Source organism: Streptomyces sp. NPDC102274 (assembly GCF_044766385.1).
Lineage (GTDB): Bacteria > Actinomycetota > Actinomycetes > Streptomycetales > Streptomycetaceae > Streptomyces.
On sequence record NZ_JBIWLW010000016.1, the window covers coordinates 1 to 115,343 of the forward strand.

Annotated in this window: 95 protein-coding genes, 5 tRNA genes and 2 pseudogenes (1 of these 102 running past the window's edge); 66 read left to right on the forward strand and 36 right to left on the reverse strand. The window is 70.2% G+C overall.

What is annotated here, in order from left to right; all coding sequences use genetic code 11:
* Positions 1 to 109 precede the first annotated feature (109 nt).
* Complete coding sequence (locus ACIRQP_RS21725; protein ID WP_403892562.1) at positions 110 to 871, forward strand: maleylpyruvate isomerase family mycothiol-dependent enzyme; 762 nt, start codon at positions 110 to 112, stop codon at positions 869 to 871.
* Positions 872 to 993: 122 nt separating this feature from the next.
* On the opposite strand, the gene ACIRQP_RS21730 is transcribed toward ACIRQP_RS21725, so the two are convergent.
* Positions 994 to 1,632 carry a TetR/AcrR family transcriptional regulator gene (locus ACIRQP_RS21730; protein ID WP_403892564.1) on the reverse strand — a complete coding sequence of 213 codons (639 nt, stop codon included), beginning with the start codon at positions 1,630 to 1,632 and terminating at the stop codon, positions 994 to 996.
* 119 nt (positions 1,633 to 1,751) lie between these two features.
* Here ACIRQP_RS21730 and ACIRQP_RS21735 point away from each other — a divergent pair, with 119 nt between their 5' ends.
* From ACIRQP_RS21735 to ACIRQP_RS21765, 7 genes are all read left to right on the forward strand, one after another.
* Positions 1,752 to 2,663: an alpha/beta fold hydrolase gene (locus ACIRQP_RS21735; RefSeq protein WP_403892566.1), complete on the forward strand. Its 912-nt coding sequence runs from the start codon at positions 1,752 to 1,754 to the stop codon at positions 2,661 to 2,663.
* Between the two features lie 226 nt (positions 2,664 to 2,889).
* Positions 2,890 to 5,091, forward strand: a complete 2,202-nt coding sequence (locus ACIRQP_RS21740) for a phosphocholine-specific phospholipase C (protein WP_403892568.1) — start codon at positions 2,890 to 2,892, stop codon at positions 5,089 to 5,091.
* A 117-nt stretch (positions 5,092 to 5,208) separates the two neighbouring features.
* Positions 5,209 to 7,482 carry an MMPL family transporter gene (locus ACIRQP_RS21745; protein WP_403892570.1) on the forward strand — a complete coding sequence of 758 codons (2,274 nt, stop codon included), beginning with the start codon at positions 5,209 to 5,211 and terminating at the stop codon, positions 7,480 to 7,482.
* Between the two features lie 52 nt (positions 7,483 to 7,534).
* Positions 7,535 to 8,095, forward strand: coding sequence for a GNAT family N-acetyltransferase (locus ACIRQP_RS21750; RefSeq protein ID WP_403892572.1), 561 nt, complete (start codon positions 7,535 to 7,537; stop codon positions 8,093 to 8,095).
* 143 nt (positions 8,096 to 8,238) lie between these two features.
* Positions 8,239 to 8,907, forward strand: a complete 669-nt coding sequence (locus tag ACIRQP_RS21755) for a hypothetical protein (RefSeq protein ID WP_403892574.1) — start codon at positions 8,239 to 8,241, stop codon at positions 8,905 to 8,907.
* A 210-nt stretch (positions 8,908 to 9,117) separates the two neighbouring features.
* Positions 9,118 to 9,291 carry a hypothetical protein gene (locus ACIRQP_RS21760; RefSeq protein WP_403892576.1) on the forward strand — a complete coding sequence of 58 codons (174 nt, stop codon included), beginning with the start codon at positions 9,118 to 9,120 and terminating at the stop codon, positions 9,289 to 9,291.
* Positions 9,292 to 9,403: 112 nt separating this feature from the next.
* Positions 9,404 to 12,451, forward strand: a complete 3,048-nt coding sequence (locus ACIRQP_RS21765) for an AAA family ATPase (RefSeq protein ID WP_403892817.1) — start codon at positions 9,404 to 9,406, stop codon at positions 12,449 to 12,451.
* Positions 12,452 to 12,554: 103 nt separating this feature from the next.
* Here the strand turns inward: ACIRQP_RS21765 and ACIRQP_RS21770 are convergent, their stop codons facing one another.
* The 3 genes from ACIRQP_RS21770 to ACIRQP_RS21780 all read right to left on the reverse strand — a co-directional run bounded on the left by ACIRQP_RS21770 (position 12,555) and on the right by ACIRQP_RS21780 (position 15,031).
* Positions 12,555 to 12,728: a DUF6191 domain-containing protein gene (locus ACIRQP_RS21770; protein ID WP_403892578.1), complete on the reverse strand. Its 174-nt coding sequence runs from the start codon at positions 12,726 to 12,728 to the stop codon at positions 12,555 to 12,557.
* 41 nt (positions 12,729 to 12,769) lie between these two features.
* The gene (locus ACIRQP_RS21775; protein ID WP_403892580.1) at positions 12,770 to 13,927 is read right to left on the reverse strand and encodes a PQQ-dependent sugar dehydrogenase; all 1,158 of its coding nucleotides are present in this window, start codon (positions 13,925 to 13,927) and stop codon (positions 12,770 to 12,772) included.
* Positions 13,928 to 14,035: 108 nt separating this feature from the next.
* Positions 14,036 to 15,031, reverse strand: coding sequence for an aldo/keto reductase (locus tag ACIRQP_RS21780; RefSeq protein WP_403892582.1), 996 nt, complete (start codon positions 15,029 to 15,031; stop codon positions 14,036 to 14,038).
* Between the two features lie 181 nt (positions 15,032 to 15,212).
* On the opposite strand from ACIRQP_RS21780, the gene ACIRQP_RS21785 reads away from it, so the two are divergent.
* From ACIRQP_RS21785 to serA, 6 genes are all read left to right on the forward strand, one after another.
* Positions 15,213 to 16,151, forward strand: a complete 939-nt coding sequence (locus ACIRQP_RS21785; protein ID WP_403892584.1) for a 2-hydroxyacid dehydrogenase — start codon at positions 15,213 to 15,215, stop codon at positions 16,149 to 16,151.
* 395 nt (positions 16,152 to 16,546) lie between these two features.
* On the forward strand, positions 16,547 to 19,399 hold the full coding sequence (locus ACIRQP_RS21790; RefSeq protein WP_403892819.1) for a putative bifunctional diguanylate cyclase/phosphodiesterase: 2,853 nt from the start codon (positions 16,547 to 16,549) through the stop codon (positions 19,397 to 19,399).
* Between the two features lie 233 nt (positions 19,400 to 19,632).
* Positions 19,633 to 21,483, forward strand: coding sequence for an acetolactate synthase large subunit (locus tag ACIRQP_RS21795; protein ID WP_403892586.1), 1,851 nt, complete (start codon positions 19,633 to 19,635; stop codon positions 21,481 to 21,483).
* Positions 21,484 to 21,527: 44 nt separating this feature from the next.
* Positions 21,528 to 22,052, forward strand: a complete 525-nt coding sequence (gene ilvN / locus ACIRQP_RS21800; protein WP_030351817.1) for an acetolactate synthase small subunit — start codon at positions 21,528 to 21,530, stop codon at positions 22,050 to 22,052.
* Between the two features lie 158 nt (positions 22,053 to 22,210).
* A complete protein-coding gene (gene ilvC, locus ACIRQP_RS21805) occupies positions 22,211 to 23,212 on the forward strand; it encodes a ketol-acid reductoisomerase (protein ID WP_403892588.1) in 1,002 nt (333 codons plus the stop codon).
* Between the two features lie 249 nt (positions 23,213 to 23,461).
* Positions 23,462 to 25,054: a phosphoglycerate dehydrogenase gene (gene serA / locus ACIRQP_RS21810; RefSeq protein ID WP_403892590.1), complete on the forward strand. Its 1,593-nt coding sequence runs from the start codon at positions 23,462 to 23,464 to the stop codon at positions 25,052 to 25,054.
* A gap of 48 nt (positions 25,055 to 25,102) precedes the next feature.
* On the opposite strand, the gene ACIRQP_RS21815 is transcribed toward serA, so the two are convergent.
* Positions 25,103 to 26,362, reverse strand: a complete 1,260-nt coding sequence (locus ACIRQP_RS21815; RefSeq protein WP_403892592.1) for a PucR family transcriptional regulator — start codon at positions 26,360 to 26,362, stop codon at positions 25,103 to 25,105.
* Positions 26,363 to 26,552: 190 nt separating this feature from the next.
* On the opposite strand from ACIRQP_RS21815, the gene ACIRQP_RS21820 reads away from it, so the two are divergent.
* From ACIRQP_RS21820 to ACIRQP_RS21835, 4 genes are all read left to right on the forward strand, one after another.
* Positions 26,553 to 27,479: a proline dehydrogenase family protein gene (locus ACIRQP_RS21820; RefSeq protein WP_403892594.1), complete on the forward strand. Its 927-nt coding sequence runs from the start codon at positions 26,553 to 26,555 to the stop codon at positions 27,477 to 27,479.
* Between the two features lie 57 nt (positions 27,480 to 27,536).
* Positions 27,537 to 29,168: an L-glutamate gamma-semialdehyde dehydrogenase gene (pruA, locus tag ACIRQP_RS21825; protein ID WP_403892596.1), complete on the forward strand. Its 1,632-nt coding sequence runs from the start codon at positions 27,537 to 27,539 to the stop codon at positions 29,166 to 29,168.
* 121 nt (positions 29,169 to 29,289) lie between these two features.
* Entirely contained in the window at positions 29,290 to 29,850 is a 561-nt protein-coding gene (locus ACIRQP_RS21830; protein ID WP_403892598.1) for a GNAT family N-acetyltransferase, read from the forward strand.
* 295 nt (positions 29,851 to 30,145) lie between these two features.
* Positions 30,146 to 30,277: a hypothetical protein gene (locus ACIRQP_RS21835; RefSeq protein ID WP_106982032.1), complete on the forward strand. Its 132-nt coding sequence runs from the start codon at positions 30,146 to 30,148 to the stop codon at positions 30,275 to 30,277.
* Positions 30,278 to 30,310: 33 nt separating this feature from the next.
* Here the strand turns inward: ACIRQP_RS21835 and ACIRQP_RS21840 are convergent, their stop codons facing one another.
* Entirely contained in the window at positions 30,311 to 31,888 is a 1,578-nt protein-coding gene (locus tag ACIRQP_RS21840) for a purple acid phosphatase family protein (protein WP_403892600.1), read from the reverse strand.
* Between the two features lie 128 nt (positions 31,889 to 32,016).
* Between ACIRQP_RS21840 and ACIRQP_RS21845 the strand changes: the two genes are divergently transcribed.
* Together ACIRQP_RS21845 and ACIRQP_RS21850 are read left to right on the forward strand one after the other, a co-directional pair.
* On the forward strand, positions 32,017 to 33,066 hold the full coding sequence (locus ACIRQP_RS21845) for a 3-isopropylmalate dehydrogenase (RefSeq protein ID WP_403892602.1): 1,050 nt from the start codon (positions 32,017 to 32,019) through the stop codon (positions 33,064 to 33,066).
* 227 nt (positions 33,067 to 33,293) lie between these two features.
* Positions 33,294 to 34,382: a branched-chain amino acid aminotransferase gene (locus ACIRQP_RS21850; RefSeq protein ID WP_403892604.1), complete on the forward strand. Its 1,089-nt coding sequence runs from the start codon at positions 33,294 to 33,296 to the stop codon at positions 34,380 to 34,382.
* 174 nt (positions 34,383 to 34,556) lie between these two features.
* On the opposite strand, the gene ACIRQP_RS21855 is transcribed toward ACIRQP_RS21850, so the two are convergent.
* Positions 34,557 to 35,639, reverse strand: a complete 1,083-nt coding sequence (locus ACIRQP_RS21855) for an aldo/keto reductase (RefSeq protein WP_403892606.1) — start codon at positions 35,637 to 35,639, stop codon at positions 34,557 to 34,559.
* Between the two features lie 154 nt (positions 35,640 to 35,793).
* Between ACIRQP_RS21855 and ACIRQP_RS21860 the strand changes: the two genes are divergently transcribed.
* Both ACIRQP_RS21860 and ACIRQP_RS21865 read left to right on the forward strand, forming a co-directional pair.
* Positions 35,794 to 36,711, forward strand: a complete 918-nt coding sequence (locus ACIRQP_RS21860; RefSeq protein ID WP_403892608.1) for an AraC family transcriptional regulator N-terminal domain-containing protein — start codon at positions 35,794 to 35,796, stop codon at positions 36,709 to 36,711.
* 172 nt (positions 36,712 to 36,883) lie between these two features.
* The gene (locus ACIRQP_RS21865; RefSeq protein ID WP_403892610.1) at positions 36,884 to 38,083 is read left to right on the forward strand and encodes a glycerophosphodiester phosphodiesterase; all 1,200 of its coding nucleotides are present in this window, start codon (positions 36,884 to 36,886) and stop codon (positions 38,081 to 38,083) included.
* A gap of 186 nt (positions 38,084 to 38,269) precedes the next feature.
* On the opposite strand, the gene ACIRQP_RS21870 is transcribed toward ACIRQP_RS21865, so the two are convergent.
* Positions 38,270 to 38,476 (reverse strand): hypothetical protein, encoded by a 207-nt coding sequence (locus ACIRQP_RS21870; RefSeq protein ID WP_403892612.1) that lies wholly within the window; start codon positions 38,474 to 38,476, stop codon positions 38,270 to 38,272.
* Positions 38,477 to 38,967: 491 nt separating this feature from the next.
* Between ACIRQP_RS21870 and cimA the strand changes: the two genes are divergently transcribed.
* Positions 38,968 to 40,584 (forward strand): citramalate synthase, encoded by a 1,617-nt coding sequence (cimA, locus tag ACIRQP_RS21875; protein ID WP_403892614.1) that lies wholly within the window; start codon positions 38,968 to 38,970, stop codon positions 40,582 to 40,584.
* Between the two features lie 88 nt (positions 40,585 to 40,672).
* On the opposite strand, the gene ACIRQP_RS21880 is transcribed toward cimA, so the two are convergent.
* Positions 40,673 to 42,559, reverse strand: a complete 1,887-nt coding sequence (locus ACIRQP_RS21880) for a ricin-type beta-trefoil lectin domain protein (protein WP_403892616.1) — start codon at positions 42,557 to 42,559, stop codon at positions 40,673 to 40,675.
* 301 nt (positions 42,560 to 42,860) lie between these two features.
* On the opposite strand from ACIRQP_RS21880, the gene ACIRQP_RS21885 reads away from it, so the two are divergent.
* Positions 42,861 to 43,841 (forward strand): LacI family DNA-binding transcriptional regulator, encoded by a 981-nt coding sequence (locus ACIRQP_RS21885; RefSeq protein ID WP_403892618.1) that lies wholly within the window; start codon positions 42,861 to 42,863, stop codon positions 43,839 to 43,841.
* 116 nt (positions 43,842 to 43,957) lie between these two features.
* The gene (locus ACIRQP_RS21890) at positions 43,958 to 45,328 is read left to right on the forward strand and encodes a hypothetical protein (RefSeq protein ID WP_403892620.1); all 1,371 of its coding nucleotides are present in this window, start codon (positions 43,958 to 43,960) and stop codon (positions 45,326 to 45,328) included.
* A 77-nt stretch (positions 45,329 to 45,405) separates the two neighbouring features.
* On the opposite strand, the gene ACIRQP_RS21895 is transcribed toward ACIRQP_RS21890, so the two are convergent.
* Positions 45,406 to 46,026, reverse strand: a complete 621-nt coding sequence (locus ACIRQP_RS21895; protein ID WP_403892622.1) for a YceI family protein — start codon at positions 46,024 to 46,026, stop codon at positions 45,406 to 45,408.
* A gap of 247 nt (positions 46,027 to 46,273) precedes the next feature.
* On the opposite strand from ACIRQP_RS21895, the gene ACIRQP_RS21900 reads away from it, so the two are divergent.
* Positions 46,274 to 46,783 (forward strand): hypothetical protein, encoded by a 510-nt coding sequence (locus tag ACIRQP_RS21900; RefSeq protein ID WP_403892624.1) that lies wholly within the window; start codon positions 46,274 to 46,276, stop codon positions 46,781 to 46,783.
* Between the two features lie 123 nt (positions 46,784 to 46,906).
* On the opposite strand, the gene ACIRQP_RS21905 is transcribed toward ACIRQP_RS21900, so the two are convergent.
* Positions 46,907 to 48,112, reverse strand: a complete 1,206-nt coding sequence (locus ACIRQP_RS21905) for a glycoside hydrolase family 64 protein (RefSeq protein WP_403892626.1) — start codon at positions 48,110 to 48,112, stop codon at positions 46,907 to 46,909.
* Positions 48,113 to 48,449: 337 nt separating this feature from the next.
* Here ACIRQP_RS21905 and ACIRQP_RS21910 point away from each other — a divergent pair, with 337 nt between their 5' ends.
* From ACIRQP_RS21910 to ACIRQP_RS21920, 3 genes are all read left to right on the forward strand, one after another.
* Positions 48,450 to 50,792, forward strand: coding sequence for a polysaccharide lyase 8 family protein (locus ACIRQP_RS21910; protein WP_403892821.1), 2,343 nt, complete (start codon positions 48,450 to 48,452; stop codon positions 50,790 to 50,792).
* A 151-nt stretch (positions 50,793 to 50,943) separates the two neighbouring features.
* Positions 50,944 to 52,527 carry an acyl-CoA carboxylase subunit beta gene (locus tag ACIRQP_RS21915; protein WP_403892628.1) on the forward strand — a complete coding sequence of 528 codons (1,584 nt, stop codon included), beginning with the start codon at positions 50,944 to 50,946 and terminating at the stop codon, positions 52,525 to 52,527.
* A 46-nt stretch (positions 52,528 to 52,573) separates the two neighbouring features.
* On the forward strand, positions 52,574 to 52,777 hold the full coding sequence (locus tag ACIRQP_RS21920; RefSeq protein WP_403892630.1) for an acyl-CoA carboxylase subunit epsilon: 204 nt from the start codon (positions 52,574 to 52,576) through the stop codon (positions 52,775 to 52,777).
* A 97-nt stretch (positions 52,778 to 52,874) separates the two neighbouring features.
* Here the strand turns inward: ACIRQP_RS21920 and ACIRQP_RS21925 are convergent, their stop codons facing one another.
* The 8 genes from ACIRQP_RS21925 to ACIRQP_RS21960 all read right to left on the reverse strand — a co-directional run bounded on the left by ACIRQP_RS21925 (position 52,875) and on the right by ACIRQP_RS21960 (position 63,570).
* A complete protein-coding gene (locus ACIRQP_RS21925; protein ID WP_031229389.1) occupies positions 52,875 to 53,456 on the reverse strand; it encodes an ATP/GTP-binding protein in 582 nt (193 codons plus the stop codon).
* Positions 53,437 to 54,036, reverse strand: coding sequence for a DUF742 domain-containing protein (locus tag ACIRQP_RS21930; RefSeq protein WP_403892632.1), 600 nt, complete (start codon positions 54,034 to 54,036; stop codon positions 53,437 to 53,439). The genes ACIRQP_RS21925 and ACIRQP_RS21930 overlap by 20 nt, the downstream gene beginning before the upstream one ends.
* Before the next feature lie 102 nt (positions 54,037 to 54,138).
* Positions 54,139 to 54,552 (reverse strand): roadblock/LC7 domain-containing protein, encoded by a 414-nt coding sequence (locus ACIRQP_RS21935; protein WP_010984131.1) that lies wholly within the window; start codon positions 54,550 to 54,552, stop codon positions 54,139 to 54,141.
* A gap of 10 nt (positions 54,553 to 54,562) precedes the next feature.
* A complete protein-coding gene (locus ACIRQP_RS21940; protein WP_403892634.1) occupies positions 54,563 to 57,886 on the reverse strand; it encodes a nitrate- and nitrite sensing domain-containing protein in 3,324 nt (1,107 codons plus the stop codon).
* A 340-nt stretch (positions 57,887 to 58,226) separates the two neighbouring features.
* Positions 58,227 to 58,808: an ATP/GTP-binding protein gene (locus tag ACIRQP_RS21945; protein ID WP_189282429.1), complete on the reverse strand. Its 582-nt coding sequence runs from the start codon at positions 58,806 to 58,808 to the stop codon at positions 58,227 to 58,229.
* Positions 58,789 to 59,196 carry a DUF742 domain-containing protein gene (locus tag ACIRQP_RS21950; protein ID WP_030351795.1) on the reverse strand — a complete coding sequence of 136 codons (408 nt, stop codon included), beginning with the start codon at positions 59,194 to 59,196 and terminating at the stop codon, positions 58,789 to 58,791. The genes ACIRQP_RS21945 and ACIRQP_RS21950 overlap by 20 nt, the downstream gene beginning before the upstream one ends.
* A gap of 111 nt (positions 59,197 to 59,307) precedes the next feature.
* The gene (locus ACIRQP_RS21955) at positions 59,308 to 59,721 is read right to left on the reverse strand and encodes a roadblock/LC7 domain-containing protein (RefSeq protein WP_030351794.1); all 414 of its coding nucleotides are present in this window, start codon (positions 59,719 to 59,721) and stop codon (positions 59,308 to 59,310) included.
* A gap of 9 nt (positions 59,722 to 59,730) precedes the next feature.
* Entirely contained in the window at positions 59,731 to 63,570 is a 3,840-nt protein-coding gene (locus tag ACIRQP_RS21960) for a nitrate- and nitrite sensing domain-containing protein (RefSeq protein WP_403892636.1), read from the reverse strand.
* A gap of 575 nt (positions 63,571 to 64,145) precedes the next feature.
* On the opposite strand from ACIRQP_RS21960, the gene ACIRQP_RS21965 reads away from it, so the two are divergent.
* The 9 genes from ACIRQP_RS21965 (at position 64,146) to ACIRQP_RS22005 (ending at position 68,110) form a co-directional block, all read left to right on the forward strand.
* Complete coding sequence (locus ACIRQP_RS21965; RefSeq protein WP_403892638.1) at positions 64,146 to 64,322, forward strand: hypothetical protein; 177 nt, start codon at positions 64,146 to 64,148, stop codon at positions 64,320 to 64,322.
* A 167-nt stretch (positions 64,323 to 64,489) separates the two neighbouring features.
* The gene (locus tag ACIRQP_RS21970; protein WP_403892640.1) at positions 64,490 to 65,275 is read left to right on the forward strand and encodes a fumarylacetoacetate hydrolase family protein; all 786 of its coding nucleotides are present in this window, start codon (positions 64,490 to 64,492) and stop codon (positions 65,273 to 65,275) included.
* On the forward strand, positions 65,268 to 66,740 hold the full coding sequence (gltX, locus tag ACIRQP_RS21975; RefSeq protein ID WP_403892642.1) for a glutamate--tRNA ligase: 1,473 nt from the start codon (positions 65,268 to 65,270) through the stop codon (positions 66,738 to 66,740). The genes ACIRQP_RS21970 and gltX overlap by 8 nt, the downstream gene beginning before the upstream one ends.
* An 87-nt stretch (positions 66,741 to 66,827) precedes the next feature.
* Positions 66,828 to 67,547: an HAD family hydrolase gene (locus ACIRQP_RS21980; protein ID WP_403892644.1), complete on the forward strand. Its 720-nt coding sequence runs from the start codon at positions 66,828 to 66,830 to the stop codon at positions 67,545 to 67,547.
* 88 nt (positions 67,548 to 67,635) lie between these two features.
* Positions 67,636 to 67,707, forward strand: a tRNA-Gln gene (locus ACIRQP_RS21985).
* Positions 67,708 to 67,725: 18 nt separating this feature from the next.
* Positions 67,726 to 67,798 (forward strand) — tRNA-Glu (locus tag ACIRQP_RS21990).
* 61 nt (positions 67,799 to 67,859) lie between these two features.
* Positions 67,860 to 67,932 (forward strand) — tRNA-Glu (locus ACIRQP_RS21995).
* 17 nt (positions 67,933 to 67,949) lie between these two features.
* Positions 67,950 to 68,021 (forward strand) — tRNA-Gln (locus ACIRQP_RS22000).
* A 16-nt stretch (positions 68,022 to 68,037) separates the two neighbouring features.
* A tRNA-Glu gene (locus tag ACIRQP_RS22005) sits at positions 68,038 to 68,110 on the forward strand.
* Between the two features lie 304 nt (positions 68,111 to 68,414).
* On the opposite strand, the gene ndgR is transcribed toward ACIRQP_RS22005, so the two are convergent.
* Complete coding sequence (ndgR, locus tag ACIRQP_RS22010) at positions 68,415 to 69,131, reverse strand: IclR family transcriptional regulator NdgR (protein ID WP_030351789.1); 717 nt, start codon at positions 69,129 to 69,131, stop codon at positions 68,415 to 68,417.
* Positions 69,132 to 69,312: 181 nt separating this feature from the next.
* Between ndgR and leuC the strand changes: the two genes are divergently transcribed.
* From leuC to ACIRQP_RS22030, 4 genes are all read left to right on the forward strand, one after another.
* Positions 69,313 to 70,752, forward strand: coding sequence for a 3-isopropylmalate dehydratase large subunit (leuC, locus tag ACIRQP_RS22015; protein ID WP_403892646.1), 1,440 nt, complete (start codon positions 69,313 to 69,315; stop codon positions 70,750 to 70,752).
* A 2-nt stretch (positions 70,753 to 70,754) separates the two neighbouring features.
* The gene (gene leuD, locus ACIRQP_RS22020; protein WP_403892648.1) at positions 70,755 to 71,363 is read left to right on the forward strand and encodes a 3-isopropylmalate dehydratase small subunit; all 609 of its coding nucleotides are present in this window, start codon (positions 70,755 to 70,757) and stop codon (positions 71,361 to 71,363) included.
* Positions 71,364 to 71,467: 104 nt separating this feature from the next.
* The gene (locus tag ACIRQP_RS22025; protein ID WP_383108726.1) at positions 71,468 to 71,695 is read left to right on the forward strand and encodes a hypothetical protein; all 228 of its coding nucleotides are present in this window, start codon (positions 71,468 to 71,470) and stop codon (positions 71,693 to 71,695) included.
* Between the two features lie 143 nt (positions 71,696 to 71,838).
* Positions 71,839 to 72,465, forward strand: a complete 627-nt coding sequence (locus tag ACIRQP_RS22030) for an HU family DNA-binding protein (protein ID WP_403892650.1) — start codon at positions 71,839 to 71,841, stop codon at positions 72,463 to 72,465.
* Between the two features lie 408 nt (positions 72,466 to 72,873).
* Here ACIRQP_RS22030 and cofC read toward each other — a convergent pair.
* Positions 72,874 to 73,524 (reverse strand): annotated as a pseudogene (gene cofC, locus ACIRQP_RS22035) (2-phospho-L-lactate guanylyltransferase); the annotation flags it as partial.
* Positions 73,525 to 73,694: 170 nt separating this feature from the next.
* On the opposite strand from cofC, the gene ACIRQP_RS22040 reads away from it, so the two are divergent.
* From ACIRQP_RS22040 to ACIRQP_RS22050, 3 genes are all read left to right on the forward strand, one after another.
* Positions 73,695 to 74,441, forward strand: a complete 747-nt coding sequence (locus tag ACIRQP_RS22040; RefSeq protein WP_403892652.1) for a lysophospholipid acyltransferase family protein — start codon at positions 73,695 to 73,697, stop codon at positions 74,439 to 74,441.
* Positions 74,438 to 75,439 (forward strand): NAD(P)H-dependent glycerol-3-phosphate dehydrogenase, encoded by a 1,002-nt coding sequence (locus ACIRQP_RS22045; protein ID WP_403892654.1) that lies wholly within the window; start codon positions 74,438 to 74,440, stop codon positions 75,437 to 75,439. Before ACIRQP_RS22040 ends, ACIRQP_RS22045 begins: the two co-directional genes overlap by 4 nt.
* Positions 75,440 to 75,514: 75 nt before the next feature.
* Entirely contained in the window at positions 75,515 to 76,687 is a 1,173-nt protein-coding gene (locus ACIRQP_RS22050) for a D-alanine--D-alanine ligase family protein (protein ID WP_403892656.1), read from the forward strand.
* Positions 76,688 to 76,753: 66 nt separating this feature from the next.
* Here the strand turns inward: ACIRQP_RS22050 and ACIRQP_RS22055 are convergent, their stop codons facing one another.
* Positions 76,754 to 77,254 carry a DUF3515 domain-containing protein gene (locus ACIRQP_RS22055; RefSeq protein WP_403892658.1) on the reverse strand — a complete coding sequence of 167 codons (501 nt, stop codon included), beginning with the start codon at positions 77,252 to 77,254 and terminating at the stop codon, positions 76,754 to 76,756.
* A gap of 20 nt (positions 77,255 to 77,274) precedes the next feature.
* Complete coding sequence (locus ACIRQP_RS22060; RefSeq protein ID WP_030351778.1) at positions 77,275 to 77,508, reverse strand: Lrp/AsnC family transcriptional regulator; 234 nt, start codon at positions 77,506 to 77,508, stop codon at positions 77,275 to 77,277.
* 205 nt (positions 77,509 to 77,713) lie between these two features.
* On the opposite strand from ACIRQP_RS22060, the gene ACIRQP_RS22065 reads away from it, so the two are divergent.
* Together ACIRQP_RS22065 and thiD are read left to right on the forward strand one after the other, a co-directional pair.
* A complete protein-coding gene (locus tag ACIRQP_RS22065) occupies positions 77,714 to 78,685 on the forward strand; it encodes a thiamine-phosphate kinase (protein ID WP_382517235.1) in 972 nt (323 codons plus the stop codon).
* Positions 78,686 to 78,695: 10 nt separating this feature from the next.
* Positions 78,696 to 79,511 (forward strand): bifunctional hydroxymethylpyrimidine kinase/phosphomethylpyrimidine kinase, encoded by an 816-nt coding sequence (gene thiD, locus ACIRQP_RS22070; protein ID WP_403892661.1) that lies wholly within the window; start codon positions 78,696 to 78,698, stop codon positions 79,509 to 79,511.
* Between the two features lie 116 nt (positions 79,512 to 79,627).
* Here the strand turns inward: thiD and rpmB are convergent, their stop codons facing one another.
* The gene (rpmB, locus tag ACIRQP_RS22075; RefSeq protein ID WP_003957616.1) at positions 79,628 to 79,813 is read right to left on the reverse strand and encodes a 50S ribosomal protein L28; all 186 of its coding nucleotides are present in this window, start codon (positions 79,811 to 79,813) and stop codon (positions 79,628 to 79,630) included.
* A gap of 256 nt (positions 79,814 to 80,069) precedes the next feature.
* Here rpmB and ACIRQP_RS22080 point away from each other — a divergent pair, with 256 nt between their 5' ends.
* The 9 genes from ACIRQP_RS22080 to mutM all read left to right on the forward strand — a co-directional run bounded on the left by ACIRQP_RS22080 (position 80,070) and on the right by mutM (position 89,510).
* Entirely contained in the window at positions 80,070 to 81,707 is a 1,638-nt protein-coding gene (locus ACIRQP_RS22080) for a DAK2 domain-containing protein (protein ID WP_403892663.1), read from the forward strand.
* Positions 81,708 to 81,983: 276 nt separating this feature from the next.
* Positions 81,984 to 84,215 carry an ATP-dependent DNA helicase RecG gene (gene recG, locus ACIRQP_RS22085; protein WP_403892665.1) on the forward strand — a complete coding sequence of 744 codons (2,232 nt, stop codon included), beginning with the start codon at positions 81,984 to 81,986 and terminating at the stop codon, positions 84,213 to 84,215.
* A gap of 120 nt (positions 84,216 to 84,335) precedes the next feature.
* Positions 84,336 to 84,920: a 16S rRNA (guanine(966)-N(2))-methyltransferase RsmD gene (gene rsmD, locus ACIRQP_RS22090; protein ID WP_403892667.1), complete on the forward strand. Its 585-nt coding sequence runs from the start codon at positions 84,336 to 84,338 to the stop codon at positions 84,918 to 84,920.
* 26 nt (positions 84,921 to 84,946) lie between these two features.
* Positions 84,947 to 85,426, forward strand: a complete 480-nt coding sequence (gene coaD / locus ACIRQP_RS22095) for a pantetheine-phosphate adenylyltransferase (protein ID WP_383021745.1) — start codon at positions 84,947 to 84,949, stop codon at positions 85,424 to 85,426.
* 98 nt (positions 85,427 to 85,524) lie between these two features.
* On the forward strand, positions 85,525 to 86,664 hold the full coding sequence (locus ACIRQP_RS22100; protein WP_403892669.1) for an ATP synthase F0 subunit B: 1,140 nt from the start codon (positions 85,525 to 85,527) through the stop codon (positions 86,662 to 86,664).
* A 120-nt stretch (positions 86,665 to 86,784) separates the two neighbouring features.
* A complete protein-coding gene (locus ACIRQP_RS22105; RefSeq protein ID WP_403892671.1) occupies positions 86,785 to 87,489 on the forward strand; it encodes a YceD family protein in 705 nt (234 codons plus the stop codon).
* Positions 87,490 to 87,491: 2 nt separating this feature from the next.
* Entirely contained in the window at positions 87,492 to 87,665 is a 174-nt protein-coding gene (gene rpmF, locus ACIRQP_RS22110; RefSeq protein ID WP_003965982.1) for a 50S ribosomal protein L32, read from the forward strand.
* Positions 87,666 to 87,684: 19 nt separating this feature from the next.
* Positions 87,685 to 88,554 carry a ribonuclease III gene (gene rnc / locus ACIRQP_RS22115; RefSeq protein WP_403892673.1) on the forward strand — a complete coding sequence of 290 codons (870 nt, stop codon included), beginning with the start codon at positions 87,685 to 87,687 and terminating at the stop codon, positions 88,552 to 88,554.
* A gap of 95 nt (positions 88,555 to 88,649) precedes the next feature.
* Positions 88,650 to 89,510: a bifunctional DNA-formamidopyrimidine glycosylase/DNA-(apurinic or apyrimidinic site) lyase gene (mutM, locus tag ACIRQP_RS22120; RefSeq protein ID WP_403892675.1), complete on the forward strand. Its 861-nt coding sequence runs from the start codon at positions 88,650 to 88,652 to the stop codon at positions 89,508 to 89,510.
* Here the strand turns inward: mutM and ACIRQP_RS22125 are convergent.
* Both ACIRQP_RS22125 and ACIRQP_RS22130 read right to left on the reverse strand, forming a co-directional pair.
* On the reverse strand, positions 89,483 to 89,851 hold the full coding sequence (locus ACIRQP_RS22125) for a winged helix-turn-helix transcriptional regulator (RefSeq protein ID WP_403892677.1): 369 nt from the start codon (positions 89,849 to 89,851) through the stop codon (positions 89,483 to 89,485). The genes mutM and ACIRQP_RS22125 overlap by 28 nt on opposite strands.
* Positions 89,852 to 89,949: 98 nt before the next feature.
* On the reverse strand, positions 89,950 to 90,852 hold the full coding sequence (locus ACIRQP_RS22130; RefSeq protein ID WP_403892679.1) for a CAP domain-containing protein: 903 nt from the start codon (positions 90,850 to 90,852) through the stop codon (positions 89,950 to 89,952).
* Between the two features lie 134 nt (positions 90,853 to 90,986).
* On the opposite strand from ACIRQP_RS22130, the gene ACIRQP_RS22135 reads away from it, so the two are divergent.
* The 4 genes from ACIRQP_RS22135 (at position 90,987) to ACIRQP_RS22150 (ending at position 97,269) form a co-directional block, all read left to right on the forward strand.
* Complete coding sequence (locus ACIRQP_RS22135) at positions 90,987 to 91,268, forward strand: acylphosphatase (RefSeq protein WP_403892681.1); 282 nt, start codon at positions 90,987 to 90,989, stop codon at positions 91,266 to 91,268.
* 382 nt (positions 91,269 to 91,650) lie between these two features.
* Complete coding sequence (locus ACIRQP_RS22140; protein ID WP_030351764.1) at positions 91,651 to 91,869, forward strand: hypothetical protein; 219 nt, start codon at positions 91,651 to 91,653, stop codon at positions 91,867 to 91,869.
* Positions 91,870 to 92,068: 199 nt separating this feature from the next.
* Positions 92,069 to 95,722, forward strand: a complete 3,654-nt coding sequence (smc, locus tag ACIRQP_RS22145) for a chromosome segregation protein SMC (protein ID WP_403892683.1) — start codon at positions 92,069 to 92,071, stop codon at positions 95,720 to 95,722.
* A 128-nt stretch (positions 95,723 to 95,850) separates the two neighbouring features.
* On the forward strand, positions 95,851 to 97,269 hold the full coding sequence (locus tag ACIRQP_RS22150; RefSeq protein ID WP_403892685.1) for a sugar porter family MFS transporter: 1,419 nt from the start codon (positions 95,851 to 95,853) through the stop codon (positions 97,267 to 97,269).
* A gap of 18 nt (positions 97,270 to 97,287) precedes the next feature.
* Here ACIRQP_RS22150 and ACIRQP_RS22155 read toward each other — a convergent pair.
* Positions 97,288 to 97,643 (reverse strand): annotated as a pseudogene (locus tag ACIRQP_RS22155) (cytosine permease); the annotation flags it as partial.
* Between the two features lie 109 nt (positions 97,644 to 97,752).
* Between ACIRQP_RS22155 and ftsY the strand changes: the two are divergent.
* On the forward strand, positions 97,753 to 98,955 hold the full coding sequence (ftsY, locus tag ACIRQP_RS22160) for a signal recognition particle-docking protein FtsY (protein ID WP_403892688.1): 1,203 nt from the start codon (positions 97,753 to 97,755) through the stop codon (positions 98,953 to 98,955).
* A gap of 282 nt (positions 98,956 to 99,237) precedes the next feature.
* Here ftsY and ACIRQP_RS22165 read toward each other — a convergent pair whose 3' ends face one another.
* Complete coding sequence (locus tag ACIRQP_RS22165) at positions 99,238 to 99,918, reverse strand: bifunctional DNA primase/polymerase (protein ID WP_403892690.1); 681 nt, start codon at positions 99,916 to 99,918, stop codon at positions 99,238 to 99,240.
* A gap of 427 nt (positions 99,919 to 100,345) precedes the next feature.
* Between ACIRQP_RS22165 and ACIRQP_RS22170 the strand changes: the two genes are divergently transcribed.
* The 5 genes from ACIRQP_RS22170 to ffh all read left to right on the forward strand — a co-directional run bounded on the left by ACIRQP_RS22170 (position 100,346) and on the right by ffh (position 107,982).
* Positions 100,346 to 101,827 (forward strand): hypothetical protein, encoded by a 1,482-nt coding sequence (locus ACIRQP_RS22170; protein WP_403892692.1) that lies wholly within the window; start codon positions 100,346 to 100,348, stop codon positions 101,825 to 101,827.
* Positions 101,828 to 102,171: 344 nt separating this feature from the next.
* Positions 102,172 to 103,464 (forward strand): ammonium transporter, encoded by a 1,293-nt coding sequence (locus tag ACIRQP_RS22175; protein ID WP_403892694.1) that lies wholly within the window; start codon positions 102,172 to 102,174, stop codon positions 103,462 to 103,464.
* Positions 103,461 to 103,799, forward strand: coding sequence for a P-II family nitrogen regulator (locus tag ACIRQP_RS22180; protein ID WP_030351756.1), 339 nt, complete (start codon positions 103,461 to 103,463; stop codon positions 103,797 to 103,799). Before ACIRQP_RS22175 ends, ACIRQP_RS22180 begins: the two co-directional genes overlap by 4 nt.
* A 16-nt stretch (positions 103,800 to 103,815) precedes the next feature.
* Positions 103,816 to 106,284, forward strand: a complete 2,469-nt coding sequence (locus tag ACIRQP_RS22185; RefSeq protein ID WP_403892697.1) for a [protein-PII] uridylyltransferase — start codon at positions 103,816 to 103,818, stop codon at positions 106,282 to 106,284.
* A gap of 159 nt (positions 106,285 to 106,443) precedes the next feature.
* Positions 106,444 to 107,982 carry a signal recognition particle protein gene (gene ffh, locus ACIRQP_RS22190; RefSeq protein ID WP_403892699.1) on the forward strand — a complete coding sequence of 513 codons (1,539 nt, stop codon included), beginning with the start codon at positions 106,444 to 106,446 and terminating at the stop codon, positions 107,980 to 107,982.
* 260 nt (positions 107,983 to 108,242) lie between these two features.
* On the opposite strand, the gene ACIRQP_RS22195 is transcribed toward ffh, so the two are convergent.
* From ACIRQP_RS22195 to yhfZ, 8 genes are all read right to left on the reverse strand, one after another.
* Positions 108,243 to 109,430, reverse strand: a complete 1,188-nt coding sequence (locus ACIRQP_RS22195; protein ID WP_403892701.1) for a phosphopentomutase — start codon at positions 109,428 to 109,430, stop codon at positions 108,243 to 108,245.
* A 12-nt stretch (positions 109,431 to 109,442) separates the two neighbouring features.
* Positions 109,443 to 110,603: an alanine racemase gene (locus tag ACIRQP_RS22200; protein WP_403892703.1), complete on the reverse strand. Its 1,161-nt coding sequence runs from the start codon at positions 110,601 to 110,603 to the stop codon at positions 109,443 to 109,445.
* A 2-nt stretch (positions 110,604 to 110,605) separates the two neighbouring features.
* Positions 110,606 to 111,706 (reverse strand): aminotransferase class V-fold PLP-dependent enzyme, encoded by a 1,101-nt coding sequence (locus ACIRQP_RS22205; RefSeq protein WP_403892705.1) that lies wholly within the window; start codon positions 111,704 to 111,706, stop codon positions 110,606 to 110,608.
* Position 111,707: 1 nt separating this feature from the next.
* Positions 111,708 to 112,697 (reverse strand): phosphotriesterase, encoded by a 990-nt coding sequence (locus ACIRQP_RS22210; protein ID WP_403892707.1) that lies wholly within the window; start codon positions 112,695 to 112,697, stop codon positions 111,708 to 111,710.
* Positions 112,698 to 112,742: 45 nt separating this feature from the next.
* Positions 112,743 to 114,110 (reverse strand): YhfT family protein, encoded by a 1,368-nt coding sequence (locus tag ACIRQP_RS22215; RefSeq protein ID WP_403892709.1) that lies wholly within the window; start codon positions 114,108 to 114,110, stop codon positions 112,743 to 112,745.
* Between the two features lie 34 nt (positions 114,111 to 114,144).
* On the reverse strand, positions 114,145 to 114,501 hold the full coding sequence (locus ACIRQP_RS22220) for a DUF2620 domain-containing protein (protein WP_403892711.1): 357 nt from the start codon (positions 114,499 to 114,501) through the stop codon (positions 114,145 to 114,147).
* 66 nt (positions 114,502 to 114,567) lie between these two features.
* A complete protein-coding gene (locus tag ACIRQP_RS22225; protein ID WP_403892713.1) occupies positions 114,568 to 114,954 on the reverse strand; it encodes a transcriptional antiterminator in 387 nt (128 codons plus the stop codon).
* A gap of 143 nt (positions 114,955 to 115,097) precedes the next feature.
* Positions 115,098 to 115,343, reverse strand: the 3' portion of a protein-coding gene (gene yhfZ / locus ACIRQP_RS22230; RefSeq protein WP_403892715.1) for a GntR family transcriptional regulator YhfZ. 693 nt of this gene lie beyond the right edge of the window; 246 of the gene's 939 nt are visible here — the last part of the coding sequence; the start codon falls outside the window, past its right edge — the gene reads right to left on this strand; the stop codon is at positions 115,098 to 115,100.

A 115,343-nucleotide genomic window follows, 5' to 3' on the forward strand; every position in this document is an offset into this window, starting at 1 on the left:
TCGAGGGCAACCCCATGAAAGCCATACCCGGCGTCTCTGGATCTCTGGACCTTACGACGGCCCGTCCAACCCACCAACAAGGTAGGACCCCATGAGAGGAGCTTTCGTGATGACGTCGACGCTGGACACCGCGCGGCTTGTGGAGGGCCTGCGGGAACAGACCGGAGGGTTCGCCGACGCGGTCGCCGGAAGGGACCCGGACACCCGGGTGCCCACTTGTCCGGAATGGCCGCTGCGTACCCTCGTCGGGCATGTCGGCCAGGAGCACCGGTGGGCGGCCGAACTCGTCCGCAAGGGCGAGCGGTTGCCCATCCCGGACCCGCGGCAGGCCGATCCCGGCGTCCCGGACGAGTGGGCCCGGTGGCTGCGCGAGGGGGCGGAGGAGTTGATCCGCGCGATCCAGGAGACCGGTGCGGATACCGAGACCCAGACGTTCTTGGGGCCGCGGCCGGCGGCCGTCTGGCTGCGCAGGATGCTGAGCGACACCTGTGTCCACCACTACGACGCGGAGTTCGCGACGGGCACCGCGTTCGAGATCGCCGACGACCTCGCGGCCGAGGTGATCAGCGAGAACCTGGACCTGCTGGCCACGCCGGCTTTTGAGGCGGTCAGGCCGACGGTCGCCGGGCTGCGCGGCCGGGGCGAGCGGATCGGATTCCGGCCGCGGTCCATGGAGGGCTGGGTGATCACCAGGACGCCCGACACGCCGCGGTGGGAGCGCGGGCCGGTCGAGGCCGACGTGGTGGTGTCGGGGGCGGTGGCGGACCTCATGCTGGTGTGTTCCCACCGGGTCCCGCCGGAGGACGACCGAGTGGCGGTGACGGGCGACCGCGCGTTGCTGGCCCACTGGCTGGCCCACACGGCGCTGTAGGGCGTGTCTTCAAAGTCCCGCCTGCCCGGCGGCGGCCGACGCTGCTGTGAAGACACGCCCCAGCCCTCTCGTCCTTCCGGGAGTCAGTAGCTCAAGCTCGCCGATGTCCACGGGACAGCACGTCACTCGCCCGTCGGCCGGGCCGGGAGCCCGCGCTCACCACCTTGGAAGACGCGGTCCAGGTGGTGGGCCAGGACGGCGGCGGCCGACTCGGGGCCGCGCTGTCCGACGAGGATGCCGGTGCCGACTCCCGCGGACATGGCGAGCAGTCCGGCCGCCTCCAGTCGCGGGTCCACACCGGGCCGGAGCAGTCCGGCCTCCTGTGCCTGCCGGAGGAGTTCGGCCACCGTGTCCTCGGCGGCGTCGGGGTCCTTGATGAAGGGCTGGGCGGCGAGCGCGGGGTCGTTGACGGCCAGCATGGCGTACGAGGTGTACACGAAGTGGAAGGTGCGGCTCTCCTGGTCCGTGGGCAGGGCCACCATCAGCAGCGCCTCGATCACGGCGCGCGGTCCGGGGTTGTCCCCGGTGGCCTTGATCCGGGTGGTGACCCGCTCCCCGAATTTCTCCGTCAGGTGCCGCAGCCCGAAGAGCAGCAGCTTCTCCTTGGTCTCGAAGTAGTACTGCACCAGCCGCAGTGACACGCCTGCCTCGGCCGCCACATCGCGCATTCCCACGGCATGCAGCCCGTGCCGCCCGGCGACCCGGACGAGCGCCTCGGCGATCTCCGTACGGCGCTCCGCATGATCCACGCGCTTGGGCATCGGCCTGTTCTCCGCTCGTCGTTTCGCTGGTATGTCCCGGCCGGGACCCCGTTGATGGTACAGCGGTACCATCGTCGTGGTACGTTCGTACCGTAAAAGATCCGAACCAGGAGGTGCCTGTGCCCGAAACCGCTGCCCGTCCTCAGGCCGACGTCGGCCGCTACGTGAGCGAAGCCCGGCGTGACCGCTACTTCGCGGCCTGCGACGCGGTCTACGCCCTGGGAGCGCCGATACTCGCGGAACAGGACGTGGAGACCTCCTTCGGCACCACGCACGTCTACCGCTACGGTCCCGCGGCCCCCACCGCCCAGTCCCGCACTCCCGTCGTCCTGGTGCATGGGGCGAGCTCCTGCTCCGCCATGTGGTACCCGAACACCCCCGCGCTCAGCGCCGATCGCCCCGTCTACGCCATCGACACCCCCGGTGACCCCGGCCGCAGCGTGCAGCGCACACCCATCCACCAGCCCGAACGGGCCGCGCAGTGGCTGGACGAGACGCTCGCCGGGCTCGGCCTCGACCGTGTCCACCTCGTCGGCACCTCATACGGAGGCTGGCTCGCCCTGAACCAGGCGCACCGCGTACCCGGCCGCCTCGCCTCGGTCACGCTGCTCGACCCCGGCGGCCTGGAGAAGGTGGGCCTGCGCTTCTTCGCCTGGATTTTCGTCAGCCTCTTCGCGACCTTCGCCCCCAAGGCCCTCCGCCCACGGCTGGCGGCCTGGCTGGAACAGCCGGTCCTCGTCATGCCGGAGCTGCGCACCATGATCAGAGCAGCCGTCCGCGCCTACCGCATACGCCGCCCGGCTCCTCTTCCCCTGGCCGACGACGAACTGTCCACCATCCGCACCCCGCTCTACCTCGTGCTCGGCAAGCGCAGCCTGCTCGTGCACCCGCGGCGGCAAGTGGAGCGCGTGCCCCGCCTGATACCGGGAACCCGGGCAGAGATCATCTCCGACACAGGCCACGGACCACAGATCGACCATGCGGACGAGGTCAGCCGCCGGATGCTGGAGTTCATGGCCTCCGTCGACTGACGAGCGCCGCCGCTGAGCCGGGGCGTCCGCCTCAGCCCCAACCGGGGCGCCTGTCTCAGCTCCGAGCGGGGTGTCTGCCTCAGCCCCGAGCGGTGTGATGCCGTGCTCGGGGCGGTACGCGCGTGGCGACACCGCCCCGGCCCGAGCCCGCACCCCCCTTCGACGTTCACTCCTCGGCCCTTGCGGGGTCTTCTCGCGGTCACCGGGCCTCACTACCGTCCCCGGCATGTCTCCGGAGATATCGCGCAGAAGAATGCTCGCCCTCGGCACCGGCGCCCTGGGTGCGGCCGCGGTGGGGTCGGTGCTGCCGCCGTCCCTTCAGGCCGCGCTGGCCGCCGAGCCGGCCGCCGGCGGCATGCGGGCGATCAAGCATGTGGTGATCCTGATGCAGGAGAACCGCTCCTTCGACCACTACTTCGGCACGCTGCGCGGCGTGCGGGGCTTCGGGGACCGCAACGCCGTCGAGCTGCCGTCCGGGATGCCCGTCTTCGAGCAGCCGGGGCCGCTGGGGACCGTGCTGCCCTTCCCCATCCGGGACGCGGCCGAGACGCAGAAGAAGGACCTCCAGTACATCGGGGACCTGGACCACTCCTGGAACGGCGGGGCGGCGGCCTGGAACAACGGGTGGATGGACCGCTGGGTCTCCGCCAAGACCGCCGCCACCATGGCGTACTACGACCGCCGCGACCTCCCGCTGCACTACGAGCTGGCGGACACGTTCACCGTCTGCGACGCGTACCACTCCTCCGTCCATACGTCGACGAGCCCCAACCGCAACCATCTGTGGAGCGGCTGGACCGGGTACGAGGCCGACGGACGGCGGGCCGTGGGGAACGACGCGTACGAGGAGGCCACCCACCCCGGTTATCCGTGGCCGACCTACGCCGAGCGGCTGGAGCACGCCGGGCGGAGCTGGCAGACGTACACGGAGTGGGAGAACTTCACCGACAACAACATCGAGTTCTTCACCACCTTCAAGGACATCGCCCGCAAGGCGCTCACCGAGGCGCGTGCGCTGCCCGGTCAGCCCGGGGCGGCCGGCTTCACGTACATGGAGGCCTTCTACGCCGCGGTGCGCGACACCGAGGACGCCGCCGAGCGCGAGCGGCTGCTCGCCGCGCTGGACGCCGGTGTCGCCGCGCTGACCCCGCGTGAGCGGTCGCTCTTCGAGCGCGGGCTGCGGCGGGTCGAGAGCGGCACCCTGGCCGAGCGGTTCCGGGCCGATGTGGCCGCCGGGACGCTGCCCGAGGTGTCCTATCTGGTCCCGTCGGCCGTCGACTCCGAGCACCCCGGTTCGTCGTCGCCGATCGCCAGCGCCACGCTCGTCTACAAGGTGCTCGACGCGCTCGGCGCGCACCCCGACGTCTGGCGGCACACCGTCGTACTGATCAACTACGACGAGAACGACGGCTTCTTCGACCACGTACCGCCGCCCGTCCCGCCCGCCGAGGGCCCCTCCGGCTCCGCCGAGCGCTGGCAGGGCCAGCCGACCGGGCTCGGTGTGCGTGTCCCGCTGCTGGTCGTCTCGCCCTGGACCGTCGGCGGCTACGTCTGCTCGCAGGTCTTCGACCACACCTCCGTGATCCGCTTCCTGGAGAAGTGGACCGGTGTGGACGAGCCCAACATCACCGCGTGGCGGCGCAATGTCGCCGGCGATCTGACCTCCGCCTTCGACTTCCAGCGCGGTCGCACGCTGCCCGAGGTCGAACAGCCGGGGGCGATCCCGCCGTTCACCGGCCGCTGGCGGCCCGTACCTCCCGCCGAGCAGCGGATGCCCGTACAGGAGAAGGGCGTACGCCCGGCCAGGCCGCTGCCTTACCAGACCGACGCGTCCGGCCGGATCGAAGGGAAGGACGAGGGGCGGGTGTTCACGGTCGCGCTCAGCAACACCGGGCGCGCGAGCGCGCACTTCGCGCTCTATCCGTACGCCGGCGAGTTCGCGATCCCGCAGCACCGCGATGTAAGGGGCACGGCGCAGTGGACGGTACCCCTTACCGGGCTCACCGGTGACGCCTACCGCTTCACGATCACCGGGCCGAACGGCTTCCGCCGTGAGTTCGCCGGACCGGTGGCCGGACACGGTGCGGAGGTCTCCTCGACCGTCGACCACCACGACCGCGATCTCCATCTCGACCTGCGCAACAGGGGTGATGAGCCGATCACGTTCACGCTGCGGCCCCTGGGCTACGTCGACGAGGCCGATCTCGACGGCTGGACCCGGCAGATCACGGTGAAGCCGGGCCGCAGCCGGACCGTCGTGCACTCGGCGGCGGACGCGCATGGCTGGTACGACATCGAAATCACCACCGACAGCGACGCCGACGCCAACACAGACGCCAACGCCAACGCCGACGCCGACACAAGGACCGGTTTCCGCCGCCGTCTGATGGGCCACATCGAGAACGGGCGGGTGAGCGTCTCCGGCTGAGGAGCCGGAGCAGCGATAGTTCCCGTGCGCCGCACGCTGTGAGTAAGCACACCAACCGGACAATCGATCATTATTCGCTGCGACAGTGGATCTCCCACGAGGACCGAGGGAGATCCGTTGGCAGCCATCGCACGGTGGTGCATCAGGCACCGTCTCCTCGCCGTTCTCCTCTGGCTGCTCGCCCTCGGCGGTGTCTCGACCGCCGCGGGCCTGCTCGGATCCTCGTACTCCAACGACTACGAAGCCCCCGGCACCGAGTCGGGCCGAGCCGCCCAGCTCCTCGACGACGGCTTCCGGGGGCTCGGCGGCGACGACAACACCATCGTCTGGCACGCGGACCGCGCGTCTCACACCGGTCCCGGCTTTGGCTCCGTCCGTACGCCCGAAGTCAAGCAGCGTATGGGGGAGATGCTCGACAAGGTCGGGAAGCTGCCCGGCGTCTCCTCCGTCGCGGGCCCCTACGCGCCCGACGGCGCCGCGCAGATCAGCGCGGACGGACGGACCGCATACGCGCGGATCACCTTCGCGCAGCCGACCGACGAGATACCCGTGTCGCAGGCGGAGGCGGTGGTCGACACCGCGAAGGCCGCCGCCGACGACGGGTTGGACGTACAACTCGGTGGCAGCGCCGTCGCGCTCACCGAATCCACCACGGCGCACACCGCCGAGATCGTGGGCGTGGCCGTCGCCGCCGTCGTCCTCTTCCTCGCCTTCGGCTCGCTCGCCGCGAGCCTGCTGCCGCTGGCCACCGCGCTGGTCTCGGTCGGCACGGCGTACGCGGGCATCGCGCTGCTCGGCCACGCGATGACGGTCGCCGACTTCGCCCCGATGCTCGGTCTGCTGATCGGCCTCGGAGTCGGTATCGACTACGCGCTGTTCATCGTGACCCGGCACCGTACGGGCCTCAAGCGCGGCCTGAGCGTCCACGAGGCGGCGGTCAACGCGGTCGCGACCACCGGCAGAGCCGTCGTCTTCGCCGGGGCCACCGTCTGTATCGCCCTGCTGGGCATGTTGATTCTGGGGCTGAGCTTCCTCAACGGTGTCGCGATCGCCGCCTCGCTCACGGTCGTTCTGACCGTCGCCGCGTCCGTGACCCTGCTGCCCGCCCTGCTCTCGTTCATCGGCACACGGGCGCTGAGCCGGCGCGAACGCGCGCGGCTCGCCGCGCACGGACCCGAGACCGAACGGCCCACGACCTTCGCCGCCCGCTGGTCCCTCTTCGTCGAACGCCACCCCAGGCTGCTCGGCGCCGTGGCCGCCGCGGTCATGCTGATCCTCGCCCTGCCCACCTTCTCGCTGCATCTGGGCACCTCCGACCAGGGCAACAACCCCGCCTCCTCCACCACCCGGCAGGCGTACGACCGGCTCGCGGAAGGGTTCGGCCCCGGCGTCAATGGCCCGTTGACGCTGGTCGCGCACCTGGACGGCGCCGACGACCGGCTCGCCATGGACCAACTGCCCAGCACGCTGCGTACGACAGAGGGCGTCGCCTCCGTCGGCCCGATCACCTTCAACGGCAGCGGCGACACGGCGGCGCTCACCGTCGTACCGGACTCGTCGCCCCAGTCGCAGGACACCAGCGCCCTGGTCGACCGGCTGCGTACGGACGTGCTGCCCGAGGCCGCGGCCGGCACCTCCCTGGACGTGCACGTCGGCGGGCTCACCGCGAGCTACGACGACTTCGCGGAGATCATCATCGGCAAACTGCCGCTCTTCATCGGGGTCGTCATCACCCTCGGCTGTCTGCTTCTGCTGCTCGCCTTCCGGTCCGTGGGCATCCCGGTCAAGGCCGCGCTGATGAACGTGGCCGCCGTCGCCTCGTCCTTCGGGGTCGTCGTCGCGATCTTCCAGTGGGGGTGGGGGAGCGAGCTGCTGGGGCTCGGCAGCGCGGGTCCGATCGAACCCTTCCTGCCCGTGATCATGGTCTCGGTGCTCTTCGGACTCTCCATGGACTATCAGGTCTTCCTGGTCAGCCGGATGTACGAGGAGTGGCTGGAGACGGGGGACAACTGCCGGGCGGTCCGTGTCGGCCTCGCCGAGACCGGGCGGGTGATCAACTCCGCGGCGGTCATCATGATCTCGGTCTTCCTCGCCTTCGTCCTGAGCGGTGAGCGGGTCATCGCCATGTTCGGGATCGCGCTGGCGGCGGCGGTCGCGCTGGACGCCTTCGTCCTCCGTACGCTGCTCGTCCCGGCCCTGATGCATATGCTCGGCGGCGCCAACTGGTGGCTGCCGCGCCGGCTCGACCGCTGGCTGCCGCGAATCAGTATCGAAGCGCCCGAACAGCGCGGACATGCGAAGATCCCTGAGCCGCGCGAGACCGTTGACAGCGACACCGTTGACAGCGGGACAGCCGACAGCGACAGCGAGGACAGCGTGCTCGTGCGGTGAACACCCGTAGGCCTGTCCACGGGTGCACGGACCGGTACGGGGAAGGAGCCCGATGTTCGCGATACCACTGGGTAACGGGGCGGAGCTGCGCCCGCTGGAACCATGGCGGGCCGAGGAGTTCCTCGTGCACATGGACCGTGCCAGGGATCTGGTCGATGAGCACATCAAGCTGGCCGCCGCCGTCACGGATCCCGTGTCCGCCCACGCGCTGCTCACCTCGTACGCGGAGAAGCAGGCGGCCGACAGCGGACGGATCTACGGGATCTGGCTCGACTCCACCCTCGTCGGCGGGGTGCTCTTCCGCATCTTCGACGCGGCGACCGGCAACTGCGAGGTCGGCTGCTGGCTGGAGCCCGCCGCGACAGGGCGCGGTCTGGTCACGCGCGCGGCCCGGGTACTGATCGACTGGGCGGTGGAGGAGCGCGGGATGCACCGCGTGGAGTGGCAGGTGTCGTCCGCCAACACCGCGAGCATCGAGGTCGCGCGGCGGCTCGGCATGACACGGGACGGAGTGCTGCGGGAGAGCTATCCGCACCGCGGTGTCCGGCAGGACACCGAGATCTGGTCGGTCCTGGCGTCCGAGTGGCGCACGCTGCCGGACACGGCCGGCTGACCTCACGGATCCCTCGGCCCCGCCCCGCGGCCTTCGGCCCGATCGCCTGTTCCGACCGCTCGTTCCGACCTCGGAACGGTCTTTCGACGGCGAGTTTCCGCGTTCTCAGGAAGTTCTCAGACGGGGCCCCTAGCGTGCGCCGTATGAACCCGACCCCCGAGACCGAGACCGCCGGCCAGACCACCGACCCGGAGACGGCCAGGACCACCGCCTCCGGCGCCGAGGCGACGGCGGAGACCCAGACCGGCCCCAAGGCCGACCTCACGAAGGGGTCCGTCGCCGAGCCCACCGACAAGGACGCCACCCCGGCCGAAGGCCCGGACGATGCCGCCGCCGTGGATGCCCACGCGGACGCGGAGGACGGCGAGGACGCCGAGGACCTGGACGGTGACGACGACGCCGCGGCGGCGAGCCGCCCGTCCGGTCTCGGCTCCGCGGCCGCCTCCATCGTCGCCGTCTGCCTCGGGATCGTCGCCCTCACCGGCACCTGGACCAGCCGGGTCCTGGCCGAGCGCCAGGGTCTGGTCGGACAGCTCAAGACCGGCCAGTCCGGCACCGCCGAGCAGCAGATCGCCGCGATCTATGGCGACGGCTGGCACATCACCGCCGTGACCAACGGTGCTGTGGCCCTGGTGGCGCTGCTCATCGGAGCGATCGTGCTGGCCCTGCCGCAGCGCACCGGCTGGGTGCGTCCCTTCGCGCTGGCCGGTGCGATCCTCGGCTTCCTGGGGCTGCTGGTCTCCCTCGGCATGTACTTCGATCTCTTCGCGGCCCTGCCGACCGCCACCCCCACCCCCACCCCCACCCCCTGAGCCCGCTCGTTCCCCGTGCTCCATTCGACACGGCCTAAGGCCCACGCGGCGTGTCACAGCCGGGGCCTTAGGCCGTACGCGGGTCCGCACCCCTGTTTCTAAGGCATCGGGGCCCGTCAGGATGCGGCACTCTCCCGATGTGGTCACACCCCCTGGGAGACGAAGGTAGAGGCATCACAAGACGCCAGACATCTTCACCAGGGGGACCCGATGTTCGAGTACGAACTCCAGAAGATCAACGCGGCCGAGCTGATCCGCAGGGCCGACCGGCAGCGGCTCGTACGCGAGATCCGCACCGCGCGCCGGCAGGCCAGGCGAGCGGCCAAGGAAGCCCGGGAGGGGCGGGTGAACACCCCGCACGACCGGTTCACGCGTGCGGCGTGACGTGACGCGGCATGACGTGACGGCACTTCACCTGATCAACGGCGCCGCGATAACCAGTGCCGCGGCCACCAGTGCCGCGATAACCAGTGCCGTGCTGTCAGACCCCTGTGCGATGCTCAGGGCCGTGGAGACCAGGTCAGTCAGCCCCGTGTTCGTCGGCAGATCCGGCGAGCTCACCGCCCTCACCCAAGCGCTCGCCCGTGCCACCGCGGGCGAGCCGCAGGCGTTGCTCATCGGCGGCGAGGCCGGCGTCGGCAAGACGCGGCTCATCGAGGAGCTGCACGAAGTGGCCTGCGCCCAGAAGGCCGTCGTCGCGGTCGGCGGCTGCATCGAAATAGGCGCGGACGGACTGCCGTTCGCGCCCTTCTCCACCGCGCTGCGCGCCCTGCGACGCCAGCTGCCCGACGAACTGAAAGCGGCGGCCGAGGGCCAGGAGGACGAACTGGCCCGGATCCTGCCGGAGCTGGGGCAGTCGGACCGAGGCGCGCTCGGTGAGGACGGCACCGCCCGGCTCTTCGAGCTCACCGCGCGGCTGCTCGAACGGCTGGCGGCCGACCATACGGTCGTGCTCGTCCTGGAGGATCTGCACTGGGCGGACGCCTCCACCCGCCATCTCCTCGCCTATCTCTTCCGCGCGCTGCGCCGCGGCAGGCTCGTCGTGCTCGCCACGTACCGCGCCGACGACGTCCACCGCCGCCACCCGCTGCGCCCGCTCCTGGCCGAGCTGGACCGGCTGCGTTCCGTCCGCCGTATCGAGCTCTCCCGCTTCAACCGCGCCGAGGTACGGAGCCAGCTCGCGGGCATCCTCGCGGCCGATCCGGACCCGGCCCTGCTGGAGCAGATCTTCGAACGCTCCGACGGCAACGCGTTCTTCGTGGAGGAGCTGGCCTGCTCCATCGGGACGGGGCGCAGCACCGGTCTGAGCGACTCCCTGCGCGATCTGCTGCTCGTCAGGGTCGAGGCGCTCCCCGAGGACGCCCAGCGGGTCGCCAGGATCGTCGCCGAGGGCGGCACGACCGTCGAGTACCGGCTGCTGGCGGCCGTCGGACGGCTCGCGGAGGACGAGCTGATCGAGGCGCTGCGGGCCGCCGTCGGCGCCAACATCCTGCTGCCCACGGCGGACGGGGACGGCTACCGCTTCCGGCACTCCCTGGTGCGCGAGGCGGTCAGCGACGATCTGCTCCCGGGCGAGCGCTCCCGGATCAACCGCCGCTACGCCGAGGTGCTGGAGGCCGACCCCTCGCTTGTACGGGCCGATGAGCGCACCACCCGCCTCGCCAGCCACTGGTACCACGCGCATGACGCCGCCAAGGCCCTCCCCGCCGTGCTGAGCGCCGCCGTGGAGGCACGCCGGCGCTACGCCTATTCCGAGCAACTGAGGCTGCTCGAACGGGCCATGGAGCTGTGGGACGACGCCCCCGAGGAGGTACGCGGCACGCTGCGGCCGCCGGACGACGTCGAGGTCTATCCACCCTGTGGCGGCGATCCGAAATCCCCGCCGCTGCGCTATCTGGATCTGATGGCGGAGGTGACGGTCGCCGCCCGCTTCGGCGGTGAGCGCGAACGCGCCCTGGCCATCTCCAAGAAGGCCCTACGGTTCCTGGAGGGCGAGGACGGCGGGAAGGATCCGCTGCGCGCCGCCTGGTTCTGGATCCAGCGCTCCCGGCTGGTGCAGGACCTCACGCGCGGCGACGGCTGGCAGGAACTGGCCACCGCTCAGGACCTGGTGCGTGGTATGCAGCCGTCCGCCGTGCACGCGGAGGTCCTCGCCGCGGTCGCGAACTGGGGCGCCCTGCACCAGCCGGGCCCCGAGAGCCTGGCCGCCGCCGACCGGGCCGTGGAGTACGCGAGGCTGGTCGGCGCCGAACTCACCGAGCTGCACGCCCGCCTCACCCGCGGCTGGCTCAGCGCCGACGCGGGGGGCGTCGAGGAGGGCATCGCCGAGATCTACGAGGCCCGCGACCGGGCCGTCGAGCTGGGCGCCGCCGGGATCCTGGGGCGGGCCAGTATCAATCTGCCGTCCACGCTGGAGAGCATGGGCCGCTCCGAGGAAGCGGTGGCCGCCGCCGAACAGGGCGTCGCCTTCACCCATCAGCGAGGGCTTGCCGACACGGAGTCCTGGGTGCGGCACAATCTGGCCCACTCCCTCTTCTCCCTCGGACGCTGGTCCGAGGCGGACGCCGTCCTCGACGGCACGGCGGAGCTCGCCCAGTCCCACAAGGCACGCGGTCTGGTCGCCGGACGCCGTGCCGAACTGGCCCTGCTGCGCGGCGACTTCGACGAGGCGCAGCGCCAAGTGGAGCTGGCCAGGGACTTCTTCGGTACCCATGACTTCCAGCCACAGCACCTCATACCGCCCGCCCGGCTCACGATGTGTATCGCCGCGCGGCGCGGCGCGCTGGCCGACGCCAGGGCCGAGTTCGAGCGGATCACCGAACAAGGCTTCCCGCCGGGCACCCGGCAGTACGTACTGCCGCTGCTGTGCACGGGCGCCTCGATCGAGGCGGACGCCCGAGGGCTGCCGGGCGCGGACGCCGGACGGACGGCGATCCTCGCGGCCATACGCGTCCACGCCAAGCGGATGCCCACGCTCGTGCCCGTCTGGCGGGCGTACGGCCTCATGCTGGACGCCGAGCTGGCACGGGCGGAGGGCACGATGGCGCCGGAGCTGTGGGCGCGCGCCGTCGCCGCGTTCGAAGCGACGGAGCGGCCCTTTGAGCTGGCGCTCGCCCGGCAGCGTTGGGCCGCCGCTCTGCTGGACCACCACGCCGACCGCGCAGAAGCCGCGGACCTGCTCATGCTGGCCCACACGGCGGCCCGCGGCCTCGGCGCGCGCCCGCTGACCGAGGAGATCGAACTGCTCGCCGGCCGGGCCCGGATCAGCCTCGCGCCGACGCCCGCCGGTATCCGTACGGCCCCTGGCTCCGAACCCGACTCCGACCCGGCCCGCTCACTGGGCCTGACCCCCCGGGAGCAGGACGTGCTGCGGCTGGTCGCCGCCGGTCACAGCAACCGCGGGATCGCCGAGGAGCTGTACATCTCGCCCAAGACGGCGAGCGTCCATGTCTCCAACATTCTGGCCAAGTTGGGCGTGTCCGGCCGTACGGAAGCGGCGGCTCTCTCGCACCGGCTGCGCCTTTTCCCGGATTCGGCGGTTTAAAGCCCTGGACCCGAGCCCGAGCTCAGGGCCGGGCCCGATCCCGGGTTCCCCGTTTCCCGTTACCGGTTCCCCGTTGCCTCAAGACTCGTTCCCTCAAGGCTCGTCACTCCTGGTGCTGGGCAGGCAGCCTTATGGTGACCTTTCCCGAGGCGAGATCTATCGGTCCCCGGCCCGGATCGTCGTCATCGACATCGACCCGGGTCAGTTCCAGCCTTTTCCGTTCCTCGTCGGTGTGCTTGCGGCCCGGTGCGAAAAGCTCCTCGATCAGGTTGAACACGGACTGCTCACCCTCTTCACTACACGTCGCGGCGCGTATCGCTACGCGACCTCCAGCAGGAGGATCCTGTCGTCCCCCGGCTTCGGTGTGCCCCGGCCATCCGTATTGCTGGTCACCAGCCACACCTTGTCGCCGCCCACCGAAAGCACCGTGCGCAGGCGGCCGTACTCCCCCTCGACGAACGCCTGAGGGGCGGCAGCGGATTCCCGGCCCGCGAGGGGAATCCGCCACAGCCGCTCGCCCCGCAGCGCCGCCATCCAGATCGAGCCCTCCGCGTACGCGATACCGCTCGGCGACGCCTCGTCCGTCCTCCACTGCGCGACCGGGTCGACAAAGCCCGGCTCACCGGCCTTTCCCTCCACGTCGGGCCAGCCGTAATTCTTGCCCGGCTCAATGAGATTCAGCTCGTCCCAGGTGTTCTGGCCGAACTCCGAGGCCCACAGCCGCTTATCGGAATCCCAGGCCAGACCCTGCACATTGCGGTGGCCCAAGGAATAGACGATCGAATTCGCTTCCGGATTTCCGTGTACGGGCTGCCCGTCCGGAGTCATCCGGAGGATCTTTCCGGCCAGCGACTCCTTGTCCTGCGCGAGCCCCGTCTCACCGGTCTCGCCCGTGCCCGCGTACAGCATCTTGTCCGGGCCGAAGGCGATCCGTCCGCCGTTGTGGATGAAGCCCTTCGGAATGCCACGCAACACGGTGTCCGGCGCCCCCAACTGCCGCCCGGCCGGCCTCTTCTCGTCGTAGATCATCCGGGCGATCCGGTTGTCCGACGCGGTGGTGAAATACGCGTACACCTGATGGTCCGAGGCGTACGAAGGAGAGAGCGCGATGCCCAGCAGCCCGCCCTCGCCCGCCGCGGAGACCCCGGGCACCGAGCCGATCACGGTCTTCTGCCCGCCCTCCGCGTCCACCCGGGTGATCGTCCCCTCGTCGCGCGAGGACACCAGCAGATCACCGTCGGGCAGAGCGGCCAGGCCCCAGGGCGACTTGAGCCCTTCCGTCACGGTGGACACCACCTTCACCGAGCCCTTGGCGGGCGCGGCCGACGGGCTCGGCGGCGCGCCCTGCGACGTCGCGGCGGCCGTGGTCGTGGCGCTCCGGCCGGGTACGGGACCCGTACCGTCTCCGGAGGAGCATCCCGTCAACACGAGAAGGGCGACAGCGGCCCCTGCGGCCGTCACTGCTGAACGTTGCACGGTTCGATCCCTTCGAAGGCTGCGATTCCCCTGCGCTGATTCCGCTGTGCTGATTCCGCTGTGCTTCACCGTTACTGCACCGTGGCTGTTCCTACCCCACGGACGCGCTCAGTCCCACGATTCCCGCACCGGCGGCAGCGCCGCGATCTCGGCCAGATCCCGCGCTGTCAGCGTCAGCTCCGCCGCCCGCGCGTTCTCCACCGCCCATGTCTCCCGCTTCGTCCCCGGCAGCGGCACCACATGGCGCCCCCGGCTCAGCACCCACGCCAGCGCCACCTGCGCCGGGGTCGCGCCGTGCCGCGCCGCGATCCGGCGCAACCCCACCACCAATGGCTGGTTCGCGGCCATCATCTCCGCCGTGAACCGTGGATGCCGCGCCCTTACGTCGTCCGGCTCGAAGCCCTGCCCCGGCGTGAGTGTGCCGGTCAGGAAGCCGTTGCCCAGCGGCATCGCCGCCAGGAACCCGATACCGCGGGCCTCGCACCACGGCAGCAGCCGCTCCAGCGCCTCCGGTGACCACACCGACAGCTCCGCCTCCACCGCGCTCACCGGAAAGACCTGCTGCACCCGCTCCAGCTGGCGGATCGTGGACTCGTGCAGATGCGCCCCCGATCTGCGCCGGGACGCGCGCGCCCCCACCGCGCACAGCCCGAGCGCCCGCACCTTCCCCGCGGTCACCAGCTCCGCCATCGCGCCCCAGGTCTCCTCGACCGGCACCTCGGGATCGGCGCGGTGCAGCTGGTAGAGATCGATCACATCGGTCTGGAGCCGCCGCAGCGAGGCGTCACAGGCCCGCCGTACATAGCCGGGGCGGCCGTTGGCGACGATGTGCTGATCACCGACGAGCAGTCCGCACTTGGTCGAGACGAAGACATCCGCCCGCCGCTGCCCGAGCACCCGCCCCAGCAGCAGCTCATTGGTGAACGGTCCGTACATGTCGGCCGTGTCGAGCAGGCTCGTACCGGCGTCGAGCGCCGCGTGCACCGTACGGAGTGAACGGTCGCCGTGCTGCTGCGAGCCGGTGTAGGCCCAGTGCATCGGCATACAGCCGAGGCCGATCGCGCCCACTTCGAGCGCCGCCGCACCGATTGTCCTGCGCTCCAACGCCGTACCCCCCTCGTGCCGCCCTTAGAGGCCGCGCGCATAGGTGGGGCGGCGTCGCGTGCCGATGGGCGGCGCCCGGCGGCGTTGTCGTCGGTCCACGACGCTCCGCGTCGCCTTACCTATGCGCGCGGCCTCTAAGCTAACCGCATCGGTCCGACACGCTTCGCATAGCCTCCTGACCATGACTTCAGACGTATGGCTCCCCCTCAAGGCCGACGGGATCGAGGGACTCCCCGAGGGACCGCGCTATCTCTTCTGGGACGGCGGCGAGGAGTACCCCGCCGACCCGGCCGACTGCGCCTTCTACGTCGTCCCGTACATGAAGGGACCCGAGATCGCCGTACGGCCGCTCGCCGCCATGACCTCCGTACGCGTCGTCCAGACCCTCTCGGCGGGCATAGACCATGTGACCCCCGCGCTCGGCACGCTTCCCGCCGGCGTACGCCTGTGCAACGCCAAGGGCGTCCACGAGGCCAGCACCGCCGAACTCACCCTGGCCCTGATCCTCGCCTCCCTGCGCGGCATCCCCGGCTTCGTCACCGGCCAGCAGCGGGAGGAGTGGCGCTCCGGCTTCTACCCGGCGCTCGCCGACAAGTCCGTACTGATCGTCGGGTACGGATCGATCGGCGCGGCCATCGAGGACCGGCTCGCGCCCTTCGAGTGCGCGCGGGTGGTGCGCGTCGCCCGCTCCGCCCGCACCACGGAGCGCGGCGCCGTCCAGGCGTTCACCGATCTGCCCGAGCTGCTCCCCGAGGCCGATGTGGTGATCCTCTCCACCCCGCTCACCGAGGGGACGAGGGGCCTGGCCGGTGCGGAGTTCCTGACGCGGATGAAGGACGGCGCGCTGCTGGTCAACGTCGCGCGCGGCGCCGTAGTCGAAACCGAGGCGCTGCTCGCCGAGACCAAGAGCGGACGGATCACGGCCGCCCTCGATGTCACCGACCCGGAACCGCTGCCCGTCGGCCATCCGCTCTGGCACGCCCCGGGCGTCCTCATCAGTCCCCATGTCGGCGGCTCCACCTCGGCGTTCCTGCCGCGCGCCCAACGGCTGCTGGCCGACCAGCTCACCCGGTTCGCCGCCGGGGAGGAGCCGCGCAACATCGTCCTCACCACCGGCTGACCCCGAGCCGAAGCACCCGGGATCGGAGCACCTCGCCCCGGCACAGTGCCGCGGCACCGCGCCGCAGCACCTCGCCCCATGATCCGGAAGACACTCCCCGGACACTCTCCGCAGCCGTCCGGACACCCTCGTGGCTGACAACTCACCTGATCGTCACGGAGAGTAGAAGAACTATGTCCCTGAGTGACGAGACTGGTGTATCGTCCCGATCTGGGGGCTGCGGCGTGCCTGGAGCGGCGCAGCGGAGCGATCAGAATGCGAGGGGGGCGACGGGCGATGTACGGCCAATGGACGAACGATCCGACGCGGCAGGGACGCCGGCGGCGGCCTCCGGACATCCCGATCAGCAGGCAGGTTCCCTCGGCGGTGACCGCGACACCCCCCGGGGTGTTCCGGTGAGCGCCGACGGCGTGCTCCTCGGCAGGCGGGCGGTCTCCGGCAGCGGTTCGGGGCTGGTCGGGCGGCTCCTCCTCGCCCTGATCTGCGGGGGCTACGCGGCAGGGGCGGCGCTGGGCTGGGGCTCGCACGAACTGGCCCTGTTCATGGGTGACTTCGGACTCAGCCTGGCCGCCGCGATCGCCGCGGTCTCCTGCTTCTTCTACGCGCGCGGCCGCGGCAGCCGCTTCCGGCCCGCCTGGCTGCTGTTCTCGTTCTCCTCCGCGATGGCCTCCGGAGGGAACGCCGTCTGGGGCTGGTACGAGGTCATCCTCGACGAGCCGGTGCCCAGCCCCTCACTCGCCGATCTCTTCTTCCTCTGCTTCGCGCCACCCGCCATCGTGGGACTGCTGGTGCTCGCCAAACGCCCGGTCAGCAGGGCCGGCTGGCTCTGTCTGGTGCTCGACTCCTGGCTGATCGGCGGCTCACTGCTCACCCTCTCCTGGAGCCTCGCCCTCGCGCGGACGGCGCATTTCCAGGGCGAGAGCGTGACTCAGGCGGCGCTCTCCCTCGCCTATCCGCTGCTCGACATCGTGCTGGTCAGCATGGTGCTCGCGCTGCACTTCCGGCGGGCCACGGGCAGCCGGTCCGCCGTCAACACCGCGATCGCCGCACTCGCCCTGACGGTCTTGTGCGACGCCCTGTTCACCTCCCCGCTGCTGCGGGAGACCTATCGCTCGGGGCAGTTGCTGGACGCCGGCTGGTTCGCCGGGTCGCTGCTCCTCGCGTACGCGCCGTGGGGCATGCGCCGGATCCCGGAGAGCCCTCCGCAGCCACGTCATCCCCGTAGCGCCAGCCGTCCCATCGCCGGCTCGCTCGCCGCGCTCACGCCCTATCTGGCCGCCGCCGTCTGCACGCTGGGCATCCTCTACAACGTGATCGAGGGCCGGCGGGTCGACCGGGTGGTGGTCCTCACCGGCTGCGCGGTCGTGCTCGCGCTGGTCGTACGGCAGGGCATCATGCTCGTCGACAACATCGCGCTCACCCATGAACTGGCCCAGAAGGAGAACCACTTCCGGTCCCTGGTGCAGGGATCCAGCGATGTGATCATGATCGCCGCGCCCTCCGGCATACTCCGCTACGTGAGCCCCGCCGCCACGGGCGTGTACGGCCGCGAGGCCGAGGATCTCGTCGGCGCGGAACTGGCCTCGATCATCCACCCCGACGACCTCGGCCGGGTGGTCCACGAAGTACGGCGCTTCCTGGCCGCACCCCCCTCCGAGGAGCCCACGACCCGCATCGAGTGCCGGTTCAGATCAGGGACCGGTGACTGGCTCAATGTGGAGTCCACCGTCAACCGCCACCAGGGCGGGCTGATCTTCAACAGCCGGGACGTCACCGAACGGGTCCGCCTCCAGGCGCAGCTCCAGCACAACGCCGAGCACGACCCGCTCACCGACCTGCCCAACCGCGCCCTGTTCACCGAGCGGGTACGACAGGCCCTCTCCGGCCGCCGTACGACCGATCCGGGCACGGCCGTGCTCTTCATCGACCTCGACGGCTTCAAGGGCGTCAACGACCGGCTGGGCCATCAGGTCGGGGACGAACTGCTGATCCTCGCCGCCCACCGGCTCCAGGACTCCGTACGGGCCGGTGACACCGCTGCCAGACTCGGCGGCGACGAGTTCGCGGCCATCGTCCTCGGCGACGGAAACGACGACAGGACCGCCCGCGAGCACCAGGTCCACGAGATCGCCGACCGGCTGCGCCTCAGGCTTTCCCAGCCGTATCGGATCGACGGCAACGATGTCCGAGTCGCCGCCTCCATCGGCGTCGCCTTCGCGGAACCGGGCATAACCCCCACCGAGCTCATGCGCAACGCGGACCTCGCCATGTACCGCGCCAAGGCCGCGGGCAAGAACCGCGTGGAGATGTACGCGCCCCAGATGCAGGCCGACGTCGTCCGCAGGACCGAGCTGGCGACCCGGCTGCGCACCGCCCTGCACGACGGCGAATTCGCCCTGCTCCACCAGCCGGTGGTGCATCTCGCCACCGGCCGGGTCTCCGCCGTGGCGGCCCAGGCCCGCTGGCGCTCCGCCCAGGGCATCCTGTTCACCCCCGCGGAGTTCCTGCGCGTCGCCGACGACAGCGACCGCGCCGCGGAGCTTGGCCGCTGGCTACTGGAAGAAGCCGTCTCCCACGCCGTGGAACGGGCGAGAATCGGCCATCCCGTGCCCGTCGCCGTACGGCTCCCGGCCCGCAGGCTGCTCGACAAGTCGATGCCGCTCGGCTCCATCGAGTCCCTGCTCACCCGCCATGGGCTGCCCTCGGGGGCCCTGATGATCGAGCTGTCCGACAGCGATCCGCGCGCCTCCCTCGACGAGCTGGAGCACCGGCTCATCGCCCTGCGCCGGCTGGGGGTACGGATCGCCCTCGACGGCTTCGGCAGTGGCTACGCCGCGATCAGCGCCCTGCGCAGGCTCCCCGTGGACGTACTGAAACTGGACCGCGGTCTGGTGGAGGGCGTCGTGGAGTCCGCGCGGCTGCACAAGATCACGGCGGGGCTGCTGCGGATCGCCGGCGACCTGGGCATGCAGTCCGTGGCCGACGGGGTCGACGTCCCCGAGCAGGTCCTCGCGCTGCGTGCCATGGGGTGTACCCACGGCCAGGGAATGGCCTTCTCCGGGCCGCTGGACGAGTACCGGCTGCGCCGCGCCCTGCTGGCCGGTACGTACCCCCTGCCGAGCAGCACGGCCCTGCCCGTGCTGACCGGAAGCGTGCTCCCCGGCAGCGCGCTGCCCGTCAGGCCTTCCCGGCAGTCCTCGGGCGACCGGATTCCACACCCTTCGATGCCCCTCGATCCGCTCAAATAGTGAGACTCCCGTCCCACCCACTTGACAGCCATGGCGCGCCGGAGGGATCGTCTGTGCCATGCGCACCCGAATTCTCGTACTTGGAAAGCGCGTCGGCTGAAGCAGAGCCCGAACCGCTCTGCAGAACCCACCGACGCGCTCCCCTCGCATGCCTCACGGCACGAGGGGTTTTTTATTGCACCGGCACAGCCCAAACCCTCGCAAAAACCCTCTGCCTCGAGAAGAGAATGCCGATGACCGAGCAGGCCACCGGGGCCCACCATCCGCAGCCGCGGGCCCGTAACGGCGGACCGTCCCCCGCCTCCGTTGAGCACGTCACGGGCGCGCAGTCCCTCATCCGCTCTCTCGAAGAAGTGGGGGCCGACACGGTATTCGGCATCCCCGGCGGCGCGATCCTGCCCGCGTACGACCCGATGATGGACTCCACCCGGGTCCGCCACGTCCTCGTCCGCCACGAGCAGGGCGCGGGACACGCGGCCGAGGGCTACGCCCAGGCCACCGGCAAGGTGGGCGTCTGCATGGCCACCTCGGGCCCCGGCGCCACCAACCTGGTCACCCCGATCGCCGACGCGCACATGGACTCCGTGCCGATGGTCGCGATCACCGGCCAGGTGGCGAGCAAGGCCATCGGGACGGACGCCTTCCAGGAGGCGGACATCTGCGGCATCACCATGCCGATCACCAAGCACAACTTCCTGGTCACCAAGGCCGAGGACATCCCGCGCACCATCGCGGAGGCCTTCCACATCGCCTCCACCGGTCGCCCGGGACCGGTCCTGGTGGACATCGCCAAGGACGCGCTCCAGGCGGAGACGACCTTCAGCTGGCCGCCCACCCAGGACCTGCCCGGCTACCGCCCGGTGACCAAGCCGCACGCCAAGCAGATCCGCGAGGCCGCCAAGCTGATCACGCAGGCCAGGCGCCCGGTGCTGTACGTCGGCGGCGGCGTCCTCAAGGCCGGCGCCACCGCCGAGCTGAAGGTCCTCGCCGAACTCACCGGCGCCCCCGTCACCACCACCCTGATGGCGCTGGGCGCGTTCCCTGACAGCCACCCGCTGCACGTGGGAATGCCGGGCATGCACGGATCGGTCACCGCCGTCACCGCGCTGCAGAAGGCCGACCTGATCGTCGCCCTCGGAGCCCGCTTCGACGACCGCGTCACCGGCAAGCTGGACAGCTTCGCGCCGTACGCCAAGATCGTCCACGCCGATGTCGACCCGGCCGAGATCGGCAAGAACCGCATCGCGGACGTGCCGATCGTCGGGGACGCCCGCGAGGTCCTCGCCGATCTGGTCCAGGCCGTACAGGCCGAGCACACCGACGGACACGTCGGCGACTACACCGCCTGGTGGCAGGACCTCAACCGCTGGCGCGAGACCTACCCCCTCGGCTACGACCAGCCCGCGGACGGCAGCCTCTCGCCGCAGCAGGTCATCCAGCGGATCGGCCAGCTCGCCCCCGAGGACACCATCTACGCGGCGGGCGTCGGCCAGCACCAGATGTGGGCCGCGCACTTCATCGAGTACGAGAAGCCCGCCACCTGGCTGAACTCCGGCGGCGCCGGGACCATGGGATACGCCGTGCCGGCCGCCATGGGCGCCAAGGCGGGGCAGCCGGACCGCACCGTCTGGGCCATCGACGGCGACGGCTGCTTCCAGATGACCAACCAGGAACTCACCACCTGCGCGCTCAACAACATCCCGATCAAGGTCGCGATCATCAACAACGGCGCGCTGGGCATGGTCCGCCAGTGGCAGACCCTCTTCTACAACCAGCGATACTCGAACACCGTGCTGCACTCCGGCCAGGACACGGCCGACGGCCCCAGCGGCGGCACGCGCGTCCCGGACTTCGTCAAGCTCTCCGAGGCCATGGGCTGTGTCGCGATGCGCTGCGAGTCACCGGACGAGCTGGACGCGGTGATCGCCAAGGCCAACGCCATCAACGACCGCCCCGTCGTGGTCGACTTCATCGTCCACGAGGACGCCCAGGTGTGGCCGATGGTCGCCGCGGGCACCTCCAACGACGAGGTCATGGCCGCTCTGGGCGTCCGCCCCGACTTCGGCGACGGCGCGGACGACTGAGCCGCGGAACGAGAGCCCGAGAGACCGAGAGAAGAGACCGACACATGACCAGGCACACGCTCTCCGTTCTGGTGGAGAACACCCCCGGTATCCTCGCCCGGATCGCCGCGCTGTTCTCCCGCCGCGGCTTCAACATCGACTCACTCGCCGTCGGTGTCACCGAGCACCCCGACATCTCCCGCATCACCATCGTGGTCAATGTCGAGGAACTGCCCCTGGAGCAGGTGACGAAGCAGCTCAACAAGCTGGTGAACGTCCTGAAGATCGTCGAACTCGAGCCCGGCGCCGCGATCCAGCGCGAGCTCGTCCTGGTGAAGGTCCGCGCCGACAACGAGACCCGCTCCCAGATCGTCGAGATCGTCCAGCTGTTCCGCGCCAAGACCGTGGACGTCTCACCCGAGGCCGTCACGATCGAGGCGACCGGATCGAGCGACAAGCTCGACGCCATGCTGAAGATGCTGGAGCAGTACGGCATCAAGGAACTGGTGCAGTCCGGCACGATCGCCATAGGACGTGGCGCGCGGTCCATCACGGACCGCAGTCTGCGGGCGCTCGACCGCAGCGCGTAACCCGCCCGTCCCCGTACGCACACCCCATCCCGTTCCGCTCGTATGGCGAGACCGGGAGACCAGCATCGACCGTCCCGCCGTACGGTGGGTGGGACGCGAGCTGCGACATTCTCGAAGCCGCCCGCACCCCAAGCAGCGCACACCAAGGAGAAGACCCAGTGGCCGAGCTGTTCTACGACGACGACGCCGACCTGTCCATCATCCAGAACCGCAAGGTCGCGGTCATCGGTTACGGCAGCCAGGGCCACGCCCACGCGCTGTCGCTCCGTGACTCGGGTGTCGACGTCCGGGTCGGTCTGCACGAGGGCTCGAAGTCCAAGGCCAAGGCCGAGGAGCAGGGCCTGCGCGTGGTGACGCCCGCCGAGGCCGCCGCCGAGGCCGACGTCATCATGATCCTGGTGCCGGACCCGATCCAGGGCCAGGTCTACGAGGAGTCCATCAAGGACAACCTGAAGGACGGCGACGCGCTGTTCTTCGGCCACGGCCTCAACATCCGCTACGGCTTCATCAAGCCGCCGGCCAATGTCGATGTCGCGATGGTCGCCCCCAAGGGCCCCGGCCACCTGGTCCGCCGCCAGTACGAGGAGGGCCGCGGCGTGCCGTGTATCGCGGCCGTCGAGCAGGACTTCTCCGGCAGCGCCTTCGCGCTGGCCCTGTCGTACGCGAAGGGCATCGGCGGCACCCGCGCCGGCGTCATCAAGACGACCTTCACCGAGGAGACCGAGACCGACCTGTTCGGTGAGCAGGCCGTGCTCTGCGGCGGCACCGCCGCGCTGGTCAAGGCGGGCTTCGAGACGCTGACCGAGGCCGGCTACCAGCCGGAGATCGCGTACTTCGAGTGCCTCCACGAGCTGAAGCTGATCGTGGACCTGATGTACGAGGGCGGCCTGGAGAAGATGCGCTGGTCGGTCTCCGAGACCGCCGAGTGGGGCGACTACGTCAGCGGCCCGCGCGTCATCACCGACCAGACCAAGGTCGAGATGAAGAAGATCCTGGCCGAGATCCAGGACGGCACCTTCGCCAAGAACTGGATGGAGGAGTACCACAGCGGTCTGAAGAAGTACAACGAGTACAAGAAGGCCGACAGCGACAGCCTGCTCGCCACCACCGGCGCCGAGCTGCGCAAGCTCATGAGCTGGGTCGACAACGAGGACGCGTAACACCGCGACACCGCGCGCGGACGGCCCCGGCCAGGGATGAGCCGGGGCCGTCCGCACGGAACGCCGACGCGCGACCGCACGTACGGGTGATACTGCCGCCGGGGCGGAAAACGGTCCGGTGACAGCACTAGACTGCTCACCACATACGCGTCCAGGCCCACAGCGTCGTGCGTCTTCCACGCGGCCAGAACCCTCCACCGCATGCGGCCGTCGGGACGGCCGTCCGCTATGGGACTTGTGAGGACTCACGTGAGCTCGAAACCTGTCGTACTCATCGCCGAAGAGCTTTCGCCCGCCACCGTCGACGCGCTCGGTCCGGACTTCGAGATCCGGCACTGCAACGGCGCCGACCGCGCGGAGCTGCTGCCCGCCATCGCCGACGTGGACGCGATCCTGGTCCGCTCCGCGACCAAGGTCGACGCGGAGGCCATCGCCACCGCGGGCAAGCTGAGGGTGGTCGCCCGCGCCGGCGTCGGCCTCGACAATGTGGATGTCTCCGCCGCCACCAAGGCTGGCGTGATGGTCGTCAACGCGCCGACCTCGAATATCGTCACCGCCGCCGAGCTGGCCTGCGGTCTGCTGGTGGCCACCGCGCGCCATATCCCGCAGGCCAATACCGCTCTCAAGAACGGCGAGTGGAAGCGCTCCAAGTACACGGGCGTCGAGCTGAGCGAGAAGACGCTCGGCGTCGTCGGCCTCGGCCGCATCGGCGTGCTGGTCGCCCAGCGCATGTCCGCCTTCGGCATGAAGATCGTCGCGTACGACCCCTATGTGCAGCCGGCCCGCGCCGCGCAGATGGGCGTCAAGCTGCTGACGCTGGACGAGCTGCTGGAGGTCTCCGACTTCATCACGGTGCACCTCCCGAAGACCCCCGAGACGCTGGGTCTGATCGGCGACGAGGCGCTGCACAAGGTCAAGCCGACGGTGCGGATCGTCAACGCCGCGCGCGGCGGGATCGTGGACGAGGAGGCGCTCGCCTCCGCGCTCAAGGAGGGCCGGGTCGCCGGCGCCGGTCTGGACGTGTACTCCAAGGAGCCCTGCACGGACTCCCCGCTGTTCCAGTTCGACCAGGTCGTCTGCACCCCGCACCTCGGCGCGTCCACCGACGAGGCGCAGGAGAAGGCGGGCATCGCGGTCGCCAGGTCCGTACGGCTCGCGCTCGCCGGCGAGCTCGTGCCGGACGCGGTCAACGTCCAGGGCGGGGTCATCGCCGAGGACGTACGCCCGGGGCTGCCGCTCGCCGAGAAGCTCGGCCGGATCTTCACCGCCCTCGCGGGCGAGGTCGCGGTCCGGCTCGATGTCGAGGTGTACGGCGAGATCACGCAGCACGATGTGAAGGTGCTCGAACTGTCCGCGCTCAAAGGCGTGTTCGAGGATGTCGTCGCCGAGACCGTGTCGTACGTCAACGCCCCGCTGTTCGCGCAGGAGCGTGGCGTCGAGGTGCGGCTGACCACCTCCAGCGAGTCCCCGAACCACCGCAATGTGGTGACCGTGCGCGGCACGCTCTCCGGTGGCGAGGAGGTCTCGGTCTCCGGCACGCTGGCCGGGCCCAAGCACCTCCAGAAGATCGTCGCGATCGGTGAGTACGACGTGGAGCTGGCGCTGGCCGAGCACATGATCGTGCTGCGCTACGAGGACCGCCCCGGTGTGGTCGGCACGGTCGGCCGGATCCTCGGCGAGGCCGGGCTCAATATCGCGGGGATGCAGGTCTCCCGGGCGGAGGAGGGCGGCGAGGCGCTGGTCGTGCTCACCGTCGACGACAACGTGCCGCCGGCCGTACTGACGGAGATCTCGGAGGAGATCGGCGCGGCCTCGGCGCGCTCGGTGGATCTGACCGACTGAGGCGTATCCAGTCGATCTTCGTGTATCTGTGGGCGCCCGGCCCGTGCGTCAGAGCCGGGTCGCCTTCAGGGCCATATGGAGAAGCAGCCGGTCCTCGCCGTCGTCCAACTCCAGACCCGTCAGCTGCTCGATCCGGGAGAGCCGGTAGTAGAGCGTCTGGCGGTGGATGCCGAGGGCCGAGGCCGTGCGCCCCGCCTGGCCCGCGTGGTCGAGAAACACCTCGGCGGTGTGGGCCAGTTCCGCCTGTACGGGGTCCAGCAGCGGCCGGATCACGGGGTCGGGCTCGGTGGGGAGCGCGGTCAGCAGACGGTACGCGCCGATCGACGTCCACCGCGCCACCGGGCCGAAACGGGGCTGGGCGATCGAGGCGCGGGCCGCCGACACCGCCTCCCGCCAGGCCGCGGGCAGTTCGGCCAGACCGCGTCGCGGCGCGCCGGAACCGGCGGCGGCCCCCGGGCCCGCGTCCTCGCGCAGCCGGGCCACGGCAGTGAGGACGGGCGCGAGGGCGTCCGGTGAGCGGAGCCGTACGAGCAGGGCGAGGGTGTCCGCCTCGCCCGAGCCGTTCACCGGGCCGTTCACCGGGCCGGTCGTCGCGCCCGTCGATGAGCCGTTCAGGCGCCCGGTCGCCGCGCCGGTCGCCGGGGCGCTTCCGGTCGCCGCCCCGCCCGTCGTCCGCCCCGCCCCGTACGGCAGCGTGCACAGCGCCGCCGTCCCCGGCACCGCCCGTACCGGTGGTTCCTCACCGCGCCAGGGCGCGACGCAGAGCACCACATGCGATCCGTCCGCGCTCGGCCCCAGCGCGGCGCGCAGCGCGGCCAGCGCCATGTCCCGCTGCCAGCCCGGCTCGGCCGTCAGTACGGCGCGCAGCTCGCGGGCCAGATCCGCGCCCGCCCGCACCTCGTCGGCGAGCAGATCGCCGATCCGCGAGGTCACCTCCATGGCCGCCGCGAGCCGGGAGGAGCTCGGTCCCGGATCGGAGTCGTCGAGCAGCCAGACGTAGCCGAGCACCGTGCCCCGGTGCCGTACGGGCAGACAGATCCGGCCACGGAAGACACCCGCGTCCGGGGCGGCGGGGATGCGGACCGGTTCCGTCGCACGGGTGATGCCGAAGCCCTCGAACCAGGCGCGGACCGCCGGAGTGGACTTCCTGGTCAGGATCGAACGTGTCCTGACCGGGTCCATGGCCGTGTCGTCGTCGCTGTCGTGCGCGCCGAAGGCGATCAGCCCGAAGTCCCGGTTCTCCAGCGTCGCGGGGACACCGAGCAGTACCGAGATCTCGTCGACCAGCTCCTGATAATCGTCCTTCACCCGGACATTCTCCCACTGCTTTCAGACAGATGTCTGAGATCCCGGCCACGGATGCGTGACAGCTGTCGATGGCAGAGGATCGGACCGATCCTTAGTTTTCACAGTGGTTCTCCTTTCCGTACTGAACTGATCGCTTCCGTTTCGCGGATGTTCGGCTACGGCTTTTTCGATCTCACCGTGGAGGTGCCCTGTGCTGGGTCCCGTGATCCTCGCCGCGTCGCGGAGCGACAGAATGCGCCGTGTCGTCTCGGCCGCCCCGGTCACCAAGCCCGTGGTGAACCGTTTCATCGCCGGTGAGTCGGTCGAGGAGACGGTCCCGGTGATCCGGAACATGGCCGGCCGCGGTCTGGAGGTCACCCTCGACGTCCTCGGCGAGGACATCTCCGACCCGACCGAGGCGCTGGCCGCCCGGGACGCGTATCTGCGGCTGATCGAGGCCCTCACCCCGCTGGAGCTGGGCGCCCGCGCCGAGATGTCGGTCAAGCTCTCCTCCTTCGGGCAGGCGCTGCCCGGCGGGCACGACCTCGCGCTGAAGAACGTCACCGCCGTCGTCGAGGCCGCCGCCGAGATCGGCACCACGGTCACCCTCGACATGGAGGACCACACCACCATCGACTCGACACTCGCCATCCAGGGCGAGCTGCGCGAGCGCTTCCCGCAGACCGGCGTGGTCGTCCAGTCGTATCTCTTCCGCACCGAGGAGGACTGCCGGGCGCTCGCCGAAGCCGGCTCGCGCGTGCGGCTCGTCAAGGGCGCCTACAAGGAGCCCGCGTCCGTCGCGTACCAGGACAAGAAGGAGGTCGACCGGGCGTATGTCCGGTGCCTCAGGATCCTGATGAACGGCGCCGGCTACCCGATGGTCGGCTCCCACGACCCGCGCGTCATCGCGATCGCCCAGAGCCTCGCCCGCCGCGCCGGACGTAAGCTCGATGAGTACGAGTTCCAGATGCTGTACGGCATCCGGGAGGCCGAGCAGGACCGGCTGGCCGCCGAGGGACACCGGATGCGTGTCTACATCGCGTACGGCACCGACTGGTACGGATATTTCATGCGCCGCCTCGCCGAGCGCCCCGCCAACCTCGCGTTCTTCCTGCGTTCGCTGGTCAGCCGCGGCTGAGCCGCCGCCACCGAAACCGACCGCCCCTGACCTACTGATGAAGGAGATTCGGCACTAATGGACGCTGTGACCCAGGTTCCCGCGCCGGTCAACGAGCCGGTGCACGGCTACGCCCCGGGCTCCCCGGAGCTGGCCCGTCTTGAGGTCAAGCTCAAGGAGCTGGCCGAGAACCCCGTCGATCTGCCGATGACGATCGGTGGCGAGAAGCGGATGGGCGGGGGCGAGCGGGTCGACGTCGTACAGCCGCACAACCACCGGGCCGTGCTCGGTACGTTCGCCGGCGCCACCCAGCAGGACGCGCGGGACGCGGTCGACGCCGCCCTGGCCGCCGCCCCCGGCTGGCGTGCCATGTCCTTCGACGACCGCGCCGCGATCATCCTGCGCGCCGCCGAACTGCTCGCGGGACCGTGGCGCGAGACGCTGGCCGCCGCGACCATGCTCGGCCAGTCGAAGACCGCCCAGCAGGCCGAGGTCGACACGCCCTGCGAGCTTGTCGACTTCTGGCGCTTCAACGTCAAGTACGCCCGTGACCTGCTCGCCGAGCAGCCGCCGGCCAACTCGCCCGGCGTCTGGAACCGGCTCGACCACCGGCCGCTCGAAGGCTTCGTCTACGCGATCACGCCGTTCAACTTCACGGCGATCGCGGGCAACCTGCCGACCGCGCCCGCGCTCATGGGCAATGTCGTGGTCTGGAAGCCGTCCCCGACGCAGACCCTCGCCGCCGTGCTGCTGATGGAGCTGCTGGAGGAGGCCGGTCTGCCCAAGGGCGTCATCAACCTGGTGACGGGCGACGGCATCGCCGTCTCCGAGGTGGCCCTGAACCACCGTGACCTGGCGGGCATTCACTTCACCGGTTCGACCAGAACCTTCCAGCACCTGTGGAAGACCGTCGGCAGCAACATCGAGAAGTACCGCTCCTACCCGCGGATCGTCGGCGAGACCGGTGGCAAGGACTTCGTCGTCGCCCACCCGAGCGCCGACCGCGTGGTCCTCAAGACGGCGCTGACCCGGGGCTCCTTCGAGTACCAGGGCCAGAAGTGCTCCGCCTCCTCGCGCGCCTATGTCCCGGCGTCGATCTGGAACGACGGGTTCGAGGAGGAGTTCGCGGCCGAGGTCGACGGGATCGCCATGGGCGATGTCACCGATCTCTCGAACTTCATCGGCGCCGTCATCGACGAGCGCGCCTTCGCCAAGAGCAAGGCCGCCATCGACCGCGCCGCCGCCGACCCGACGTGCACGATCGTCGCGGGCGGTACGTACGACGACTCCGTCGGCTACTTCGTCAGGCCGACCGTCATCGCCTGCACCGATCCCGAGAACGAGGTCTTCACGACCGAGTACTTCGGCCCGATCCTCGCGGTGCACGTCTACGACGACGCCGACTACGAGACGGTGCTCGCCCAGATGGAGTCCGTCTCGGCGTACGCCCTGACCGGCTCGGTCATCGCCGGTGACCGCGCCGCCGCGGCCGACGCGATGGAGAAGCTGCGCTACGCGGCGGGCAACTTCTACATCAACGACAAGTCGACCGGCGCCGTCGTCGGCCAGCAGCCCTTCGGCGGTGGCCGCGCGTCCGGCACCAACGACAAGGCGGGCGCCCCGCAGAACCTGATGCGCTGGACGCTGACCCGCGCCATCAAGGAGACGCTGGTCCCGCCGACCGACTACCGCTACCCGCACATGGGCTGACGGCCCCGCACCACGAGGCACTCCGCCCCGCAGACTCCGCCCCCGTACCGGCAGACCCCCCTTCGCCGGTACGGGGGCGGTTCCATGCCCGGGACGCCGGCCTCCTGAGAGAGTGGCGGGTATGACCGAAACCCTGCGTACCGTCCACACCTTCGAGCTCTCCCCGGCCGAACTCGCCGAGATCCGGGCTCTGTTGGACGCGGCTTTCGAGGGCGACTTCGCCGACGAGGACTGGGACCACGGGCTCGGCGGTGTGCACGCCGTCGTACGGGACTCGGACGGCACGCTCCTCGCGCACGGCAGCGTGGTCCAGCGCCGGGTGCTGCACGACGGCCGCTCCTACCGCGTCGGCTACGTCGAGGCCGTGGCCGTACGGGCCGACCGGCGCCGGCGGGGTCTCGGCGGCCGGGTGATGGCGGCGCTGGAGCGGGTGATCGACGGCGCGTACGCCGCCGGGGCGCTCTCCGCCTCGGACGACGGGGCGCTGCTCTACCGGGCGCGCGGCTGGCAGCCCTGGCCGCACCGGATCGAGGCGCTGGGGCCCGGGGGAGTGGTGCGGCTGCCGGACGAGGAGGGCTCCACGTATCTGCGTCCGGCGGCGGGGCGGACCCTCCCGGGACCCGCGGCCCCCGGGGGTGACGCCGCGCTGATCTTCGACTGGCGCGATGGCGATGTGCTGTAGGCCCCGTCCGGTGGATCTTCGCGGGCCGTGAGGGATTTCCGCAGGTCGGAACGATCACCGTCTCAGATAGTAGGAAGTCCGAGTATTCATGGAGACAGAGCGGTGATCCTCGCTTAGCTTGGAATGAGCCGAACGTCTCGCTCCATCCAGCGAATGGCGGTCGTTGGCACGCGCCCCCACGCAGGCAACCCCTGACGCGTATGCCCCCGCCTCTTCCGGCCGTGCCCCTTTTGGCAGCGCTGACGCTTCACGCGGCCCCGCCGTGTGGCTCAGCTTTCCCAAGGAGTCGATCATCATGGCCGAGACGACTGTCCGCCGCCGTGTCCGTCACACCTCCCGCACCAGCGAATCCGACCGCAAGAACGCCGCCGCCGCCCTGCAGCGTGCTCTCGACCGCAGGGACAACGGCGGCTCGACCGGCCACTGACCCGCGCCGGTCACCGACCGGCGCGGGCGGGCGTCAGTGCGTGATGGTGAAGTGGTCCACGCGCTCGCCGCTCTCGGCGAGCGCGGAGACCCTGAGCTCCGGGCGGTGTCCCGTCGTCACCTCGACGGCGAGGAAAGAGAACCCGGTGTAGCGCACGCGCGACCACTCCACGGTCTCGGTGGCCTTGGCGCCGCCCTGTTCCCAGTGGTACGACGGCACGCTCTCGACATCGGCGACATGGCCCTCGTAGCTGTCCGGCACCGGGAAGTCGTACAGCGCCTTGCCCGCGCCGCCCGCCGTGACGTACACGATGCCGTCGCGTACCGAACTGACCGACTCGCCGACCGGCACCCGGCGCGCGACGCCGCCGCCGCGCAGCGCGTCGGTGCGCTCGTACACATGGTTGTGGCCGTTGACGACCAGATCGACGCGGTGCTTGTCGAAGAGCGGCACCCACGCGTCGCGCACCCCGCCGTCCGAGGCGTGGGCGTTCGTGGTCGAGAAGGCGCAGTGGTGGAAGAACACCACGATGAAGTCGATGTCCTTGTCCGCGCGCAGTTCGCCGAGCCGCCGGTCCAGCCAGCGGGTCTGGGCGCCGTCGGTGTAGCCGGTGTTGGCGCGGATCTCGTGGGAGACATCGTTCGCGTCGAGGGCGACCACACCGACATTGCCGTACGTGAACGAGTAGACGCCCGGTGACTTCACCGGATCGAGCCCGCCGCCCGGCAGGGACCAGCGCGCGTTCTGGCCGCCGTACCCGTCGGGGGAGTACCAGGCTTCCATGTCGTGGTTGCCGGTGGTCACCATCCACGGCACCCGCGAGGCCACCGACTCGGTCTGCGCCAGGAACTGGTCCCAGACCCGCGCGTCATAGGTGTCCGCGGGCAGCCCCTGGCCGCTGCTGTCCGCGTAGCAGATGTCGCCCGCGTGCAGATGGAAGACCGGGTTCTGGCCCAGGATCACCTGGTCGTTGGCGAGGGCGTCGTAGGAGACGCCCTGGTCGCCGAAGGCGGTGAAGACGAACGACTCGGCGCGCGCCGGGGCGGTACGGAAGGTACCGACCGTGCCCAGATGGCGCGCGTCCGCCGGGTCGAAACCCTCGTGTCCCACGCCGTAGTAGTAGGTCGTCCCGGGGCGCAGCCGCTCCAGCGAGACATGCAGGTAGTACTGGTCCACCGCGGGCAGCTTGGCCGACAGCGACGGGGTGTGCAGCGACCGCACCTCCGCCTTGATCCTCTGGCTCAGGTCCCAGGGCTTCAGACCGACCCGGACGTAGGGGTTCTTCACCGCGAACGGCACCTGCCAGGAGACCGACATCATGGTCTTCGGGTCGGCGCCGAAGGCCAGGTGCCGGCCGAACGGGGCCGCCAGCGATCCGTCGACCCGTACGGCCGCCGACGACGGCAGGAAGGCGGGCGCTTCGACCGTGGTGGCGCCCGCGGTGGCGGCGCTGGAGCCGAGCAGACCGGCGCCCGCCACCGTCCCGGCGGCGAGCGTGCCCGCGCGCAGGAGGCCGCGTCGGCCGATCCTCTCGCGCAGATACGCGTGCTGCTCCGGCATGGTCATACGGGAGGCGAGATGGTCGGGAATCCCGACGCGGGGAGTTTCCATGTGCCGACCGTGCCACCAGTGGGTGGCGGATGCATGTATCGCGGGGGTCCAATCGGCGACCAATTCGTCATGTGTCCACAGAATGGACATGCGATGTCATGCACTGGGACGAGCGGTAGGGTGCCTCCATGTCTCGCAGCCTCAATCTCGCAGTGATCCCCGGTGACGGCATCGGTCAGGAGGTCGTGGCCCAGGGCCTGAAGGTCCTGAGTGCGGTCCTTCCCCAGGACGTGAAGCTGGAGACCAAGGAGTACGACCTCGGCGCGAGCCGCTGGCACCGCACCGGGGAGACCCTCCCGGACGCGGAGCTGGAAGCCCTCAAGGGGCATGACGCGATCCTGCTCGGCGCGATCGGCGACCCGACCGTACCGTCCGGCGTCCTGGAGCGGGGACTGCTGCTCAAGCTGCGCTTCGCCTTCGACCACTACGTGAACCTGCGGCCGTCGAAGCTCTTCCCCAACACGGCCACGCCGCTGGCGGGCCGCCCGGACATCGACTTCGTCGTCGTCCGCGAGGGCACCGAGGGCCCGTACACCGGCAACGGAGGTTCGCTGCGTACGGGCACGCCCGCCGAGGTGGCCACCGAAGTGAGCCTCAATACGGCGTACGGCGTGGAGCGGGTCGTCCGTGACGCGTACGAGCGCGCCAACTCCCGTCCGCGCAAGAAGCTGACGCTGGTCCACAAGAACAACGTCCTCGTCTACGCCGGCCACATGTGGAAGAACATCTTCGATCGCGTGGGCCGGGAGTACCCCGACGTCGCCACCGACTATCTGCATGTCGACGCCGCGACGATCTTCTTCGTCACCCAGCCCGACCGCTTCGACGTGATCGTCACCGACAACCTCTTCGGTGACATCCTCACCGACCTGGCCGCCGCCGTGACCGGCGGTATCGGCCTGGCCGCGTCCGCGAACATCAATCCGGACCGCATGTTCCCGTCCATGTTCGAGCCGGTCCACGGGTCGGCGCCGGACATCGCGGGCCAGGGGAAGGCCGACCCCACGGCCACCATCCTCTCCGTCGCCCTGCTGCTGCGACACCTCGGCTTCGACGCCGAGGCCGTCCGGGTGGAGGAGGCCGTCGCGGCCGATCTCGCCGGGCGTGACGGTGCGGCGGCCACCGCGCGTACCACCGACCAGATCGGTGACGCTCTCGCCGTACGAGTAGCGAGCTGACCCGTCGACTCCTCACAGCCGCCGGGTCTTCGGAGCCCGGCGGCTGTTCTTTTGCGGCCACCGGGTGCCACCATCATCCAAGGGCCGCTTTCACCTCGTTTCATGCGCCCGTCCCCGTCCGCGCGATAATCGGCGTGGGCCGCGGCACGCGGGAATGCTCGGACGTCCTAGTAGCAGTAGCGGCGTGAACGCGGTCCGTCACATCAACCGGTGAAGGACGAGTATTCATGACCACGCCCACGATCGAACTCAAGCCCTCCTCGAACCCGCTGTCCGACGCGGAGCGCGAGGCGATCCTGGCCAACCCGGGGTTCGGCCGCCACTTCACCGACAACATGGTGACGATCCGGTGGACGGAGGGACGCGGCTGGCACGACGCGCAGCTCGTCCCGTACGGGCCCCTCTCACTCGACCCGGCGAACATGACCCTGCACTACGCGCAGGAGATCTTCGAGGGGCTCAAGGCGTACCGGCGCCCCGATGGCTCGGTCGCCACCTTCCGGCCCGAGGCCAACGCCGAGCGCTTCCGGATCTCGGCCCGCCGGCTCGCCATGCCGGAGCTGCCCGTCGAGACCTTCATCGCGGCGTGCGACGCGCTGGTCCAGCAGGACAAGGCGTGGGTGCCGGCGCACGGCGGGGAGGCGTCCCTCTATCTGCGCCCGTTCATGATCGCCACCGAGGTCGGGCTCGGGGTGCGGCCGGCGAACGAGTATCTGTTCCTGGTCATCGCCTCGCCCGCCGGCGCGTACTTCCCCGGCGGGGTGAAGCCGGTCTCGGTCTGGCTCTCGGAGAACTACGTCCGCGCGGTGCCGGGCGGCATCGGCTTCGCCAAGACCGGCGGCAACTACGCGGCGTCGCTGCTCGCCCAGGCGGAGGCGGCGGAGAAGGGCTGCGAGCAGGTGGTCTACCTGGACGCGGTGGAGCACCGCTGGGTCGAGGAACTGGGCGGGATGAACCTGTACTTCGTGTACGGCGACCGCGTCGTCACCCCCGAGCTGACCGGCTCGTTGCTGGCGGGCGTCACCCGTGCCTCGCTCCTGAGCCTGGCGGCCGATCTCGGCTACAGCTCCGAGGAGGGCCGCATCGCCAAGGAGGACTGGCGCCGCGACACCGAGAACGGGACCCTCACCGAGGTCTTCGCCTGCGGTACGGCCGCGGTGATCACCCCGGTCGGTGTGGTCAAGTCGGCGGGCGGCGAGTGGACCCAGTCGGGCGGCGAGCCCGGCGAGGTCACCCTGAAGTTGCGCGATGCCCTGCTGGACATCCAGACGGGCCGGACGGCCGACACCCACGGCTGGATGCACGAGCTGGGCTGACGGGCCCTGTCAGTCCTGAGTAATGAGGCCCTGAGGAACCAGGCCCTGAGAACCAGGCCCCGCACGCGGTCATAGGGCGACCGCGGAGGCCCGCGCCCGGAGCGTACCCGGGGCGCGGGCCTCCGCCGGTCAGACCGGGCGCTTGTCCGGTCTGTCGCGGTCTGTCGCGGAGACTCAGTAGCGGACGTCACTGTGTGACAGCGGCGGATACACCGTGGACGTTTCTCCGTCGACGGTGGTCCCCGCGAACTGCAGCATCGCCCGCATCGCGCCGTGCATCGGTGCCGGGTAGTTCAGGGCCGGTGCCGAGACCTCGTCCAGCGTGTGGAGATGCTCGGGGGTGAGGCTCACCTCCAGGGCGGCGAGGTTGTTCTCAAGGTGTTCCACGCGCCGGGCGCCGAGGATGGGCACCACGGTGCCTTCGCGGGCGCGCAGCCAGGCCAACGACACCGCCGCGGAGGTGGTTCCGAGTTCGTCGGCGACGGCGGCGACGGTGTCGATGACCGTGAACTCATCCTCGCGGGGGCTGCCGACGAAGGCGGTGCGTGCGGAGTCGGTGACCTCGATGCCGCGCCGGTACTTGCCGGACAGGAAGCCGTTCTTCAGCGGGCTCCAGGGGACCAGCGCCATGCCCTGATCGAGCGCGAGCGGCGCGAGTTCACCCTCGACGGTGCGCGCCAGCAGCGAGTACTCCACCTGTAGCGCGATCAGCGGGGTCCAGCCCTTGAGCAGCGCCGTGGTCTGGGCCTGGGCGGTGACCCAGCCCGGCGTGTTGGAGAACCCGATGTAGCGGATCTTTCCGGCCCGGACCAGGTCGTCGAGGGCGCGCAGCGTTTCCTCGATCGGGGTGTGCCGGTCCCAGTTGTGCAGCCAGTACAGGTCCAGGTAGTCGGTGCGCATGCGGCGCAGGGTCTCGTCGAGCTGAGCGGTGATCGACGAGCGGCCCGCACCGCCGCCGTTGGGGTCACCGGGGAAGAGGTTGGTGAAGAACTTCGACGCCAGCACCACGCGCTCGCGCCGTCCGGGACGGGCGGCGAACCAGTCGCCGAGGATCCTCTCCGAGTGGCCATTGGTGTAGAAGTTCGCGGTGTCGATGAAGTTCCCGCCGCGGTCCAGGTAGGTCGCCAGGATCTTCTCCGACTCCTCGACGCTGGTCCCGGCGCCCCCGGGATCCTCTCCGAAGGTCATCGCGCCGAGGGCGAACGGACTGACCCGCAACCCCGATCGACCGAGGGTGACGTAGTGATCGAGCGGCATGAATGTGGCTCCCGTGTGTGCCGGAGTGGTCATCCCATCGAAGCGCGAGCCGTGCGGTCGGCGGTAGACCGATCCGTGCCGGGTCTTGCCCAATCCTCTCGACTTCGTCCCGATCGGGCTTGCGCAGCCACATCGGGAGATGCTTCCGTGACGTGTGCGCACCACCTCCGACCTCCTGGACGAGATCCGCGGCATCATCGCGGCCCATGCGCGATCGGACCTGCGGACGTCGATCGGCGGGCTTCTGTTGTCCAAGGTGGAGACCGCGACGCCGGACCATTCGCTCACCGAGCCGCTGCTGGTCGTCATGGCTCAGGGCGGCAAGCGTCTCCTGCTCGGTGAGCAGGTGTTCGAGTACCGGGCGGGGCAGTGCCTCGTGGTCACCGCCGAACTGCCCGTCACCGGCCATTTCCTTGGGGCGAGCCCGCAGGTCCCGTCGCTGGCCCTGGGGGTGGTGCTGCGCCCGGCTGCCATCTCCTCGCTGTTGCTGGAGGCCCCGGCCGGACGGCGGTCCCGCACCACGGACGGCCCGCACGCGATCGCGACCGGTGAGGCCGGCGTCGACCTGCTCGACGCCCTGGCCCGGATGCTGCGGCTGCTCGACCACCCCGCGGACGCGCACATGATCGCCCCGCTGATCGAGCGGGAGATCCTCTGGCGGCTGCTCACCGGCCCGCACGGCGGCATGATCCGCCAGATCGGCCTGGCCGACAGCCGCCTCTCCCACGTCGGCCGGGCAATCCGGTGGATCCGCGGCAACTACGGCGAACCGATGCGGATCGAGGACCTCGCTCGGCTGGCCGGGATGAGCACCTCCGCGTTCCACCGGTACTTCCGCGCCGTCACGACCCTGAGCCCCCTCCAGTTCCAGAAGCGCATCCGTCTCCAAGAAGCCCGCACGTTGTTGATCGCCCACCCGGACGATGTCGCCGGCGTGGGACATCTCGTGGGCTATGGCAGCCCCACACAGTTCAACCGCGAATACCGCCGCCTTTTCGGCGCCCCACCCGGCCAGGACGCCGCTCGTCTGCGCGCGGACGCCCACCCACACACCATCCGGCACCTGCCCTGAGCCGGGCGTGAGCCGTTCAGGACCGGGTCTGGTCCGGTTCCCACCGGTTCTGTGGCCGGAGGGATAACGAGGCCCGACACTTGTCCGCCAGTCCGTCAGGGGCGATTCACCCGAGAGTCCGCAACGGCCCAAATACTCGACTCCGTCAGCAAGATCGTCGAGAGGACCGGACATGACGTTTCGAACCAGCCGTCGCACCGTGCGGACGTTGGTCGCCACTGTCGTGGTGACAGCGGGCCTGATCGCCGGGAACGCCACGGCACACGCCGAGGACGATCCCCGCGTCGAGGAGGTACGGCAGGCGATAGCGGCGCTCAAGCCGCTGGTGCAGCAGCCGCCGTGCGACCAGGTGCCGGAGCCGGAGCGCTGGCTCGACGCCGGGACACCGGACGAGGGTTCCTCCAATGTGGTGATCTCGGCCCACCGCGGAGCCAACACCCTGGCGCCCGAGAACACCCTGAAGTCCTACGAGTACGCCTTCGCCTACGGCGTGGACCTCGTGGAGGTCGACGTCCAGCAGACCAAGGACGGACGTTTCGTAGCGCTGCACGACTCCACCGTCGACCGGACGACCGATGGCACCGGCGCCATCGGAGACCTGACCTACGAGCAGGTTCGGGCGCTCAACGCCGCGGACTACGAGCCCTGGAAGGGCGGCGAGTACGACCCGGCGCAGATCGCCTCGCTCGAAGAGATCCTCGCCCTGGCGAAGCGGGTCGGTGCCGGCGTCGAGCTCGACGTCAAGGGTTCGGTGACCGAGGAGGGCAAGCTCGCCGAACTCGTCGGCAGCTACGGCCTCATCGAGAAATCGATCTGGAACTCGGCCGACCCGCGTGTCTTCCAGGCGGAACCCGGTGCCCGGACCATCTACAACCGCGACTCCTGGGAGCCGAACTACCTGCTGTACGAGATCGGTCAGGTCGCCAAGGTGTACGGGTCACGCCTCGATGAGTACACCCCTGAGTCCATCGTGGCGGCGCATGACTCGTGCGGCATCGTCATGCCGCACGCCTACGACGCCGGCGGCGACCAGGAGGTCGCCCAGTTCCAGCTGGCCCGGGCGATGGGCGCGGACGGCGTGCAGACCAACCAGCCCGCGCTCATCGTCGCGGCGGCCGGGGAGGCGGTCGACTCCCGGCTCCTGGTCCGCCGGGCCAAGGGCCACTCCGACGAGATCTGCCTGGTGAACGCCGATAACGGGCTCGGGTTCCCGGGCAAGACGGTGCATCTCGCCAAGGGCGGGAAGAAGTCGCTCGACCTGGTCACCCGCGACGGCGGGTGCGCGACCGTGCCGGCCGTCAATTGGCGTGGTGCGCAGGTGACGTTCACCGGCGACGGCGCCGTGCACGCCTCCCGGACGAAGCTCCACTGAGACCCCCGACAACAGGGGAGATCGCAAGGTGCCGGAAGGCCCGGGTAGCTCCGTCCGCTATACGGGCCTTCCGGCTACCCGGGCCTTCCGGCACCGCCGCGAGCATGTCGGCCCTCCTCGGTCATGACGGCCGTCCTCGGTCATCACCGCCGGCCGCCGGGGAAGCCGCGGGGCACCTTCGTCAGCTCACCAGCAGTGCGGCCGGACCAGAAAACCCCATCCGGTGCACTCCACCGGATATACCGGCATCTCCGCCGGCTTCGCCCGCTTCACCCGTTCCGGAGTCCAGAACTCCAGAACCTCTTCGCGGGACGCGTCCTCGTCGCTCGTCACCACTCCCGTGGATCCGCCCTGAAGCGCGACCGCGAACGCCGCACCTGAGATACCGATCATCCCGGCCGAGAAGGCAAGGAGAATCCGGACACGTGGCGGTAGCGCGGTTCTACGCGCACTACGGTGAGCGGCGCTCATCAGTACTCCCCGGTCGACCCGGCGATCCTAGTGCCCCTCCCGGCAACGTTTGCCCCGTCGGGCGAACATCGCCGGTCGCGGCACTGGTCCCGCGTCCCGGGCCGCGCATTCGTCACGCACCGCTCATCTGTCCCGACCGCATCGTGAGACGGGCCTTCCCCAGAGCGCCAGACATGCGAAAATCGACCCGTGCTCTCGTTCGCCACGATTATCGGCAGCAAGCGCGCCGGTCCGCAGTGAACGCCTCGTACCACCATGTACGGCGCGGACACCGTGCCCCAGACCCGCGCGCATACCTCTCGCACCCGCGAGGGGTTTTTTCATTTTCCGGCTCCACCCTCGCCGGAGATGAGGCGCGAGCGATGATGGGGGCAAGTGGAGCCAGTCCTTCCACTCGACAGGAGCTACGCACCATGACCTCTGAGTCCACTGGACCCACGGTGAAAGACGACAGCTTTCATGTCTTCGACACGACGCTGCGCGACGGCGCCCAGCGGGAAGGCATCAATCTGACCGTCGCCGACAAGCTGGCCATCGCACGGTACCTGGACGACTTCGGCGTGGGTTTCATCGAGGGCGGCTGGCCCGGCGCCAACCCACGCGACACCGAGTTCTTCGCCCGCGCCCAGCAGGAGATCGACTTCCAGAACGCCCAGCTCGTCGCCTTCGGCTCCACCCGCAGGCCGGGGGCCAAGGCGGCGGAGGACCCGCAGGTCAGGGCGCTGGTCGAGTCCGGCGCCCCGGTGGTCACGCTGGTCGCCAAGTCGCACGACCGCCATGTCGAGCTGGCGCTGCGCACCACCCTCGACGAGAACGTCGAGATGGTCCGCGACACCGTCTCCCACCTGTGTGAACAGGGCCGCCGCGTGTTCGTGGACTGCGAGCACTTCTTCGACGGTTACCGCGCCAACCCCGAGTACGCGAAGTCCGTCGTACGGGCCGCCGCCGAAGCGGGCGCCGATGTCGTCGTCCTCTGTGACACCAACGGCGGCATGCTGCCCGCGCAGATCCAGGCCGTCGTCGCCACCGTGCTCGCCGACACCGGCGCCCGGCTCGGCATCCACGCCCAGGACGACACCGGCTGCGCCGTCGCCAACACCCTCGCCGCCGTCGACGCCGGCGCCACCCATGTCCAGTGCACGGCCAACGGCTACGGCGAGCGCGTCGGCAACGCCAACCTCTTCCCGGTCGTCGCCGCGCTGGAGCTGAAGTACGCCAAGCGTGTCCTGCCCGAGGGCGCGCTCGCCGAGATGACCCGGATCTCGCACGCCATCGCGGAGATCGTCAATCTCGCCCCCTCCACCCACCAGCCGTATGTCGGCGTCTCCGCCTTCGCGCACAAGGGCGGACTCCACGCCTCCGCGATCAAGGTCGACCCCGACCTCTACCAGCACATCGACCCCGAGCAGGTCGGCAACACCATGCGGATGCTCGTCTCCGACATGGCGGGCCGCGCGTCCATCGAGCTGAAGGGCCGGGAGCTGGGCATCGACCTCAGCGGCGACCGCGATCTGGTCGGCCGGGTCGTCCGGCGGGTCAAGGAGCGCGAGCTCAAGGGGTACACCTACGAGGCGGCCGACGCGTCCTTCGAGCTGTTGCTGCGCGAGGAGGTCGAGGGCCGGCCCCGCAGCTACTTCCGTACGGAGTCCTGGCGCGCGATCGTCGAGGACCGGCCCGACGGTACGCACGCCAACGAGGCCACCGTGAAGCTGTGGGCCAAGGGCGAGCGGATCGTCGCGACCGCCGAGGGAAACGGCCCGGTCAACGCCCTGGACCGGGCCATGCGGGTCGGTCTGGAGCGGATCTATCCGCAGCTCGCCAAGCTGGAGCTGGTGGACTACAAGGTCCGCATCCTGGAAGGCAGGGTCGGCACGGAGTCCACCACCCGCGTGCTGATCACCACGGGGGACGGGGTCGGCGACTGGTCCACGGTCGGGGTCGCCGAGAATGTGATCGCGGCGTCCTGGCAGGCGCTGGAGGACGCGTACACGTACGGACTGCTGCGGGCCGGGATCGAACCGGCGGAGTAGTCACCCACTCCGCGCGGTCCGCCGCTTTCGGGAGTCCCGGACGACGCTCCTTCTGCTTTTCAGAACTTCTGAGCTTCTGAAACAGGCCCTAGCTCTGGAGCCGCCATTTCTGGTTGGCGGCTCCGGTGCAGGTCCAGATCTGGGCGCGGGCGCCGTTGACCGAGGAATTGTCCGTCACATCAAGGCACTTGTCCGCCGTGGTGTTGCCGATGTCACCGGTCCCGGCGTTGTACGTCCACTGCTGGGCACCGCTTCCGTTGCAGTCGTACAACTGCACCTTGGCGCCGTTCGCCGTCGCCGCCGACGTCACGTCCAGGCACTTGCCGAGGGACCTGATCGTCGAGTCCGTGCCGACCGTCCAGCGCTGGGCCGTCGAGCCGTTGCAGTCGTAGAGCTGGACGGCCGTCCCATTGGCGCTCGCGCCGCCCGCCACGTCCAGGCACTTGCCGCCGAGCCCGGTGAAGGTGCCCGAAGTGCCGGTGCCGCCGCCGGACTGCGTGCCGGACCATGTGAAGGTCGCCGAGGTCTTGCCCGGCAGGGAGTAACTGAAGTTCTGCCCGCCCCAGTTGACCCGCAGCTCACGGGCGGCCGACGCGTCGTTGTACGCGATCAGCGCCTTGGAGCCGTCCGGGTTGCGCCAGGCCACATTGGGCACCGTGGTGCTGGCCGTGGAGGCGATGCGTTCCGCGCCCGGCTTCACGAACTTCGTGAGATGACCCATCGTGTAGTACTCGATGGTGTAGTCGACCTGGCCGTGCCGGCCGTCACCGTTGTGGACCGTGATCAGCCCGTCGCAGGTGCCGCAGCCGCCGTTGTGCGGGCCCCGGTTCTGGTCCACCGCCAGCGACCACTTGGTCACCGACTTCGCCCAGTTGCGGGTGTAGTCGATGATGTTCGACATGTCCTCGCGCTGCTGATTGCCGATCCAGGTGCCGCCCGAGTGCTCGGTCTGGAAGGCGTTCAGCTGCGGATACTGGTTGTGGACGTCCGTCTGCTTCTGGACGTTGCCGCCGTAGCCGTGCCAGGCGACGCCCCCGAAGTTGGGGTGGTTGCGGATGGCCGCGTCGTTCACGGTCTCGGCCGCGTACGCGTCGTACGTGTCCCAGTTCCAGTCGTGCGCGAGCACCTTGGAGGACAGCCCCGCGCTCTGCAGCTTGGGCAGCAGCTCGTTCTTGGTGAAGTACGCGAGACCCGAGCCGTTCCAGCTCATCGACGGGTAACCGGCGCAGCAGGTCGGCTCGTTCTGCGCCGAGACATAGTCGACCGGGATGCCCTGGTCGCGGTAGGCCTGGAGATACTTGACGAAGTAGTTGGCGTATGTGCCGTAGTTCTCCGCCTTCAGCCAGCCGCCGTTGAGCTGGCCGCTGTCCTTCATCCAGGCCGGTGCCGTCCACGGCGAGGCCATCGTCGTCAGCGCCGGGTTGAGCTGCTTGGCCTGCTTGGTCAGCGGCAGCACGTCGGCCAGATCGTGCGCGATGGAGAACCGCGCGAGACCGGGATCGGTCTGGCCCGCCGGAATATCGTTGTAGGTGTAGCCGAAGCGGGCGAGGTCGGAACCGCCCATGGGGTTGCGGATGAAGGAGAGCCCGATGCCCTCGGTGGGTGAGAAGAGCTTCTTCATCGTGTCGTCACGGGTCGCCTGGGAGAGCGCGCCGCTGCCCTTCATCAGCCAGGCCGCGGTGTCCGTGAAGGAGGCGCCGCCGCCCGTGAAGGTCTGATAGCGGGTGGCCTCGTCGACGCTGACGTTCGTACCGCTGCCGCCGTTGCCCGGCTGGAAGTTGACAGGGGTCTGCTGCTGGAGACCGCGGGTGACATGGCGTCCTCCGCTGTCGTCGGTGGTCGTCAGCCAGATGTTGACCTGCTCACCGGCGGCGTGCGCCGTACCGGCGGAGAGTCCGGTGAGTCCGGCGGTGGCCAGGGCGCCCGCGAGGAGCACCCTCGTCAGCCGCCGCCCGATGCCAGTCGATCTCGACATAAGTCTGCTGCCCTTCATCGGCAGTGCTGTGGGGGGTGAAGCGTTGCGGCGTGAGTGAACTGCCGTTACGAACTCCCGTCAAGGGGCCGGGTATTCACAAACTGAACGCACAACACCCCCGCGTCGCCCCTGACCTGCGGCCCGCCTGGTACGTAACAAAGGTGGGGACCAATCTCGGCGTGAAGTGTTGACGGCGGTCCGGTGCGCCGGTTAACTCACCGCGGAGCACCGGTACCGGTTCCGGGACCGGTACCGGCCTGTGGGGCCGCGACCGGTTTCCCACCTCTTCGGGGAGGCCACGATGCGCGTCACCATCGCCGATGTGGCGCGTGAGGCCGGCGTCAGCAAGACGACCGTGTCACGGGTGATCAATACCAAAGGTGAAGTCGACCGGGGCACGGCCGCCCGCGTCCGCGCCGTGATCGCCCGGCTCGGCTACGTACCCAGCTCGGGCGCCGTCGGACTGGCCCGCGGCAGCAGCCATACGATCGGCATGCTGGTGCCCGCGCTGAGCTGGCCATGGATGGGCGAGGTCCTTCAGGGGGTCGTGGACACCGTCGAGGCGGCCGGCTACGGCCTGCTGCTCTTCACCTGCAACCGCGGCCCCGAATCGGTGGAGCACTTCGTCACCCAGGTCTCGGCCCGCGCCTTCGACGGGCTGCTCGTCGTGGAGCCGGAGAACACCCTCGACACCATCATCGGACTGCACCGCAAGGGACTGCCCGTCGTACTGATCGACGACCGGGGCAGCCGCCCCGTGGGCTTTCCGTCCGTGGTGACCACCAACCACGAGGGCGGCGCCTCCGCGGCCCGTCATCTGCTGGCCGGCGGGCGCCGCAGACCACTCGTGATCACCGGCCCGAAGCACTTCGGGTGCGTACGCGACCGGCTCAGGGGCTTCGTCGAGGTCCTGCCCACCGAACTCGTCATGGTGGGGGACTTCACCGAACTGTCGGGACGGCTCGCGGTGGAGAAGCTCCTCAACAACCAGGTCCGTTTCGACTCCGTGTTCGCGCACAACGACGTCAGCGCGGCCGGCGCGCTACGGGCCCTGCGGGCGGCGGGGCGCAAGGTCCCCGACGATGTCGCGGTGGTCGGCTTCGACAACGTTCCGCTGGCCCGGCACACGGAGCCACCGCTGACCACCGTCCGTCAGCCCACCCAGCGGATGGGTGAGACGGCGGCTCGGCTGCTGCTCGGACATCTCGCCGGGACGTCGTCCGGTCCCGACGGGCCGGTCGTCCTGCCGACCGAGATCGTCGTCCGCGAGTCGGCGCCGTAAGCCCTCGTTTCCGTTGGTCCTCGTCAGTCCTCGTTCCCGTTTCGCCCCTGGTTCGCGCGTCCTTCGCCCGTCCTCCGCCCGTCCGGTTTGGCCGTACTTCGGGTAGCGTCATACGTATGAGGACGAGGCTGATATCGCTACTGTCCGGGCTGCTTCTCGCCTTCCTCGCCACGGCCTTCCTGGTGGCGCCGGGCGCTCAGGCCGCCATCGACGCGCCCGCGGCCACCGGTACTCAGACGGTGGCCGAGGCCCTGAAGAAGAGTCCGGTCTATGTGGACCCACGGGCCGCGGGGCAGCTCTCGGCGTCCGAGGCCGGAGACCTGGCGAATAAGATCAAGGACGCGGACAAACCGCTGTTCGTGGCGGTCCTGCCGGCGACCGCGGAGTTCCCGGCCGCGTCCGTGCTGAACAGCGTACGGGCCGAGACCGGCGTGACGGGGCTGTACGCCATCCGTCTCGGCGACGGGTTCAACGCGGGCGCCGACCCGGTGGTGCTGCCCAGCCAGGCCGTCGGCAATCTCACGGCCGCGGTCAAGGCGGGCGGCCCGGTCGACGCCGCGACCGAGCTGAACAACTTCGTCGACCAGGCCCTTCCGCAGATCCGCGGCCAGGCCCCGGCCTCCTGGGACACGGGGTCGGGATCGGGCGGTGTCGGCAGCTCTGCCACCGGGCTGATCGTGCTCGGCTCCGTGGTCGTGTTGGGCGGCGCGGGCGCGTACACCGTGGCGCGCGTCAACCGCCGCAAGCGCGACGAGCGCGTCCGCGAGGTGCTGGAGAAGCTGCGGGTCGTCGTGGACGAGGACATCACCGCGTTCGGCGAGGAGCTGGACCGGCTGGACTTCCACCCCGGTGAGCCCGGCGCCGATGACGCGATGCGCGCCGACTACGAACGTTCCCTGGACTCCTACGAGAAGGCCAAGTCCCTGATGGGCGCGGCGGAACGGCCCGAGGACGTACGGGGAGTGACCGAGGTGCTGGATGACGGCCGGTTCGAGCTGGCCACGCTGGCCGCACGCAGAACGGGCGCCCCGCTTCCGGAGCGCCGTTCGCCGTGCTTCTTCGATCCGCGGCACGGCCCTTCGACGACGGACGCGGAGTGGGCCCCGCCCGCCGGTGTCCGGCGTACGGTCCCGGTCTGCGCGGCCGACGCCGCCCGGCTGGCGGACGGTACGGAACCGCAGACCCGTACGGTGCAGACCGAGCAAGGCCCCCGCCCCTACTGGGAGGCCGGGCCGGCGTACGGACCGTGGGCCGGCGGCTACTTCGGCGGCGGGCTGCTGCCGGGGCTGCTGGTGGGCACGTTGCTCGGCTCGATGATGGCGACCCCCGCCTACGCCGCGGACTTCGGCGGCGGCGACCCGTCCGGCTTCAGCGGCGGCGACTACTCGGGCTCGGACTACGACCCGGGCGACTTCGGCGGCGGAGGCTTCGGCGGGGGAGGGGACTCCGGCGGGGGTGGCGGGTTCGACGGGGGCGGCGGCTTCTAGGCCGGACCCCTTCCGGCCGGACCCTTCCGGGCCGGACCCCTCCTGGGCCGGACCTCGTCGTACCGCGATCGTGCCGGTCAGGCCTTCTTGATCGCGGAGATGTCGAAGCTCAGCTTGACCTTGTCGCTGACCATCACGCCGCCGGTCTCCAGCGCGGCGTTCCAGGTCAGGCCCCAGTCGGAGCGCAGGATCGTGGCGCTGCCCTCGAAACCGACGCGCTCGTTGCCGTACACATCGGTGGCCGAACCGTTGAACTCCAGGTCGATGGTGAGCGGGCGGGTGACGTCCTTGATGGAGAGGTCACCCGTCAGCCGGTACGTCTCCGCGTCCAGCTGCTCGACCGAGGTGGAGCGGAAGGACATCTTCGGGAACGTCTCGGCGTCGAAGAAGTCGGCGCTGCGCAGATGACCGTCGCGGTCGGCGATCCCGGTGTCGACACTGGCGATCGAGACCTCGATCGACGCCGAGGAGCCCGCCGGATCCGAACCGTCCAGGTTCAGCGAACCCTCGTGCTCGGTGAACGTACCGCGGACGTTGGTGACCATCGCGTGCCGGACGGTGAAGCTGATCGTGCTGTGCGCAGGGTCGATGATGTATTCGCCGGTCAGCGCGGCGAGCGCCGGGTCCACCGTGGCGGTCGCGGTGCCCGCGGAGGTCGCCGCCTGAGCCGAGTCGTTCTTGCGGCCGAAGAGTCCCATGGTTCCTCCTGAGGAAGTGGTGCGCGCCGTAGTCGTTTAAGCTTCAACCACCATCACCATAGATGTCTCTGGTTCAGATTTCAACAATGTCACCCGATCGAGGCCGAGCGAGTGCGACGCCCTCTGGCGGACGCGCGTAGACATCGGGCACGATCTCCCTGTTCCACCTGCCCCACCGACCCATTGGCCCCATCGCCCATCGGCACCAATCGGCTCAACGGTCTTCAGCAGGAGAGGGAATCCCCCCATGAAAATCCGCTCGGTTCTCAGCGCGCTCGCCCTTGTGCTCGGCGCGCTCTTCGCCCCCGGCTTCGGTGTCCTGAGCACGGCCACGGACGCTCAGGCCGCCACCAAGATCACCCACGCCACCGCCACCTCGATGTTCCGGTCGTCAGGGATCACCTGGTCCTCGTCCGGTGGCTGCTCCGACCGCAACAACCCGACCTGTACGTCGTTCGACCAGCTCAACCTGGACACGGCGAAGGGGGCACAGACCCTGCGGAGCGCCAGCGGCTGCGCCCTCAACGTCACGGGTGGTACGGAGACCGGCCACGCGGGCGGCACGTACTCGCACTGGAACGGCTACAAGCTCGACTTCGGCAAGGCCACCTGCGTCACCAACTACATCAAGAACACCTTCACGTACATCGGAGTGCGCGGCGACGGTTATCCGCAGTGGCAGTCCGGTGCGGGCAATCTCTACGCCGACGAGGGCAACCACTGGGATGTGACGTTCTACAACTGCGGCGGCTGCTGACGCCGTTCGCGGTCCGTACACAGGACGGTGCCCCGCCCTCCCCGGCTCGGGAGGGCGGGGCACCGTCGTCGTGCGGGAGTGCGGGAGTGCGGGTGCGCGGGGAGCTTTCGCGCGGGAGCAGGGTCAGGAACCGACCGACACCGTCCAGCGGCGCGGGTTGCCGTCGTGCGCCGCGCCCGAGACGTCCGGCTGACCGTCCGGCTGCACGTCGTCGTACGGGAAGGCGTAGCCGATCGGGGTGTTGGCGTGCACCACCCGGGCGAAGTGGTTGGTGACCGGGTCCTTGTAGTAGTCGGCCGCCGTGGCGCCGTTCGGCTGGTCCGCGTGGCTGAGCACCGTCGAGCGGTTGAAGGCGGCCCCGAGCCGGGCGAGCAGGCCCTTCTTGTCGTCCGAGTCGGCGGGGTTGTTGGCAAACGGGCCGCTGTTGCAGGTGAAGATGTCCATCGAGGTCGGCTTGGCGAAGGTGTGACCCCCGTTGAAGGTGAGCGTGTCGCCGCTGACCCGGCCGGTGAACACGCCCCGCCCGCCTTGGAGATCGATCCGCAGATCCGTGGAGCGGTACTTCTCCCAGACCTGGTCGACATAGCTGTCGAAGACACGCGCGAAGGGCGTCTGGCCGGCCAGGTTCTGCGGCGAGATGACCCGCAGGACCCGCCCGTCCCCGCCGCGCAGGACCAACTGGTCCCAGGGGTGTCCGTCCACCCCCGCCTGGGCGGTGAGCCCGTCCGCGATCCGGTCCAGAGCGCCTTCGGGCAGCGGGGCGACCGTATGGGTGGCGTCGCCCTCCAACGTGATGCCGATGGGCAGGGCCGTCACCAGGTCGACATAGCTGATGTTGGAGAACAGTTGGTCCTGGTTGAAGGTGAACTCGCAGAACGACCAGGTACGGCCGTAGTTGGGGTCGGCCGAGGTCGCGAAGGCGGGCTCGACCAGGGCGGGGCCGGGGTTGAGGAAGAAGTCCAGCGTGTCGTCGCGTACGAAGTAGACGCGGGCGCCGAACATCCGGGGCAGCGTCAGGACGACCGGCGCGCCGCCCGCGGGGTTCAGCGGGATCGCGCAGTCGACCGGCAGCGGGGTCCCCGGCGCCCCGGGTGACTCCGGCCGGTAGACACTGCCGTCGGCACGCAGCAGCACCCAGCCGTTGGTGGCCTGGTCGTGGCCGGTGACGTAGGCGTTGACCGCGCCCGGCAGCGACGTGTTCCGCAGGGCGAGCTCACAGGTCTCCGGGGCGGCCGACGCGTGGGGGCTGAGTACGCTTCCCCAGGCGGGATAGGTGAGCGCTGTCGCGGCCGCGGCGGTGCCGGTGAGGAACAGTCTGCGGGATATCACGAATGTTCTCCTGGAATGTGGGGGGAACGCAGGGAGTAACGCGGTATGTGGGGGCCGCGCCTGCGTGGGCACCCACTCTCGCGACGCGCGGGGAACGCGTCAAGAGTTGAGCCTGAGAGCGCTCTCAAAATATTGAGGTCTTCACAACACGGCTGACACGGGCCGCTGTTGGGCGGGCCCGCGTCGGGACCGTTGAAAGCCGCCGGACGGGGTGCTAGGGCCTGTCTTCAAAGTCCCGCCTGCCCGGCGGGCGGACGGCGCTACTTTGAAGACACGCCCTAGACCAACGGGCTGCCGGTCTACACCACTTCCGATCGTGGGGGTCTCCGTGTCGCTGCTGTCCGCCTGGTCCCGTCGTGCTCTGCTGACCGTCACCGGAGCGCTCCCCCTCTCGCTCGCGCTCTCCCGCCCGGCCGCCGCCGGACAGCGGGCCGCCGCCGACGAGTTCGAGGAGCTGCGGCGGCGCTGGGTGGAACTCCAGCTCGGCACCGGCTACGACCCGGCCGTCGAGCCGTACGCCTCCCGGCTCGCGCGGACCGGTGAGCTGGCCGCGCGCTTCCGGCAGTCGATGGCCCCGGCCACCGCCTCCCTCTGGCCGGACCACCCCTTCGATCCGCCGTCCGGAATCACCCAGAGCTACAGCAGGCTGTGGACGATGGCGCAGGCCTACGCGCAGCCGGGCACCGGGCTCACGGGCGACGCGGCGCTCCTCGCCGACGTCGTACGCGGCCTCGGCCATCTCGCCGCCACCGCCTACCGTCCCGGGACCACTCCGTACGGCAACTGGTGGGAGTGGCAGATCGGCTCTCCCCGGCTGCTCATGGATCTCGTGGCCGTCCTGTACGAGCACCTCACCGAGGAGCAGCGGGCCGCGGCCTGCGCCGCCGTCGACCACTTCGTCCCCGACGCGCTGCTCACCGACTACTCGGGCACCAGCACCGGCGCCAACCGGGTCGACCTCTGCCGCTCCGTCGCCCTGCGCGGGGTGCTCGGCCGCGCCCCCGCCAAGCTCGCCCTCGCCCGCGACGCCCTCTCGCCCGTCTTCCCGTATGTCACGAAGGGCGACGGCCTCTACGTCGACGGCTCCTTCGTCCAGCACACCTGGGTCGCCTACTCCGGTACGTACGGGCAGGTCATGCTGGACGGGCTCGGCCGGCTGTTCACCCTGCTCGCCGGCTCCACCTGGGCCGTCACCGACCCCCATCGGCAGATCGTCCTGGACAGCGTGGAGCACGCCTTCGCACCGCTGATCTACAACGGGCTGATGATGGACGGCGTCAACGGCCGGGCCATCAGCCGCGGTTATCTCACGAGCGACGATCAGGCGGTGATGCGGAGCGATCACTTCCATGGCCAGGGGCTGATCGCGGCCATCCCCCTGCTCGCCGGCGGCGCCTCCCCGGCCGAGCGGGAGCGCTGGACCGCCCTGGTCAAGGGGTGGATCGAGCGGGACACCGTCTCGCCGATCCTCACCGCCCGCCAGTTCGAGGTCGCCGACCTCTCCCGGCTGCACGCCGTCGCCGCCTCGGCGGTACCCGCCGCTCCCGAGCCGGTCGGCCACACGCTCTTCACCGCGATGGACCGCGCCGTGCACCGGCGGCCCGGCTGGGCCGCCGCGCTCTCCATGGCCTCGGACCGGATCACGCACTACGAGTGCGGCAACGGCGAGAATCCGCGCGGCTGGCACACCGGCGCCGGAATGCTCTACTGGTGGGGCGCGGACCGGGGCAACGACCAGTACACCGACTGGTTCTGGCCCACGGTCGACCCGTACCGGCTGCCGGGCACGACGGTCTCCACCAAGCGGCTCGCGGACCGGGCAGGCGGCGAGTGGGGCGCCCCCAAACCGGCCGTACGGTGGGTCGGCGGCGCGACGGACGGGGAGTTCGCCGCCGTCGGCCAGCATCTCAAGGGCCTCGGCTCGACCCTCGAAGCCCGCAAGTCGTGGTTCTTCGCGGCCGACGCCGTCATCTGTCTGGGCGCGGGGATCAGCGCCGCGGACGGGGTGCCGGCCGAGACGGTCGTGGACAACCGCAACCTCGGCGAGAACGGCGCCGACGCGTTCACGCTCGACGACGGGCCGCGCCCCCGCTGGGCCCATCTGGACGGCCATGGCGGCTGGGTCTTCCCCGGCGGCGCCGGCGTACACACCCTCGCGGAGGTGCGCACCGGCGCCTGGAGCGACATCAACACCACCAGTTCCACCGAACGGCGTACTCGCCGCTATCGGACTCTCTGGCTGGACCACGGCATCGATCCGGTGGACGCCTCGTACGCCTATCTGTTGCTGCCCGGCGCCTCCCGGCGTACCGTGACGGCTCGCGCCGCCGACCGTCACTGGCTCGGGATCCTCGCCAATACGGCGGCCCTGCAGGCGATGGAGATCCGCTCACTCGGCTGTACCGCCGCGAACTTCTGGCGGCCGGGGACGGCGGGGCCGCTCACCGCGTCCGCTCCCGCCAGCGTGCTCGTCGTGGTCCGCGGCCGTACGGCGGTGCTCGTCGCGAGCGGGCCCACCCGCACGGGGGAGCCGCTGGAGATCGTCTGGGACCGGCCGGTACGGCGGGTCACCGGCCGGGACCCGGCCGTCGAGGTGCTCGCGGCGGGCCGTAGCGTACGGCTGAGGATCACTCCGGGAACAGCGGGCGCGAGCCATCGCTGTGAGTTTGCCGTGAGCTGACATCTAGGGGAATCCCACAAGAGTCGGGGGTACCTTCCTGTTCAGGAACCCCGCATCGGGCCGGGTTCTGTCCAGGCCCACCAGGAATACCGCCACGAGACTGTGTGGAGTCGACGGCGCGATTCCTTGGTGCTCTTCGTAGGGTTGGGACATGACCGTAGTGGACGAGACGACGGACGAGGCCGCAGACGCCCGGGGCCGTGTGGCCGAACTGCACGCCCTGCGCGAGGAGGCCCGTCGTGGGCCGAGCGACCGGGCGACCGAGGCGCAGCGCGCGAAGGGCAAGCTGACGGCTCGGGAGCGTATCGAGCTGCTGCTCGACGAGGGGTCGTTCAGGGAGGTCGAGCAGCTGCGCAGGCACCGCGCCACTGGTTTCGGCCTGGAGTCCAGGAAGCCGTACACCGATGGTGTCATCACCGGCTGGGGCACGGTCGAGGGTCGTACGGTCTTCGTGTACGCGCATGACTTCCGGATCTTCGGTGGTGCGCTGGGTGAGGCCCACGCGACGAAGATCCACAAGATCATGGACATGGCCATCTCGGCCGGTGCGCCGCTGGTCTCGCTGAACGACGGGGCGGGGGCCCGGATCCAGGAGGGTGTGTCGGCGCTCGCCGGTTACGGCGGGATCTTCCAGCGCAACACCCGCGCCTCCGGTGTCATCCCGCAGATCAGTGTGATGCTCGGGCCGTGTGCGGGCGGTGCCGCCTACAGTCCGGCGCTCACCGACTTCGTGTTCATGGTCCGTGAGACCTCCCAGATGTTCATCACGGGCCCTGATGTGGTCAAGGCCGTCACGGGTGAGGAGATCACCCAGAACGGTCTGGGCGGTGCCGATGTGCACGCGGAGACCTCGGGCGTCGCGCATTTCGCGTACGACGACGAGGAGACCTGCATCGCCGAGGTGCGCTACCTCCTGTCGATGCTTCCGCAGAACAACCGGGAGAACCCGCCCACAGTCGCCTCCGGGGACCCGGCGGACCGCCGCTCCGACGTGCTGCTCGATCTGGTGCCGGCGGACGGCAACCGCCCGTACGACATGCACAAGGTCATCGAGGAACTCGTCGACGAGGGCGACTTCCTGGAGATCCACGAGCGCTGGGCCCGTAACATCATCTGCGCGCTGGCGCGACTGGACGGTCAGGTCATCGGGATCGTCGCCAACCAGCCGCAGTCACTGGCAGGGGTCCTGGATATCGAGGCATCGGAGAAAGCTGCGCGCTTTGTCCAGATGTGCGACGCTTTCAATATCCCCATTGTCACGCTGCTGGATGTGCCCGGCTTCCTGCCGGGCGTCGACCAGGAGCACGGCGGGATCATCAGGCACGGTGCCAAGCTCCTGTACGCCTACTGCAACGCCACGGTGCCGAGGATTTCCCTGATCCTGCGCAAGGCGTACGGAGGGGCCTACATCGTGATGGACTCCCAGTCCATCGGGGCCGACCTCACGTACGCCTGGCCGACCAATGAGATCGCGGTGATGGGCGCCGAGGGTGCCGCCAATGTCATCTTCCGCAAGCAGATCGCCGAGGCCGAGGACCCCGAGGCCATGCGAGCCCGCATGGTCAAGGAGTACAAGGCCGAGCTGATGCATCCCTACTACGCGGCGGAGCGCGGACTGGTCGACGACGTCGTCGACCCCGCGGAGACCCGTGAGGTGCTCGCGAGCGCCCTCGCGATGCTCCGCACCAAACACGCCGACCTGCCGTCCCGCAAGCACGGCAACCCCCCGCAGTGACCCTGCGTCCCGCGCCCTCCCGCCGAGAAGACGGAGACACGACTCCATGAGCGATCCCACGAACGAATCCCTGCTGCGCGTCGAGAAGGGCCAGGCCGGCCCCGAGGAGCTGGCCGCCATCACGGCGGTGCTGATGGCCCGTGCCGCCGCGCAGCCCGAGTCCCCGGCCCACCGGGGCCGCTCCACCGCCGGCTGGCGCCGGCTGGAGCGCACGCCCGGCTTCCGCGCCCCGCACAGCTGGCAGGGCTGAGAGCACATCGCCCAGCACGCGAGCACGCGGCACCGAGGCACCGACGAAGGCCCCCGCACTCCTGGTGAGTGCGGGGGCCTTCGTATGACTGCCACGGTTACCGGAGTCGGGCCATGAGGGCGTGTTCGACGAGGGTGATGAGTCCGCTTTTGGCGTCGGCGCGGTGGCGGGCGTCGGTGGTGATGATGGGGGTGTCGGGGCCGATCTGGAGTGCTTCGCGTACTTCGTCGGGGGTGTAGGGCTGGTGTCCGTCGAAGCCGTTGAGGGCGATGACGAAGGGGAGTCCTGAGTTTTCGAAGTAGTCGACTGCGGGGAAGCAGTCGGCGAGGCGGCGGGTGTCGACGAGGACGACGGCGCCGATGGCGCCGCGGACGAGGTCGTCCCACATGAACCAGAAGCGGTCCTGTCCGGGGGTGCCGAAGAGGTACAGGATGAGGTCTTGGTCGAGGGTGATGCGGCCGAAGTCCATGGCCACGGTGGTGGTGGTCTTGTCTCCGGTGTGGGTGAGGTCGTCGATGCCGGCGGATGCGCTGGTCATGACGGCTTCGGTACGCAGCGGGTTGATCTCCGAGACGGCGCCGACGAACGTGGTCTTGCCCACGCCGAAGCCGCCCGCCACCACGATCTTCGCGCTGGTGGTTGAGCGGGCTGCACCGCCGCTAGAGCTTGCGAAGTCCACTGAGCACCCTTTCGAGCAGTGTCACGTCTGGCTGGCCTCCGACGGCCTCGTCGCCGCCGGGCTGATGGATGGCGACAAGTCCCGCCTCCGCCAGGTCGGCTACGAGGATCCGGGCCACGCCGAGGGGGATGGAGAGGAGCGCCGAGATCTCGGCGACCGATTTGATCTCGAAACACAACTGGCAGATCCGCTGGTGCTCGGGCAACTGCCCGTGCAACTGGGACGGATCGGCCGTCGTACTGACCAGCGCCTCGATGGCGAGCTGGTACCGCGGCCTGGTCCGGCCGCCGGTCATGGCGTACGGGCGCACCAACGGGTTGTGCGTGCCCATGGGTTCGGGCTCGGGCGAGTGCCGCGGCTGCACCGGCTGGATGCGGGGCCGCTGCGGCTGCTCGTACGGCTGCTGCGGCGGGGGGTGGGGCTGCTGCCGCGGTGCGCGCTGTGGTGGGCGCGTACGGTCCTGGTTCCCCTGGCCGACCTGACTGCTCGGCGTGGAGGGAAAGTTGAAGCGGTTCCGGGCATGCTCACCCGGGTACCGCGCGTCATCGTCATAGGGATGTCCGCCTGGGGGTGTAGCCACGTTTCCTCCTCCGACTGCCGGTCGCCGGGCCCTATGTTGACGGACCTGTGGAATCCGCGCCACCGAACCCTAATGGTGCGGCGGCGGGCAGCGCACTGTCTGTCAGTTGAGCAGACTTCCCTGGAGCTCGGCGCGGAGGTCCGGGGTGAGGACCGTGCCCGCGCGGTCGACCAACAGGGCCATCTCGTAGCCCACCAGGCCGATATCGGCCTCCGGGTGGGCGAGGACGGCCAGTGAGGAACCGTCCGAGATGGACATCAGGAAGAGGAAGCCGCGCTCCATCTCGACAACGGTCTGGTTGACGGCGCCCCCCTCGAAGATCCGGGAAGCCCCCGCGGTGAGCGAGGTCAGACCGGACGCCACGGCCGCGAGCTGATCGGCGCGGTCGCGGGGGAATCCTTCGGACATGGCCAGCAGGAGTCCGTCGGCGGAGACCACCACGGTGTGGGACACCCCAGGGGTGTTGTCCACAAAGTTGGTGATCAACCAGTTCAGATTCTGCGCCGCCTGGCTCATCGGGCTCACACTAACGCTCCTGGTTGTAGGTACTGCCCGAGCCGTAGCCCGGTCCGTTCGTGTCCGCTCCCGCGTTGCGTCCCCGCTGGACACCGCGTCGCAGGTTGCTCAACCTGCCACGAATGTCCTCCGGGGCGCGGGAAACCTGGGTACCGCCCTGTGGGGTCTGCTCCGCCGCTCCCTCGACCAGATTGGCCTTGGGCACGCGGCGGGGGAGACCGGACGAGGTGACTCCGCCGGCTTTGGGCTCACGCAGTTTCTCGGCCCGCTGCCAGCGGTCGTCGTTCGTGGAACGCCAGTCCTCCGAGTCGGCCGCCTCGCTCCGGCCGGTGCCGCTGCCGTCGCCGCCCTCGCCGGGCAGCGAGGTCGGCGCCGCCTGGTCGGACTGTCCCGTCCGATCAGTCTGACCGTTCTGACCGGTCTGGCCCTCGTCCTGACCGGTGGGCTGCCGCTCCTGCGGTTGCTGGCTGCTTCCCCGGCGCGGCAGGCCCGCATCCGTCAGCGCGTGGCTCGCGCTCCGGGAAGGGCCCGGACGGTCGAAGCCTACGCGTTCGCCGGCCGTCCCGGGAGCGCCCCCGGCAGATTCCGCTTCGGTCCGCGACTCGGGTGCGTACGCGCCTTGGTAGCCGTTCTGAGCAGTCCAGTCTTCCTGGCGGGGCTGGGCGCCGAAGGCGTTCTCGTACGTTCCCTCGGAGCCCTGCGGAAGCTGGTACGACGCCTCCGTGTAAGCCTGCTGCCCCTGCTGTCCCTGCTGTCCTTGGAACGCGTCGGGCTGCTGGTACGTGTCGGGCGCGCGGTACTCCTCGTAACCGCCGCTCTGGTACGCCGTGCCGTTCTCCTCCGGCCGTGCCGCGTAGCCGGGGTCGTACGACGCCTGCTGAGGCGCGTACCGGCCGTCGACCTCCTCGCGGTACTGGCCGTCGATCTGGTCGGTGAAGAGCGGCTGCGGGACGTCCTGCGCACCGCCCAGCGCGGCCCGCCGCTCCTCGCGCCGCAGCGTGCGGTTGACCGGGTCCAGCGTGCGGGAGTCGCCCGCCGCCGGCTGCTGCTCCTCGTAGCGGGAGTCGTCGAAGCCGAGTTCGGCGGCGGTCAGCATCGGAGTGGTCGGGAAGGCCTGCTCCTCCAGCTGCGCCACCGGCTGGTCGGGCATGATCTGCGAGACGGTGAAGTCGTCGGCCGCGGCCGGTTCGCCGCCACCGCCGCCGTGTGTGATCGCGTCGGGGAGCATGACCAGCGAGGTCGTGCCCGCCTGCTCGCCCGAGGGGCGCAACTGGACGCGGATACCGTGCCGGTCGGCGAGCCGGCCGACCACGAAGAGTCCCATGCGCTGGGAGACGGTGGCGTCCACGGTCGGCGGGTTGGCCAGCTTGTGGTTGATGTCCGCGAAGTCCTCGGCGGTCAGGCCGATGCCCTTGTCGTGGATCTCGATCATCACCCGGCCGTCGGGCAGCCGGGTCGCGGTGACCCGCACCTTGGTCTGCGGCGAGGAGAACGTGGTGGCGTTCTCCAGCAGCTCCGCCAGCAGATGCACGAGGTCGGTCACGGACTGGCCGTGGATCTCGGTCTCGGGTACGCCGGACAGCTCGATGCGCTCGTACGACTCCACCTCGGAGGAGGCGGCGCGGAGCACGTCCACCAGCGGCACCGGCTGGTTCCAGCGGCGGCCCGGCTCCTCGCCCGCGAGGACGAGCAGGTTCTCGCCGTTGCGCCGCATACGGGTCGCCAGATGATCCAGCTTGAAGAGGTTCTCCAGCTGGTCGGGGTCGCCCTCGCGGTTCTCCAGCTCGGAGATCAGGGACAACTGGCCCTCGATCAGCGACTGGCTGCGGCGCGAGAGGTTCGTGAAGATCGCGTTGACGTTGCCGCGGAGCATGGCCTGCTCGGCGGCGAGCCTGACCGCCTCGCGGTGGACCTGGTCGAAGGCGCGGGCGACCTCGCCGATCTCGTCGCGCGAATCGATCGGGATGGGCTGGACCCGGGTGTCGACCCGGCCCGGCTCGGCCCGGGAGAGCTGGTCGACCAGCATCGGCAGCCGCTGCTCGGCGATCCCGAACGCGGCCGTACGCAGCGAGCGCATCGAACGGCTCATCTGCCGGGCCATCATGCCCGCCAGGATGAACGCGGCCAGCAGCGCGATCACCACGACGGCGCCGTTGATGATGGCGTCGTTCCTGGCGTTCACCGAGATCTGCGCGGCGTCGATGACGGCCCTGTCGACGAGACCCTTCTCGATCACCGTGTAGCCGTCGAACTTGGCGGTGGAGGCGGCCATCCATGTCTCGGGTGTGACCCCGCGCGCCGCGAGCTGCTCGGGGCTGTCCCCGGTGGCGATGGCCGCGACCATGCCGTCCAGGACCGAGCCGTCCTTGCTCGGCGGCGCCTTGAAGTCCTGGCCGGCGGCCATGGCCTGCTGCTGCGCGGTGGCGAGCTTCCTCGCCCCGGCCGCCGCCTGCTCCTTCATCACGTCCTGAAGCTTGAGGACGTCCTCGGCGGTGCCGCCGGAGACGTACTCGCCGACGGCGATGTCCTCCAGGTAGGCGTACGAGGAGAACGCGACCAACTGGCCGTTCCTGACGTCTTCCTTCTGGCTCGGCCTGACCAGCAGATGCATCCCGATGGAGCGCTGGAGCGACTCGGCGGCCTTGGCGAGCTGGATCGCGTAGACGGTACGGCCGTAGCTGGTGATGTTGCTCGTGCCGAGCCCGAGTTCGTTGGCGAATTCCATGAGGGAGTGCTGAACCAGCACATAACCCTCCTCGGTCGCTACGGGACCGCCGTTGTCGCCGTTCTTCTCCGGGGTCTCGACGCCCGCGGTGTACGCGGTCTTCCGGACGTTCTCCAGCTTGGGCTCTTCGCCGCGGAACAGGCCGAGACGGCGCTTCAGGCCCTCCTTCGCGGGCATGTCCCGCACCGCCACGTCGAACTTCTTCTTCGCGGCGTCCGTGGCCGCGCGGGCCTGGACGACGCTCTGGGCGTCGCGCTTGTTGGTCAGCAGCGGCTGCGCGGTGAGGTCGCGCTCATTGAGCAGTGCCTGGCCGTACTCCGCGGCGGCCCGTACGACAAGCGCCGTCTGCTCGGCGTCCTGCGCTTCGCGCCAGGTGTCGATGGACCCTTTGACCTGGAATCCACCCATCACGAGGCCGACCAGCACGGGGATGAGCAGAATGGCGTTCAGCCGGGTGCGCACGCGCCAGTTGCGCGGCGAGAACCGGCTGGAGCTGCCCGCCACCGGCGGCGAGCCGGTCGCGACCGCAGGCGGCACCGCTGCGCGCGGCGGCGGGGTGAAGTTGCCCCGCGCCTGCTGCTCCGCGGAGCTCGTCTTGCTTCGCCTCACTCGACCAACAACCTCTCGGCGTCGGCACCTACGTTTGTGCCGTGTTCTGTTCAGGGCCGTACTACTCGGGAGTTGTCGAATTCCAGCACGGGTAAGGGTCCCATTCCAAACAGCAGGAATCAGCCATTCCGAGTGGTACAAGCCTCACATAAAACGGGCATAAAGAACGAGCCCCGTCAAAAGGCGGGGCTGATGTGAGCGCAGCGACACCGGACGAGTGCGTCGGGTGTCCGGGGGCCGTGAATTCTCTGTCGAAATGTTATGAACATGGAGGCGGGCCGTGTCCGAACGACATAGCCCGCCTCTCAGATCTCCTACGTCAACTACCGTAGCCGCTCGTCTACTTGAGTCGGGCCATGAGGGCGTGTTCGACGAGGGTGATGAGTCCGCTTTTGGCGTCGGCGCGGTGGCGGGCGTCGGTGGTGATGATGGGGGTGTCGGGGCCGATCTGGAGTGCTTCGCGTACTTCGTCGGGGGTGTAGGGCTGGTGTCCGTCGAAGCCGTTGAGGGCGATGACGAAGGGGAGTCCTGAGTTTTCGAAGTAGTCGACTGCGGGGAAGCAGTCGGCGAGGCGGCGGGTGTCGACGAGGACGACGGCGCCGATGGCGCCGCGGACGAGGTCGTCCCACATGAACCAGAAGCGGTCCTGTCCGGGGGTGCCGAAGAGGTACAGGATGAGGTCTTGGTCGAGGGTGATGCGGCCGAAGTCCATGGCCACGGTGGTGGTGGTCTTGTCTCCGGTGTGGGTGAGGTCGTCGATGCCGGCGGATGCGCTGGTCATGACGGCTTCGGTACGCAGCGGGTTGATCTCCGAGACGGCGCCGACGAACGTGGTCTTGCCCACGCCGAAGCCGCCCGCCACCACGATCTTCGCGCTGGTGGTCGACCGGGCTGCTCCGCCGCTAGAGCTTGCGAAGTCCACTGAGCACCCTTTCGAGCAGTGTCACATCCGGCGTGCCGCCGGCCTCTCCGTTACCCGGCTGGTGGATCGCGACCATGCCCGCTTCCGCCAGGTCGGCCACGAGGATGCGCGCGACGCCCAGCGGCATCGTCAGCAGCGCCGACACCTCGGCCACCGACTTCACCTCACGGCACAGGTGGCAGATCCGCTGGTGCTCGGGGAGCAGGGTGGCGAGATGCGCCGGGTCTGCCGTCGTACTGACCAGCGCCTCGATGGCGAGCTGGTACCGCGGCCTGGTCCGGCCGCCGGTCATGGCGTACGGACGTACCAGCGGCTGATCGCCTTCAGGACCGTACGACGCGTCGACCGAGGCGCCGTACGGATCGTGCGAGGCGGGTGGCGGGGTCATGAATCCTCCGGGCGTGACAGCAGGATGTCTGCGTGCCGTCTGACTTGGCCGGTGGGGGGCCGGGGTTGGGCGGCCTGACGGTGATGGGGCTTGGGGCGATCCTCGGGAGCCTCAGTGCAACAGACTTCCCTGGAGTTCGGCGCGCAGGTCCGGAGTGAGGACCGTACCGGCGCGATCGACCAGGAGGGCCATTTCGTACCCCACCAGACCGATGTCGCACTCGGGGTGTGCGAGGACGGCCAGGGAGGAACCGTCGGAGACGGACATGAGGAAGAGGAAGCCGCGCTCCATCTCCACCACGGTCTGGTTGACCGGGCCGCCTTCGAAGATCCGGGAAGCCCCCGCGGTGAGCGAGGTCAGACCGGACGCCACGGCCGCGAGCTGATCGGCGCGGTCGCGGGGGAAGCCCTCGGACATGGCCAGCAGAAGTCCGTCGGCGGAGACCACGACCGTGTGGGACACCCCAGGGGTGTTGTCCACGAAGTTGGTGATCAACCAGTTCAGATTCTGCGCAGCCTGACTCATCGGACTCAACTAACGCTCCTGCTGGTGAGAGGTGCCGAGGTTGAAGCCGCTGTTCGTCGGGCCGGTGTTGCCCGCCTGACGACCCTGCTGGATACCCCGACGGAGATTGGTCAGCCGACCGCGTACGTCGGCCGGCGCACGCGAGACCTGCGGACCGGCCTGGTTGTTCTGTTCCTGCGCGGTCCCCGGCACCAGATTGGCGCGCGGGACCCGGCGGGGCAGACCGGAGGTGGTGATGCCGCCGGCCTGGGGCTTTTTGACCCGCTCGGCCTGGCGCACCAGCTCGTCGTTGGGCGATGTACGCCAGGAGGAGGTGATGCCGGCGCCGTTGGTGCCGGAGCCGTTCGTCCCCGAGGTGCCGAATCCGGAACCGTTCGTACCGGATGTCTGGAAACCGGAGCCGTTGGTGCCCTGACCGCCCGGCCCCGAACCGTTTTCGGGCTCGCGCCGCGGCATCGGTTCGCGCTGCTGCGCGGGCGGTACGGGAGACTGCGCGGCCGGACCGCGGTCCTGCGGCTGCTGGCCGCCGCCCTGCTGCGAGCCGTGGAACCAGTTGGTCTCCAGGGTGTCGTACAGCGGGGTACGGCCGTCACCGGGACCGGCCGGGGGCAGCGCCTCCGGCTGCGGCTGCGACGGCAGGCTCGGGCGGTAGCCGCCCTCGGAACCGGGCGCCGGGGCCGGGGCCGGGGGCCGCGGGGCGTTGAAGCCCTGCTGCGGAGCGCTGTACTCGGCGGGCGGGTACTCGGAGGACGGGTACTCCGCCGGTGGACGGAAGCCGGACTGCGCGTTCTGGCCCTGCGGGACGCCGTACTCCCCGGAGCCGTAGCCCGCGGGGGCCGGCGCGTTGAAGTCCGGACGGGAGAACGGGGCGGTGGACGCCACATCCTGCGGGCCACCGCGCTGCGCCGGATTCTGGTCGGGCCTGGGCCCGTTGAAGTCCGGGCGCTGGAACTCCGCCGTGGAACCCGGGCCCTGCTGCTCGGCCGTGGGCCGGGCGAACTGGCCCGTGGACTCGTGCTCCTCGTGACCGCGCGGGGCGTCCAGCGAGGGACGCATCGGGACGGCCTGCTGCTCGCTGCCCCAACTCGTCGCCTGCGGCCGCTGGGGCCGCGGGTTGCCGCCGGGCAGTTCGGCGCGCGGTCCGCCGGGCGGCGGGAGCTGCCGGCCACGGTCGGGGGCGCCGCCCTGCTGGCCCGGCTGGCCCTGCTGGAAAGCGTTCTGGGCGTGGCCGCTGAAGCCGTTCTGACCGCCCTGGCCGGCCCGGACACCCTGGTCCTGCCCGCTGTTCGGTCCGCCCCGCGCGCCGGGACGGTCCGTACGGCCCTGGCCCTGACCGTTCTGGCCGGGACCGTTCTGGGGCGGCGCGCCGAAGGCGTTCTGGCTGAAGACACTGGGCTGGCCGGAACCCTGACGCTGCGGGTCCCGCGACCCACCGCCCTGGGAGCCGCCCTGCGCGCCGTCGCGGGACGGCAGCGCGGCGCGCGGACCCGTACCGGCGCCCACCTGGCCGCGCGGCGCACCCGCGCCGAGCAGACCGCCGCCGGTTCCGGCACCGAGGCCGGGGCGGCCGCCACCGGCCGTGCCAGGAGCACCGGTCAACTGGCCGCCCGCACCGGCGGGAGCCTGGACCGCGCCGTTCTGGCCACCGGGACCGACGCTCGCGCCCGGCCGGCCCACCGGGCCCTTCTTGCCGCCCTGGGCGACATCGACCGGCAGCATGACCAGCGCGGTCGTACCGCCCGAGTCGGAGGGGCGCAGCTGGATCCGGATGCCGTGACGCAGCGAGAGCCGGCCGACCACGAACAGACCCATGCGGCGCGAGACCGAGACATCCACGGTGGGCGGCGAGGCGAGCCGCTCGTTGATCGCCGCGAGGTCCTCGGGCGAGAGACCGATACCGGTGTCGTGGATCTCGACGAGCACCCGCCCGTCGGGCAGCGCGTGACCGGTGACCCGGACCTTCGTCTGCGGCGAGGAGAACGACGTGGCGTTCTCCAGCAGCTCGGCGAGGAGGTGTACGAGGTCGTTGACGACCCGGCCCGCGACCTCGGTCGTGGGAACCGAGGACAGTTCGATGCGCTCGTACTGCTCCACCTCGGAGGCGGCGGCACGGAGCACGTCGACCAGCGGGACGGGGCGCGTCCAGCGGCGGCCCGGCTCCTCGCCCGCGAGGACGAGGAGGTTCTCGCCGTTACGGCGCATACGGGTCGCGAGGTGGTCGAGCTTGAAGAGCGAGGAGAGCTGGTCCGGGTCGGCCTCGCGGGACTCCAGCTCGGAGATGAGGGAGAGCTGGCGCTGGATGAGGCCCTGGCTGCGGCGCGAGAGGTTGGTGAACATCGCGTTGACGTTGCCTCGCAGGAGGGCCTGCTCGGCGGCGAGCCTGACCGCCTCGCGGTGCACGTCGTCGAAGGCCGCGGCGACCTTTCCGATCTCGTCCTTGGAGTGCACGCCGACCGACTCGACCGAGGTGTCGACATCCTGCGGGTCCGAGTCGGAGAGCTGCTTGACCAGCTCGGGCAGCCGGTCCTGGGCGACCCGCGTCGCGGTGTCCTGGAGCCGGCGCAGCGAGCGGATCATGGAGCGGGCCACCACGAAGGCGCCGACCAGCGAGACCCCGAGCACGAGCAGGATCACGGCGGCGTTGATGATCGCGTCCTGCTGCGAACTGGTGCGCAGCTCGCGGGCCTTGCCTTCCATCTCGCCCAGCAGCGTGGCCTCGATGGTCTTCATCGCGTCGATGCGCGTGGAGGCCTGGTCCGTCCAGTCCAGATACGAGCGGTTGGCCTGCGTCTGGAGCCCGTCGGTGGTGCCGAGGACGCGGTCCGCGTACTTCTCGGACGCCTGGATCTCCGGGTTGCCCTGGCCGTTGAGCGGAGCCATCAGCTCTTCGGCGTCGCCGCCCATCGACTCGTAGAGCCGGCTGAAGGAGGTGAGGGCGTTCTTCTCCTTCGTCGCCGCGGCCAGACCGTAGAGGCGGTCGTTCTCGGTGAGCTTGCCCTTGGTCTTCGGGTCGGCCGGCAGCGCGGCGGCGATGATCGCCCGCTGGATCGACGCGTACTCCTTGGCGGACGAGAACGCGGCCAGCGCGCGGGTCCGCTTGATCATGTCCGGGTTGCTGGTCGCCTGCGCCATGTCCTGCGAGAGGCTCAGCAGCGAGTCGATCAGTCCGCTGTAGGCGTCGACCGTCAGCGACTGCGCGTCCGACGTGTAGGCGTCCTTGCGGATCTCGTTGATCTTGTTGACCTGGGTGGCGATCTGGTTGACGTTGGAGCGGATGCTCTCCAGCGCCTGGTCGCCGTCGGTGTTGCCGATGTCGACCGTGGCGTCGAGGAACGCCCTCTTCGCGCGGTCGGTCGACGTACGGCGGTCCTGGACCTTGAAGTCCTTGGGGTTGACGCCGTTGTTGAGCGGACCTGCCGACTCGTCACGCTCCAGCTGGAGCGCGGCGGCCAGGCTGGTCGCCTCCTTGGTCATCTTGGTGAGCAGCTGCATGTGGTCCAGCTGCTGCATGTCGCTCAACGACTCGTTGATCCGGAGTCCACCCAGGGTGGTGGCCGCGACCACGGGGAGGGTGAGCAGCGCCACCAGGCGCGTACTGATGCGCCAGTTGCGCAGCGCTATTCGCGACCCCGCCTCGGTTGGCGCCGCTGCCTTGGGCGCTGACTGCGGCGTGGCCGGTGACCCGGCGCCGCCCGGAGCCGCTCCGGGGCGTCCGGCACGGCCGCCGGTCTCGCCCGACGATGCCGGACCCGGGGTCTGGGTGTGCTGGGGCGAGGAGCCGCGGTCGGTTCCGCCACGGGACTCCTGCTCCGCCGCAGCGCTGCTATCCCTCTTGAAACGTCCCTGCACTAGCGTCGCAACCTCTGGACCAGGCGTCCCCCCGCGAACGGCGGGACGGTGTCGGCGTCTTGGGGCGCTGAGCGCTCCCCATGGTGGTCGTGAGTGACCGGCGCTTGCTCCCCTTCCCCACCGCCACTCGGCGCTGCGTTGCGCCCTTGCGCGCCGGTGCTTGAAACCCGCGGCGGTGGGGGGAATTCCAGCACAGTGCGGGATCTCCAACAAGGGCAGACGGCAGCCCTGTGACCTGAATGACACGGTGTGAGCGGCACATCACAAGCCGTAGAAAGGGTTCGCGGAGGAATGGGACTTTTATTGACGAGCCGCGTACGGGTAGGGGGTGTCCCAGTCTTCATGATCGGGAGCGGAATGTAACGTTCAGTAACGCATTGTCCGTTTCCTTGATCCATGAACCCTGTCCGTAATGCGGGATATGCTCGGCGAGTCGTGAGCAAACTCACATGATGATCGCCGGTGGATGCCCGCTCCGGCGGGGAATTCGGTGTTTAGCCTGACGCTTTACAGGGATGGCACATCCGACAAGCGGCGCCCCGGCGCCCGTACACCGACAGGGTCTGACAGCAGAGATGAAGACGACGATGATCTTCCGCACCACCGCCAACCCCCGGCGCACCACGCTGGCGCATCTGAAGGACGCCGAGGAACTGGTCCCCGTGGAGCACCCGGAGCACGTTGTCGAGCTGCCGAACCGGACCGCCAACCCTCGCCGTACGACCCTCATGGACGCGCCCGTCGCCCAGTAGGTTCCCGCCGGGCCCGAATCCGGGTGATCCATTTCCGGCCCTCCCTCTCCGTCCCCCGCCGAGACGGCCGACCCGTCGGTACGCGAGGGCGGCACCGCGTGCCGCCGCGCTAGCCTGGAGCGTCAGTCTCCAGACCAGCCAGCAAGAGTGAGGGGCGACAGCATCCCGTGCGCATCGCCAGATTCTCCATCGACGGCAATGTCGCCTTCGGCGCGGTCGAGGGCGACGGCAGCGGTGACCCCGCCGGCCTCGTCCTCGACATCATCAAGGGCATTCCGTACGCCGACTTCGAGCTCTCCGGCACCAAGGTCCCGCTGAGCAAGGTCCGGCTCCTGCCGCCCGTGATCGGTAACAAGATCCTGGGCATCGGCCGCAACTACGCCGATCACGCGGCCGAACTGGGCAACGCCGTACCGGAAGTCCCCGTCGTCTTCCTCAAGCCGACCACCGCGCTGATCGGTACCGGCGACGCCATCGAGTACCCCTCCTTCTCCACCGAGGTGCACTACGAGGCCGAACTCGCCGTCGTCATCGGCCGGATGTGCCGCGAGGTCCCGCGCGAGCGCGTGAAGGACGTCATCTTCGGCTACACCTGCGCCAACGACGTCACGGCCCGCGACGCCCAGCGGAGCGAGAACCAGTGGTCCCGCGCCAAGGGATTCGACACCTCGTGCCCGCTCGGCCCCTGGGTGGAGACCGACCTCGACCCCTCCGACCTCACCCTCCAGTGCACGGTCAACGGCGAGCAGCGCCAACTGGGCCGGACGAGCGACATGATCCGCTCCATCGAGGACGTGATCGTCCACATCACCGAGGCCATGACACTGCTCCCGGGCGATGTCATCCTCACGGGCACCCCCGCCGGGGTCGGCCCGCTCAGCGTCGGCGACGAGGTCGCCGTCACCATCGAAGGCATCGGCACTCTCACCAACAAGGTGATCAAGCGTGGCTAACGGACCCGTCCGTGTACGTTTCTGTCCCTCGCCGACCGGTAACCCCCATGTGGGACTGGTCCGCACCGCCCTGTTCAACTGGGCGTTCGCCCGCCACAGCGGCGGCACCATGGTCTTCCGCATCGAGGACACCGACGCGGCGCGCGACTCCGAGGAGTCGTACGAGCAGCTGCTCGACTCGATGCGCTGGCTGGGGCTCGACTGGGACGAGGGCCCCGAGATCGGCGGTCCGCACGCGCCGTACCGCCAGTCGCAGCGGATGGACCTCTACCGCGACGCCGCCGAGAAGCTGCTCGCCGCGGGCCACGCGTACCACTGCTACTGCACCACCGAAGAACTGGACGCGCGCCGCGAGGCGGCCCGCGCGGCCGGCCGGCCCTCGGGGTACGACGGCCAGTGCCGCGATCTGACCGCGGAGCGGAAGGCGGCGTACGAGGCCGAGGGCCGGACCTCCATCGTCCGCTTCCGGATGCCCGACGAGCCGATCACCTTCACGGACCTGGTCCGCGGTGAGCTGACCTTCACCCCGGAGAATGTCCCGGACTACGGGATCGTGCGCGCCAACGGCGCCCCGCTCTACACGCTCGTCAACCCGGTCGACGACGCGCTGATGGAGATCACCCACGTCCTGCGCGGTGAGGACCTGCTCTCCTCCACCCCGCGCCAGATCGCGCTCTACAAGGCGCTGATCGAGCTGGGCATCGCGAAGGAGATCCCGGCGTTCGGACACCTCCCGTACGTCATGGGCGAGGGCAACAAGAAGCTCTCCAAGCGCGACCCGCAGGCGTCCCTCAACCTCTACCGCGAGCGCGGCTTCCTGCCCGAGGGACTGCTCAACTACCTCTCGCTGCTCGGCTGGTCGCTCGCCGCGGACCGCGACATCTTCTCGATGGAGGAGATGGTCGCCGCGTTCGACATCGCGGACGTCAACGCCAACCCGGCCCGCTTCGACCTGAAGAAGGCCGAGGCGATCAACGCCGACCACATCCGGCAGCTGGATATCAAGACATTCATCGAGGCGTGCGGCCCCTGGCTGAAGGCCCCGCACGCTCCGTGGGCCCCGGAGTCCTTCGACGCCACGGCCTTCGAGGCGATGGCCCCGCTGGCCCAGACCCGGGTCACGGTGCTCTCGGACATCACCGCCAATGTCGACTTCCTCTTCCTCGACGCGCCGGTGGAGGACGAGGCGTCCTGGACGAAGGCGATGAAGCCGGGCGCGGACGCGCTGCTGGCCACGGCCCGTACGAAGATCGCCGAGGCGGAGTGGAACGCCGAAGCGCTCAAGAACGCGGTGCTCGCGGCGGGCGAGGAGCACGGCCTCAAGCTGGGCAAGGCGCAGGCCCCGGTCCGCGTCGCGGTCACGGGTCGCACGGTGGGTCTGCCGCTCTTCGAGTCCCTGGACATCCTGGGCCGCGAGCGCACGCTGTCCCGGATCGACGCGGCACTGACGAAGCTGACGTCCTGACGTCCTGAGGGCGAGGCAAGGGCGAGGGCGGCGGGACCGCCCCCGATTCCCGGCCGGGGGGAGCCGTCGCGAGGTACCGTCGGCGTTATGCCGATTCGTGCCGTCCTCTGGGACATCGACGACACCCTCTTCGACTACACCAGCGCGGACCGCGCCGGCATGCGGGATCATCTCGCCGCCGAGGGCCTGGCCGACCGATTTCCCACGGTCGACCGGGCCCTCGGGCGTTGGCGGGAGATCACCGACCTGAACTGGGACCGGTTCGCCGCGGGGAAGACGGACTTCCTGGGGCAGCGGCGCGACCGCGTACGGATGTTCCTCGGGACCGAGCTGAACGACGCGGAGGCGGACGCCTGGTTCGAGCGGTACATCGTTCACTTCGAGTCCGCCTGGTCGCTGTTTCCCGACAGCCTCGCCGTGCTGGACGTGCTGGCCGCCGACTACCGGCAGGCCGTCCTGTCGAACTCCAGCATCCACAACCAGGACCGCAAGCTGCGCGTCCTGGGGGTGCGTGACCACTTCGAGGCCGTGGTGTGCGCGGTCGAGCTGGGGGTTTCCAAGCCCGCCGCCGCCGCTTTCCACGCCGCCTGCGACGTGCTGGCACTGGACCCGGGTGAGGTGGCGTACGTGGGCAACGAGCCGGACATAGACGCAGGCGGGGCGGTGGCCGCGGGGCTCGCCGGCGTCTGGCTGGACCGGGGCGGGATCGGCGGGCGCCCCCACCTGGTACGGATCACCGATCTCGGCCAGCTTCCGGGCCTGCTGCGCGGGGATACTCGTTTTGGAGCGCTGTCCGCGATCGGGTAATGTTCTTCCTGCGCCGCCCAAGAAGACCGAAAGGTCCGACCGGGAGACGCAAGACCAGACAAACCCCCGCACGGGGGTTCAGTTTTGGTGGGCTATGGTGTAATTGGCAGCACGACGGTTTCTGGTTCCGTTAGTCTAGGTTCGAGTCCTGGTAGCCCAGCGCAGATGTTTCTGCAACGCCCCCGTTGTGTAGCGGCCTAGCACGCTGCCCTCTCACGGCAGTAGCGCCGGTTCGAATCCGGTCGGGGGTACAGATCCTTCTCTCCGACGCCTTCGGGTCGCACCCGGACGCGTCGATGCGGGATCGCTAGGGCCCCCGTTGTGTAGCGGCCTAGCACGCTGCCCTCTCACGGCAGTAGCGCCGGTTCGAATCCGGTCGGGGGTACTGGTCTAAACCACCTATGGGCTATGGTGTAATTGGCAACACGACGGTTTCTGGTTCCGTTGTTCTAGGTTCGAGTCCTGGTAGCCCAGCTGGACTTCGGTCCATGCCCCCGTTGTGTAGCGGCCTAGCACGCTGCCCTCTCACGGCAGTAGCGCCGGTTCGAATCCGGTCGGGGGTACATCGCGTAATACGCAGTGAGAAAAGGCCCTACCGTTCGCGGGAGGGCCTTCTCGCTGTCCACGGCTACGGCTACGGCTACGGCACGGCGCCAACCGCCGCTGTCGAAGCGCCTGTTGGGCGCGTCCGCCGGACGGCTTCGCCGTCGCCGGCCCGCGCGGTCCGGCGATACCGGCCCGGCCGCTGCGGCGCTGGAGCGGCCTGCCGGTGGAAGCGTGCGGTGGAACGTTACGTAGCCGGAAGTGCGGCGTGAGTGCCACGGGGGAGTCCGGAAAGGACAGGCCCTGGGGCGTCGGGGAGTCCGTTCAGCCGCTGCGGCGCAGGGCCTCGCTCAGCCGGCCCGCCGCGTCTATCACGGCCTGGGCGTGCATCCGGCCCGGGTGCCGGGTGAGCCGCTCGATCGGTCCGGATACCGAGACCGCCGCGACCACGCGGTTGGAGGGCCCCCGTACCGGTGCGGAGACCGAGGCCACGCCCGGCTCGCGCTCGCCGATCGACTGGGCCCAGCCCCTGCGCCGTACGCCCGAGAGCGCCGTCGCCGTGAATCTGGCTCCCTGGAGACCGCGGTGCAGCCGCTCGGGCTCCTCCCAGGCCATCAGGATCTGGGCCGAGGAGCCCGCCTTCATCGTGAGCGTGGAGCCGACCGGGACCGTGTCCCGCAGTCCGGAGAGCCGCTCCGCCGCCGCCACGCATATCCGCATGTCACCCTGGCGTCGGTAGAGCTGCGCGCTCTCGCCCGTCATGTCCCGCAGATGTGTGAGTACGGGGCCGGCCGTGGCCAGCAGGCGGTCCTCGCCGGCCGCGGCGGCCAGCTCGGCCAGCCGCGGGCCGAGAATGAACCGGCCCTGCATGTCCCTCGCCACCAGCCGGTGATGTTCCAGTGCCACGGCCAGTCTGTGTGCCGTGGGCCGTGCGAGCCCGGTCGCCGCGACCAGTCCGGCGAGGGTGGCCGGACCGGACTCCAGGGCGCTCAATACCAGAGCAGCCTTGTCGAGAACGCCGACGCCGCTAGAGTTGTCCATGAAACGATACTCGCGTCTCACTCTGTGAAACGCAAGTTCAATTTCCCAGGGAACTTGCGAACCTGTATGTACGGGCCCGCGGACCGACGGGTCTCCAGGCGACGTCCGGTACGTGGGGAGCGGGCGTGGGCCCACATGTCTCTAGGAGCGCCGGCTGTGAGAGCCGGTCGGAGGGAAAGCGATGGGTAGGACACTCGCGGAGAAGGTCTGGGACGATCATGTCGTCCGGCGCGCAGAGGGCGAGCCCGACCTCCTCTTCATCGATCTGCACCTGCTGCACGAGGTGACCAGCCCCCAGGCCTTCGACGGCCTCCGTATGAGCGAGCGCAAGGTCCGGCGGCTCGACCTCACCATCGCGACCGAGGACCACAACACCCCCACCCTCGACATCGACAAGCCCATCGCGGACCCCGTCTCCCGTATCCAGTTGGAGACGCTGCGCAAGAACTGCGCCGACTTCGGTGTACGGCTGCACCCGCTGGGCGATGTCGAGCAGGGCGTGGTCCATGTCGTGGGCCCGCAGCTGGGACTGACCCAGCCCGGTACCACCGTGGTCTGCGGCGACAGCCACACCTCCACCCACGGCGCGTTCGGCGCGCTGGCGTTCGGCATCGGCACCAGCCAGGTCGAGCATGTCCTGGCCACCCAGACGCTGCCGCTGGCCCGCCCCAAGACCATGGCGATCACGGTCGGGGGCGAACTCCCCGCCGAGGTCACCGCCAAGGACCTGATCCTCGCGATCATCGCCAGGATCGGCACCGGCGGCGGTCAGGGCTACATCCTCGAATACCGGGGCTCCGCCATCGAGAAGCTCTCGATGGAAGCGCGGATGACCATCTGCAACATGTCCATCGAAGCCGGGGCCAGGGCGGGCATGATCGCCCCCGACGAGACCACCTTCGCCTATCTCAGGGGCCGCGACCACGCCCCCGAGGGCGCGGACTGGGACGCGGCGGTCGCCTACTGGCGGACTCTGCGCACCGACGACGACGCGGTGTTCGACGCCGAGGTCTTCATCGACGCCACGGAACTGGCCCCGTTCGTCACCTGGGGCACCAACCCCGGCCAGGGAGCGCCGCTCTCCGCGAACGTCCCCGACCCGGCTTCGTACGAGGACGCCTCGGAGCGCCACGCCGCCGAAAAGGCCCTGGAATACATGGGGTTGACCGCCGGGCAGGCGCTGCGCGACATCCGGGTCGACACCGTCTTCGTGGGCTCCTGCACCAACGGCCGTATCGAGGACCTGCGCTCGGCGGCCACGCTGCTCGAAGGCCGCAAAGTCGCCGACGGCGTACGGATGCTGGTGGTCCCCGGTTCGGTACGGGTCGCGCTCCAGGCCGTCGAAGAGGGACTGGACAAGGTCTTCACCGCCGCGGGAGCGGAGTGGCGGCACGCGGGCTGCTCGATGTGTCTGGGCATGAACCCCGACCAACTCGCCCCCGGCGAGCGCTCCGCGTCCACCTCCAACCGCAACTTCGAGGGCCGGCAGGGCAAGGGCGGCCGTACCCACCTGGTCTCTCCCCAGGTCGCCGCCGCCACCGCCGTGCTGGGCCACCTGGCCTCGCCCGCCGATCTGTCCGACGCCGATGCCGGCGCCCGTACGCCCGCTGGAGCGCGATAACCATGGAAGCCTTCACCACCCACACCGGCCGGGCCGTACCGCTGCGCCGCAGCAACGTGGACACCGACCAGATCATCCCGGCGCACTGGCTCAAGAAGGTCACCCGCGACGGCTTCGAGGACGGGCTCTTCGAGGCCTGGCGCAAGGACCCCGAGTTCGTCCTCAACCGCCCCGAGTACGCGGGGGCCTCGGTGCTGGTCGCGGGACCGGACTTCGGCACGGGTTCCTCCCGTGAACACGCCGTCTGGGCCCTGCAGAACTTCGGTTTCAAGGCCGTCATCTCCTCCCGGTTCGCCGACATCTTCCGCGGCAACTCGCTCAAGAACGGTCTGCTGACCGTGGTTCTGGAGCAGCCGGTCGTGGACGCCCTCTGGGCGATCGCGGAGAGCGACCCCACGGCGGAGATCGCCGTGGACCTGGAGCAGCGCCATGTGCGGGCGACGTCCCCCGACGGAGCAACGCTGACGGCCGATTTCGAGCTTGACGAGAACGCCCGCTGGAGGTTGCTGAACGGGCTCGACGACATCAGTCTCACCCTTCAGAACGAAGCGGAGATCGCCGCGTACGAGGCCGCCAGGCCGTCCTTCAAACCGCGCACAATTACCGCCTGAGCAGCGCTTTTCCCCTACTGCACCCCCTGCCTCCCGGCAGGGGGTGCAGTTGCTTGTTGAGCCCCCGTCGGGCGACAACTCGCCCCAGATGGCACAATCGGTGCATGGAACGCGACAACCAACTCAAGCTCTACGGGTTAGTCGCCGAACAACTCAAAGAAGCGCACGCGAAGGTGCGTGCGCTGCAAGTCCCGGATGGCGTACGGATGGCGCTGTCCCGGAAGCTGCTGGTCATCACGGCCGCGGCGAAACATGATCTCCCGGATGCGGCACGACGTCTGGACCGCTTGATGAAGGACCTGGACGAGGGTCGATTTCCGGAAGGCGACTGACCTCCGCGGATCTCCGCCAGGTCGACTTCGTTGCGGCACTAGGGTGATTAGCCCGTTTCGTGTTTGATTTGCGGTATATATCTGCCTAACGTGCGAAAAAGCTTGAACACTTTCGTTCTGGCAATGTCTCCGAAGGGGAAGACGTGAACAAGGCGCAGCTCGTAGAAGCCATTGCGGACAAGGTCGGCGGCCGTCAGCAGGCCGCGGACGCGGTCGACGCGGTACTCGACGCGATCGTCCGCGCGGTGGTCGCCGGCGACCGGGTCTCGGTCACCGGATTCGGTTCGTTCGAGAAGGTCGACCGCCCGGCCCGTTACGCCCGTAACCCGCAGACCGGGGAGCGCGTCCGGGTCAAGAAGACCTCGGTGCCGCGTTTCCGCGCGGGACAGGGCTTCAAGGACCTGGTCAGCGGCTCGAAGAAGCTTCCCAAGAACGATGTGGCGGTCAAGAAGGCCCCCAAGGGCAGCCTCTCGGGCGGCGTTTCCGCTCGTACGACCGTGAAGGCCGCGGCCAAGAAGGCCACCGCCAAGACCGCGGCGGCGCGCAAGACCGCAGCGAAGAAGGTCACCGCCGCCAAGAAGACCGCGGCGAAGAAGGCCACCGCGAAGAAGGCCGCGCCGGCCAAGAAGACCGCCAAGACGGCCGCGGCGAAGAAGGCCACCGCCAAGAAGACCGCGCCGGCCAAGAAGGCGACGGCCAAGAAGGCCCCCGCGAGAAAGGTCGCCGCGCGCACCACCACCGCGAAGAAGACCGCCGCCAGGAAGAAGTAGACAGAAGCGGCACAGGGCCACACGCGCCGGGCCGGGCTCCCCTCGGGGAGCCCGGCCCGCGGCGTTGTAACGGCGTTGTACCGGGAACGGGAAGGCCCTGGACCGGAGGCGTCAGAGCGTCTGGAGCGTCACCAGCGTGATCCGGAGGGACGCGCCCTCGCCCTCGGTCTCGATCCGAACGCGCTGTCCCGGCCGGAGCAGCCGCAGCCCCCCGGCGTCGAAGGCGGCCGCGTCGAACTCCACCGGGGTGCCGTCGTCCAGCAGCACACTCCCGGCGCGGGTCTCGGAATCGTATGTGTACGAGGTCGCCTGCATAACCGCAGCGTAGCGGTCCTCCACCAGCCCGCGGAGGCCGCCGGTACCCGCTCCACGGCCCGCTGCCGACGCCGCGGGCAGCGGACCGCGCGGCGCGTACCGGCGGGCCGTGTACGGGCCCAGGCCCAGCGCCGCCGCCGCCCGCAGATCATCGCCCGTGTCCACGTCCCGCCGTACGGAATCGACCCCGGTCAGAAGTATTTCCACCGCGCCCGAGGACAAATGCCGATGCCGGGAGGGACCGCCGAAAGCCGGATTCAATTCGGCACCGGGCGCGGCGGTCAGCAATGTCGTGCCGATTTCGGCGGCATCCGCGAGAAAGGCGCGCGGAAATGCGTCCGCGGCGGAGAGCACCCGGGCCAGTTCGGCGGGCCGCAGCGCTGGCAGATCCGCGTTGAGCGCGGCCACGGCCGCCCGCGGCCTCACCGCCCTGACGGCCCGCGCGCCGTGCGCCAGCGCCGCGTTGAGACCGCTCGCCGGGGAGTCGGGCACGACACGCGCCCCCAGCCCGGCCAGTTCCGCGCTCGCCGTCGGGTCGTCCGTGACAACCACCACATCCCGGACCACCGGGCTGGCCAGCGCGGCTGCCACGGTGTCCTGCGCGAACGCGAGGGCGAGCCGCGGGCGCAGGGCGTCGCCCGCCGCTCCGGCGAGCCTGCTCTTGGCCAGCCGGAGCGGTTTGAGGGGGACGACCAGAGACCAGCGGGCGGTCGGGTCGGTGTTCGTGGCGGACTCTCCGTCCATGCTGTGGCGGCCCAGGTATATCCGCCCTCTATTGTGGCCCGGCACCGTCCCGGCCCGCAGAGGTGGTCCCGGAGGCGAGGCGTACGGTGTTCTCGACAGAGCAGGGGCCCGGGGCCACACTTGACCCCCGGCAGCCGGACAGTGAGCCGGCGAAAGAGGAAGGTGTCCGAGTGTCCCGCCGCAGAATCGGCTTCTGGTACCGCCTTGCGGCGGCCATCGCGAAACCGCCGCTGATCGTGCTGCTCAAGCGGGACTGGAAGGGTGCGGAGCACATTCCGGCGGACGGCGGATTCATCACCGCCGTGAACCACAATTCGCATCTCGACCCGTTCGCGTACGCGCACTTCCAGTACAACACAGGCCGCGTTCCGCGCTTCCTCGCGAAGCACGGCCTATTCACCGAGGGATTCATCGGGGCCATCATGCGCGGCACCGGCCAGATTCCCGTCTACCGCGAGACCAGCGACGCGCTGAGCGCCTTCCGCGCCGCCATCGACGCCGTGGAGCGCGGCGAGTGCGTGGCCTTCTACCCCGAGGGCACCCTCACCCGCGACCCCGGCCTGTGGCCCATGACCGCCAAGACCGGGGTCGCCAGGGTCGCCCTCCAGACCAAGTGCCCGGTCATCCCCGTCGCGCAGTGGGGCGCCAACCTGCTGCTGCCGCCGTACGCGAAGAAGCCGAACCTCTTCCCGCGCAAGACGCACCATGTGCTCGTCGGACCGCCCGTGGACCTGGCGCGCTACTACGGCCGGGACATCACCCCCGAATTGCTGCGCGAGGTCACCGAGGTCATCATGGCCGCGATCACGGAACTGCTCTCCGAACTGCGCGGGGAGCCGGTGCCCACGGCCGCGTACGACCATCGCAAGGCCAGGTCGGAACAGCGGCGCAAAGCCGCGGAAGAGGGGTCGAAGTGACGCGGGTCGCCGTCTTCGGAGCGGGTTCGTGGGGTACGGCGTTCGCCATGGTCCTCGCCGACGCGGGGTGCGACGTGACGGTCTGGGGCCGCCGCGAGGAGGTCGTCGAGGCGATCAACACCTCGCGCACCAACCCGGACTATCTGCCCGGCTTCGAACTGCCCACCGGCGTACGGGCCACCACCGACCCCGTGGAGGCCGCCCGGGACGCCGAGTTCACGGTACTCACCGTGCCCTCGCAGACACTGCGCGGCAATCTCGCCGAGTGGGCGCCCGTACTGCCCGCCGACACCGTGCTCGTCTCGCTGATGAAAGGCGTCGAACTCGGCACGGCCAAGCGGATGAGCGAGGTGATCGAGGAGGTCGCCAAGGCACCGGCCGAGCGGGTCGCCGTCATCACCGGCCCCAACCTCGCCAAGGAGATCGCCGGACGGATGCCGGCCGCCGCGGTCGTCGCGTGCCGGGACGAGGCCGTCGCGCGCCGCCTCCAGTCCGCCTGCCACACCCCGTACTTCCGCCCGTACACCAACACCGACGTCGTCGGCTGCGAACTCGGTGGCGCGGTCAAGAACGTCATCGGTCTCGCCGTCGGTATCGCCGACGGCATGGGCCTCGGCGACAACACCAAGGCATCCCTGATGACCCGCGGCCTCGCGGAGACCACTCGGCTCGGCCTCGCCATGGGCGCCGACCCGCACACCTTCTCCGGTCTCGCCGGCATGGGTGATCTGATCGCCACCTGCTCCTCGCCGCTCTCCCGCAACCACACCTTCGGCACCAACCTCGGCCGAGGGATGACCCTCCAGGAGACCATCGCGGTCACCAAGCAGACCGCGGAAGGCGTCAAATCGTGTGAGTCCGTGCTGGATCTCGCCCGCCGCCACGGCGTCGACATGCCGCTCACGGAGACGGTCGTGGACATCGTGCACAACGGAAAGCCGCCGCTCGTCGCGCTCAAGGAACTGATGTCGCGCAGCGCCAAGTCCGAGCGAAGCTGACTCAGCGCGACCGGTGCCGACCCGGCCGCGACCAACGCTGACTCGGGCGCTACCAACAGGTACCCTCATCGCGATATGAGCAGCAAGAACTCCCCCCAGAGCCCTGAGCAGCAGCTCCGCAAGCCGCGCGTGGCCGTCGTCTTCGGCGGCCGGAGCTCCGAGCACGCCATTTCCGTGGTCACGGCCGGGGCCGTACTGCGGTCCATCGACCGGACGAAGTACGACGTCCTGCCCATCGGCATCACCACCGACGGCCGCTGGGCGCTCACCGCCGACGATCCGGAGCGGATGGCCATCGCCGACCGCGCGCTGCCGAGCGTCGACCAGATCGCCGAGTCCACCGACGGCGGCGTCGTACTCTCCGTCGACCCCGGCAACCGCGAGGTCGTCTACAGCGAGCCGGGTTCCGTACCCAAGGCGCTGGGCGAGGTCGACGTCGTCTTCCCCGTACTGCACGGCCCGTACGGAGAGGACGGCACCCTCCAGGGCCTGCTGGAACTCTCCGGTGTCCCGTACGTCGGCGCGGGCGTCCTCGCCTCCGCCGTCGGGCAGGACAAGGAGTACATGAAGCGGGTGTTCACCTCCTTCGGGCTGCCCGTCGGCCCGTATCTGGTGATCCGCCCCCGCGAATGGGAGCGGGGCCCCGAAGGAGCCAAGGGCGCCGCCGCCCGCAAGAAGATCACCGACTTCGCCGCCGAGCACGGCTGGCCGCTCTTCGTGAAGCCCGCCCGCGCCGGATCCTCCATGGGGATCACCAAGGTCGAGGACGCCTCGGGGCTCGACGAGGCGATCACCGAGGCCCAGCGCCATGACCCCAAGATCGTGGTGGAGTCGCTGCTGCGGGGCCGCGAGATCGAGTGCGGTGTGCTGGAGTTCGAGGACGGCCCCCGCGCCAGCGTGCCCGCCGAGATCCCCCCGGTCACGGCGCACGATTTCTACGACTTCGAGGCCAAGTACATCGACTCGGCCACCGGTCTGGTGCCCGCGCCCCTCACCGAGGAGCAGACGGCCGAGGTACAGCGGCTCGCCGTCGAGGCGTTCGAGGCCGCCTCCTGCGAGGGCCTGGTCCGCGCCGACTTCTTCCTCACCGAGGACGGCGAGTTCGTCATCAACGAGATCAATACGCTGCCGGGCTTCACACCGATCTCGATGTTCCCGCGGATGTGGCAGGAGAGCGGAGTCGGTTACCCGGAGCTGATCGACCGGCTGATCCAGGCGGCGCTGCGCCGACCGACCGGGCTGCGCTGACACCCGTACCGGGCCCTCATCGGAAGGCCGTGCCGGGCGCGTCCGGTCACAACCGGGCGCGCCCGGTCACAGACTGGCCGGGATCGTCTTCTTGACCGACGCGGCCAGCTCGGCGAGCGGGGTGGAGTCATGGGTGAACCGCTCGTCCATGGTGACCTCGACATACGTCCTGCGGTACGTGGTGGTGAAGCGGGGCCCCGAGTCCCGTTCCTCCAGCATCCAGTTGACGCCGTTCGCCTCCACCGCGTCCGACTGTGGATCGCTCATCCCCTCGGGCCGGGGGACACCGCAGCGCAGTACGATCGCGGCGTCCCCCCACCCGGCGGTCAGTTCGGAAGACGGCTCGGGATCGGCCCGGCCGAGGTCGGAGAGGGTCTTCGGCAGCTCCTTGTGGAGAGCCCGGCACAGGGCGGCCTCCTCCGCGAGCGGACTGGGAACCGCGACCGACACCGACGCGTCGGTGGAGGAACAGCCCGCCACCGCCGCCAGCAGAACGACGGCGGACAGGCGGACGAGCGGACGGCCGGATAGCCTGCGGCGGTACGGCGGGCGACAGGAAATGGTCACCGGCCAAGGGTAGACGGGGGCTACAAGTGCACGACCGGGCAGGTCAGGGTGCGGGTGATGCCTTCCACTTGCTGGATTTTCGCGACCACCATGCGACCCAGCTCATCGACGGTGTCCGCCTGAGCGCGCACGATCACGTCATAGGGACCGGTGACGTCCTCGGCCTGGATAACTCCCGGAATCTTGGCGATGGTCTCGGCGACGGTCGTCGCCTTGCCCACCTCGGTCTGGATAAGGATGTACGCCTGTACCACGGAACCTCCAGGGCGGCCACGAGGATCATGTGGGGGAAAGAGACGCCACGGTATCGCGTCGCCGAGTGCAGCGGGGAGACCCGGGTCCCGGGTGGCGCCCGCAGGGTGGCGTACGGAAGACGAAGTTGACGCGACTCATGACGGTACCGACAGCAGTGAAGGACCGCGACCGCGCATGCGGCCCGGTGATGAGAGGGGAGACTCGGTGAAGGGAACCGTGGGCGAGTTGGGGGAGTTCGGTCTCATCAGAGAACTCACCTCCCGGCTCACCACCACCCCGGCGGTCCGGCTCGGGCCGGGCGACGACGCCGCGGTCGTGGCCGCGCCCGACCGCAGGGTCGTGGCGAGTACGGACCTGTTGCTGGAGGGGCGGCACTTCCGCCGTGACTGGTCGACGGCGTACGACGTCGGCCGGAAGGCGGCCGCGCAGAACCTCGCCGATATCGCGGCGATGGGCGCGGTTCCCACCGCGCTGCTCCTCGGCCTGGTCGTGCCGGCCGAACTCCCGGTCACCTGGCCCACCGAGCTGATGGACGGCATCCGCGACGAGTGCCAGGTCGCGGGTGCGGCCGTGGTCGGCGGTGATGTCGTACGCGGCGACACGATCACCATCGCCATCACGGCGCTCGGTGATCTCCGTAACCACGAGCCGGTCACCCGGTCCGGTGCCCGGCCGGGCGATGTCATCGCCTACACCGGCTGGTTGGGCTGGTCGGCGGCCGGGCACGCGGTGCTCTCGCGCGGCTTCCGCTCGCCCCGCGCCTTCGTCGAGGCGCACCGCAGACCGGAGCCGCCGTACCACGCGGGCCCCGCGGCGGCCGGGCTCGGCGCCACCGCCATGACCGACGTCAGTGACGGACTCGTCGCGGACATCGGCCATATCGCCGAGGCCAGCAAGGTCCGTATCGATCTGCGCTCGGGTCTGATCGACATCCCCTCGCAGATGAACGACATCGGCCAGGCCGTCGGGATCGACCCGCTCCAGTGGGTGCTGACGGGCGGCGAGGACCACGCGATCGTCGCCACGTTCCCGCCGGACGTGAAGCTGCCGGCCCGCTGGAAGGTGATCGGTGAGGTGCTCAACCCGTCCGCGCTGCCGCAGGTGACGGTCGACGGGGCGCCCTGGACCAGCAAGGGCGGCTGGGACCACTTCGGAGACATCGAGGACGCCCGGTAGATTCGGCACCATGCCGATATCCGAGCGTGTTACGCCACCGTCCGTGCCACCGCGCGTGCTGACCGTCGCCGGATCGGACTCCGGTGGCGGTGCCGGCATCCAGGCGGATCTGAAGACCATGCTGGCGTTCGGTGTGCACGGAATGAGCGTGCTCACGGCGGTGACGGCACAGAACTCCCTGGGCGTACACGGCGCCTGGGAGCTGCCGGTGGAGGCGGTACGGGCCCAGTACCGCGCCGTCGTCGACGACATCGGCGTCCAGGCCGTGAAGACCGGCATGCTCTCCTCCGCCGAACTGGTCGCGGCCGTCGCGCAACTGCTCACCGGGACCCGCGCCCCCGTGGTCGTCGACCCGGTCGGGGTCTCCAAACACGGTGATCCGCTGCTGGCGGCCTCGGCGCTGGACGGCGTACGGACGAAGCTGCTGCCGGCCGCGACCGTCGCCACCCCCAATCTGGACGAGGTGTTGCAGCTCACCGGTGTACGGGTGGAGGACGAGACGGGGCTGCGGCGCGCGGCCGGCGCCGTACTCGAATTCGGGCCCCGCTGGGCGCTGATCAAGGGCGGGCATCTGCCCGGGGACGCGGTGGATCTGCTGACCAACGGCGCCGAGGAACACTGGCTACGGGCGCCGCGCCACGACAACCGGCATACGCACGGGACGGGCTGCACCTACGCGTCGGCGATCGCCTCGGGCCTGGCCCGCGGGCAGAGCGTCGTGGAGGCCGTCCGGGCGGCCAAGGAGTATGTGACGGGAGCGATCGCGCACGGCTTTCCGCTGGGCGCGGGGATCGGCCCGGTGGATCACGGGTTCCGCTTCCGCTGACGGCGCCGCTTCGGCGGTACCGCTCCGGCGGCACGCCTCAGCACGGCAAAAAGCCGGTCCACCGAGGTGGACCGGCTTCTCAAGGCAACCGCAGGGGCTGCGCCACGACGCAGGCGTCAGCGCGAGACCTTGCCGGCCTTGATGCACGATGTGCAGACGTTGAGCCGCTTCGGCGTCCGACCGACCACGGCACGCACGCGCTGGATGTTCGGGTTCCAGCGACGGGACGTACGGCGGTGCGAGTGCGAAATGTTGTTGCCGAAGCCCGGCCCCTTGCCGCAGACGTCGCAGTTGGCAGCCACGGGTCACTCCAAAGACTTCAGATGCTCGTACAGAGAAATCCGGCGTGCCGGGAATCATTGACTGATGTGGCGTTGCCGGGGGATTGGCCCGACTCTCATCGGGCAACCGCAGCAGCATACAACGCCTGCCTCGGTACAAGAAAACTACCATGACGCCCAGCGGCTCCGTTCCGCCAGGTTGGCCCGCTGTTCGCCTCCCGTCCCCGGGCTACCCTGCGTGCAGCCCGCATCCAGGCCGCTCAAGGAGGACCCCCAGGTGCCGCAGACCCTCGACGCAGCAGCGGTACGGAGCTGGTGCTCGCTGGCGCTGGAGGCCCTCGGCCGGGAGCGCGAGGAGATCGACGCGATCAATGTCTATCCGGTCGCGGACGGTGACACGGGCACCAATCTCTATCTGACCGTGGAGTCCGCGGCGCAGGCGGTCGAGGCCGTCTTCGCCGCCCATGAGACCGGCTCTTCCGTGCCCGCGCCGGCCGATGCCGTACGGGCCATGGCGCACGGTGCGCTGATCGGTGCCCGGGGGAATTCCGGGACGATCCTGGCGCAGCTGCTGCGCGGGATGGCGGAGGTTCTGGCGGACACGGAGCCGGCGGATCCCGAGGGGAGGGGCGCCGAGCGGCTCGCGCCGGCGCTGCGGCGGGCCGCCGGGCTGGCCCGGGAGGCCGTCGCCCACCCCGTCGAGGGCACGATCCTCAGCGTGGCCTCCGCCGCGGCCGAGGCGGCGGAACGGAGCGGGCCGACGGACGTGGGCGCGACCGTACGCGCGGCGTACGCGGGCGCACGCGCCGCGCTCGCCGCCACCCCCGACCAGCTGCCCGTCCTCGGACGCGCGGGTGTCGTGGACGCCGGCGGGCGCGGGCTGCTCGCCGTCCTGGGCGCGCTGGTGCGGTCCCTCACGGGCGAGACTCCGGCCGCCTTCCCGATGGGCCACCGCCGGTACGAGGACCCGGCCGCGGTCGAGTCCGCGATCGAGTCCTGCGCGCCCGAGGGCGGCCCCGCCTTCGAGGTGATCTATCTGCTGGAGGCGGACGACCGCGCCGTGGCCCGGCTCCGGGCCCGGCTCGACCGGCTGGGGGACTCCCTGGTCGTCGTCGGCGGCGACGGGCTGTGGAACGTACACGTCCATGTCGACGACGCGGGCGCCGCCGTGGAGGCCGGGGTCGAGGCGGGACGTCCGTACCGCATCCGCATCACCCACTTCGGCGCCGCCGTCGAGGAACTGCCCGAGCGCGTCCAGCGGGCCGTCGTCGCGGTGGTCCCGGGCGAGGGGCTCGCGGGGCTGTGCGCCGAGGCCGGCGCGACGACCGTCCTCGCGCGCCCCGGGGAGCCGCCCGCCAGCGGTGAGCTCGTCGAGGCGATCCGGCGGGCCCACGCGCGCGAGGTGGTGCTCCTGCCGAACGACGCCACGCTGCGGCACACCGCCGCCGCGGCCGTCGAACAGGCCCGCACCGAGGGCGTACGGGTCGCCCTCATCCCGACCCGGGCCGCCGTCCAGGGCATCGCCGCGCTCGCCGTCCACCTGCCCGACCGCCGCTTCGACGAGGACGTGGTCGCCATGACCACCGCGGCCGGCGCCACCCGCTACGCCGAACTGGCCGTCGCCGAACGGCAGTCCTGGACCATGGCGGGAATCTGCCAGGCCGGGGACGTCCTCGGGCTGATCGACGGCGACGTGGCGGTGATCGGCGCCGATCTCGCCGCCACCGCCGAGTCGGTGCTCTCCCGGATGCTGGCGGCCGGCGGCGAACTGGTGACGCTGGTGCTCGGCGACGAGGTGCCGGAGGCGCTGGCCGACCGCCTGGAGATCTACGTACGGGAGGGCCATCTGGCCGTCGACACCGTGGTCTACCGGGGCGGCAGGCAGTCCGTTCCGCTGCTCATCGGCGTGGAGTAGCGGTGTACGAGGCCCGGCCGCAGCACGGCCAGGGCCTACGGGAGTACACCAGCGTCTCACTGTTGGTGTCAGTGGCGTGGTGCGCAGTGACTCCTCCCCCTCCCACGAGAGGGGCTTCTCACTCGGCCGCTTCCGGCCGCGTGACGGCCAAGCCCTGACCGGCACCTCTCGGTGCGACACAGAGTGTAGCGCGTGGGTCGCACTCTGTGTTGTCGAGGTGGCAGGATCGCATTCCCCTACCAGTTGCGGTCGATGGCCCCCTGCGAAGATGAGGTGATGGAACGCGTGTCCGCGCTGGATGAATCCCTCAAGAAGACGCTCGGCCCCGCCACCGCGAAGGTGATGGCCGAACACCTCGACCTGCACACGGTCGGCGATCTGCTGCACCACTACCCGAGGCGGTACGAGGAGCGCGGCCAGCTCACCAAGCTGGCCGAGCTGCCGCTCGACGAGGACGTCACGGTGGTCGCACAGGTCGCCGACTCCCGGATCCTGACGTTCAACCACGGCCGGGGCCAGCGTCTGGAGATCACCCTCACCGACGGCAGCGGCCGGCTCCAACTGGTCTTCTTCGGCAGGGGGATCCACAAGCCGCACAAGGAGCTGCCGCCGGGCAGCCGCGGGATGTTCGCGGGCAAGGTGTCCGTCTTCAACCGCAAGCTCCAGCTCGCGCACCCCACCTATGTGCCGCTGGGCAGGGCCGCCGACGACGACGGGTCCACGGAGGACACCGCGGAGGCCGTGGACGCCTTCGCGGGCAAGCTGATCCCGATCTATCCGGCCTGCAAGGGGCTGGAGTCCTGGAAGATCACCAAAGCGGTCGACGCGGTGCTGCCCAGAGCCGCGGAGGCCGTCGACCCGCTGCCGCCCGCGCTGCGCGAGGGGCGGGGATTCTCCTCGCTGCCCGAGGCGCTGCTGAAGGTCCACCGGCCCGAGAGCCGGGCGGACATCGAGTCCGCCAGGCAGCGGCTGAAGTGGGACGAGGCGTTCGTCCTCCAGGTCGCGCTGGCCCGGCGGCGGTACGCGGACGCGCAGCTCCCCGCCGTGGCCCGCAGACCCGTGCCGGACGGACTGCTGGACGCCTTCGACGCCGACCTGCCCTTCACGCTCACCGACGGCCAGCGGAAGGTCACCGGCGAGATCTTCGCGGACCTCGCCACCGAACACCCCATGCACCGGCTGCTCCAGGGCGAGGTCGGCTCGGGCAAGACGCTGGTCGCGCTCCGGGCGATGCTCGCGGTCGTCGACGCGGGCGGACAGGCCGCCATGCTGGCGCCCACGGAGGTGCTCGCCCAGCAGCACCACCGTTCGATCACGGACATGATGGGCGAGCTGGCGCAGGGAGGGATGCTCGGCGGCGCCGAGCACGGCACCAAGGTCGTGCTGCTCACCGGCTCCATGGGCATGGCCGCGCGGCGTCAGGCGCTGCTCGATCTGGTCACCGGCGAGGCCGGGATCGTGATCGGTACGCACGCGCTGATCGAGGACAAGGTGCGGTTCCACGACCTCGGCCTGGTCGTGGTGGACGAACAGCACCGCTTCGGCGTGGAGCAGCGGGACGCGCTCCGTTCCAAGGGCAAGCAGCCCCCGCATCTGCTGGTCATGACGGCCACGCCCATTCCCCGTACGGTCGCGATGACCGTCTTCGGGGATCTGGAGACCTCCGTCCTGGACCAGCTCCCGGCGGGCCGCTCGCCGATCGCCAGCCATGTGGTCCCGGCCCAGGACAAGCCGCACTTCCTCGCCCGCGCCTGGGAACGGGTGCGGGAGGAGGTCGGGAAGGGACATCAGGCGTATGTCGTCTGCCCCCGGATCGGTGACGACGAGGAGGACGACAAGGCGGGCCAGAAGTCCAAGCAGTCCAAGCCGTCCAAGGAGGACGAGGCCGAGAAGCGGCCCCCGCTCGCGGTCGTGGAGGTCGCCGGGCAGCTCACGAAGGGACCGCTCCAGGGGCTGCGCGTCGAGATCCTGCACGGCCGGATGCAGCCGGACGACAAGGACGCCGTGATGCGCCGCTTCGCCGCGGGCGAGGTGGACGTGCTCGTCGCGACCACGGTCATCGAGGTCGGTGTGAACGTCCCCAACGCCACCGCCATGGTGATCATGGACGCGGACCGGTTCGGCGTCTCCCAACTGCACCAGCTGCGCGGACGTGTCGGCCGCGGCTCGGCCCCCGGCCTCTGCCTGCTGGTCACGGACATGCCCGAGGCGAGCCCGGCCAGAGCCCGGCTCGGCGCGGTCGCCGCCACGCTCGACGGCTTCGAGCTGTCCCGTATCGACCTCGAACAGCGACGTGAGGGCGATGTCCTCGGCCAGGCCCAGTCCGGGGTGCGCTCCTCGCTCCGGATGCTCGCGGTCATCGAGGACGAGGAGATCATCGCCGCCGCCCGCGAGGAGGCGGCCGTGGTGGTCGCCGAGGACCCGGAGCTGACGGGCTCCCCGGAGCTGCGTACGGCGCTGGACGCCCTGCTGGACACCGAACGCGAGCAGTACCTCGACAAGGGCTGACGCCTCCTCGGGCACCGGCCGGGCCCGCTCGGGACGTACGCCATATCGTGGGGTCAGAGCCACTCTCCGAGCCCCGCGCGAACCCGTACCCGACCGAACCGAACCGAGGACCCGACTCCCATGACCCGCGTGATCGCCGGTGTCGCCGGCGGACGCCGTCTCGCCGTACCGCCAGGCACCGGCACCCGCCCCACCTCCGACCGGGCGCGTGAGGGCCTCTTCTCCAGCTGGGAGTCGCTCCTCGGCACCCTCGACGGCATCCGGATCGCGGATCTGTACGCGGGCTCCGGTGCCGTGGGCCTGGAGGCGCTCTCCCGGGGCGCCGCACACGCGCTGCTCGTCGAGGCCGACAGCCGCGCCGCCCGTACCGTCCGCGCGAACGTCACGGCGCTCGGACTTCCCGGCGCGGAGGTCCGTACCGGCAAAGCGGAGCAGATCATCACGGGACCGGCCCCCGACACCCCCTACGACCTGGTCTTCCTCGATCCGCCGTACGCCGTCACCGACGACGATCTTCGCGAGATACTGCTCACACTCCGCACAAAGGGGTGGCTCAGCGGCGATGCCGTCGCCACCGTGGAACGCAGCACCAGGGGTGGGGAATTCGACTGGCCGGAGGGTTTCGAGCCTTTGCGGTCCCGTCGCTACGGCGAGGGAACGCTTTGGTACGGTCGCGCCGCCTCTACGAGTGAAGACGCACCATGACCGGACCGGAGAGCGAGGGAATCAAGTTGCGCCGCGCCGTCTGTCCGGGGTCCTTCGACCCCATCACCAATGGACATCTCGACATCATCGCCCGCGCCTCCAAGCTGTACGACGTCGTTCATGTCGCGGTGATGATCAATCAGTCCAAGAAAGGGCTGTTCACGATCGAGGAGCGGATCGATCTGATCCGCGAGGTCACCGCCGAATTCGGCAATGTGGAGGTCGAGGCCTTCCACGGACTGCTCGTCGACTTCTGCAAGCAGCGCGACATCCCGGCCATCGTCAAGGGCCTGCGCGCCGTCAGCGACTTCGACTACGAACTGCAGATGGCTCAGATGAACAACGGGCTCTCCGGGGTCGAGACCCTGTTCGTCCCCACCAACCCCACCTACAGCTTCCTCTCCTCCTCCCTGGTCAAAGAGGTCGCGACCTGGGGCGGAGACGTCTCCCACCTGCTGCCCGCGGCCGTCCACTCGGCCCTGATGACACGCCTCGGCGAGCGCTGAGGAACTGACGGCCCGTCATCCGGTGTCGGACGGGCTCGAACTGGCCGTACAGTCGTTGCGTCCGTCTCCAAACCAGCTGAGAGAGTGGCGAGCACACGGTGGACGTGCAGAAAAAGCTCGACGAGATCGTCGACACGGTGGGCAGCGCCCGCTCCATGCCCATGTCGGCGTCCTGCGTGGTGAACCGCGCCGAGCTGCTCGCGATGCTGGAAGAGGTACGGGAAGCGCTCCCGGGCTCGCTGGCCCAGGCCCAGGAGCTCATCGGCGGCCGGGAGCAGCTCGCCGAGCAGGCCCGCCAGGAGGCCGAGCGCATCATCGAGGCGGCGCACGCCCAGCGCTCCGGGCTGATCTCCGACACCGCGGTCGCCCGGCAGTCCCAGGAGGAGGCCGACCGTATCCTCGCGGAGGCACGCAGGGACGCCGAGGAGATCCGCGCCGAGGCCGACGACTACGTCGACTCCAAGCTCGCCAACTTCGAGGTCGTCCTCACCAAGACGATCGGCTCCGTCGACCGCGGTCGCGAGAAGCTGCTCGGCCGCGCCACCGGCGGTGACGACGATGACGCCCCGGAGTACAGCGACGACCCCGGCACCCTGATCCGGCGGGCCGACGCGTACATCGACGCCAAGTTCGGCGCCTTCGAGGCCGTCCTGTCCAAGACCCTCGAAGCGGTCGGCCGCGGCAGGCAGAAGCTCCACGGCCGCACCGACTCGGACGACCTCGGCGCGCACATGGCCGCCCAGGACGCGGCGGGCCCGCAGGGGCGCACCAGCGACGCGGACTATCTGGCTGACCTCGCGGGGAGCCCCCGGGAAGGCGTCCAGGAGCCCGTGGCGGCGCAGCAGCCCCCGATGCCGGTCCAGCAGCCCTACGCCGAGCCCGCGTACCCGCAGACGCCGCCCCAGGCCCCGCCGCAGCCCCAGTACGCCGAGGCCGGCTACCAGGACCCCGCGTACGCCCCGCAGGCCGGCTACGGCGGCTACCAGCAGCAGGACGTGTACGGCTACCAGCAGGACCCGTACGCGTACCAGCAGCAGGGATACGGCCAGGACCAGAACCAGGTCCAGGCGCAGGGATACGACCCGAACTACGGCTGGCAGCAGCAGCCCGAGGTCCAGCCCCAGCAGCACGCGCTGCCCCCGGCCCACGAGCCGCAGAGCGCCCTCGACGAGACCAGCCTCTTCGACACCAGCATGATCGACATCGAGCAGCTGCGCCGGTACGAGCAAGGACGCTGACACCGCGCGGCCGGGACGCCGGGGCCGCGCGCCCGGTCCGGTTTCCCCGAGGGACCGGATTGGGCCTACGGCGGCCTGTCCAGTACCCTGGCTCTTCGGCCGCGTGTATGTCCGCGACCCATGCCGCCCGCTCGCTTCCGCGACGGTGGCGGCCCCCCTCACGATCCGAAAGCGGGAAAAGCCCTGAACGCGCGCCTCGACCACCGCAACCCCCTCGTGTTCGACACACACGAGCTGGGGCGGCGTCCTGGTGCGCTTCAGAAGCTGGCCCGCTCGGTGCCCGCCCCCAAGGACTTCGGTATCGCGGGGGTGATCGGGACGCCCGAGGGCGCGCCCGTGGAGCTGGCCCTCCGCCTCGAATCCGTCATGGAGGGGGTGCTCGTCACGGGCACCGCCCGTGCGGCGGCCGAGGGGGAGTGCGTAAGGTGTCTGGAGTCGCTCGGCCAGGAAGTGGCGGCGGACTTCCAGGAGATGTTCTCGTACCACGACGCCGATGACCGGGGCCGCACCCGTGCGGAGCCGGCCGCTGACGCCGAGTACAGCGAGGACGACAGACTCTTCATCGAAGATGGCCTGTTCGACCTCGAACCGGTGCTGCGCGATGCGGTGGTGCTCGCACTGCCGATGCAGCCGGTGTGCCGGGAGACCTGTGCCGGTCTGTGTTCCACATGTGGGATCAGGCTGGACGAGAACCCGGACCACCACCACGACGCCGTCGACATCCGTTGGGCGGCACTGCAGGGACTCGCCGAGACCGTCAAGGACGGCGAGAAGGACAACATGGGCGGCGCCGAAGCGGGCGTCGACGAGAAGCAGGAGAAGTAGCCGTGGCTGTTCCGAAGCGGAAGATGTCGCGCAGCAACACGCGCCACCGCCGGTCGCAGTGGAAGGCTGCGGTCCCCACCCTGGTTTCGTGCGAGCGTTGCCAGGAGCCGAAGCTGCAGCACATCGCGTGCCCGAGCTGCGGCACCTACAACAAGCGCCAGGTCCTCGAGGTCTGAGCGGCTGGTGAGAGGCTCAATGTCTGAACTGTCCCATGCCAAGAAGCAGACAGACAATGTCAGCACAGCCTCGTCCCACACGCTTCTGGAAGGGCGGCTCGGGTATCAGCTCGAGACCGCCCTTCTGGTACGTGCGCTGACCCACCGTTCGTACGCGTACGAGAACGGCGGTCTGCCCACCAACGAGCGGCTCGAATTCCTCGGGGATTCGGTGCTCGGTCTGGTGGTCACGGACACGCTGTACCGCACCCACCCCGATCTGCCTGAAGGCCAGCTGGCCAAATTGCGGGCCGCGGTGGTCAACTCGCGTGCGCTTGCGGAAGTGGGCCGCGGCCTGGAACTCGGCTCCTTCATCCGGCTCGGCCGGGGCGAAGAGGGCACGGGCGGCCGGGACAAGGCGTCCATTCTCGCCGACACCCTTGAAGCGGTGATCGGCGCTGTCTATCTCGACAAGGGCCTCGACGCGGCGTCCGAGCTGGTGCACCGGCTCTTCGACCCGCTGATCGAGAAGTCCTCGAATCTCGGGGCTGGCCTGGACTGGAAGACCAGTCTCCAGGAGCTGACCGCGGCGGAGAGTCTCGGTGTACCCGAGTATCTCGTCACGGAAACGGGCCCGGACCACGAGAAGACCTTCACTGCTGCCGCCCGCGTCGGTGGTGTCTCGTACGGCACCGGCACCGGCCGCAGCAAGAAGGAAGCGGAGCAGCAGGCGGCGGAGTCCGCCTGGCGGTCCATCCGGACCGCGGCGGACGAACGGGAGGCGGCGGGGAAGACCGACGCCGACGGCGGCGTTGACGTGAACGACAGCGTCGATGCCACGGCTGAAGAGGCCGCCGACACCTCTTCGGCCCCGTCGGAGCCGACTCCCGCGGACGCCGCCAACGCCTGAGCGTTCGTGCTCTCTCCTTCCGGGTGCGCCCCTCGCGTCGTCCTACGGCGTGAGGGGCGCACCCGTTCCGGCCCTTTCACCCCCAGGAGCGTCCCGTGCCCGAGCTGCCCGAGGTCGAAGTCGTCCGGCGTGGACTCGAACGCTGGGTCAGCGGCCGGACCATCGCCGAGACCGAGGTGCTGCATCCGCGCGCGGTACGGCGGCACACCGCCGGCGGCGACGACTTCGCGGCCCAGCTCAAGGGGCACACCATCGGTACGGCACGGCGGCGCGGCAAGTACCTCTGGCTGCCCCTCGCCGACACGGACGCCTCGATCCTCGGTCATCTCGGGATGAGCGGCCAGCTGCTGGTCCAGCCCGAGAGCGCGCCCGACGAGAAGCATCTGCGCATCCGGATCCGCTTCGCCGACACCCTCGCGACCGAGCTGCGCTTCGTCGACCAGCGAACCTTCGGCGGGCTCTCCCTCCACGAGAACACCCCCGACGGACTGCCCGACGTCATGGCGCACATCGCCAGGGACCCGCTGGACCCGGCCTTCGACGACGCCGCTTTCCTCACCGCGCTGAAGCTGCGCCGTACGACGGTCAAGCGCGCCCTGCTGGACCAGTCGCTGATCAGCGGCGTCGGCAATATCTACGCGGACGAGGCGCTCTGGCGCAGCCGTCTCCACTACGAACGCCCCACGGCCACGCTGCCCCGGCCGCGCGCCGTGGAGCTGCTCGGTCATGTACGGGACGTGATGAACGCGGCCCTCGATGTCGGCGGCACCAGCTTCGACAGCCTGTATGTCAATGTGAACGGCGAATCGGGGTACTTCGACCGGTCGCTGGACGCGTACGGACGTGAGGACGAGCCGTGCCGGCGCTGCGGGACACCGATACGCCGACGGCCCTGGATGAACCGGTCCAGCTACTTCTGCCCGCGCTGTCAGCGGGCTCCGCGCGTCGCGTCGTAACACTCGCGCGCCGAGATCACCTCGGGCATCCGCCCCTCCACCAGCAGGATCAGCCCGAGCAGGCGCTCGGCGACCTCCCGGCCCAGCGGCGTCAGCTCGTAATCCACCCACGGCGGATTGACCGGCCGCGCCTCGCGCAGCACCAGACCGTCGCGCTCCAGCGCGTGCAGGGTCTGGGAGAGCATTTTCTCGCTCACGCCGTCGACGCGCCGCCGCAGTTCGTTGAAGCGGAGGCGGCTCTCGTACAGGGCGCCGAGCGTCAGGCCGCCCCAGCGGCCCGTCACATGTTCCAGCGTGGTGCGCGAGGGGCACTGCCGGGAGAAGACATCGAAGGCGTCCATAGCGGGTGACCTTACAACGGCAGGTGCTGCCCGACAGATGGCGCTTTCGTCTGGTAAGTGAATGTTCCGGTGAGTGGGACTTTCCGGGGCGGCCGGGCTCAGAAGCCGAAGTCCTGCGTCCACCACGGACCGCCGGAACCGGTGTGGACACCGACACCCAGCCGGGTGTAATCGCAGTTCAATATGTTCGCGCGATGGCCCTCGCTGTTCATCCACGAGTCCATCACGGCCTGGGCGGTGGCCTGCCCCCTGGCTATGTTCTCGCCGCCCAGATCCTTGACGCCCGCCCTGTCGGCACGGTCCCAGGGCGTCTTGCCCTCCGGGTCCGTGTGGTCGAAGAACCCGCGCTCGGCCATGTCGTCGCTGAAGTCCTGCGCCAGCCTGCCGAGCGAGGCATCGGCCCGCAGCGGGCTGCACCCCACCTTCGCGCGCTCCTTGTTGACCAGGGAGAGCACGGCCGCCTCGGAGGAACTGGAATTGGAACCGGGAGCCGCGGGCGCGGGGCGCGCGGTGGTCTGCGTCGGCGCCGGCGCCTCGCTGGAGCGGGTCGGTATCTCGGTTCTCGGCTTCGGCGGGGCCGCGGCGGGCTTCGTCTTCTTCTCCGGCCGCGCGGCCGTCGACCCGGTCGATTCCTTCGAAGGAGTGACGGACGGCTTCCGCGGAGTGGGCGAGGCGGGCGACGCCGGCTGAGTCCGCTCGGCGGTACGGCTCGGCGAGGTCGAGGTCTCGGGCGTCGGCTCGGCGGACGAGCCGCCCTGCTGCTGAAGCTCCGGAGCGCTCTCGGTACGTATCTGTCCGCCGTTGGCGCTGTCACCGACCGTGAAGTGGTCGCCGCCGCCGGGCAGCAGGCCCGAGGCGACGGCTACGGCGCCGACCGCCATGGCTGCGGAGGCGCCCAGCAGACCGGTACGTACAGGGGTGGCGATCCGCCTCTTCCGGCGCGCACCGTCCACGTGGTCCTCGACGGGCGGGGCGGCGGCTGAGCGGCGGTGGCGTCCCATGTGCCTTCCTCATGCTCTCGACGGCAACGTGTCCAAGTCTCACCCGTACGAGTGAGACTATTGCGACGGGACTGTACGGCATGGTCCGTGGGGGCGCCGGGTGCGAGAAGCAATTGGCCGGTTAGCTTGCGTGCATGCAGGAAGACGTTCGACTTACGGCCTGGGTGCGCGGCAGAGTACAGGGAGTGGGCTTCCGCTGGTTCACCAGGGCAAACGCTCTGGAGATCGGTGGCCTCACCGGATTCGCCCTCAATCTGGACGACGGCAGGGTGCAGATCGTCGCCGAGGGCCCACGTGAGAATTGCCACCGTCTGCTGGAATGGCTGCGCTCCGCCGACACACCCGGGCGTGTGGACGGAGTCACGGAGATCTGGGCCACTCCGCGCGGTGGCTACGAGACCTTCGCGATCCGCTGAGATCTCGCCGTCCGGGGCGGTGCGTGGGAGCCCCGGGAATACCTATGGCACATGCGTGGATCGGCGGTGACCTGGTGGTTGCCAAGAACGGCCAGTCGTGCCAGGCTGCCCGCACAAGGATGATCTCCACGCCCCGGGGACCCCGTGGAAGAGCCGGTGCCGCACCTCTCGCGGGCGCCCGCCGCCGGGCCGCCCGCCGGTACGGGCTGTGATCGTGTTGACCGTCAAACTTTTTGGTGAGACGCTGGAATCCCCGCGCACCTTAGCTGTTTGGCAGTAAGAACCGCAGTGATGAACAAGCACTGCCAAGCACCGCGGGTGCGATTTCCCTCACGACCCACACCGCATCCGGTCGGTCACTCAGTGTGGAGGACCATTCATCATGGCAAAGGCGCTTCTCGGTTATGTCGGCGGCTCCGACCCGCGACTCCTCGCCGAGATGCGACGGCTCCAGCAGCGCGTCCAGGACCTCGAATCCGAACTCGTACGGATCCAGTCCGAGAACGACGTGCTGAACGCCGCCGTCGCACAGCACCCCGGAGAGTCGCTGCTCAATGGCATCGACATTGATGTACCCCAGGCGGAGCCCGCGCTCACCTGACAACAGCCCCCCTCGGGGTCGGGTGAGAAACACTCTCGCAAGATATGCAAGGGACGCTTCGGCGTCCCTTCTTTCTTTCCATCTTCCGCTGTACGAAGCATTGTTGGCGCTGCCACGCCATTCTTAACGTCTGATGTGCCCTGCGCGTTCGGCGGTGAAACCGGCGAGGGACGATCGGAGCCGGGTAGAGTCCGGCGGCGTGCATCTCAAGGCCATGACCCTGCGCGGGTTCAAATCCTTCGCCTCCGCCACGACGCTGCGCTTCGAGCCGGGGATCACCTGTGTCGTGGGCCCGAACGGCTCGGGTAAGTCCAATGTCGTGGACGCGCTCTCCTGGGTCATGGGGGAGCAGGGGGCGAAGTCGCTGCGCGGCGGCAAGATGGAAGACGTGATCTTCGCCGGGACGACCGGGCGCCCGCCGCTCGGCCGCGCCGAGGTCTCGCTGACCATCGACAACTCCGACGGTGCGCTGCCCATCGACTACGCGGAAGTCACCATTACGCGGATCATGTTCCGCAACGGCGGCAGCGAATACCAGCTCAACGGCGATACCTGCCGCCTTCTCGATATCCAGGAACTGCTGTCCGACAGCGGTATCGGCCGCGAGATGCATGTCATCGTCGGCCAGGGCCAGCTCGACTCCGTACTGCACGCCGACCCGATGGGACGCCGGGCGTTCATCGAGGAGGCCGCCGGAGTACTCAAACACCGCAAGCGCAAGGAGAAGGCGCTGCGGAAGCTGGACTCTATGCAGGCGAACCTGGCGCGCGTCCAGGACCTCACCGACGAGCTGCGCCGCCAGCTCAAACCCCTCGGACGGCAGGCGGCGGTCGCCCGGCGGGCCGCCGTCATACAGGCCGATCTGCGCGACGCGCGGCTGCGGCTGCTCGCCGACGATCTGGTCAGGCTGCGCGACGCGCTGCGTACGGAGATCGCGGACGAGGCCGAACTGAAGCGGCGCAAGGAGGACGCCGAGACCCGGCTCAAGGCCGCGCTGACCCGGGAAGCCGAGCTGGAGGACGAGGTACGCCGGCTGGCGCCGCGCCTCCAGCGGGCCCAGCAGACCTGGTACGAGCTGTCCCAGCTCGCCGAGCGGGTACGGGGTACGGTCTCGCTGGGCGACGCGCGGGTGAAGAGCGCGACCGCGGCCCCCACGGACGAGCGGCGCGGCCGCGACCCAGAGGACATGGAGCGCGAGGCCGCCCGGATCCGGGAGCAGGAGGCGGAGCTGGAGGCCGCACTGGAGGCGGCCGAGCACGCCCGCGAGGACACCGTCGCGCACCGCGCCGAGCTGGAACGGCAGCTGGCCGCCGAGGAACGCCGGCTCAAGGACGCCGCACGGGCGATCGCCGACCGCCGCGAGGGCCTGGCCCGGCTGCACGGCCAGGTGAACGCCGCTCGCGGACGGGCGGCGTCGGCCCAGTCGGAGATCGGCCGCCTCGCCGCGTCCCGTGACGAGGCGCGCGAGCGCGCGGTCGCCGCCCAGGAGGAGTACGAACAGCTCAAGGCAGAGGTGGACGGCCTGGACGCCGAGGACCATGAACTGGGCGAACAGTACGACAGCGCCCGCGGCGCCCTGTCCGGGGCGGAGGCCGCGCTGACGGCGGCGCGCGAGGCCGCCACCACGGCGGAACGCGAACGCGCGGCCCTCGCGGCCCGCCACGAGGCGCTCGCCCTGGGCCTGCGCCGCAAGGACGGCACCGGCGCGCTGCTCGCCGCCCGTGACAGCCTCACCGGTCTGCTCGGTCCGGCCGCCGAACTGCTCACCGTCACCCCCGGATACGAGATCCCGGTGGCCGCGGCCCTCGGCGCCGCCGCGGACGCGATCGCCGTCGCCGATCCGACGGCGGCGGCCGAGGCCATCCGGCTGCTGCGCAAACAGGACGCGGGCCGCGCGGCCCTGCTGCTGGCCGGCCCTCCCGGTGAGGAAGAGCCCGGCCCGTCGCCCCGCTCCGGAACGGCCCCCGGCGTGCCCGGTCAGGCGGCGGCGGAGGGGCGCGGTACGGACGCCACCGCCGACCGTTCCGTACGTACCGCGACCGCCGTGGGCGCCGCGCCGCACGTCATCGACCTGGTCGGCGGGCCCGCCGAGCTGCTGGGCGCCGTACGGCGGCTCGTACGGGACACGGTGGTCGTCGGGACACTGGAGGACGCCGAGGACCTGGTCGCCGCGCGGCCCGCGCTCACCGCCGTGACCGCCGAGGGCGATGTGCTCGGGGCGCACTTCGCGCACGGCGGCTCGGCGGGCGCGCCGAGCCTGCTGGAGGTACAGGCCTCCGTCGACGAGGCCGCCGCCGACCTGGCGGAGCTGGCCGTACGGTGCGAGGAACTGGCCGGGGCACAGGACCGGGCCACCGAGGGGCGCGCCGAGTGCGCCGCGCTGGTGGAGGAGCTGGGGGAGCGGCGCCGGGCCGCCGACCGGGAGAAGTCCGCCGTGTCCGGACAGCTGGGACGGCTCTCCGGGCAGGCCCGCGCGGCCGCCGGCGAGGCCGAGCGCACGACGGCGGCCGCCGCCAAGGCCCAGGAGGCGCTGGAGCGCGCCACCGCCGAGGCGGAGGAACTCGCGGAACGGCTGCTGGTCGCGGAGGAGGCCCCGGTCCAGGAGGAGCCGGACACCTCCGTACGGGACCGGCTCGCCGCCGACGGCGCCAACGCCCGGCAGACCGAGATGGAGGCCCGGCTCCAGGTCCGCACCCACGAGGAGCGGGTGAAGGGGCTCGCGGGCCGGGCCGACGCGCTCGACCGGGGGGCGCGTGCCGAGCGCGAGGCGCGGGCGCGCGCGGAACAGCGGCGCGCGCGGCTGCGCCATGAGGCGCACGTGGCCGGGGCCGTGGCGGTCGGTGCCCGGCAGCTGCTGGCGCATGTGGAGGTGTCGGTCGTACGGGCCGAGGCCGAGCGCGTCGACGCAGAGGCGGCCAGGGCCGAGCGCGAACGGGAGCTGGCCGCCGAGCGCAACCAGGGCCGCGACCTCAAGGCCGACCTCGACAAGCTCACCGACTCCGTGCACCGGGGCGAGGTGCTCGGCGCCGAGAAGCGGATGCGGATCGAGCAACTGGAGGCCAAGGCCCTGGAGGAGTTGGGGGTGGAGCCGGCCGGGCTGATCGCCGAGTACGGCCCCGATCAGCTCGTACCGCCGTCCCCGCCCGCGGAGGGCGAACAGCTGCCCGAGGACCCGGCGGATCCGCGCAACCAGCCCAGGCCGTATGCGCGAGCCGAGCAGGAGAAGCGACTCAAGGCGGCCGAACGGGCGCATCAGCAGCTCGGAAAGGTGAATCCGCTCGCCCTGGAGGAGTTCGCGGCACTGGAGGAGCGCCACAAGTTCCTCTCCGAGCAGCTCGAAGACCTGAAGAAGACCCGGGCGGATCTGCTGCTCGTGGTGAAGGAGGTCGACGAACGCGTCGAGCAGGTCTTCACCGAGGCGTACCGGGACACGGCGGAACAGTTCGAGGGGGTCTTCTCGCGGCTCTTCCCGGGCGGCGAGGGACGGCTCATCCTCACCGACCCCGAGAACATGCTCACCACCGGGGTGGACGTGGAGGCCAGGCCGCCGGGCAAGAAGGTCAAGCGGCTCTCGCTGCTCTCCGGCGGCGAACGGTCCCTGACGGCGGTGGCGTTGCTGGTGTCGATCTTCAAGGCGCGGCCGAGCCCGTTCTATGTGATGGACGAGGTCGAGGCGGCGCTCGACGACACCAACCTCCAGCGGCTGATCCGCATCATGCAGGAGCTCCAGGAGAGCTCCCAGCTGATCGTGATCACGCACCAGAAGCGGACGATGGAGGTCGCGGACGCGCTGTACGGGGTCTCCATGCAGGGCGACGGGGTCTCCAAGGTCATCAGCCAGCGGCTGCGCTGACCCCGTAAAACCTCCGGATCCGCGCCGGGCACGCGTACGAGTGGTGGCCCGGGGCAGGTTGTGACCCACTGGAAGGGCTCGCCCACCCCACGCCCGGCAACGGCAGCCGGGCGGCGCCAGGAGTGCTCGTGACCGAAACAGCGCAGATACCGCCGTCCGGAGGCCGCGCGGCCCCACCGGAACACCTCGGCCATGTCGTCTTCATCACGGCCGCGGCCGCGATGGGCGGCTTCCTCTTCGGCTACGACAGTTCGGTGATCAACGGCGCCGTCGAAGCCATCAGGAGCAGATACGACATCGGCTCGGCGGTCCTCGCGCAGGTCATCGCGGTCGCCTTGATCGGTTGTGCGATCGGTGCCGCCACGGCGGGCCGGATCGCCGACCGGATCGGCCGCATCCGCTGTATGCGGATCTCCGCGGCCCTCTTCACCGTCAGCGCCGTCGGCTCCGCGCTGCCGTTCGACATCTACGACCTGGCGGTCTGGCGGATCATCGGCGGCTTCGCCATCGGGATGGCGTCGGTGATCGGCCCCGCGTACATCGCCGAGGTCTCCCCGGCCGCTTACCGGGGCCGGCTCGGCTCCTTCCAGCAGGCCGCGATCGTGGGCGGTATCGCCAGCTCCCAGTTGGTGAACTTCGGCATCCTCCAGTTCGCCGACGGCGACCAGCGCGGCACGCTGCTGGGCCTGGAGGCATGGCAGTGGATGCTCGGAGTGATGATCGTCCCGGCCCTCCTGTACGGCCTGCTCTCCCTCACGATCCCCGAGTCGCCGCGTTATCTGGTGTCCGTGGGCAGGGTGGACCGCGCCAAGAGGGTGCTCGCCGAGGTCGAGAGCGAGGACGTCGATCTGGACGCCCGGGTCGCCGAGATCGACCACGCCATGCGCCGCGAGCACACGTCGTCCTTCAAGGATCTGAAGGGCAGCCGCTTTTCCTTCCTGCCCATCGTGTGGGTCGGTATCGGGCTGTCGCTGTTCCAGCAGTTGGTCGGCATCAATGTGGCCTTCTACTACTCGGCGACGCTCTGGCAGTCGGTCGGCATCAACCCGTCCAGCTCGTTCCTCTACTCGTTCACCACATCGATCGTGAACATCATCGGCACCGTGATCGCGATGGTCCTGGTGGACAAGGCCGGCCGGAAGCCCCTCGCGCTCGTCGGCTCGGCGGGCATGGCCATCGCGCTCGCCTTCGAGGCATGGGCGTTCTCCGCGCCCCTGGTGAACGGCAAACTGCCGGACACGGAGGCGACGGTCGCCCTGGTCGCGGCCCATGTGTTCGTGCTCTTCTTCGCGCTGTCCTGGGGCGTCGTCGTCTGGGTCTTTCTCGGCGAGATGTTCCCGAACAAGATCCGCGCCGCCGCGCTCGGTGTGGCGGCCTCGGCGCAGTGGATCGCCAACTGGGCCATCACCGCGAGCTTCCCGAGCCTCGCCGACTGGAACCTCTCGGGCACGTACGTCATCTACACCTGCTTCGCCATGCTCTCGATCCCGTTCGTGCTGCTGTTCGTGAAGGAGACAAAGGGCAGGACGCTCGAAGAGATGGGCTAGGTCCTGTCCGGCCTGGGGCCAGGTGCCGCAGACCGGCGGCGCCCCGATGCCGGGACCCGAGACCAGGAAGGTGCGGGCCACGAAGAGCAGCAGCGTGATCACGATCAGCGGAGTGTCGCGCTTGACGCCGAAGAGCAAGTCGAGAACCGTCAGCCCACGATGTCGTGCGACACGATGCCGTACGACACGATGGGCGCCGCGACGGCGATGGTCAGCACCTGCCGGAAGTTCGGACCGTTGAAGACGATCAGACCCGCTCCCACCGCGAGCAGCAGCACGCTGATGTTCGCAGCCACCCAGGTGGGGAAAAGAGGCTCCGTACAGAGGTCCGTACAGAGGTGGGGACTCCAGAGGGGGAGTCCGGGCGAACCCAGAACCTCCGGCATCGTACGTTCAACGCAAAAGGTCCACATCGTAACGAAGATCCTCGTGTGATCCTCTGAAGCCAGGGCCGTTCCGGCCGTGGCTGATACTGGGAGCGTTATGGAAATCGTCATCCTTGTTGTAGTCATCGCCCTGGTCGCGGTCGGCCTGATCAGCGGGCTCGTGGTCGGCAGCCGCAAGAAGAAGAAGCTGCCGCCCGAGGCGCCGTCGAGCACGCCGACCATCACAGCTCCCCCTGCCGAGCCCCATGTCGGCGACGAGGCGGAGGCGCCGCACGACGAACCGCGCCGCACGATCGAGGAGGTGGGCCTCCCGGGCGCCACCGAGACGCCGGTCGTCGTCGAGACCGCGGCGCCCGCGCCCGCGATCGAGATCCCCGAGCCCTCCGCGGGCCGGCTGATCAGGCTGCGCGCCCGGCTCGCCCGCTCGCAGAACTCCCTCGGCAAGGGACTGCTCACGCTGCTCTCGCGCGAGCACCTCGACGAGGAGACCTGGGAGGAGATCGAGGAGACCCTCCTCATCGCGGATGTCGGGGTCGCACCGACCCAGGAACTGGTCGAGCGGCTGCGCGAACGGGTGCGGGTGCTCGGCACGCGGACGCCGGAGGAACTGCGCGCGCTGCTCAAGGAGGAGCTCGTCCACCTCCTCGGCACGGACTTCGACCGCGCGGTGAAGACCGAGAGCGGCCTGGACACGCCGGCCGTCGTGATGGTCGTCGGCGTCAACGGCACCGGCAAGACGACGACCACCGGCAAGCTGGCACGCGTACTGATCGCGGACGGCCGCTCGGTCGTGCTGGGCGCGGCGGACACGTTCCGCGCCGCAGCCGCCGATCAGCTCCAGACGTGGGGCGAGCGGGTCGGCGCCCGTACGGTACGCGGCCCCGAGGGCGGCGACCCGGCGTCGATCGCCTTCGACGCGGTCAAGGAGGGCATCGCGGAGGGCGCGGACGTCGTGCTCATCGACACGGCGGGCCGGCTGCACACCAAGACCGGGCTGATGGACGAGCTGGGCAAGGTCAAGCGGGTCGTGGAGAAGCACGGTCCGCTGGACGAGGTACTGCTGGTCCTGGACGCCACGACGGGCCAGAACGGGCTGGTGCAGGCGCGGGTGTTCGCGGAGGTCGTGGACATCACGGGGATCGTCCTCACGAAGCTGGACGGCACGGCCAAGGGGGGCATCGTGATCGCGGTCCAGCGGGAGCTGGGCGTGCCGGTGAAGCTGGTGGGTCTGGGCGAGGGGGCGGACGACTTGGCGCCGTTCGAACCCGAAGCCTTCGTCAGCGCGCTTATTGGGGACTAGGACCTGTCTTCAAAAGTAGCGCCGTCCGCCCGAAGGGCGGGCCTGGCGGCCTCCGCCGTGCGATCGCACGGCGGAGGGTCTCCCCAGTACTGGACGTACTGGGGAGATCCCGACAACGCGGCGAGCGTGCGTGCCGGACGCCGCCAGGCAGGCGGGACTTTGAAGACAGGTCCTGGAGGGTTCGTTTCGGCGCGGGCCGGTTGTCGTGTGCGGTTCCGCGCGGGTGCCGGGGGCCGGAGGCCCCGGCCCCCGGCACCCGCCCCACGAAAACGCCACCCCGCCTCACGCGAGGCGGTGGCAGATGTACGCCAGCGTGCCCAGCAGTAACCTGGCCGGTGGGGGCGTCGCCGCCGTGTCCAGGGACGGCGGTCGCAGCCACCGCACCGGCCCCAGGCCCGCCACCTCCGACGGCGGCGCCATCACATACGCTCCCGGCCCCAGGCCGTGCAGGTCCAGGTCCGCGTCGTCCCAGCCCATCCGGTACAGCAGCTCCGGCAGCTCCGTCGCCGCGCCCGGCGCCACGAAGAAGTGGGCACGTCCCGCCGGTGTCGCCATGACCGGGCCCAGCGGGAGCCCCATCCGTTCGAGCCGTACGAGGGCCCGGCTCCCCGCCGGTTCCGCCACGTCGATGATGTCGAAGCAGCGGCCCACCGGCAGCAGCACCGCCGCGCCCTGCACCTCCGACCACGCCTTGGTGACGTCGTCGAGGGTGGCGCCCGCCGACACCTCGGGGCTGAACGCCAGGGGATGGGCGCCCGGTGACGTGCAGTCGGGCTCGCCGCAGGAGCACTGCCCGCCCGGGGCCCGCGCCGCGGGAACCGCGCCGGGAAGGCCGGGAGCGCCGGGAACCACGTCCCAGCCCCACAGGCCCGTGTACTCCGCCACCGCGGTGCACTCAGTGGTGCGGCCGCGGCGGCGCGAGCCGGACCGCATCTCCCGGATGCCGCCGATCGTGAAGCCCATGCCCCCTCCAACGGGTCGAACTCGCCGGTGGTTACGTCTCGCAGTCTGCCCGTGACACTCCGTCGTCATCGGGGCGGTTGAGGCGGCGCGAAGTGGCATTGGGGGTAGCGGAGCCGGATTCGCGCGCCCCGGCGTGCAGCGCTTCGGCCCACTCTGATCGACGTGCGTCAAGTCAATCGCGCCCGGCCGTGGGCGAGTTCATTCGAAGGGGTGGCGAATGGTGGCGATTGTGGAATCACCCTCGCTGGGGCAGTGATCGTAGGATTACTTTCAGTACACGAAACCGGGTAGGACACTCCCGTGGGTATGCCAAGGGCAACTCGGTTTCGTGTTCGAAGGGGTGCAACCGGCGGACAGGCACCCCGTGCTCACGGCATTCTGATACCGGTTCGCGCGACAAATGGCTTCAGCGGATGGGGGCGTTCCAGTGGGTGGCAGCGGCGCAGGCGGTACCAATACCGGCAAGCGCCCGAATGGGCAGCTCGGCTCGTGGTTCCTGCGCAGTGGCTGGTCGAAGGGCGAACTGGCGCGTCAGGTCAACCGCAGGGCACGCCAGATGGGCGCGCATCACATCAGCACGGACACCTCGCGCGTGCGCCGCTGGCTCGATGGCGAGCAGCCGCGCGAGCCGATCCCGCGCATCCTCGCCGAGCTGTTCTCCGAGCGTTTCGGCGCCGTGGTGGCCGTCGAGGAGCTCGGGCTGCGCTCCGCGCATCAGTCGCCCTCGGTGTCCGGGGTCGATCTGCCCTGGGCGGGTCCGCAGACCGTCGCGCTGATCAGCGAGTTCTCCCGAAGCGATCTGATGCTGGCGCGGCGCGGCTTCCTCGGTACCTCACTGGCGCTGGCAGCGGGGCCCGCGCTGGTGGAGCCCATGCAGCGCTGGCTGGTGCCCACCTCGGCGGGTGGCCAGGAGCAGCCCGACGACCAGCCCGTCGCCACCCCCTCCCACGCCGGCCGGCTCTCCGGGCCCGAGCTGGATCTGCTGGAGTCGACCACCGCGATGTTCCGGCTCTGGGACGCGCAGTGCGGCGGCGGACTCCGGCGCAAGGCGGTCGTGGGCCAGCTCCACGAGGTCACCGACCTGCTCCAGGAGCCGCAGCCCGAGGCCACCTCGCGGCGGCTCTTCCGGTGCGCGGCCGAACTGGCCGAGCTGGCGGGCTGGATGAGTTACGACGTCGGCCTCCAGCCCAACGCCCAGAAGTACTTCGTCCTCGCGCTGCACGCCGCGAAGGAGGCCGGGGACAAGCCGCTCGGCTCGTACATCCTCTCGTCCATGAGCCGCCAGATGATCCATCTCGGCCGGCCCGACGACGCGCTGGAGCTGATCCATCTCGCGCAGTACGGCAGCCGCGACTGCGCCACCCCCCGGACCCAGGCCATGCTGTATGCGATGGAGGCGCGCGCGTACGCCAATATGGGCCAGCCGAGCAAGACGAAGCGGGCCGTCAGGATGGCCGAGGACACCTTCTCCGACGCCGGGGTCGACGGCGAGGTGGAGCCCGACTGGATCCGCTTCTTCTCCGAGGCCGAACTCAACGGCGAGAACGCCCACTCGTACCGCGATCTCGCCTATGTCGCCGGCCGCAGCCCCACCTACGCCTCCCTCGCCGAACCCGTCATGCGGCGCTCCGTCCACCTGTTCGCCGATGACGCCGACCACCAGCGGTCGTATGCGCTGAATCTGATCGGCCTGGCCACCGTCCATCTCCTCAAGAGGGAGCCCGAGGAGTCCACGGCCCTCGCGGAGAAGGCCCTCAAGGTGGCGGAGAGCGTGCGTTCCGAGCGGGTCAACACCCGGCTCCGCAAGACGCTCGACACCGCCGCCAGGGAGTTCGGTGATGTCGCCGGCGTCGTCGATCTCACCGAGCGGCTCACCGCCCAACTGCCCGAGTCCGCGGAGGCCGTCTGAGCGTCGGACGCGGCCACCCCGGCCGCCGGCCGGAACCGCCACCGCCCCGCCGAAAGCTCCGGCCGCGGCAGTCACCCCGTACAGCCCGACACGGCTCCCCCGCCGCCAGGACACAGGGTGACCGCCGCGGCCGGTTTCCGATGTCGGCGGAGGGTATCCACGGCCGGGCCGCCGAGATCCGCCGGTTCATCGGTACGTAACACACAGGACGTCTTCGTCACTGTCGCGAAACATCGAGCGGCATTGGCCGAAACCGCGCTGCGCCAATCTCCTCAGCACAGTCGGCCCACACCTAGCTTGAGCATCCGCACGGGGCCGTTCCGACCCACGAGGAGACGCTGGCCTTGAATGGCGCAGATACCGCATTCGTATTGATCAGTGCCGCGCTCGTCATGCTGATGACGCCCGGCCTGGCATTTTTCTACGGCGGCATGGTGCGGGTGAAGAGCGCCCTCAACATGCTCATGATGTCCTTGATCTCCCTCGGGATCGTCAGCGTGCTGTGGGTGCTCTATGGATACTCGCTGACCTTCGGTGACGACATCGGTGCCGGTCTCCTGGGCAACTTCGACCACATCGGCCTCAAGGGCATCACGGTCGACACCCTGACCGGAGGCACGGAAGGCATTCCGGTCTTCGCCTTCGCCCTCTTCCAGCTGATGTTCGCCGTCCTCACCCCCGCGCTGATGAGCGGGGCGCTCGCGGACCGCGTGAAATTCAGCGCCTGGGCGCTGTTCATCGCGCTCTGGGTCTCCGTCGTGTACTTCCCGATCGCGCACTGGGTCTGGCAGTCCGACGGCTGGCTCTTCAAGCTCGGGGTGATCGACTTCGCCGGTGGTACGGCGGTCCACATCAACGCGGGTGTGGGAGCGCTCGCCGCGGTCCTTGTCGTCGGCAAGCGGATCGGATTCAAGAAGGACCCGATGCGGCCGCACAACCTGCCGCTCGTCGTCCTCGGCGCCGGACTGCTGTGGTTCGGCTGGTTCGGCTTCAACGCCGGATCGGCGCTGGCCGCCAACGGCACCGCCGCCCTCATGGCCTTCAACACGCAGATCGCCACCGGCGCCGCGATGCTCGGCTGGCTGATCTACGAGCGCATCCGGCACGGCGCGTTCACCACGCTGGGCGCCGCCTCCGGCGCCGTCGCGGGCCTCGTCGCGATCACCCCGTCCGGCGCGGCCGTCAACCCCTTCGGCGCCCTGCTCATCGGTGTCGTCGCCGGCGCCGTCTGCTCCTGGGCCGTCAGCCTCAAGTTCAAGCTGGGCTACGACGACTCCCTCGACGTGGTCGGCGTCCACCTCGTCGGCGGTGTCATCGGCACCCTGCTCGTGGGTGTCCTCGCCACCGGTGGCGTCGGCGGACTCTCGCAGCTGGGCAAGCAGGCCGTCGGTGCCTTCTCGGTGATGGCCTACTCCTTCGTGGTCTCCTGGATCCTCGCCAAGATCGTCGACGCCACGATCGGCTTCCGGGCCTCCGAGGACGACGAGACGAGCGGCGTCGACATGGCCTACCACGCCGAGTCCGCCTACGACTACAGCGCGGTCGGGGGTTCGCCGTCGGGCCGTAGTAGCGTCGCCGCCGCCAGCCAGGACGAGACCGTCGCCGCCGCGGCGAAGACCAAGAAGGTGGACGCATGAAGCTCATCACCGCAGTCGTGAAGCCGCACCGGCTTGACGAGATCAAGGAGGCCCTGCAGGCCTTCGGCGTCCAGGGGCTCACGGTCACGGAGGCCAGCGGCTACGGCCGCCAGCGCGGCCACACCGAGGTCTACCGCGGTGCCGAGTACACCGTCGACCTCGTACCGAAGATCCGCATCGAGGTGCTGGTCGAGGACGGCGACGCCGAACAGCTCATCGATGTGGTGGTCAAGGCCGCTCGCACCGGCAAGATCGGTGACGGGAAGGTATGGAGCGTGCCGGTCGACACGGCGGTCCGGGTACGGACCGGCGAGCGCGGCCCGGACGCACTTTAGAGACGGGAACGACTGGGTGACGAGCCTCGAAGAGACGACCGAACAGGCAGACTCGGGACCCAGCGGCTACGCGGCGGCCCGGCTGCGCCTCCTCCAGGAGAAGGCGCCGTCCGGGCCGCCGCGCCGTGCCGCCCTGGCCAGACTGACGGACGACTGGCTGAACGCGCTGTTCACCACCGCCGCCCTGGAGGCCGGGGTACGCGGCGCCGCACTCGTCGCCGTCGGCGGCTACGGCCGCGGCGAACTGTCCCCGCGCAGCGACCTCGATCTGGTCCTCCTGCACGACGGCAAATCCGGTCCCGCCGCGATCGCCGCACTCGCCGACCGCGTCTGGTACCCGGTGTGGGACCTCGGGCTCGCCCTCGACCACTCCGTACGCACCCCCGCGGAGGCGCGCAAGACCGCCGGCGAGGACCTCAAGGCGCAGCTCGGGCTCCTCGACGCCCGGCATGTCGCCGGGGATCTGGGCCTGGTCGGCGGCGTACGCTCCGCGATCCTCGCCGACTGGCGCAACAGCGCCCCCAAACGCCTTCCCGAACTGGACGAGCTCTGCCGGGAGCGCGCCGAGCGCCAGGGCGAGCTCCAGTTCCTGCTGGAACCCGACCTCAAGGAGGCCAGGGGCGGGCTGCGCGACGCCACCGCGCTGCGCGCCGTCGCCGCCTCCTGGCTCGCCGACGCGCCCCGCGAAGGGCTCTACGAAGCCCGCCGCCGGCTCCTCGACGCCCGCGACGCCCTCCATCTGACCACCGGCCGCGCCACCGACCGGCTCGCCCTCCAGGAACAGGACCCGGTCGCCGCGGAACTCGGCCTGCTCGACGCCGACGCGCTGCTGCGACAGGTGTACGAGGCGGCGCGCACCGTCTCGTACGCCTCCGACGTCACCTGGCGCGAGGTCAACCGCGTACTGCGCTCCCGGGCCGTACGCCCCAGGCTGCGGGCCATGCTCGGCAGCAAGCCCGCCCTGGACCGCAGCCCGCTCGCCGAAGGCGTCGTCGAGCAGGACGGCGAGGTCGTCCTCGCCCGTACCGCCCGGCCGGAGCGCGACCTCGTTCTGTCCCTGCGGGCAGCCGCTGCCGCCGCCCAGGCCGGTCTGCCGATCTCGCTGCACGCCGTGCGCCGGCTGGCCGCCGCCTCGAAGCCGCTGCCCGTGCCCTGGCCCGCCGAGGCCCGCCAGGAACTGATCACCCTGCTGGGCGCCGGCGAGTCGACCGTCCCCGTGTGGGAGGCGCTGGAGGCCGAGGGCCTGATCACCCAGTTCCTTCCCGACTGGGAGCGGGTCCGCTGCCGGCCCCAGCGCAACCCCGTACACACCTGGACCGTCGACCGCCATCTCGTCGAGACCGCTGTCCAGGCGTCCTCGCTGACCCGCCGCGTCGGCCGTCCCGACCTGCTGCTGATCTGCGCCCTGCTGCACGACATCGGCAAGGGCTGGCCCGGCGACCACTCCGTGGCCGGTGAGGTCATCGCCCGCGATGTGGCCTCCCGGATCGGCTTCGACCGCGAGGACATGGGCGTCATCGCCACGGTCGTACGCCACCATCTGCTGCTCATCGACACCGCGACCCGGCGGGATCTGGACGACCCCGCGACCGTCAGCGCGGTCGCCACCCGGGTCGGTTCGCTCGCCACCCTGGAACTGCTGCACGCCCTCACCGAGGCCGACGCGCTCGCCACCGGACCGGCGGCCTGGTCGTCCTGGCGCGCCTCGCTCGTCAACGACCTCGTCGCGCGCGTGACCGCCGTCCTCGCGGGCGACGCCGTCGCCGAGCCGGAACCCGCCGCGCCCAGCGCCGAGCAGGAGCGGCTCGCCGTCGAGGCGCTGCGCACCGGTGGTCCCGTACTGGCGCTGCACGCCCAGACCGAGGCCCCGCAGGACGACGGCCAACCGGAACCCGTCGGCGTCGAACTGCTCATCGCCCTGCCCGACCAGCCGGGCGTCCTGCCCGCCGCGGCCGGAGTGCTCGCCCTGCACCGGCTGACCGTACGCGCGGCCGATCTGCGCGCCGTCGAGCTGCCCGCGGAGCTCGGCAAGGACGCCGGACAGGGGAAGAAGACCACCGAGGTCCTGCTGCTGAGCTGGCGGGTGGCCGCCGAATACGGCTCCCTGCCGCAGGCCGCCCGGCTCCGCGCCGATCTCGTACGGGCCCTCGACGGCTCGCTCGACATCGCGTCCAGGCTCGCCGAACGGGAGGCCGCGTACCCGCGCCGCCGGGGTGTCACGGCTCCACCGCCCCGCGTGACCGTCGCGCCCACCGCCTCCCAGCTCGCGACCGTCATCGAGGTACGCGCGCACGACGCACCGGGGCTGCTGCACCGCATCGGCCGCGCCCTGGAGGAGGCGAAGGTACGGGTGCGCAGCGCGCATGTGTCGACGCTGGGCGCGAACGCGGTCGACGCGTTCTATGTGACGAACAGGCGGGGCCGGCCGCTGCCCGAGAAGGCCGCCGCGGAGCTGGCCGACGCGGTGGAGGCCGCGCTGCGCTGACGGTCCGCCGCGTCCGCGCTTCGTACGCCCCGGTTGTCCACAGGGCAGACCGCACCGCGCGCGGCCGGATACCCTGGGGGACGGTCTGTCCTTCACAGCGCGCAGCTGTACGGGTCAGCTCCCCCTCATCCGCACCCGACCTGAGGATCCGCGACCACCGTGTTCGACACTCTCTCCGACCGCCTCGCAGCCACATTCAAGAGCCTCCGGGGCAAAGGGCGCCTCAGCCCGGAGGACATCGACGCCACGGCCCGCGAGATCCGTATCGCCCTGCTCGAAGCCGATGTCGCGCTGCCCGTCGTCCGCGCCTTCATCGCCAAGGTCAAGGAGCGCGCGGCCGGCGCCGAGGTCTCCCAGGCGCTGAACCCGGCGCAGCAGGTCATCAAGATCGTCAACGAGGAGCTCATCGGCATCCTCGGTGGCGAGACCCGCGTCCTGCGCTTCGCCAAGCAGCCGCCCACCGTGATCATGCTCGCGGGTCTCCAGGGCGCCGGTAAGACCACGCTCGCCGGAAAGCTCGGCCTCTGGCTCAAGGGCCAGGGCCACACCCCGCTGCTCGTCGCCTGTGACCTCCAGCGCCCCAACGCCGTCACCCAGCTCTCCGTGGTCGCCGACCGCGCGGGCGTCTCGGTGTACGCGCCCGAGCCGGGCAACGGAGTCGGCGACCCGGTCAAGGTCGCCGAGGACTCCATCGAGTACGCGAAGACCAAGCAGCACGACGTCGTGATCGTCGACACCGCGGGCCGCCTCGGTATCGACGAGGAGCTGATGAAGCAGGCCGCGGACATCCGCGACGCCGTCAGCCCGGACGAGGTCCTCTTCGTCGTCGACGCGATGATCGGCCAGGACGCGGTCAACACCGCGGAGGCCTTCCGCGACGGTGTCGGCTTCGACGGAGTGGTCCTCTCCAAGCTCGACGGTGACGCCCGCGGCGGCGCGGCCCTCTCCATCGCGCATGTCACCGGCAAGCAGATCATGTTCGCCTCGAACGGCGAGAAGCTGGACGAGTTCGACGCGTTCCACCCGGACCGCATGGCGTCCCGCATCCTCGACATGGGTGACCTGCTCACCCTCATCGAGCAGGCGGAGAAGACGTTCAGCCAGGCCGAGGCCGAGAAGATGGCCTCCAAGCTGGCGAGCAACAAGGGCAAGGACTTCACGCTCGACGACTTCCTGGCGCAGATGGAACAGGTCAGGAAGATGGGCAGCATCAGCAAGCTGCTCGGCATGCTCCCGGGCATGGGCCAGATCAAGGACCAGATCAACAACATCGACGAGAAGGACGTGGACCGCACCGCCGCGATCATCAAGTCGATGACCCCGGGGGAGCGTCAGGACCCGGTCATCATCAACGGCTCACGCCGGGCCCGGATCGCGCGGGGTTCCGGCGTCGAGGTCAGCGCCGTGAAGAACCTGGTGGAGCGGTTCTTCGACGCCCGCAAGATGATGTCGAAGATGGCGCAGGGCGGCGGGATGCCGGGGATGCCGGGCATTCCGGGGATGGGCGGCGGGCCCGGCCGTACGAAGAAGAAGACGAAGCAGGCGAAGGGCAAGCAGCGGTCGGGCAACCCGATGAAGCGGAAGGCCGAGGAGCAGGCGGCGCTGGCGCGCCGGGAGGACGCGGCGAATGGCCTGCCGGCCGGGGGGCAGGACAAGTCGTTCGAACTCCCGGACGAGTTCAAGAAGTTCATGGGCTAGTGCCGCGACCGGCAAGGTTTGCCCGTCGAGGAGCGGCGGCCGGTGCGTGTGATCGCAAGGCGGCCGGAAGTCCTGGTAGCGGAGTTACCTGGGCTTTTGGCCAACGCCGCGAGCGCGCGTGCTGGGCGCCGCTACGGGGCAAACGTTGCCGGGAGGGGCACTAGGTGCCGTCCGGCGGGGGTAGGTGGGCCGGTGCGGGAGGGTGCCGCCGCTTCCCCCGGCACCCGGCACCACCACGGACCCGCGGACGGCAACCGGGCTCATCCGGAGACCATGCTCAGCCACGCGGCCGCATCCGCACCCACCTGCGCCAGCGTCCCGGCGTCCGGCAGTAGTTCGGGGCCCGCCCCGTTCGGGCTGTACGTCAGGACCGGGACGTATTCGCGCGTGTGGTACGCGTGGCCGATCGTCGGGTCGTTGCCGTGGTCGCCCGTCACCGTCAGCCGGTCGCCCGCCCCGGACAGCAGTCCGAGCAGCGCCGACAGCCCCGCGTCGGTCTGTTCCAGGATCCGGCCGTAGCGGTCGGTGTCCTGCTGGTGTCCGGCGAGGTCCGTCTCCTGGACGTTGGCGACGACGAGCCCGTCGCCGGGGGCGCGTACCGCGTCCAGGGTGTGGGCGAGGACCTCCGCCGTCCCCACGGCCGGCCGCCGTACGGCGGCATCGCACGCCAGGATGTCCGCCGCCTTGCCGACCAGCGTCACCGGGATGCCCGCGCGGGCCGCCAGGTCCGGCAACTGGCGGGTGTGGTCGATGTCCGCACCCAGGTGCTGGACTTCGAGTCCGCCGTTGCGGTAGAAGCCGCTCGCCGGGGTGTCCAGGCCGACCGTGCCGCCGTCCCCGTCGCGTACATACGCGCCGAGAGGCCCGTCCGCGTGGCCGCCGACCGCGATGACGCGGGCGACAGGTGCCACGCTCCGTACCGTACGGGCGATCGCGAGGATCCGGTCGAACGGCAGGTCGTCCAGGCGGCCCGAGGCGTTCCAGTTGATGCCCGGGTCGGCCTCCAGGTTGTCGTGGACCAGTACCGCGCCGTCGACCAGGAGCAGCGGCCGGCCGTCGAGCGGTTCGGCCCGGTGGCCGACCGCGCCCAGGGCCGAGATCACCTCGGGGAGGTGGTCGGCCAGCCGGGCCACCGTGACGTGGCTGAAGTCCGCGCCCATCATGGTCTGGTGGCCCGCGTACGTGTCCGCGCCCGGGTAGCCGAGCGCGGCGCGGCCCGCCGTCACCGGCAGCCGGGTGGACCGGGCGAGGTCGGGGTGCGGATGGACCAGGCCGAGGCCCAGTTGTCCCAGCGCGGGCAGCCGCAGGGGGCGGCCCAGGGACGCGCGGCAGTGGTCCAGTACGTGCCCGCACGTGTCGGCCGCGACATCGCCCGGCCGCAGCGCCCCCGCATCCGGCATCGCGCCGATCCCGAATCCGTCGATGACGAGGATGACGGTCTTGCTCATGGCGACGGCTCCTTACAGGGCCCGGCCCCGCGCGTCGTACAGGCCGGTCAGCCGGGGTGTCCCGGTGGAGAGGCCGGCGACGACCGCGACGGTCGAGCGGGTGACGAAGATCTGCGTACGGAAGGCGAGTACGGCGGTGTCGCCTGCCCGCACCTCGCCCGCGGGCGGCGCGTCCAGCAGGCGGTAGTAGTCGATGTTCTCGGCGGGGGCGCCCTGGACCGGAAGGCGCAGACCCGTGCGCGGCAGCAGGGCGGTGCGGATGCCGGCACGGCCGTAGAAGCCGCCGCCGTAGAGCGCGGGCCTGCCGTCCGCGAGAGTGTGGGCGACCTCGCTGACATAGACGTAGGCGGGCCGCTCCGGCTGGTGCGGGTCGATCGCGTGGAGCGGTGTGGTGCCGGTGAGGGAGTGGCCGGGCTCGCCGTGGGTGGCGCCCAGTTCGGCCAGCAGTGGCAGCGTCGCCATCGAGGTGGCGCTGGGCGCGCTGAGCGCGACCGGGTGGTGGCCGCGGGCGACGAGGAGTTCCCTTGCCTTGAGGGCGAGTTCGAAGTTGGGGGTGGGGGCGGGCAGGCCGGTGACCGGGTCGCACAGGACGCAGGGGAACGCGGTGACCCCCGCGATACGGATCGACGGCAGCTGCTCGGCGGCGGACGCGAACTCGTCCAGCGCGTCCAGCGGCACGCCGCCTTCCTGGCCCGGGTAGACGGAGCCGGGTACGCCTTCGAGGCGTACGAACACGTCCTGGACGAAGCCCAGTTCACCGGCGGCCTCCGAGACGGCCCGCGCGTTGGCGAGATCGAAGACGGTCACCGCCTCGGGCCGCCGGGCGAGCAACTCGGGGAGGTCGCGGCGCGGGATCTGCACGAGATGGCCGAGGTTGCCGGCCTGTGCCCCGGCGGCGTGCAGGGTGCGGGCCTCGGAGGCGTCGATCGCGGCGAACCGCGGGATGTGCCGGGCGACCGCCCGGATCAGCGCGGGGTTGCGGCCGAACTGTTTGACCACGAACCAGAGCGAGAGCCCGAGCCGCTCGGCCTCGGCCGCCAGCAGCGCGGCGTTGCCCTCGACGGCGTCCGCGTCCATGACATACGTGTCGGGCGGGATGGCGCCGGAGCGGTGCAGCGCGGTCGCCGTGTCGACGAGCGCGGGGTTGCGGGTGAGGACAGTGTCCAGGAACACGATCAGCCCTTCAGGTCGTGCAGCGAACGGCGGAGGATCTCGATCACGAGGTCGGCTCCGGCCCGCATGGGGTTGATCCGTACGGTCCAGTCGGCGAGTCCGGGTTCGTCGTCGAGCGACGAGCTGGACATCCGGTAGACGAGCGGGGCGATCTCGTAGCGGGAGTTGGAGCCCACGGGATAGGGCGCGGCGCCGTGCCGCGCGGCGACGGCGGGCAGCTCACGGGCGACCGGGCGGTCGAGCCGTACCAGCAGACACCGGTCCTGGGCGTTGGCGATCCTTACCTCGGCGACGCCCGGCACCTCACCGGCGGTGAGCCGCTCCGCGATCTCCGCGCCGACTCGGGACTGGAGCGCCCACAGGACGGGGACATTGGTGAGGGCGCGCAGCGCGTCGAGGGCCTGGTGGCCCTGGACCTGGCCGCCGCCCGAGTAGTTGTCGGCGCGGATCCGTCCGATGAGATCGCGGGCGCCGACGACCGCGCCGACGCCTTCGGGGCCGTGCAGTTTGAAGAGGGAGAAGCAGGAGGCGTCCGCGCCCAGTTCCACCCCGGAGGCGGGTACGCGCATCACCGCGTAGTTGTCGTCGACGACCGTGCGGACCCCGGCGGCGCGGCAGGCCGCGAGGACCTCACCCGGATCGTAGGAGTCGGCGAGCCGCTGCCGGCTGTGCTGGACGTACGCCCAGGAGAACGCGCCGGACTCCAGGGCCCGCCGGAGCGCCGTACGGTCGTTGAAGTCGGCCTCGGTGGTACGGACTCCGAGCCCGCGCAGGGTGACGGCGGTCGTCCGGTAGACCGGGGCCCGGTGGATCAGCAGCGGGTCGCCGGGGGAGACGGCCGCGGCGAGCGCGGCGCGGATCGCGCCCGTACCGGCGCCCTGGACGAGCGCGGCGTCCTCGGCGCCGAAGTAGTCGGCGAGTACGGCCTCGACGCGCGCGGTCGTACGGGGGCGGCCGAGACCCGGTACGACACCGGCGTCCGCCTCGAAGAGCTGCGGTCCCTCGAAGTGCGCGGCGGTGCACTCAAGGAGCCGGAACTGCCGCTGGGCCGCGTCCTCCAGGGTGACGGTCGCCAGCGGGAAGGTCCGCGGGAGCACGGGCATCTCAGAACTCCTCGGTGTCGGTGTCGGTGTCGGTGTCGGTGTCGGTGGCCGGGACGTCGTCCGTGTCGGCGCCGGTCAGGAAGCGCAGCGGGTTGCGCCGGGTCATCAGATCGATCAGCTCGTCGTCCACGCCCGCCGCGCGCGCCTTGGGCAGGAAGGACCGGAAGAGATGCCCGTACCCCTGGCCGCCCTCCGACTCCAGATAGCCGTGGCGCGAGATGTCGCAGCTGAGCAGGACGCGGTCCGCGTGACCGGCGTCCAGCAGGGCGAGCAGCAGCCGCAGCCGGGTGTCGTCGCTCTGGTAGGACTCCTTGCCGACGGTGTCGAAGGCGACATACGCGCCGCTCGCGGCCAGTTCGTGGTGGACGGCGGGATCGTCCAGCAGATCCTGGTGGCCGAGGCAGATCCGGTGCGGTGCCAGGCCCGTACCGGTGAGCAGGTCGAGCTGGGCGAGTCCGCCGCGGCCGAGCTGGGCATGGGTGGCGACCGACAGACCGGTGGCGACGGCGGCGTGCGCCGAGGCGAGCAGCGCGCGGCTCTCCGGCTCGCTGGGCCGGTCGCCGTGGCTGCCGATCTCGCCGAGCACGCCGGGGCGGATCCCGGTGGAGTCGAGCCCGTCGCTGATCTCCCGGACCAGGGTCGCGGTGAGCTCGCCGACGGGCGTGGCGCCGATCTCGTCCCGGTGGAACGGCTCGTAGTACCAGCCGGTGGCCGCGACCACCGCGACCCCGGACTCCTCGGCGACACGGGCCAGGGCGCGCGGGTCTCGGCCCATGCCGCGGCAGGTCAGCTCGATGACCAGGGACAGCCCGAACTCGGCGCGCAGGGCGGCCAGTTCGGAGGTGACAGCGCCCAGATGACGCCCGGTGTCGAGGACGGCGGCGCCGTCGCCCGTACGGTCGAGATCGAGGACGAGATGTTCATGGGAGAGTGCCGGGCCGCGCACGGCGGAGACGGGCAGCGGCCCGGCGACGGTGGTGAGATGGGGCATGGGTACGGGTGCCTTCCTGGCGGGTCTGTCCGGACCGCCGCGGGGTCAGCCCTTGACGGGGGTGAACAAGTCCAGCCAGTAGAGGATGTTGAGGAGAACGCCGCCGACGATGACCGCCGCGGGCGCCGCCGCCATCCGCACCACGGGCCTGCCCATCGCCTCGTTGAGGAGATAGAGCCCGCCGACGATGAGGATCGCGAGTCCGCCGCCCATGACATTGGCCGCGAGCAGTGAGCCGAAGAGGATCGCCAGTTGCAGGGTGTCGGTGATCGCGCTCCGCAGATGCTCGGAGGAGTCCCGCACGCTCGGCAGCTTGCCCAGGACCCTGCCGATGGAGGACAGGGCGAGCACTTCGAGGGCGAAGACCACGGCGCCGACGACGGCCGCCAGGATCGGGTTCGGCATCAGATAGCCGATGGGGTAGACGAGCGTGAAACCGGCGATGCCGTACGCGCCGGACGCGAGCGCGGTCGTCGCGATCAGCGGGATGAAGCCGAAGACCCGGTAGAAGTCGACCTGGGCGGCCTCGCTGTACTGGCCCTTGGCGATCAGGAAGCTGGTCGCCTCGCCGCCGCCGAATATATGCATCTGCGCCAGCACACAGACTCCGGCGCCCAGCACCATGAACAGCGGCAGATACCGGCGCAGACGCAGCGCGCTGGTGCTGAAGAGCGAGGCCATCGGATCGTCTCCGGCCGCCTCCCGCTGCCCCGTACCCGAGGTCTCCCCGCCGGCCGCTCGCGCGGCGGCCAGGTCCGCCTTGCGCTGGAGCAAGTCCTTCCGGACGGCGAAACCGATGAGCAGCAGCACACCGGCCGCCATCGCCGGCGAGCCGGCGAAGACGCTGGGCCAGAGCTTCATCGTCATGATCACGAGCGCCAGCTCCAGCACGGCGGCCAGGCCGCCGCGCAGCCGCCCGAACTGCTTGGTGATGGCGAGCACCGGGAAGAGCGTGAACAGGAAGAGGATCGGCGTCGACATCTGCTGCATCGCCGTCAGGAAGTCGACGGGCAGATCGTGCGCCACATCGTTGGCCCCGTTGAGACCGAAGACGACCACAGCGCCCCAGGCGCCGCCGAGCAGCGGCGCGAGCCACTTCCTCGGCGAGAGGATGCCCAGGATGTCGGTGGGCAGGAAGAGCAGCCAGGGGTTGAGCACGCCGCTGGACAGCGCCATCGGGGCGCCGAGGCCGAAGATGAAGCCCGCCGAGAGGCCGAAGGAGACCGCGGTGGTGGCGGTCCGCTTGGAGCGTCCCTGGATGAAGTCGAGCATGAAGGGGCGTACGCCGTCGTTGAACACGGCCAGCGCCATATGCGAGATGAAGGCGGTCAGCGCGCACAGGGCTATGACAAAGAGCTTCTGCGTCAGCGAGAAGTCCAGACTGGTACTCGCTGCGAGGACGGTGCTGCTCACGGGGTCTCTCCTCCGGTCCCTGGCAGGTCTTCGGTCAGCCGCGCGCGGCGATCGCGCGGGCCATGATCGGGGCGATCACGTCGATCTGGTCGATGGCGAAGCCGAAGACCTTCTTGCCGTCCGCCAGCAGGGCGGCGACCTCGTCCTCGGCGGGGACATGGCGGCCGAAGGTATGGCAGAGCGGCCGGCCCAGGAGGCCGACCAGGACGCCGAGGGAGGCACCGGCGCCGGTGTGACAGGTGCCGAGGTAGTAGTCGGCCTGCCCGGCGCGGAGCTTCATCGCCGCGTCCATGTCGTTGGAGACCGTGATCTCCAGACCGTCGAGGGCGAGTGCGGAGACGGTGTTCGCGACCTCGGTCTTGCCGACGCCGCCGGTGAGGATCTTCGTCATGGCTGGGTCCTTCGCGCTACGAGTGGGGTGACACCTACGGGTGGGGTGAGACCTACGGGTGGGGACCTACGAGTGGGGTGAGGCGGGCGAGTTCTGGGCCAGTACGGCGAGATGCAGGCCCAGGAAGTTGATCTCGGAGTCGGGGAGCGGAGCGCCCAACTCCCGTTCGGCGCGTACGGAGACCGCGTGGGCGCGGGCCACGGCCTCGGGGTGGCCGGCGAGTTCGGCCGCCACCTGCTCGTCGGTCCTGAACTCCTCGATCGGCGTGCCGTCGAGCAGCCGGTTGAGCGCCATCATCAGATGGCTGGTGAGCATGCCCGCCTTGGCCTCGGTGACGGTATGGCCCTCGGTGGCCAGGGAGTCCAGCTCCTCGGTCACGAACGCGGCGACCTCGGGCCTGACCTGGCCGCTCTCGCGGAACAGCCGGACGCGGAGGGCGAGCTGGTCGTCCATGGTCTTCCTTTCTTTCGATCCGATTCCTTGGGTGGGTCCGGTCCTCCTCGGCCGACGCGAACAAGACAGTAACCAGGATTTTGTATTTTGAGCCGACGCGTCGGCTCACGCGGTTCCTTTCGCGTGGCCGGGCGGTGGCGCGGTCAGTACGTGGGCGTGCGCTCACCGCGCAACACCTCGGCCTGGAGGGTGGTGACGACCGACAGATCCAGGGACTCGCGCACGGCGCCGAGCGCTTTCGTCCCCTCCGTTCTGCCGATGATCGCCGCACGGGAGTTGCGCAGCGACAGATCGCGGGTGACCTCGTCGCCGAGCGGCAGGACGTCCACGCTCGTCCCGAGCAGCCCTTGCGCCTCATCGAGGTTCCAGATGGTGGCGTCGGCCAGATT

Coding starts and splice junctions, on each gene's coding strand:
- ACIRQP_RS21725 (WP_403892562.1), top strand. CDS start 110: ATGACGTCGACGCTGGACACCGCGCGGCTTGTGGAGGGCCTGCGGGAA.
- ACIRQP_RS21730 (WP_403892564.1), bottom strand. CDS start 1,632: ATGCCCAAGCGCGTGGATCATGCGGAGCGCCGTACGGAGATCGCCGAG.
- ACIRQP_RS21740 (WP_403892568.1), top strand. CDS start 2,890: ATGTCTCCGGAGATATCGCGCAGAAGAATGCTCGCCCTCGGCACCGGC.
- ACIRQP_RS21750 (WP_403892572.1), top strand. CDS start 7,535: ATGTTCGCGATACCACTGGGTAACGGGGCGGAGCTGCGCCCGCTGGAA.
- ACIRQP_RS21755 (WP_403892574.1), top strand. CDS start 8,239: ATGAACCCGACCCCCGAGACCGAGACCGCCGGCCAGACCACCGACCCG.
- ACIRQP_RS21760 (WP_403892576.1), top strand. CDS start 9,118: ATGTTCGAGTACGAACTCCAGAAGATCAACGCGGCCGAGCTGATCCGC.
- ACIRQP_RS21765 (WP_403892817.1), top strand. CDS start 9,404: ATGCTCAGGGCCGTGGAGACCAGGTCAGTCAGCCCCGTGTTCGTCGGC.
- ACIRQP_RS21785 (WP_403892584.1), top strand. CDS start 15,213: ATGACTTCAGACGTATGGCTCCCCCTCAAGGCCGACGGGATCGAGGGA.
- ACIRQP_RS21795 (WP_403892586.1), top strand. CDS start 19,633: ATGACCGAGCAGGCCACCGGGGCCCACCATCCGCAGCCGCGGGCCCGT.
- ilvN (WP_030351817.1), top strand. CDS start 21,528: ATGACCAGGCACACGCTCTCCGTTCTGGTGGAGAACACCCCCGGTATC.
- pruA (WP_403892596.1), top strand. CDS start 27,537: ATGGACGCTGTGACCCAGGTTCCCGCGCCGGTCAACGAGCCGGTGCAC.
- ACIRQP_RS21830 (WP_403892598.1), top strand. CDS start 29,290: ATGACCGAAACCCTGCGTACCGTCCACACCTTCGAGCTCTCCCCGGCC.
- ACIRQP_RS21835 (WP_106982032.1), top strand. CDS start 30,146: ATGGCCGAGACGACTGTCCGCCGCCGTGTCCGTCACACCTCCCGCACC.
- ACIRQP_RS21840 (WP_403892600.1), bottom strand. CDS start 31,888: ATGGAAACTCCCCGCGTCGGGATTCCCGACCATCTCGCCTCCCGTATG.
- ACIRQP_RS21845 (WP_403892602.1), top strand. CDS start 32,017: ATGTCTCGCAGCCTCAATCTCGCAGTGATCCCCGGTGACGGCATCGGT.
- ACIRQP_RS21850 (WP_403892604.1), top strand. CDS start 33,294: ATGACCACGCCCACGATCGAACTCAAGCCCTCCTCGAACCCGCTGTCC.
- ACIRQP_RS21855 (WP_403892606.1), bottom strand. CDS start 35,639: ATGCCGCTCGATCACTACGTCACCCTCGGTCGATCGGGGTTGCGGGTC.
- ACIRQP_RS21865 (WP_403892610.1), top strand. CDS start 36,884: ATGACGTTTCGAACCAGCCGTCGCACCGTGCGGACGTTGGTCGCCACT.
- ACIRQP_RS21870 (WP_403892612.1), bottom strand. CDS start 38,476: ATGATCGGTATCTCAGGTGCGGCGTTCGCGGTCGCGCTTCAGGGCGGA.
- cimA (WP_403892614.1), top strand. CDS start 38,968: ATGACCTCTGAGTCCACTGGACCCACGGTGAAAGACGACAGCTTTCAT.
- ACIRQP_RS21880 (WP_403892616.1), bottom strand. CDS start 42,559: ATGTCGAGATCGACTGGCATCGGGCGGCGGCTGACGAGGGTGCTCCTC.
- ACIRQP_RS21885 (WP_403892618.1), top strand. CDS start 42,861: ATGCGCGTCACCATCGCCGATGTGGCGCGTGAGGCCGGCGTCAGCAAG.
- ACIRQP_RS21890 (WP_403892620.1), top strand. CDS start 43,958: ATGAGGACGAGGCTGATATCGCTACTGTCCGGGCTGCTTCTCGCCTTC.
- ACIRQP_RS21895 (WP_403892622.1), bottom strand. CDS start 46,026: ATGGGACTCTTCGGCCGCAAGAACGACTCGGCTCAGGCGGCGACCTCC.
- ACIRQP_RS21900 (WP_403892624.1), top strand. CDS start 46,274: ATGAAAATCCGCTCGGTTCTCAGCGCGCTCGCCCTTGTGCTCGGCGCG.
- ACIRQP_RS21915 (WP_403892628.1), top strand. CDS start 50,944: ATGACCGTAGTGGACGAGACGACGGACGAGGCCGCAGACGCCCGGGGC.
- ACIRQP_RS21920 (WP_403892630.1), top strand. CDS start 52,574: ATGAGCGATCCCACGAACGAATCCCTGCTGCGCGTCGAGAAGGGCCAG.
- ACIRQP_RS21935 (WP_010984131.1), bottom strand. CDS start 54,552: ATGAGCCAGGCGGCGCAGAATCTGAACTGGTTGATCACCAACTTTGTG.
- ACIRQP_RS21950 (WP_030351795.1), bottom strand. CDS start 59,196: ATGACCCCGCCACCCGCCTCGCACGATCCGTACGGCGCCTCGGTCGAC.
- ACIRQP_RS21955 (WP_030351794.1), bottom strand. CDS start 59,721: ATGAGTCAGGCTGCGCAGAATCTGAACTGGTTGATCACCAACTTCGTG.
- ACIRQP_RS21965 (WP_403892638.1), top strand. CDS start 64,146: ATGAAGACGACGATGATCTTCCGCACCACCGCCAACCCCCGGCGCACC.
- ACIRQP_RS21980 (WP_403892644.1), top strand. CDS start 66,828: ATGCCGATTCGTGCCGTCCTCTGGGACATCGACGACACCCTCTTCGAC.
- ndgR (WP_030351789.1), bottom strand. CDS start 69,131: ATGGACAACTCTAGCGGCGTCGGCGTTCTCGACAAGGCTGCTCTGGTA.
- leuC (WP_403892646.1), top strand. CDS start 69,313: ATGGGTAGGACACTCGCGGAGAAGGTCTGGGACGATCATGTCGTCCGG.
- leuD (WP_403892648.1), top strand. CDS start 70,755: ATGGAAGCCTTCACCACCCACACCGGCCGGGCCGTACCGCTGCGCCGC.
- ACIRQP_RS22025 (WP_383108726.1), top strand. CDS start 71,468: ATGGAACGCGACAACCAACTCAAGCTCTACGGGTTAGTCGCCGAACAA.
- ACIRQP_RS22050 (WP_403892656.1), top strand. CDS start 75,515: ATGAGCAGCAAGAACTCCCCCCAGAGCCCTGAGCAGCAGCTCCGCAAG.
- thiD (WP_403892661.1), top strand. CDS start 78,696: ATGCCGATATCCGAGCGTGTTACGCCACCGTCCGTGCCACCGCGCGTG.
- recG (WP_403892665.1), top strand. CDS start 81,984: ATGGAACGCGTGTCCGCGCTGGATGAATCCCTCAAGAAGACGCTCGGC.
- rsmD (WP_403892667.1), top strand. CDS start 84,336: ATGACCCGCGTGATCGCCGGTGTCGCCGGCGGACGCCGTCTCGCCGTA.
- ACIRQP_RS22105 (WP_403892671.1), top strand. CDS start 86,785: ATGCCGCCCGCTCGCTTCCGCGACGGTGGCGGCCCCCCTCACGATCCG.
- rnc (WP_403892673.1), top strand. CDS start 87,685: ATGTCTGAACTGTCCCATGCCAAGAAGCAGACAGACAATGTCAGCACA.
- ACIRQP_RS22125 (WP_403892677.1), bottom strand. CDS start 89,851: ATGGACGCCTTCGATGTCTTCTCCCGGCAGTGCCCCTCGCGCACCACG.
- ACIRQP_RS22130 (WP_403892679.1), bottom strand. CDS start 90,852: ATGGGACGCCACCGCCGCTCAGCCGCCGCCCCGCCCGTCGAGGACCAC.
- ACIRQP_RS22135 (WP_403892681.1), top strand. CDS start 90,987: ATGCAGGAAGACGTTCGACTTACGGCCTGGGTGCGCGGCAGAGTACAG.
- ACIRQP_RS22140 (WP_030351764.1), top strand. CDS start 91,651: ATGGCAAAGGCGCTTCTCGGTTATGTCGGCGGCTCCGACCCGCGACTC.
- ftsY (WP_403892688.1), top strand. CDS start 97,753: ATGGAAATCGTCATCCTTGTTGTAGTCATCGCCCTGGTCGCGGTCGGC.
- ACIRQP_RS22165 (WP_403892690.1), bottom strand. CDS start 99,918: ATGGGCTTCACGATCGGCGGCATCCGGGAGATGCGGTCCGGCTCGCGC.
- ACIRQP_RS22180 (WP_030351756.1), top strand. CDS start 103,461: ATGAAGCTCATCACCGCAGTCGTGAAGCCGCACCGGCTTGACGAGATC.
- ACIRQP_RS22195 (WP_403892701.1), bottom strand. CDS start 109,430: ATGAGCAAGACCGTCATCCTCGTCATCGACGGATTCGGGATCGGCGCG.
- ACIRQP_RS22205 (WP_403892705.1), bottom strand. CDS start 111,706: ATGCCCGTGCTCCCGCGGACCTTCCCGCTGGCGACCGTCACCCTGGAG.
- ACIRQP_RS22210 (WP_403892707.1), bottom strand. CDS start 112,697: ATGCCCCATCTCACCACCGTCGCCGGGCCGCTGCCCGTCTCCGCCGTG.
- ACIRQP_RS22220 (WP_403892711.1), bottom strand. CDS start 114,501: ATGACGAAGATCCTCACCGGCGGCGTCGGCAAGACCGAGGTCGCGAAC.
- ACIRQP_RS22225 (WP_403892713.1), bottom strand. CDS start 114,954: ATGGACGACCAGCTCGCCCTCCGCGTCCGGCTGTTCCGCGAGAGCGGC.